Here is a 103,758-nt window from a genome sequence, read left to right as displayed (position 1 = left end):
TGGGATGCTGTGCGGGAGTTAAATTTAGACTTTATTGGCAAGTTAAGAGTTGATGCTAACCTACGCTATCTTTATACAGGTGAACAAAAGAAACTGGGCGCACCTCGCAAATATGATGGTAAATTTGACTCTAATGATTTGAGTCGTCTTAAATTCGTGAAACATCTAAAACCGGGAGTTTCATTATATACATTGGTTGTCTGGAGTTGTTGTTTAAATTGTCAAATTAGTTTGGCTTGTATTTCTGAGGTTCAAGCCAATGGCAAAATCAAAAATGCTTTATTATTGAGCACTGATATTCACCTATCACCTGAGCAAATTGTTGAATATTATCAGGCTCGCTTCCAGATTGAATTTATTTTTCGTGATGCCAAGCAATTTACTGGCTTATCTGATTGTCAAGCTCGTCATTTGCCGCGGCTTGATTTTCATTTTAATGCCAGTCTTATTGCTTTAAATTTAGCCAAACATCACCTCTCTAGTTGTCATTCATCTCCCAAGTCGTTTGTGTTTTCAATCTGTTCTTATAAACGCCTAGAATTCAATAAGCATCTACTTTGTACCTTTATTCATAAGTTAGATTTAGACCCGGATTTGATTTTAAATCACCCTAACCTTCCTTCAGTCTTGTCTTATGGTACTTTAGCTGCTTAAAAACTGTCCGGAGTATTGAAATATGAATTTAAAAGATTACAATTACTATCTAGTGCTTGACCTTGAAGCGACCTGCTGTGACAAACAAAGAACTATCAAACAGAGTGAGATGGAGATTATTGAGATTGGAGCCGTTATGCTTGAAGCAGAAACGCTAACTATTATTGATGAGTTTCAAAGCTTTATTAAGCCAGTTCGCCATCCTATGCTGACTGAATTCTGCAAATTGCTAACATCAATTTCTCAGGCACAAGTCGAGGAAGCTCCCACTTACCCGGAGGCGATCGCACTTTTGAAAAAATGGCTGTCTGGTTACTCAAACGGCGTGTTTGCTTCTTGGGGTGATTTCGATCGCAAACAATTTGAACAAGACAGCAATTTTCACAAAGTACCTTTTCCCATTGCTTATCCTCATGTCAATCTCAAACAATTGTTTACAGAAAAGCAAGGTTTGCGAAAAAGGTATGGCATGGCGAAAGCTCTGCAACTCGCGGGTTTACCGCTAGAAGGAACTCATCACCGAGGCATAGATGATGCTAGAAATATCGCCAAACTGTTGCCTTACATTCTGGAGCGAAAACAGTTGTCCTGATTTGCTATCCTACTAGAGTAAGAAAAATTATGGGGAGGTCGCCTAAGTGGAATGGCACCGTAAAAACTTTGGAAAAGCGGCTCCCAAAAGGACGATCGGGTTTGTTAAGTAGGGTAAAAAGTTGCTTCGCGACGTTCCCTGAAAACGCAAACTGGCAGCGGGTTGCGGAGGCACTGAAAGGAATTAACAGTCCGAGATGGGGGCAGTTCTCATCTGCTTGCGGGCAGTAAGGAAGCGCGTTTCCTGAAAGTTGCTGTCGATCGATGCGGGTTCGAGTCCCGTCCTCTCCATTTATTGTCTTTCATTTTAACAAAATCGAGGTTAAACATGAGAAAACTAAAATATTACGTTGCTTCCACCGTTGACGGGTTTATTGCTCGCGAAGATGGCTCATTTGATTGTTTTCCTATGGAAGGAGAGCATTTGGCTGATTTGTTCGATTCCTTTCCTGAAACTTTTCCGGCTCACTTTCAGGAAGCACGAGGCATTCGTGCAGAGAACAAGCAGTTTGATGCTGTTTTGATGGGACGCAAAACCTATGAAGTAGGACTAAATGTTGGTGTGACAAATCCTTATCCCACCCTGAAGCAGTATGTCTTTTCGCGCACTATTAAAGCCAGTCCCAATGAGAATATAGAACTTGTTTCGGACAATCCTGTCGCAGTAGTTAAGGAATTGAAAAAAGAAACGGGTAAAGACATCTGGCTCGGCGGTGGTGGCGCTTTAGCGGCAACTCTTTTTTCTGAGATTGACGAGATGATTGTAAAGTTGAATCCGCTAGTGATCGGATCGGGAATTCCTCTTTTTTCCGGTGCAATCGAGCCGACAAATTTGGAACTTGCCGATCGCAAAATCTATAGCAACGGTTTCATGTTGCTTCATTATCGAGTGAAGCATTAGCAATCAGGACTTTATTCGTTGCAATTGCGGCGAGCAAGAAACGAGTGAAGTCCTTACTACAAAATGATTTTCTAGCACTTACACAAAAGCTGAAATTTTATGGGTGGTTAGCAAAGCGGTTATGCACCCGGCTTTTAACCGGTACCAGATAGGTTCAACTCCTATACCACCCACTCAATCGATTTTAGATTTTAGATTTTAGATTTTAGATTGAGGGATATCTGTGACATTTTAGATTTTAGATTGAAGGGTAGATTGTTGCATGGCATCTGCTGCGTTTATCTGCGTTCATTTGCGTTATCTGCAATTATCTGCGGTTAAAAATCAAAAACTTGGAAAGTGCGGCTGTGCGGACAGCAACTGGTTTGGAATACCAGCCTAGAGCGAAAGCTGTAGAGGTTCGACTCCTCCACTTTCCTTTTTAATCATTAGTCATCAGTCATTAGTCATTAATAATAAACTAAGGACTAAAAACTAATGATTGAAAACAAACAACAACTTTATAAGGAGAATCAAATGTAATGTCACGCACCAAATTTGAACGGAACAAACCCCACGTCAATGTCGGTACTATCGGTCACGTTGACCACGGCAAAACAACCCTAACAGCGGCGATTACAATGACGCTGGCTGCACAGGGTCGGGCCAAGGCTAAAAAGTACGATGAAATCGATGCTGCACCGGAAGAAAAACAGCGGGGAATCACGATTAATACGGCTCACGTTGAGTATGAAACTGGCGATCGCCATTACGCTCACGTTGATTGTCCGGGTCACGCTGATTACGTGAAAAACATGATCGTGGGTGCCGCTCAAATGGATGGTGCAATCCTCGTCGTGTCGGCGGCAGATGGTTCGATGCCTCAAACTCGCGAACATATCTTGTTAGCGCGGCAAGTGGGAGTGCCGAAGTTGGTTGTCTTTTTGAATAAGAAAGATATGGTGGACGATGCGGAAATTTTGGAGTTAGTCGAGTTAGAAATTCGCGAACTTCTCAGTTCTTACGGTTTCCCGGGCGATGATATTCCAATTGTCGCAGGTTCGGCACTGAAAGCGCTGGAAAAGATGACTGCTAATCCGAAAATACACCGCGGCGAGGATGAGTGGGTTGATGGCATTTACAATTTGATGGATGCGGTAGATGACTGGATTTCTACGCCCGATCGCGATATTGACAAACCTTTTCTGATGGCTGTGGAAGATGTGTTCTCGATCAAAGGTCGGGGAACTGTCGCCACGGGCAAAATCGAGCGGGGTAAAATCAAAGTCGGCGATACTGTGGAATTGGTGGGAATCCAAAACACTCGCACGATAACTGTTATCGGTGTTGAAATGTTCCAGCAAATTCTGGATGAAGGAATGGCTGGAGATAATGTCGGTTTGTTGCTTCGCGGCATCCAAAAAGACGAAATTGAGCGGGGGATGGTGCTTGCTAAACCCGGTTCAATTCAACCTCACACTGAATTCGATTCTGAGGTTTACGTGCTGTCGGAAAAAGAAGGCGGCCGCCGCACTCCTTTCTTTGCGGGATATCGCCCTCAATTCTTCGTGCGGACAACGGATGTTACAGGTACGATCGCATCTTTTACGGCTGATGACGGCAGCGCGATCAACATGGTAATTCCGGGCGATCGGGTTAATATGACTGTGAAGTTGTTGCAGCCGATCGCGATCGAACAAAATATGCGTTTTGCCATCCGCGAAGGCAATCGCACTGTCGGCGCCGGTGTCGTCTCCCGAATTCTGAAGTAGACGCTTTCGGAACCAATTAGAATCAGTAGGGTGGACAAAAGTCCACCTTACTCATTATTTTTTATGTACAATTACTCATATTATTGTTCTGCTATGTACCAAAAATAAAGCTGTCATGATATTTCTTTTTCCTAGCGATTACTTCAATCCAAAACAGGTTGATGAGATGTACATCGAGCAAGCTGCATCGCTTAATAAAGCAGGATTCAACACTGCGGCTATTTGCTTAGAATCCTTGGGGGACAATTCACCTAAAATCAGCCCGCCGCTTCCCCTAAACTCAGAAGTAGTTTACAGAGGTTGGATGCTTTCACCCTCGGACTACGAACTGTTGGTTAATGCTGTAGAGAGCGCAGGAGCTTTTCCGTTTACCTCCCAAGCTGAGTATTTATTAACGCACTATCTGCCAAATTGGTATCCTGCGATCGCCGATTTAACCCCAGCAACTAAGTTTTACACCGTTGATGATGATTTGGAAAACGAATTGAGAACATTAGGCTGGAAAAGGTTTTTTATCAAAGATTACGTTAAGTCTCTCAAAACCTCAGGCGGTTCAATTATTGAACACCCATCAGAAATTAGAGCGATCGTTGCCGAAATGCAAAAGTTCCGAGGAACCATAGAAGGTGGGATTTGTGTGCGACTTGTCGAGGATTTTGTTGTAGAATCAGAGAAGCGTTACTTCGCTGTACGCGGCAAACTATTTGCTGCTTGTGAGGGCGAAGAAATCCCTGATATTGTGAGGGAATGTGCTGCCAGAATTTACAGCAAATTTTTCAGTGTGGATGCAGTAGAGCGCCAAGATGGAGTCAAGCGAATTGTCGAGATGGGAGATGGGCAAGTATCAGACTTGGTTGGATGGTCTGCCGAACGTTTTGCACAACTCTGGGGCAGATAAGGTAGGATCGGAAAGACTCATTATTTTATAATGTTGAGCATAGGCGATCGGTAGAATAAATTGTATACTGAAAAAATATGATTTAACTAACAGGGGTTAAATGCCTACCAACGCACAATTGAGGGGTTTGTATCGAATTGGCTACCAGTTGACGTATTTAATGTTTCAGCCCATTCACCTCATTTGCATTGACGATCGCACTCAAAATTTATTCATCTTGGCAGGAAATAACGAGGAAATCGACTTGGAAATTACGCCGAATGGGGAGGTGCTGTAATGAGTCAAATTAACTACAGTGCAATGTCTTACCGAGAGTTAAGGCGGTACTTTCTTGACCACCGAGACGATCGAGCTGCTTTTCAAGCTTATCTAGCAAAACGTCGGGAACGATCGCCGAGAGTCATTACAACAGTTGACGATCCAGACTTCGATGTCAAAATTCAGACAGCAATTCGCCAGCAAATTGCACAGCATCAGAAGTAGCGCAGTACAGCGCCATAACACCGCATTGCAGCGAATAAACGAAAGCCGCTACTTAAGTTGCTTGAGGTTGTAATGGCGCGATCGCACTTGCGTTAAATATTGACCCTGGGCGACCGCCACAAATTTATACAAAAATAGTTGAATTTTCAGAACAGTTGTGTTATAGTTGCCTAGATGCGGGAGTATAGCTCAGTTGGTTAGAGCAGGTGACTCTTAATCTCAAGGTCGAAGGTTCAAGTCCTTCTACTCCCATCCCAAATAACATACGGCTCACAAGGCTTTGAGACTTTAAACTGTCTCTAGTATGTCGTTTTTCGCCCATTCGGCGCTCAGGATCGCAGTCAACGGCTGTAGCGGTTGGATTACAGTGAGTGTTTGCGTTGTGGGATTTTTAATGTCGATCGACCGATCGGCTCATCCGATCGATAAAAGTGCGATCGCCCAAGCTATTTTTAAACTGAATAACAACAGGAAATGGTGATTAGCTATGATGGCAAATCTCTCGGGGCGCTGCTATGCGGGCGATCGCGATTTAGAGGCGATCGCACATTTAATCAATACTTGCGAACAAGTCGATCGGCTCGATGAAGGTACTTCCCTCTCGGAATTGCAACAAGAATTTAACGCACCGTCCCTAGATGTAGCACGCGATATCCGCCTTTGGGAAGATGCGGAGGGAAAATTAATCGGTTTTGCTCAGTTGTCTGTTTCTGAACCGGGCGAAGTAATTGACGGTTGGCTGTGGTTTCGCGTTCACCCCGACGCGCGCGGAGGCGATGTGGAAGCAGCGGCGATCGCCTGGGGTGAAGTGCGGATGCGCGAGGTGTCTGCAATGCGGGGCGGGCGCGTGAAGCTGCGAACCTACGCTCGCGCTGAGGATTGCGATCGCATTTCATTGCTGACAAGTAATGGTTTCAAGGCAGATCGCTATTTTTACCGAATGGCGCGATCGCTCTCTGAACCGATCCCAGAACCGCACTTTCCCGAAGGTTTCGCGCTGCGTCAGTTCCCCGGCGAACAGGAGGCGGCAGCTTGGGTAGAAATGTTCAACCAGTCGTTTATCGATCACTGGAATCATCACGATTTAACGATGGATAAATATAAGCACCAGTTAGCTAAACTCGATTACAGAAATGATTTAGACTTGATTGCTGTTGCTGATGACGGCACATTTGTCAGTTTTTGTTACTGCGAGATTAGTGTGGAAGAGTGCGATCGTACCGGGCGCAATGAAGGCTGGATTGCTTGTCTCGGCACTAGGCGCGGCTTCCGCAAAATGGGATTGGGACGAGCGATGTTGCTCGCTGGTTTGCATCGACTGAAAGCTGCCGGTGTGGCTACTGCTATTCTCGGCGTCGATGCTGAAAATTCCTCAGGTGCATTGCGTCTTTACGAGTCTGCTGGTTTCCACAATATTCGCAACAGCATTTCCTATGTTAAGGATGTTTAACCGATGTTACAGTTCGCGATCGCGCTTTGACCCAAGAAACCCGGTTTTTTACCGGATCTGCGGGTAGCAACGAAACATTTTCCTGAAAAAACCTGGTTTCGCGCCACTCGTGTAAGTTTTATCTAAAAAACTTTTGCTACCCCCTTGACACCTGTGTAGTATATTTGTAGTATGCAAATATGGAAAGCGCAGGACAAGCAAAAACCTGTATTTTTCGTGCAAATTCTGAACCTTGACAACTAAATATTGCTCAAAATTTCAAGGAACATCAATTTGAAAGTCTTGCAATACAGACTCGATTGTCATGTTGTTACTTTATACGAAACTGTTCGGTTACAAACTGACTCGCCCCGAGTCAGATGTTGTACGAAATCAGTCTAATTTCAACGAATTTCATGCGGATTCAGAACAGACAAGCTCTGCCAGATTTCAATCAACCAAAAAGGCTGAGGAACTCCGCAAAATCAAACAAGCTTATCATTTAGAACGGCGCTTATTTTAGTAAAGATTATCATATTTCGTGAATCTTTACCGATACTGGCAATTTGCTAAGTCTCACAAAAAGCCAAAGTCGAGAGCAGATAAGCTACCAATCCCAAATCCAAAATTGCTCTAGGAGGTATCGGTAATGGTTCACATTCGTTTTGAAGGACGTTCATATGACTTGGCAGAAAACCAAGTGGGTATCGCGGCAGGAATGAGCGATCGAGCTATTAAAGAACGTCTGGCCAACCATTTTGATGTCAAGGGCGATCGCTTCGAGTCTTACGTGCTCGATCGCCGTCCCAGCGGCGATTTAATTGTCCGCCCAGAAGCCGTTTACGGCTAGAAATTCACTTTGATTCCGCGCCCCAATTCGAGAAGCCTACACACATTAGGATTCTAGTTCTGAAAAGATTGCGGGTTCGAGTCCCGGTGAAGGCTTCGGCCTTTATGGTGGAATGGTAGACACACTAGAAACTGTCCAAAGCTTTTCATACTTGCGCGGAAGAAAAATTTCATCAGCTATTAGGGGGCGCACCCCAACTAAAGAAGCTTACAAACTGGCAACGTTCGACTAAACATCGAATAGTAGGTTCGATTCCTACCTCGCCGCGAGGCACAAAAAAACAAAGCTTCTCTGACTTGTGCGCTGCCTCTTATACCTGAATTTTTTAGAGTTGAAAAACAGCTACACCGCACCCCAACAGTTGAAGCTTACACACTTTTTGGTCTTCTAAACCAAAGGTAATAGGTTCGACTCCTATCATCCCCGCCTCGGGGATGTAGCTCAACGGATAGAGCACATAATGTCAATAGCTTTAGCGACTTGTGCGGGGTATCTGTCAGGTAGTGAAAAAACACTTCGCGTCCTAACTGAGGAAGCTTACATACTAGCTCATGGTAGAGCAATTCCCTCTTAAGGAAAGGTCGCGGGTTCAACTCCTGCGTATGAACAACGGCTTTCTTGACTTGCGCGAAGTGATTTTCACTATTATAAATAGTCACCATGATTTAGCAATTAGTCTCGATGTTTAAAAATCCTGTTCCGCGCCCTCACAAATGAAGCGCATACACACAATTTAACCGATTGGTCGCAGGTTCAAATCCTGCCAGTCCCTTTTAAGGGACTGTAGCTCAGGGGTAGAGCGTTCGGCCTGTCAAAACGCTTTGCTAACTTGCGCGGAACCTCTCATATCAAATCCGGTTTCAATATCTCCTTTATTATTCTATTAAAAAGGGATTTTGTTTGACTATTGATCGGTTTCAACAGAGTATGCAATGAATTTTTAACGCTGATTTAGTATCTTAGGCAAAGTTGACTTATGAGCGAACATCGCTTAGCTGAAAATGTCATTGAGCGGCCTCGTGGAGGGTTGAGAATCAGCTCAAGAAAGGTAAAAGGGCAAAAAAAATCTCTGGTAAAACTAACTGAAGAAGCTACTACAGATGGACTGCTTAGCCCCTACTTAATTAAGCCTAGAAACAAGACAAAATGGTTTTCCGATTGTCTGGGTCCGCTGTACCAATGGCTGCAATCTCATGTAGGTCAGTATTGGGATGATGTTTACAGCAAACTGTGTCAAATTCTCGATATCACTACTTTATCCGGCCAACATATTGTCTCTCACGTATGGGGCTATGTGGAACGGAATGCTGTGTTAATTGATGGGGTTCCTTATCGAAAAAAACGTGGATTTCATGGTACAGATCTTCCTCTTGGTTATTGGTACAAGCAACTTTATATCCATTCTGAGACTGGAATTCTTTGTTTAGCTAAGAGAATTCCGAAAGTAGCTAAAAAAAAGCCAGATGATTTTGTATTCGTAGATGCTTATCATCATTATCGCAAAATAGATGATTTGTGGTATGCGTTCGAGCTAGCAGATATTGAACCCTTGGCAATAAACACAAATAAATCTTCTGCGAACCGGGAGAAGTACGTTGCGAGCAAACGTCAGTGCAACAAAAAACAAATTAAGTTAATTATGGAACAACTAGCTAAAACTAAGGACTGAAGTCCTGACTGCAAACGAAAGATGTGAAAGTGGTGAGGAAGGAGAATTAAATTATGAAAACTACAACTATAATTTACCGATCGCCCAAGGAGATAGACAGTCTGATTCATGCTTTCCAAGAATGCAGCTTGCCGCGAAGTCAATGGACTCACGAAGCGCATTTAACGGTTGCTCTGTGGTATCTGTTTTATGACTCCGAGCAAGAAGCAATCAATGCGATTCGCAATGGCATTAAACGTTACAACTCGGTTCAAGGAATTGAAACCACACAAAACAGCGGGTATCACGAAACGGTAACGCTATTTTGGGTGCGAAATGTTGGCCGATATCTCGCCGATGAAAGTCACAATCGCTCGATCGTACATCTGGCTAACGGTTTGATTGCAAAATATGCCGATTCCCTACGGGATAGCTCCGCTTCACGCACTTTACCATTTCGCTATTACACCCGCGATCGCCTGATGTCCTGGGAAGCCAGAAATAGCTGGGTTGAACCCGATTTGAAGCCCCTCGAATCCGAAACAGCCAGGGATTTCAATCCATCGCGGAATGAGGCGATAAGCACAAAATATTAGTTAACAATCAAAATGGGAGATTGTACAATGAATATGAATGCAGCCGAGCGCGATTTACGTTTGGAAATGCTCAACAGTCTGCTCACCACTCCTCACCGTCTATTAGAAAAAGTAGCAGAAATTCACAAGTTAATTATCGAATTAGACCCAATATTTTACGGTCATTTAGCAGTGTGGTATCAACGTCACGGCGACGTGCGCGATCACAAGGAAGTTTTTGCCGGAAATTTGCTGACTTCGGCGCTGACGGAACACCGAGATGCTGGTTTTATGATGCTGCAAGAGTTCCCTCCCTACGAGGTTTCGCGGATTGTGGACTTTATGAAGCAGCACCAGAATAAGATGCCCCGCAGCGCGCGCACTGCTGTCACTCGCTATCTGAAATCGCGGGAAAAGAATCCGCACTTTTTCGATCGCGCCGCCATCCGCAACCGCAAGGCGATGAAGCATTTGTACGCAACGCTGCACGTCAAGCCGAGCGATCGCGCTAACGCTATTCTCTTCAAAGACAATCCGCCGGAAGACTCTCTGGCATTCGTTTTGAAGCAGTTGGCGAAGGCGGCGACACCTGCGGAACAGGCGAATTTGATTGTGGAGTACAAGATTCCGTATACGATCGCAGTTGGTGCGATCAAACAGGTAACGCCAACAGTTTTGGCCGCGCTGATTAACTCGATGTCGCCGCAGGAAGTCATCAACAATTTGAAATCGATTCAGTCGCGCGGCGCGATGGATCACGCGGAAGTCAAGCAATTGATTGATTCCAAGTTGGATGAAGCGGCAAAGTGCGATCGGGTTTCTGCTTACAAAGCGAGTGTTGCGGGTGCGGGCGCAAACTTCGACGCAGCAACGGCGGCGAAGCTGGAAGCGGTGACAAACGAACAGGTGAAGAAGCGGGGCAAGATTGCGAAAGCAACCGGTTTGTTGATTGACAAGTCTGGTTCGATGGAAAGTGCGATCGAAATCGGTAAGCGTCTAGCTGCCTTGATTTCCGGCATTTCCGACGCTGCACTGTTTGTCTACGCCTTTGACACGATGCCGTATCCAGTGCAAGCAAACGGCAGCGAATTGACAGACTGGGAACGCGCTTTCAAGCACATCCACGCTGGCGGCGGCACAAGTTGCGGTTGCGCGGTGGAAGCAATGCGAATTAAAAAGCAGGTTGTCGAGCAATTCATTATGGTAACAGATGAAGGCGAAAACTCTTCACCTTACTTCGTGGATGCTTACCCGAATTACTGCCGCAGTTTGGGGGTAATTCCTGATGTTCTGATTGTGCGAGTTGGTGATTGGTGCGAAGATGTTGAGAAGCACTTAAAGGACAAACAAGTATCGGTGGAAACCTTTACCTTTTCGGGTGATTACTACTCCTTGCCGAATTTAGTGCCGATGTTGAGCCGTCCTTCGCGGCTGGAATTGTTGATGGAAATTCTGGACACGTCCCTGCCTGTGAGGGATGATAAGTAAATTGTAGGGTGCGCAGTGCGCACCTTACTTATTATATGCTAAAATTGGCACGGAGCTGAAGGACAAGACACTATGAAACTAGCTGAAGCTTTAATTTTAAGAGCTGACTGTCAAAAAAGAATGGAACAACTGCGATCCAGATTGACAAGAAGTGCTAAAGTACAGGAAGGAGAAGAACCTCCGGAAAATCCCCAAGCACTGATGAGCGAAATAGATGCTGGGGTGCAAGAACTGGAAGACTTAATTAAAAAAATTAACAAGACTAATTCGCTGACAACTCTGGAAGAGGGAGTGACTTTATCGGATGCTTTAGCCAAGAGAGATGTTCTCGCCCTCAAGCGCGGCATCTACAATTATGTAGTTGACGCAAGCGCTTTGAGGCAAGACCGCTATACTCGATCGGAAGTCAAATTTTTCAGTACGATCGACGTTGGTGAACTGCAAACGCAAATGGATCGAATGTCTAGACAGTATCGGGAGTTAGATACTAAAATACAGCAAGCAAACTGGAATACTGAACTTATTGATTGAGCAAGTTGGTAGCCAATGCAATAGAAGCGAGCACAATCCCCCAACAGGATTAAGTTGGATCGGCTTTTTGCTGATGGCATGAGGGGCCATATGCTAAAACCTCACAAATTAAGCCCAATATTGTCACAAGCGTACAGGGCATTGTTAAAGTTACTACCGCGTGCTGGTCTATTGATATTGGTGAGGGTGGGTTAGGGGTTTCTTGCTCAATTGCAAAAAATATTGGGAATTCCAGTATGATGTCAACTGAGATTACATACACTGAAGCTGAAGCAAATTTAAAAAATCTGTGCGATCGCGCTGTTGAAACTGGGGAACTAATAGTTATTACTAGACCGAACGGCAAAAATGCGGTTTTGATTTCTGAGGCAGAATTAGAAAGTTTGCTATAAACGCTTTATTTGCTGAGTTAGCCTGCCACTGCAACTCGCTTGTTAACGGCACTGAAGCGAACTAAATCAAGAGTCATTCAACCTCAGACACTCGATGAAATTTGCAAAAAATTTGGGATTAATGAAGAGGATGATAGTGAAAATGAGGTAGCGATCGCCAGTTAAACCATTGATGACAGAATCACAATCTTCTACTATACTCTAAACTTGGGAGGAGCAGTTGGTGACTTCAATATTAATCAAAGATTTAGCAACCGAATTAGAGCTTTTCACCGAAGACCCCGTGGAAAGATTTATTACCAGCGGGGTAAGTTGGCAACAGTATGAACAACTACTGACTCAACTCGGAGATAGTCCTTGGTATCGGGTTACTTATTTAGATGAAGTGCTGGAAATTATGTCCCCAAGTCGCCGTCACGATCGAGATAAAACCAATATTGGGATGCTGCTAGAAGCGTATTTTCAAGAAACACGGACTCGGTTTTGGGGATTGGGTTCAACTACCTTCCGCATTCAAGCAAAAAAGGGCGGTACAGAACCGGATGAGTGCTATTGTATCGGTACAGAAAAAGAATTTCCTGATTTAGCGATCGAGGTTGTATTCAGCAGTGGCGGCCTGGACAAGTTAGCAGTTTACAAAAAGCTCGGAATCAGAGAGGTTTGGTTCTGGAAAAATCGTCGCTTTGAGGTTTATCATCTTCGGGGAGAGGAATATGAAAAAATGCAGCAAAGCGAGTTGTTGCCGAATTTGGATTTATCACTGATTGCAGAGTATGTACAACGCCCCGACCCCCTTGAGGCGGTGTTGGAGTTTCGGGAAAGAGTTAGAGAAAATTTAGGGGGAAGTTGACATTTAATATCAATCTTTACTCCCAAACATCTCCCTCAATATCCTCAAGCGACAACTTTTTAGCTATTTTCAATTATTCTCTAGTTTGAGCGATAATTTCTAGTAATTCTGGATTAGCTATGGATGAGACTAACTGAGAATCCGCAGCAGCTAAAGCAGCGCGTAACTTTTCCGAAGTGAGTGCGGGATATTTCTCTAACACCTGCTGTTCCGTCCATCCCGCAGCAAAGAGCCCCAGCAAGAATTCTACAGACAATCGAGTTTCTGGCGCTGCTGGTTGACTTGTTGAAGCTTTTGGGTTTGGATGAATGAGCTTTCGCCAGTCCATTGTTTTACTTAAACGATTTGGGAAGATTCCGCCGATTATACTGCATTTGGGCACAGTAAAAACACTGACCTCGTTGACTGACTTTGTAACATAATACCGCAGGTCATACCATTTTAGATTTTAGATTTTAGATTTTAGATTGGGAATCACTGAGGAATTAAGGGTTTGAAGCTTGGCTAGAGTCGCATTTTTTTTGAACTGGTGTCATTTCGCGGTTTTGCGATTAAATTGTTATTACGATCGCAGTACAGCACTTTCTTATAGAGTAGAGTGATGGGGTAGCGACGGGGCGATCGCCCTTTTTCCTTTTGTCCGTTTCAATACCAAACCGCGTTAGCGAAGCCCTCGAAGAGGATCGTACTAAATCTCAACCCACTGTGTAACCGACGGTGTAGCCCACAATACAACTACTTTAACTTCTTAAAACTATGGGAAAAAAGTCGAAAGCCAAAAAATCCCAGGTCAAAAAACCCAGTTTGCTCTGCCAGCGACTGCAAGAAGCTCTCGATCGAGGCAGCAAAGTTTGGATTAAAACAAATAATAGCAGTTTCGGCGGCATCCCGATTAATTTATTCGGGGAGTTTGCGGAACTTTTGGTGATAGTTCCCCCTCACGAACAGGCGGAAAATATCGATGCTTACGGACAAGTTACGTGGCTGATTCGAGTCTCTGATATTATTGCACTCGCTTACCCTACTGAATACTGGTCTAAAGATAGATTAGAAAGTTTGCTGCCACCCGATGCAGTTACTTCCGAAGTAGGAGATTCACTGTAAGGCGCGCAATGCGCACGCAACTTTTAGCGGATTTGTATTTGGTAAGGTGCGCAATGCGCACCCTACATTTCCTATTTTCTAAGCTGTTTTACGAACGAAAATATACACCGCTCTGACCAATTTTTATCACTTTAATTACTTGTTGCAAGCTGAAAGCTGGACTTTACAGTTGCCGCCATCTAGTTCGCTGCAACCGGCGAGAGCTTGAGCTTCTGCTGCTGCTTTATCGTCGCCCCAGCCCGCACCTGCTCCTCCTTTGCCTACAGCGATCGCTCCACAATTATTACTATTAGATGTCAGCGGTTCGCAGTCGTTAGCACCTTCGCTTTGTTCATTGCAGACGGCTACTGCTGCGTTTAGTGCTTCTTTCTCCGTAGCATGATCCCAACTAATACCAGTGGCGTCAGAAGTCGGAGAATAAGCAGTAGCTCCATAGGTGTTCTGAGCTTTAGCTACCTGGACTGAGCCAAAAATAGGAAGTGTCAAAGCTGTGACTACAACCCACTTAGAAAAAAGCTTTTGCAGCATATTTACTTAAGATATTTACAAGGTTAATTTGCGAGGTTCGCTCAATATTAGATTAGGATATTGATTCGCGTCAACAGTATTTATAAATCTTTATATTTATTTAATTTAAAAGTGTGTTAGGTAAAAAAAGTAAGATTACGGAGGTCAATTCAGTGGCAAATATCCGCAAAATCCTCAGCCAACTCGCGGCTAAAGAAGGGCAGCTACTCGATACCCAATTCTTGGCTCCCTGCGTGCGCGGGGGAAGCGTGCGGATAAGGGTTAGCTCAATGATTTATACTTTTCAACCGCAGCCGCGCAACTTTGAAGGATGGGCTATTTTTGGGCCGATTAATGAGAAAATTGCTGCGGTAATTGAGGAGCCGACTTTGCCGCAAGTGGCAGAGTATTTGCAACTGCTCGTACCCGTTCGCTTGCAGTTGGCTTGCCTGCTGCAAGGGCAAACTTGGCTGGCTTATCCTGTTAACGAATCTGATGCTAAACAGCGCACTGGTGTTGCGAAACCCGTACCTGTTCATTTAGTAACTGAAGGTTCGCAGTTTGAGCCGATTGTTGCGCGGTGGGACGGTCATTGTTTGTGGTTTGAAGAGATTGACAGGCGCGCCGATCCGCTGCCGCCTGAGGAATTGAAAGCAGCTTTGAAAAAGTTGATTTTGCCTCAAGATGTTCGCTTTAAAGGGATGACGCCAGAAATGCGAACTGTTTACGGATTGGTGTCCCAAAATATTAAAGATTTCGATCCGAAAGTGCGGGAAGAAAAGCGCTTGCAGCGGGCGTTGAAAATGGGCGGCGGTGAATTACGGGATTTTTGCGATCGCGAAAATTATTGGCTGGTTGAATGGACTAGCGGTACTGGAGAACACCACACTTCTGCGATCGCCAAAAATGACTTGACAGTTATGAGTGCGGGCATTTGTCTCAGCGGATTGGACAAAGACTTCGACTTGCATTCATTGGTTGGAGTCGTCGAAAATCGATAATTCTTGATTACCATGAGTATATTTTTTCACGAACAACTTTACAGAAGTGCCGCAGTGATGTCGCTGGTAAAAAATTTCCCGGTAACGGTGTGCGGCGCGGGCGCTTTGGGTGCGAATATTACAGAAAGTCTGGCGCGATCGGGCTTTTGTCAGTTAAAAGTCATCGATCGCGATCGCATCGAGGAACGCAACCTTTCCACTCAACCCTATTATCGATCGGACATCGGCGCATTCAAAGCCAAAATTCTTGCCAACAACCTCTACCGTGCTTTGGGAGTCAGCATTGACCCTCACTCAAAAGAATTGACGCCAGCAAATGCCGATCGGCTGCTGGCCAACAGCGCCACAGTCATCGATACTTTTGATAACAGTATCGGCCGACAAGCAGTCAAGGATTACTGTGCCAGTGTCTCGATTCCCTGCGTGCACGTCGGATTAGCTGCCGATTACTCCGAAATAATTTGGAACCAACACTATCGGGTTCCTTCAGCGGCGAATGATGACGTTTGCGATTACCCGCTGGCTAGAAACTTGGTAATGCTGACAGTTGCAGTTGCCTGCGAAGTAATTGTTACCTTTGTCGCTACCAAAGAGCAACAAAATTTAACTTGCACGATCGGAGATTTTGCCGTTAAGCCACTTATATTGTAGAATGTCGGTTGACTGTTGCCAGAAACCCGGTCGAGATTGGATATGTCCATCCCAGAAACCCGGTTTCTCACTCTCAAACAATCGTCAAACTTGCAAAAAACGCTTGAAAATTTAACAGGGAAAGTATGGCAGGATCGCAGACTTTTTATTTTGTACTAGCAATTCTCGGTCTATTAGTTTTGACTGGCGCAAATGGAGCCAACTATGCAGCGGGCGACGCAGTTTGCCACACTAATGATTGCCATAGACCAGAGGTGAGACACCATAAAAGGATTTTAAAATGCGGCTCGAAAGGGCACGATGTGAAGAAACTGCAAAAGTTGTTGAACGCGCGGGGCTTGTCCCCACACCCGATCGTAATTGATGGCGTTTTCGGTCCGACAACCGAAAATGCAGTGAAAAGATTTCAGCGGCAAGCTCATATTCCTGTAGACGGAGTTGTGGGAGGCAAAACTTGGGACAGACTGTTTGCTAGTTCGTAACTTGAAGCACCGGACAACAAAGGTTCCTAAGTCAGTCGATTTTAGATTTTAGATTTTAGATTTTAGATTTACTCGATAACAGATGAATCTGGAAGCTTAAACTCTGTAATCTAATTTTTTTTCTCGACCCTCGATCGCCTCGGAAAGCAAGTACCTGTGTTTGGGTGGAGTCATCTTTGGTAATAATTAATCCCTGGATTTGTAGTTGCACATAAAGTAGATTTTGTGCAACTACAGATACCTAAATTGCCATCAAGAATCAATGGCTAACTAGATTGGTAATGAATGAAGTTTTAGATTTTTGGTTCGGTCGATCGCACTCTCCTGAGTTTGGCAAAGTCCAAAAGAAGTGGTTTGAAAAAAATGCAGATTTTGATGCAGAAGTGCGATCGCGCTTTCTGCGGCACTACGAACTAGCCGCCTCCGATAAACTCGACTCATGGCAAGATTCCCCCGAAAACTGCCTAGCATTAATTCTACTGCTCGATCAATTTCCGCGCAATATGTTTCGCGCGACACCTCAAGCATTCGCCACAGACAGCAAAGCTTTAGCCACCGCCGAATACGCTGTTAATCATAACTTCGATCGCGAATTGCTGACTGTACAAAAATTGTTTATTTATCTCCCTTTTCAACACAGCGAAAACTTAGAAAACCAGCAAAAATCTGTGGAACTATTTAGCCAACTCAGCGGCGAACCTGACAGCGATTCACTCATTGAATACGCGTTGCAGCATTTGAAAATAATCGAGCGTTTTGGGAGATTTCCCCACCGCAATCAAATTCTCGGACGAGAAACAACCTCCGAAGAAGCAGAGTTTCTGAGACAACCCGGTTCGGGATTTTAAAGCGCGATCGCCAAACCTCGATCGTTCTGATATATTAGAGGCTTCTAGAGGCAGTTTTAGGCCGCAATCAGAACCAACAGCAGACAATCTCTCTACCAAACCCGCCCCAACCGAGGGACTATCAAAATGGAATAGTGAAATTATCAAAGAAGATAAATTCTTGATTCAACAAAAAGTATACGAGGGTGAAGAATTTATCGATCGCCCTTTTCTCACCCCCGATACTGCACCCGATAAATCCGGTTATTCGCTTCCTCAGTAAACAGCAAACTCCCGTCAGGTAAAACCAGCAAACCAACAGGCCGTCCCCAAGTTTTCGGGCCCGACGGATCTGTCAGAAAACCAGTTAGAAAATCCTCATAATAACCTTGAGGGCGTCCGTTCGCCGCATTAAAAGGTACAAACACAATTTTATAACCAGTTCCAGAGTTCCGGTTCCAACTGCCGCGAAACGCCACAAACGCCCCGTTCAGGAATCTTTTGGGAAACGTTTTGCCGTCGTAAAACTGAAGCCCCAAAGCCGCCGAATGCGCCTGAAACAGCACGTCCGGCATTAATGTTTTAGCCGCTAAATCAGGTCGCTCGCTCGTACCGTTTCGGACGTGGCGCGGGTCGAGCAAATTCGGCTTAAAATAAGCGTAAGGCCAGCCGTAAAATTCGCCTTGACGAATTCTTGTCAAGTAATCCGGCACCAAATCATCTCCCAAACCGTCGCGTTCGTTGATTGTCGCGTAGAGTTGATTGGTTTTTGGGTGAAAATCCAATCCCACCGGATTTCGCAAACCGGAAGCAAAAATTTGCGGGTTCTTGCCGTCCAAATTCATCACTTGAACAGACGCCCTCGGCAGCGGTTCGACATTTGCATTAGACTGCGATCCAACTGATACGAAAAGCTTGCTATTATCTGGGGAAACGACAACATTCCGCGTCCAGTGTTGGTTATAGCCGCCGCCCGGTAAATCGGCAATTTTTTGACCGCTACCTGTCAATTGTTCCTGCCCTTTTGTGTAGGGAAATCGGCGGACTTCATCGGTATTTCCGAGGAAAAAATAGCGATCGGCAAAAGCCATCCCAAAGGGAATATTTAACCCGTTTTGGGTACTTGCAAAAGTTTTGCGAACCTCAGCAACGCCGTCGCCGTTGCCATCCCGCAGCAGCGTAATCCGATTCTGCCGGGTTTCTGTTACCAAAACATCGCCTGTGGGCGTCAAAGCCAGCCATCGGGGAGCGTCTAAATTGTCAGCAAAAACGTTGACCACAAAGCCAGGAGGCACTCGCAGCACTGGTGATGCGGGAATGGGTACTACTTGAGGGGATTTCGAGGCGCTTTCGCTGGCGAAAGGCTGCGGCAAAGAAGTTGCAACAATGCGGATTGGCTGCGGCGACAGCGGTTTAGTCGGTACAATTTGACTTGTCCCAACCTTTGTCAGCGGTGCAGGGGAGGGAATTTGCGACAGGGGGCCGTTGCCGCCAACAGCAGGGGCGATCGCATCTGTAGCCCGATCGCACGCAATCAGCGGCAGCAGCAGAATTAGCAGCAAGAAACGCAGGTAATACATAGCAGCTATTTCTCAACAATTGCTGGACAATTCTATTATTCTAACTGTTATTAAACAGCGAAGCCACCGCGCACGCGGTGGCTTAATTTTGCTTACTCATACCAGTTGCAAAAAAGAATGCAACTGTAGGCCCGCGATCCAAACCTTGAGCTTCATCAGTCAATAGATTTTAGATTTTAGATTTTAGATTTTAGATTGAAGAAAGCGACCCCACTGATAAATCCGGTGGCTTGCGAATTGCTTTTGGTCATTCGCAATTCTCTAATCGAAAATCGAAAATCGAAAATGGTATAACCTAGCTCTACCAAAGTCCTCTCACAGGAGCCGGAGCCGGAGCCGGAGCCGGAATCGGACGGGGAGCCGGAATCGGAGCCGGAGCCGGACGCGGAATGGGAGCCGGACGCGGTACTGGTGCTGGGGTCGGACGCGGTGCCGGTGCTGGGGTTGGAGGACGAACAACCGTTGTGGCTACCACGTCATAATCGGGGATCACCGCGATATTTTGTATCTGAGATCCGGCTACGGTGGCTCTGACTTTCATTCCCGGTACGAGGCCAATAATTCTCAGGACGCATCTTTGAATCCTGAGAGTCCTGTACGGCGCGTTTTCTTCGCGAATTGTTACTACGTCGCCGACAATACTTTTGACAAAACCGATAATGGTTCGAGTGTTTGCTGTTGTGGTGGTCTGCGTTTGGGCTATTTCAGTTGCAGGGTTAGCCATCGCAGGATGCACGGAAACGGCCGAAATTAGCACGGACAGGGTTGCACCTGTCAATAATTTGATTTTCTGAAGACGCATTGAAACCTCACATTAACTGCTATTCATGGTCAGGTTTGCTTCCGCTGGGCGAAAGTCCCAACCTCTAGACCTTATCTAGTTTAATCCCCAGAGTAGGAAATTTATGACAATCTCAAAAAAAGATTATCGAACAAGTATTAAAAGACTAAATTTTACATTATAAGTTCCCGGTTTACAACAAGTTCAGCGGTTCGCAACTCTAGAGTGTTGGCGTGATATATTGAGTTTGTTAGATCGAGCGTTGCAGTTGTTTTAAGCCAACCTAACTGTTACTGCTGGGCGGGCAAATCTCCCAAAAGACAGATTGTGCTTGCTGGATGCTGCAGCCCCATAGTTTCAATTCTCGATCGCCAGCCGGCCATTGCTAAAAAATCAAATTAGTCGGAGGTAAAATTTAATCATTTTCTTGCATAATTTACGCATAAACCGGGTTTTTTCACGAAAATCTCTCACAGATCTGCACTGATCCCCTTATATAAACCCAGTTTTTTTGGTATTATTGTCTAAGCTTTGTATTGAGTTACAAGTTATCAGTTGTGGAATATAAGCTAAAAAATGCGTAGCATTGGCAGTGAAAAAGCCATCTCAAAACTTTAGTGAGCGGGTGCAGTTTGCGGATAATTACATAGGAACTTTGTAGGAACTGCTGGTGAGGAGTGTAGCGAACAAAAAAATGGTGAACAGGAAATTTTTATTTAACCAGCTAATTGTGCTGAGCTTGAGTGCAGCGGCGCTGTCGGTCGCCCTACAGCAGCAGGCGACTGCCGAACTGATGCCTAATTCAAGTCATAGTGCGATCGCAGCGGAGTCGGTCAAGTCCGATCCCAAATTGCCGAATCTCGGAGCACCAGAATTGCCGCCATTGGGAGAACCATTTCGGTATATTCCACAGGAACCCAAACCTCCGGTAACTCCAATTGAAGAAATGCGTTTAGTGCTGAAATTGCGAGAACGCCGCGTCTATCTTTACCGACAAAATAAGGTGCAAGCCAGTTTCCCGGTTGCTGTGGGAAAAGGCGGCTGGGAAACTCCTACAGGCAATTTTAAAGTTATCCAAATGATCAAAGATCCAGTTTGGCAAAATCCTTGGACGGGAGAACTTATTCCTGCTGGGCCGGACAATCCATTAGGGAGTAGGTGGATGGGGTTTTGGACGGATGGCAAGAATGTGATTGGTTTTCACGGTACTCCGAATCCAGAGTCGATCGGCGGGGCGGCTTCTCACGGCTGCGTCAGAATGTTTGATAAAGACGCACAGGCTTTATTTGAGAAAGTCGCAGTTGGAACGCCGGTGATAGTTGAGCATTAATTATTAGGAGGTTGGGGTGCATAAAAACATCATCTCACTATAAAAACACTAATTCCCGGGGATTGAAATCGCTACACATAAAAAGTCAGCGTAGGCGGACTAAAGAATTTCTTAGTCCGCCTACGCTGACTTCGTTTGTAGCGGTTTCAACCGCCGAGCGATTTTGATATTAGATAGATTGCTGGTATTTTTCCAGCAACTCCGGGATGTAATCGTAGCCGTCAACACCGATCGCCGGAATGATGTTTGCTCGACTTCTAGCCAAAGATTCTTTAAAAGATTCTGCCCCCATTTGACCCCGCAAAATAATCAGCAAACCAGCCGATTGGCGCCACTCCGCCGCCCCAATTTGCTCCAAAGTATACATCGCCAAACTCCCAGCGAATATCGCTTGTTCTAGTGCGTTGATTCTGTAATAAGCTTGAGCCAAGTAAGCCAAATTCAGACCCTGCAAATACAAGTCGCCCGAAAATTGGGCAGCTTGCCAACCTTTTAGCAAATATTCGATCGCACCTTCAGCATTTTCCAGGGCAATTTTCGCGATACCGAGACTGCTGGAACAAAAAGCTTGACTTTGCCTGTCTCCTAATTTTTCCGATAGCAACAAACCTTGTTCCAAATAACCGATCGCACTCTCATAAACCTCCGGTTCCACCTCCTCCAACTGCCGCGCTTGAAACACTTCGCTGTAACCCAAATTAGCCAGGGCATTTGCCTCGCCTTGGCGTTCTCCCGTTTGTCGTGCCATAATTAAAGCCCGCTGGCTGTAATTAATCGCTTCCTGATAATTTTTTTGAGCAACATAGTTGCGGCTGATGTGATTGAGATTTGCAACTTCGCAAGCTTTGTCTCCTTCCAGACGGGCAATTTCCAGCGCTTGCTTGTGCAGCAAGATCGATCGCTCGTAGGCCCCAGCCGCCTGCATCGAATAACCCAAAAGTGTCAGAATCCGAGCTTTCGCTTGAGTGCCTTCAACTCGCCGCAGCGGTTCGTCTAAATAATCCAAAGTATGGCGCAGAGCTTTACCATCAAAGGAAGCAAAAATTCCGCCGTAAAGCGGAAAATATTCTCGCTGAGAAAAAGCGCGCAAAATTTGCAAAGTTACTTGAAAACAAGCATTTGCCAACTGTTCCCCGCTCTTGGTAGAATTATTAAACCCACTAGCTAGCTGACTCCAAATTACAGCAAAAGTAATGTAAGTAGAAATTGAAGCTTTTGTTGACACTTTGGAATCGTAAACTTGCTTGTCAAACCATATCGCTAACGCCCGCTGCAAGCACTGCAAGATAATCGCTAATTCCACCAATCCGCCTAACTCTAAATTCGATTGCTTGGCTGCGAATTGAACAACCGATTCACCCAGCGCAATAGTATTCAAAAGAGCCTGGGGAAAGGGACTATTAACTTTTTTTGCCCAAAAAGCCCAAGGCCCATTTTGTTCGGGACTACCGGCAAATCCTAGCTGCTGCGGCTGATAAATCCAGCCGACGAGTTCTGGTTCCAACCGCTGCCAAGATTCTAAACCTTTGGCAATACCGGCGGTGATTTGCTGCAAATCTCGCTCGGTTTCGGGATTGGCAGTTTGCAGCATTTGTTGGTGCAGGGATTTTGCCAATTGCTGCAATTGAGCCAGAGTCAACGGATGTTCTTTATTCGGATCGATTACTTGCAATAATGCCAGGAGGCGGCCGTTAGATTCGGCAGTAAGGATTTGTTGGATTGAGGATGCAATTTCGCGATCGACGCGGTTATCTTTCTGCCAGCGTTCCCATTCTCCTTGGATGGTTTTGAGAGATCGGAGGGTACGATTTGCCTTTGCTTGTTTGATTTCGTCTTTCTCATTTCTGAGTTGATTTTCTGCGGCATCAAGGCGTTCGCCGAAACAGCGTTCAAAGATTTCACCAGTACCTGTGCCAATGTCTTGCACCAGCATTTGATAGACTTGTTCTTTAGAGCGAATTTGACCTTTGAGGGTGATTTCGACAATTTTGTCGATTAGGGCTAAGTAGCGATCGCGCAATGAGGTAGATTCTGGCATAATTTATTTTTAGTTAATAACTTTTATGGACAGCGCTTGCAGCTTGCACCATTTCATGCTGCTACTTAATTTTACAGCTCCTCTGGATTAATGCCCATTGCTCTGAGGCGATCGGCTAATCGATTTGCTCGCTGACTTTCTAATTCTGCTCGCTGACTTTCTAATTCTGCTCGCTGCCTTTCAAACTCCTCTGGAGTCAGAACCCAATCGCCACTGACATCGTACCAACGCAGCCACAACCTCGAACAACCTTGATAGCAACCTTCCCACAAACCTATACCTAATTCTAATTCCGGTATCCAGAAGCGCGGCTCGGTTAAAACTTGTTCGCGGTAACGATTGCCAATCAAACGAAATACTCTCAGTTGGTTGTTGTACCGACTGAAAACAAAGTAGTAAGGAATCTGCAAAATCTGTTCGTAAACTCGCCATTTAGTAGGCGGTTTATTTGGTGTTTCTTCTGTGATTCCTAAATCCTCATCTTCAGTCCCAGGTGACACCAGTTCCACTACTACCAGAGGACTGACATTTTCTTGCCACATCACGTAGCTGAGGCGCAATTCGTCACCTCGATAAAATCTCGTAGCCCCCAATACCACAAACCAATCAGGTCTTTTGTACCAATTGAAATGGTTAGAATCGTAGTAGAGATTGAGGTCTGTCGCTATAAATATTTGTTCTGGTGAATGGTTGGCGGGGCGGCAGGTTAGACGCAGCAGTTCGGGTTGAAATTTGTGAAATTCGTCAGGCAAACCGGGTTCCTCCGGGTCTTCACTGGGTAAATCATACATCGTAGGGAGGACTTTTGTTTGCGAAGGCTGCGAATCCGGTACGTACATCGTCATAAGATTACCCGGGCTAGACGGCTTGAGGAGATTGAGGCGGCACGGCAATTGTAATATTATAGCGGTTTTCCGTTGAATCAGCTAGATGCCTCGTAATTAATAAGCGGTAATTGGTAATGAGTAATTGATTTGAGAGCGCGATGCTATTTATTTAAATCCCAATCTGAGGCATAATTAGATTGCCGATATTCTCTAGTTTTTTGTGATTTTAAACAGCAATCCTCTATCAAAAAGCAATCCCATCTTAGAAGCACAAGGATTAACTCGCCGCTTTGGCGGTTTAATTGCTGTAAACGATGTATCTTTCACAGTTCAAAAACACGAGATTTTTGGATTAATCGGCCCTAACGGCGCTGGCAAGACCACTCTATTTAATGTAATGACTGGACTGATACCTGCCTCTAGTGGCACTCTGATTTATCAAAAGGAAAATATTTCTAAACTGCGACCTTATCAAATTGCTAATAAAGGTATGGCCCGAACCTTTCAAAATATCCGGTTGTTTGGGGAACTTTCGGCTGTGGAAAATGTGGCGATCGCCCGACACATCCACAGTCGATCGGGCAATCCAGTTTTATCGGTGCTGGCGGGGATTTTCGGCTTGCCAGCCTCTAACGCAATGGAACGCAAAACCCAGCGGAAAGCCTTAGAATTGTTGGATTTAGTCGGATTGGGCGATCGCGCGGGCGAACAAGCCAAAAACTTGCCCTACGGCGACCAGAGGCGCTTAGAAATTGCCCGCGCTTTAGCCTTAGAACCGCAAATACTCTTGTTAGATGAACCGGCAGCGGGGATGAATCCCAATGAAAAGCACAAATTAAGCGAATTTATCCGAGAAGTGCGCCAACAATTCAATTTAACTGTAATATTGATCGAGCATCATGTACCGCTAGTTATGGGATTGTGCGATCGGATTGCCGTCTTGCATTTCGGTCAGCTTATTGCCTTGGGCGAGCCTGCTGTTGTGAGAAATGACCCGGCGGTGATTGAGGCTTATTTGGGAGATGAAACTTAGATAAATTGAAATTATGTCATCTTGAGTCGCCGCGTAATTGGAAATCGTGTCTGCACACAAAGTCCGGAGGGTGCGCGGACTAAGAATAATAGTTAGTCCTAAATGTATCTGCCAGCCTTCATAGGACTTCAGCTATGAACCTGGGGTTTAAATCCCTGGCGTAATCGCGGAATGACTGACTCGCTAACTGCTGAAAAAAAGACAGTTTTTTATCAAAAATTAAGTCACATAAAATGCAACATACCCCACCCGAAGCAGCGCAAAACATCCTCTTGGAACTAAAGAATATTTGTGTAAATTACGGAGGCATTCAAGCCCTGCGAAATATTAATTTAACCGTGAATGCGGGGGAGGTTGTCAGTCTCATCGGCGCTAATGGTGCGGGCAAAAGTACCACACTCAGGGCTATTTCCAAAATAGTTAATATAAACCAAGGACAAATTATTTATACCGGGCGCGATATTACCCGCCGTCAAGCTCACGAAGTTGTGAAATTGGGAATCGCCCACAGTCCAGAAGGGCGGCGGGTTTTGGCGCAGCAAACGGTGTTGAGTAACTTGGAATTGGGGGCCTATATTCGATCGGACTCGGCGGCGGTAAAAGCCGATTTAGAGCGCCAATTTGAAATATTTCCCCGCCTAGCAGAAAGACGCCGCCAGCTAGCAGGAACCCTCAGCGGCGGGGAACAGCAAATGCTGGCGATCGCCCGTGCGCTGATGAGCCGCCCGAAACTGCTATTATTAGACGAGCCTAGTTTAGGCTTAGCACCCGCGATCGTCAAAGAGATTTTCGCAATCATTCAAAACCTCCGTTCCACAGGCGTTACAATCCTCTTAGTCGAACAAAACGCCAGTTTAGCACTGCAAATTGCCGATCGGGGTTACGTACTAGAAGCTGGTAATATTACCCTCACAGGTATTGGAACGGATTTGCTAAACGACGAGCGAGTCAGGAGCGCATATTTAGGTTGACTTGGTTAATTTTTGGAATCTTGACCGCTTTCTTTGAAGCCGTCAAAGACGTTTTTGGCAAACAAAACCTCAAAAAAAGTGACGAATATGTCGTCGCTTGGTCTCTCTCCTTTTTTTCAGTCATCTTTTTGCTTCCCTGGGTATTATATACAGGAATTCCGCCATTAAACTCTCAATTTTGGCTCGCCCTATTAATCGGAGGTAGTATCAACGCTGTCACAGCCCTCCTCTACATGAAAGCCATCAAACTATCAGATTTATCCCTGACACTACCGCTGGTAGCTTTAACACCATTATTCATGTTGGTAACTTCACCATTAATTGTCGGTGAATATCCCAAGTTTTTTGATTATATTGGCATTTTGCTAATCGTAGCAGGCTCTTATTTATTAAATATCAAAGAGAAATCTAAAGGATATTTAGCCCCATTCAAAGCACTGCTGGATGAACCAGGGCCAAAATTGATGTTAATCGTCGCATTTCTCTGGAGTATTGCCGCAAATTTTGACAAAATAGGAGTTACAAATTCCTACCCTATTTTTTGGGTATTCTCTTTGTTCGGTACCATGAGTTTTTTGCTACTGCCAGTTTTATTGCACAAAACCCCAAATCCAGGGCGACAAATTCTCAAACAATTACCAATGCTAGCTGCTATGGGGTTTCTCAATGCTACTGGAGTAATTTTTCAAATGCAAGCTTTGACATTAACTTTCGTAGTGCGAGTGATCGCGCTTAAGCGTACTAGCGTGTTAATGGGTGTATTGTTCGGTCATTTCATTTTTAAGGAAAAAGATATTCAAGAAAGATTATTAGGGGCCGGAATCATGATTTTGGGAGTTTTATTTATCAGTTTATAGGTTGAGATTTCGGGGACTTTGACGCTCATTCTCCCCCCGAATGTAGGGGCGGTTCCCCCGTGCCCGCCCTGTCTCGCCTGGGCGGGGATGTCTGGGTGGGAAACACGCCCTAGCCTCTATTGATGTATAAGTCATGTTATACTCAAGGCGATCGCACTTTCTCTCACTATTTATTAAAATAAAAAAAATTAATGCACAAAATAGCAGCCACACCAGGAGGTTGGAACCCTCAAGCAGAAGGAGTAATTTTTATTCAGCAAACCCCAGCACCAATAGTATTTATTAGTGCTGCTGACACCGACATTCAAACTCTCGCAGCCGCCGCATCCAAAATGCCAGCAGCATTCCCCAAAGTGCGCGCAGTAAACCTGCTTCAGTTGCAGCAACAACTAACAATTGACACCTATGCCGAGGAAGTTTTAGAACGCGCAGAGGTCATAATCTTAAGACTGTTAGGAGGGCGTTCTTATTGGTCTTACGGGTTAGAAATTCTGCGGGAAACTGTGCAGAAAAATAACGCATCACTGATTGTAATGCCGGGAGAAGACAGTCCAGACCCAGATTTAATCAGCCATTCAAATGTATCGCTATCAGCAGTAAATCAACTGTGGCGCTACTTTACAGAAGGCGGAGTCCAAAACTTTGTTAACGCACTAAAATTTGCCGCCGATACTTGCCTGAAAACTGCTTATAATCCGCCCCTACCTCAAACTGTTTCCCGCGTCGGGATTTATGATTGGAAAAATCTTGTGGGGCAGGCATCTTGCCTGCCCTTACAAGATAGCAGGCAAGATGCCTGCTCCACAATACAAAATGATGCCTGCTCCACAATACAAAATAAGTTACCCGATAATTTATTAAATTTACCAACTATAGCTAAGGTGGGAATTTTATTTTATCGCGCTCATTATTTATCAGGAAACTTAGCACCCATTGATGCACTTTGTCAAGCTCTAGCAGAGCGAAACTTAGTACCAGTTCCCGTCTTTGTGTCTTCTCTGCGGGAACCAGATTTGCAAATAGAATTGCTGGAATATTTCCAGCCCAAAGAATCAGAACCAATTCAATTATTGCTCAACACCACAAGTTTTGCAGTCTCGGGTTTCAGCAGTCAAGAACCGGAACAAAACAGTTTAAAATCCTTAGACGTTCCCGTATTGCAAGCAATCTTCAGCGGTGGCGGTTTGGAACAGTGGGAAACGGAACTTCAGGGACTTTCGCCCCGCGATGTGGCGATGAATGTAGCATTGCCGGAAGTAGACGGAAAAATCATTACTAGGGCTGTTTCTTTTAAAGCGGTACAGACTTGGAACAGCGAATTAGAAACAGATGTAGTAGGCTATGTAGCAGCGGGCGATCGCATTCAATTTGTAGCAGATTTAACCGCGAATTGGGTGAAGATGAAACAAACCCCAGCCGCCAACAGACGCATCGCCATAATTCTTGCAAATTACCCCACTCGCAACGCCCGCTTAGCCAACGGTGTCGGCTTAGATACGCCCGCTAGCTGTGTCGAAATCCTCAAAGCTATGCAGCAAGCGGGCTATCAAATTGAAAACATCCCCGCTAACGGCAACGAGTTAATTGAACTGTTAACTTCGGGCGTGACAAATGACCCGGAAGGACGCGAATTGCGGCCTGTTCATCAATCTTTGGATTTGGCAGAATATGAAGAATATTTTGCTAGTTTGCCACAGCAAGTGCAAGATGGGATTTGTAAAAGATGGGGGTCGGCTGAAGGTCATACACAAGGTAGGGACACGGCAATGCCGTGTCCCTACTTTCCGATTCCGGGGATTCAGTTCGGTAATGTATTTGTAGGAATTCAGCCATCGCGCGGATATGAACTTGACCCCGCGTTAAATTATCACGCCCCAGACTTAGAACCAACTCATAATTATCTAGCTTACTATTACTGGCTGCGAAAAAAGTTGGGAATTGACGCTATAATTCATGCTGGAAAGCACGGCAATTTAGAATGGCTTCCCGGTAAAAGTATAGCATTGTCTAACAAATGTTATCCAGAAGTAGCATTAGGCGCGATGCCGAATTTTTATCCGTTCATTGTCAATGATCCGGGGGAAGGTTCCCAAGCAAAAAGACGATCGCAAGCCGTGATAATCGACCACCTGACACCGCCGATGACTCGCGCCGAACTCTACGGGCCTTTGCAGCAGTTGGAAACCTTAATTGATGAGTATTGCGAAGCCCAAAGTTTAGATCCGTCCAGATTGCCCATGATTCGCGATCGCATTCTCGACCTCACCAACAAAGAAAACTTAGATAAAGACTTAGGAATACAATTAAATAAATCGGAATTTACAGAATTTATCACCCGCACAGACGGCTATCTTTGCGAACTCAAAGAATCCCAAATCCGCGACGGATTGCACATTTTTGGGCAGTGTCCCGAAGGTAGACAGTTGCGCGATTTGATAATTGCGATCGCCCGCCATCCCACCAACGGGCGATCGGGCATAACCCGCGCCCTAGCAGAAGACTCAGGCTACGATTTCGACCCCTTAACCTGCGATCCAACGTCGATAATTCAGCACCGCACAGCGGGCGATTTAACAGCAGAACTCGAAGAAAAAGCCGCTGAATTAGTAGATAATTTAATCGAAAACATCCGCCTTTTTCCGCGTTCATCTGCGGTTGCAAATCCAGAAACAGGAGAAGCAACCCAACTAGAATTAGACTGGATAAATAACTATCTTTTACCTTCACTTCTCCAAACAAATCAAGAAATTACCAACCTTTTGCGCGGACTAGATGGGCGGCACATACCAAGCGGTGCATCCGGCGCGCCCACTCGCGGCAGACCAGATGTATTGCCCACTGGTCGCAATTTTTACTCAGTAGATATCCGCGCCATTCCTACAGAAACCGCCTGGAGAGTTGGCAGAGTTGCTGCTGAAACTTTAATCGAAAGATACACCCAAGAAAACGGCGAATATCCGAAAACTTTGGGTTTGTCAGTGTGGGGAACATCCACCATGCGAACGGGGGGAGACGATATCGCCGAAGCCTTGGCGCTGATAGGAGTTCAACCAGTTTGGGATGGCCCTTCCCGCCGAGTTGTAGATTTTGAAATCTTGCCGATTTCAGTTTTGGGGCGGCCGCGCGTTGATGTTACTTTGCGAATTTCTGGCTTTTTTCGCGATGCTTTTTTTAATTTAATTGATTTGTTTGATAGTGCGGTAAAAGCTGTGGCAGATTTAGACGAATCGGCAGAAGACAACCCTTTAGCAGCACAAGTTCAAGCAGAGATTCAGTATTGGGAATCTACAGGTTTGAGTCGAGAAGAGGCGCAAGGGCGATCGCAATTTCGAGTGTTTGGCTCAAAACCGGGTGCTTACGGCGCAGGACTTCAAGGCATAATTGAAGCTCAAAACTGGACAGACGACAGCGATTTAGCAAAAGCTTACATTAATTGGAGCAGTTACGCCTATACAAGTACCCCCCCAACCCCTCCTTTACAAGGGGGGGCTAATTCCAACTCTTGTCCCCCCCCTTTACAAGGGGGGGTTAGGGGGGGTGAATGGGGATGTTCTGCACCCGAAGCATTTGAAAAACGCCTCGGCCAAATGCAAATAGTTCTGCAAAACCAAGACAACCGGGAACACGACATCCTCGACTCCGATGATTATTATCAATTCCAAGGCGGAATGGCTGCCGCAATTCGCAATTTGCAAGGCAAAAACCCTGAAACTTATTTTGGAGATAATTCGATTCCCGAAAATCCGAAAGTGCGGCAACTGCGGGAAGAAATTGCGCGGGTTTATCGCAGCAGGGCTGTGAATCCCAAATGGATAGAAGGTGCGATGCGACACGGTTATAAAGGTGCTTTTGAAATTGCAGCAACAGTTGATTTTTTGTTTGCTTACGATGCTACGGCAAATTGTGTAGAGGATTTTATGTATGAAGGAATCGCAGAGGCTTACATTTTTGATGAGAAAGTGCAGGCATTTATTCAAGAAAACAATCCTTGGGCACTGCGAGATATGGCGGAAAGATTGCTAGAAGCTCGTCAGCGGGGGTTATGGCAGAGTGCGAACCAGGATACATTGGATAAATTGAGATCGATCGCCCTGCAAGCCGAAGCAGTCATCGAATCCCATACATAAATAGGTAATTAACGTCACGATCGAGGCTGCTGAGGAATGGCGGCTTGCGGTAATATCTAGTAATGTTTCGCGATCGCTGAAAGCTTTATGATTCGCCGCTACATTGCTAGCATCCTCAAACGTACCTGCGCCGCAACCGCCTTGCTAGCCTTAACTTTGGGATGTTCGTCAACGAAGCCGCCCAACACCGCAGCGACATCGGGTTCGATCGAATCCCCAGTCCTAGCGCAGTCGCCAACGTCTCTGTTAGCTAAAAACGCCAATCTAACCCAAAAATCCCTCAGCGCTGCTTCATGCCCACAAAACGATGCCTTCACGGAGTCAGTTAACTTCGCCACCCAAGCTTCTAATTTAGCTCAATCAGCCAATTCAAAACAAGACTGGGACGAAGTAGCCACCCTGTGGGTGCAGGCCGTCGCCTGGATGCAAGCCGTTCCCCCAGGCAGTCCCAAACGGGCGTTTGCGGAGAAAAAAGTAATCGAGTACATGAAAAACCTCGTTTATTCCCAACAGCAAGCGGGCGCAAACGGATCGCAAGCCAGTACAGTCAGCTTCAGCAGCGATTTGCTCGACGAAAAGCTAGAACTCTACTTATCTTACGTTGCTGCCGTCGGCCCGCCAGACGTTTTGATCGTCGGCAGTTCCCGCGCATTGCAGGGCGTAGATCCCAAACAGCTAAAACAATCTTTGGCCCAAAATGGCCGTCCGGGCTTAAAAGTATTTAACTTTTCAGTCAACGGCGCAACTGCACAAGTAGTTGACTTTCAACTGCGGCGGCTTTTGAAGCCGGATCATTTGCCTCAAATGATTGTCTGGGCGGATGGTGTGCGGGGATTTAACAGCGGCCGGGACGATCGCACTTTTAATTCGATCGTCGATTCTGAAGGCAGCCAACTTTTAGCCGCAGGCGTTCGCCCCGAACTGGAGTTCGATGAACCGAATGTGATTCCCCAGTGTTACAGATTCCCGCAGCCCTGCGCTAACAACACTTTCCGCAGAGCACGGGCATCTGTCGATCGACCTTTCAGGGGCGGGCAAGATGCCCACCCCACAATCAAATTCATGTCTCGTGGGGTGGGCATCTTGCCCGTTGCTGAGAATGCTGCAAGATATGAGTTAAAACCGATCGCAGCGAATGCAGCAACTCAAAAAGCAGAATTGATTCCAGTCTCGCAGCCGACAACAGTAGCAATGAGGCAAGTCAGCGAATTGGCAGATTCGATCGACTCCAACGGATTCATGCCTATATCTAGCCGTTACAATCCCAACACTTATTATCGAGAACGCGCTTACGTTTCAGGTCAGTACGATCGCGACTACGAAAACTTCAACCTCGGAGGCAAACAAGCAACAGCCTTTAATTCAGTTGTAGCATTTACCAAAGCTCGCAAAATTCCCCTGATTTTCGTCAATTTGCCCCTCACCGACGACTACTTAGATGGAACTCGTCTGCGGGCAGAACAGCAGTTCCGGCAGCGAATGGACCAACTCTCGCGGCAAAAAGGCTTCGCTTTCCGCGACTTGTCGCAGCGGTGGCCTGGCCGCAACGACTATTTTTTTGACCCCAGCCACCTCAACCGCTTTGGGGCGAACGCAGTTTCTCGCCTACTTGCGACAGATTCCAGCATTATCTGGCCGCAGCCCAAATCCAGGCGCAGCGACGGGTGAAGGAAGTTCGGCAACGGATTATGTAACGGATGTAACGGATGTCAGGAACAAGGAAGAAGGAAGATGTGGAAATGCAGTCATAATATTTCTTATTCCCGGCTTTCTCCTTACCAGGCAGATCCTGGTAACGCAGATCCGCAGCCTCTGCCTCGCAATGCTCAAAAATAGTTTAAAATCTAACCTGATGTCCAAAACCAATTTGTGCGATGGAACAGTTTAATATCTTTCACTGAGCCTAAAATCTAAGAATCAAAAATCCAAAATCGATAGATTGTGAACTCACTCTAAAATCTAACAATCGAAAATCCAAAATCTAAAATCTAAAATCGATAGATTGTGAACTCACTCTAAAATCTAACAATCGAAAATCCAAAATCTAAAATCTAAAATCGATAGGTTGTGCAACTAAAACAAGTAATTATTGCCCACAAAGCCAGAGATACCCTCAGCCAGCGGTGGGCAGAACAGTGTGCCCGCCAATTAGAAAGTCGCGGGTGTGACGTTTTAATGGGTCCGAGCGGCCCGAAAGATAACCCGTATCCGGTGTTTTTAGCTTCTAGTAACAGCCCAATTGATTTAGCCGTGGTGCTGGGCGGCGACGGTACGGCCCTAGCTGCGGCCCGGAATTTAGCTGCTGACGGCATCCCGATTTTGGCAGCGAATGTGGGGGGACATCTGGGTTTTTTAACCGAGTCTTTTGAGGATTTCCAAAATACCGAGGAGATTTGGGACAGACTTTCGGAAGACAAGTATGCCGTGCAGAAGCGGATGATGTTGCAGGCGGCAGTTTTTGAAGGAAACAGAACTAATCTCGAACCGGAAAGCGAGCGATTTTTGGCACTCAATGAAATGTGTATCAAACCTGCTTCAGCCGATCGAATGCCGAGCTGTATTCTAGAAATGGAAGTTGACGGCGAAGTAGTCGATCAATATCAAGGCGACGGTTTAATTGTGGCAACTCCCACCGGTTCGACTTGCTACACCGCATCTGCCAACGGGCCGATTATGCACTCGGGAATGGACGCGATCGCAGTTACTCCGATTTGCCCTTTGAGTTTATCGAGTCGGGCGATCGTACTCCCGCCCGGTTCAGTCGTCAGCATTTGGCCTTTAGCAGATTACGAACTCAGTACCAAACTCTGGACAGACGGCGTTTTGGGGACTGCAATTTGGCCGGGACAGCGCGTAGACGTGCGCAGGGCAGACTGCGAAGCCCAGTTTATTATTTTGCGGGAAAACTATTCTTATTACGGCACTTTGAGGGAAAAACTTCACTGGGCAGGAGCCAGAATTCGGTACAGCAACAATCACCGCAATTAATCCGCATCATCCACCGTGAAACTGCATTAATCAGTGGGGCCCGCAAGCGTCAAAAAACCTCTGAAATCACCAACAATCTAGATACAAAAACCGCCCTCAGCCAACGCACAATTTCTGTACTCTGTTAAGATCGCTCAATATCTTGACAAACAGCCTGATCTATGCTGACTTTCAAAAAATCAACCCGACCTTTCAACCCTCAAGATACATATCCCTGTCCCGTGTGCCGCACCGGTCAAATTTCCACCATGCCGATGATGGACGCCCTAGCTTGCAACTTCTGCCAGCACATTTATACCGCAAGCGTTGAAAGACAATCGCTCCAAATGGCCGATCGCCAACCGCCGGTAACATGGCACTGGAACGGCAAACGGTGGATAGGAGCCCACCTCGAAGGCGTAGAATTCGGATGGCCCTATTTTGCAGCAGCGATCGGTCTAATTTTCCTTCCCACTACCTTGCTGGGACTTTCAGCTTACTATTTTCCCCCGGTTCCCGGCAGCCGCTTGTCGTGGCTGCCCGCAGCTTGGACAGGGTTAGCTTTTTTGTCCCATTTAGGCATTGTGCTGTGGTTGGTAGGTGAATTTTATCAATTCCCGGTGGTAACTTACTTCAGAGCTTGGGGGCGCAGGATTGGTCGGCGCTAGCTTGATGCTCTCAAAAAGCCGATCGGCCGAGGGTGGCGCACCGGGATCGATCCAGGTAAAATTAGAGGCGATCGCAAAACTCAATTCCCAATCAGCACTTAAGCAGCTATAATCGATAGCTATTCTAAATAGTCAGATACAAACGCATTGCGATTTGTGAGGAGACGAATGAACATACTTGGAATCTCGGCGTACTATCACGACAGCGCCGCAGCCTTAATTCGCGACGGAGAAATTATAGCCGCAGCGCAGGAAGAAAGATTTTCCCGCAAAAAGCACGACGCCAGATTTCCCAAGAATGCGATCGCTTATTGCTTGAAAGAAGCGAACATAGATTTGCGGGAACTCGATCGCATAGTCTTTTACGACAAACCTTTAGTCAAATTCGAGCGCCTTCTCGAAACTTATTTAGCCTACGCACCCCAAGGTTTTCGCTCTTTCGTAACCGCCATGCCGATATGGCTAAAAGAAAAGCTTTACCTCAAAACCATGCTCAAAAGAGATCTGGCAGCAATAGCAAACTGCAAAACGAATAAACTGCCATCTCTGCTATTTACCGAACACCACCAATCCCACGCAGCATCGGCATTTTTTCCCAGCCCGTTTCAAAAAGCAGCCGTTTTGTGCCTCGACGGCGTGGGCGAGTGGGCAACAACCTCGGTTTGGTTGGGAGACGGCAACGAACTTACACCTCAGTGGGAAATCGATTTTCCCCACTCCTTGGGTTTGCTTTATTCAGCTTTCACCTATTACACCGGCTTCAAAGTCAACTCTGGCGAATACAAACTCATGGGTTTAGCTCCTTACGGCGAACCCAAGTATGTAGACAAAATTCTCAACTATTTAATCGACCTCAAAGATGACGGAACTTTCCGTTTGAACATGGATTATTTCAACTATACAGTTGGCTTAACCATGACAAACAAGAAGTTTGACGAACTGTTTGAAGGGCCGCCGCGTCAAGCTGAAGGAAAATTGACTCAGCGAGAAATGGACATTGCAGCTTCCATTCAAGTTGTTACCGAAGAAGTTGTTTTGCGGCTTTGCAGAACAGTTAAAAAAGAATTGGATGTCGATTATCTTTGTCTTGCCGGGGGCGTTGCTCTCAACTGCGTTGCTAACGGCAGACTCTTGCGGGAAGGTATTTTCAAAGATATTTGGATTCAGCCGGCGGCGGGAGATGCTGGCGGTGCTTTGGGCGCGGCTTTGGCGATTTGGTACCAGTATTGCGAACAAACTCGCACTGTGAGCGCGAACTCGACAGCAAATAGTATAGAATCCCTCAAAACTGAACTTGTCACTACAAACGCAGCGGTTGAGGAGAGGACTGAAGTTCTCACTGCAAACCAAGCGGTGGCAACTGTGGCGAAGTCTGTTGCTCATTTAACTTGTCACGACCAAATGCGCGGCTCTTATTTGGGGCCGAGGTTTACTGACGCAGAAATTCTCGAATATTTGGATGCTGTAAAAGCCAGCTATCACCGATTGGACGATGCCGAATTAATGCCGCAGTTGGCTGAGATTTTGGAACAGGGAAATGTGGTGGGATGGTTCCAGGGGCGGATGGAATTTGGGCCGCGGGCTCTGGGCGGTCGATCGATCGTTGGCGATCCCCGCAGTGCTAAAATGCAGTCCGTGATGAACCTGAAAATTAAATATCGGGAATCATTTCGACCTTTTGCACCGTCAATCTTAGCCGAACGAGTTGCGGATTATTTCGAGATTGACCATTCTAGCCCTTATATGCTATTGGTAGCACCTGTCAAGTCCAGTCTCCGCATTCCGATGACTCCGGAACAAGAGCAGTTGTTTGGCATTGAAAAGCTCAACATTCCGCGATCGGAAATTCCGGCTGTCACCCACGTCGATTACTCGGCTCGCATCCAAACTGTTCACAAAGAAACCAATCCTCGGTACTATGACTTAATCAGCCATTTTGAAGAGCGATCGGGCTGTTCAATTGTGGTAAATACGTCTTTCAACGTCCGAGGCGAACCCATTGTTTGCACTCCAGAAGATGCTTACCGCTGTTTCATGCGAACCGAAATGGACTATCTGGTTTTGGAAAATTACTTGCTTCCCAAGTCCGAACAAATTCCTTGGAAACAAGATGATGCTTGGAAAAATGAATTTGAACTAGATTAGTCATTAGTTATTAGTTATTAGTTATTAGTTGGTACGAATAACTAATAACTAATTCCCCATTCCCCATTCCCCATTCTCCATTTCTAATGAGCGACGAAATTAAAAAACTAGACAAAAAAGGCTTGCGCGATTTCGGGCTGCTAATTGGTGGCTTGATTGCAGTGATCTTCGGTTTAGCAGTACCTTTACTGCGGCGCCATTCTCTACCTTGGTGGCCTTGGGCAATCGGCGCAGTCCTAATCGTGCTAGCATTGGTTGCGCCGAAATCGCTGAATCCCATTTATCACGGGTGGATGCGGTTTGGACTTATCCTCCACAAAATCCAAACGCCGATCGTCCTAGGGATAGTTTTTTACCTGATAATTTGGCCGATGGGAGTGATCAAAAACATTTTCGGCGAAGATGCAATGCGGCGAAAACTCAATCCGAAAATGGATACTTACCGCATTCCAAGTAAAGCAAGAACAAAAGTTAGTATGGAGCGTCCTTTCTAAGTGTTTGAAGCAACTTTAGACTTTATCAAAGATTTGTGGGCGTTTATGAGAGAGCGCCAAAAGTATTGGCTGTTGCCGTTAATTGTGACTTTAGTCTTTTTGGGAGCTTTGATTGTATTGAGTCAGGGTTCTGTGATTGCTCCATTTATTTACACCCTGTTTTGAAATAATGAGCAAGTTGAAAAATTTGGGTGTCAATTTAGGTTTGACACTCGGTGGTTTATTGATGGGGGTGATAATTGGTGAAATTGGATTGCGGACGGCGGGGATTGAAGGCTATCCAAAAATAGGAGATTTCGTAGACTCGGCGCCAACTCGTTTCCACACTTCCGATCCGAATTTGGGCTGGAAGCTGAAACCGGGTGCGTCGGGGGAATGGAATGGGGAAGGTGCGAGTTTTGTGCAGGTGAATAGCGAGGGCTTGCGCGATCGCGAACACACAAAAGCAAAACCTCCAAATACTTTGCGTGTGGCGGTTTTGGGCGATTCTTTCACCGAAGCAATTCACGTACCAGTCGAACAAACTTTCTGGTCGAAACTGGAAAGAAAGTTAGGCAACTGCCAGGCCGTTAAGGGACGCAGCAAAAATGTTGAGGTAATCAATTTTGGCGTGCAGGGTTATGGTACTGCTCAAGAATTGATAATGCTGCGAAAAAAAGTGTGGGATTACAGTCCTGATATTGTAATTCTTGCTTTTTTTATTGGCAATGATGTGATAAATAATTCTCCTAAACTGGAATACGATCGCTACCGACCATTTTTTGCTTATGATGCTAGCGGCAAGTTAGTAGCAGATATGTCTTTTCGCAATCTGGCGCCGATCGACCGCAACGAAAGAGCAATTTCCTTTGTAGACCGAATGCCCAGTTTTATCGTCAACAATTCGCGAATTTTGCAAGTCATTAAAAAGGTAGACTTAGATAGGAAAAAACGGGAGTTATCCGGGGATTTTACGACATTAAGTACCCTGAACCTCAAGGAACCTCAGGATGCAGCTTGGCAAGAGGCTTGGAGGGTGACAGAGGGTTTGATTGTGACAATGCGGAATGAAGTCGTGCAGAAAAAGGCTGATTTCTTGGTTGTGACGATCGGCGATCCGATGCAAGTTAGACCGGAGGCCCAGAGGCGAAAAAATTTTATGAGAAAGAACAACATTCAGGATTTGTTTTATCCCGATAGGCGGCTGGAAAAATTGGGCGCGCGCGAGGGTTTTCGGGTACTGAATTTATCCGAACAGATCCAAGGCTACACTGAAAAATATCAAGTCTGCGCCCACGGTTTTGAGAACTCTGTACCCTGTGGGGGTCACTGGAATGAACTAGGACACCGGCTGGCTAGTATCTTGATTAACCGAAATTTGTGCCAAAATTTGAAGCAGTCTCAAGTCCCCAAAAAACAACCGTAATCAGTCAAATTTCATGAAAGATTCAACGCCACTCGAAAAAGGCAAAAATATATTAATTATAATCGCGGTTAATTTGGCGATCGCCTTTATTTGTTTGGAAGCTTTGTCGCTAGCTTTTTATTTTATTAACCAAAAGCAGTTTTTTTATACCAGAACAAAAACCAAAGAAAAAGTAGTAGAAGATATTGAAAGAATCGGAATTAGGCTTGATGAATCTATCGTAGAAAGACTGCACCCGTTTTTTGGCTACGTGCTCAAACAAGGTGCTTTTACTAATGAAAAACTAAAGTTAAAAGTCAACAAACACGGCTTTTTTTCCCTGTACGAATATCCCTTTATTAAAACCAATAAAAATCAATTTATTATCGGAGTTTTTGGCGGTTCAGTTGCTAACAACTTTGCAGTAGATGAATATGTCAGTCAAAGATTGTCTAAAAAATTGCAGAGTTATCCAGAATTTGCCGGTCGCGAAATTGTGGTTTTAAATTTTGGCAACGGTGGCTATAAACAACCCCAGCAGTTATTAATTTTAAATTATTTTCTGGCTTTGGGTCAAGAGTTAGATTTAGTCATCAATATTGACGGTTTTAACGAAGTAGCACTGTCAAATTTAAACAATAAAGCCCAAGTTGAAGTAGGAATGCCCAGCGTTCAACACATACAGCCTTTGACGGGTTTAGCCAACAACAACTTGTCGCCGGAAGCGATGAGTTCGATCGTGCAAATTAACGAAAACAAAAAACAGTTGAAAGCAGGTATTGACAAATTGCAAACTTGTCAGCTTGCTTTGTGTCACGCTGTTACCTCGCTACAGGTGAAACAATTAGTCAACAATTACCAGCAAGCAGTTGTCAAGTACGATCGGCAAGTCACACAATCCAACCCAGATACGGCAAATAGCGGTATAGTATACATTCCCAAAGCTGACTTTGTTTTGCAGGATGCCGCTGCTTTTGACAAAATGGCATCGATGTGGTACGAATCGTCGATCGGGATGAATCAAATTTTATCAAGTAGAAAAATTAACTATTTTCACTTTATCCAACCCAACCAGTATTATCCAACTAAGCGAGCGTTTACCGCCAAGGAAAACGAAATCGCGATTGACAAGAAGAGTCCTTACATTGAAGGGGTGAAAAAAGGTTATCCGGTGCTGTTGTCCAAAGTCGATGATTTGCAAAAAGCTGGGGTTAATGTTTTTAACGCCGTGAATATTTTAGACAATACAAAAGAGACGGTTTACAAAGATGCCTGCTGCCACTATAATTCAGTGGGAGAGGACGTATTAGCCAACTATGTTTCCAGTTCCATTATTAAAGTAGTAAGAAAGTCGAAATAGATCTTTATGAAAAATTTTAAGTTTATTAACAAAAACCAAGAACTCCTAAAAATTGTTTTAATTAACTTAGCGCTTTTACTTTTTTTCCTGGAACTCGGTTCCTTGGGATGGTATTTTGTCAAGCACAAGCAATTTTTCTATACTAGACAAAAGACGCAAGATAAGTCGGCTTTAGGAATTAATTTAGAAGGAGTGCGGCTGAATCAGTCTATTGTTGAAAGGTTTCATCCTTTTTTGGGATTTATTCAACAACCAGGCCCAGATTTTCGACCGGGTTTTAAGGTTAACAACTACGGATTTATCTCTCCTTATGATTACCCTTTAAAAAAGACCAATAAAAATCAATTTATTATCGGAGTATTTGGCGGCTCCGTGGCTTCAAATTATGGGATCTTTGAAGTTCAAAATAAAATTTTACCTCGATATATAAAGCAGATTCCGGCTTTCAAAGATCGAGAATTTGTAATTTTGTCATTTGCTACAGGAGGCTACAAACAACCGCAGCAATTATTAATTTTAAACTACTTTTTGGCTTTAGGTCAAGAATTAGATATGGTCGTCAATATAGATGGCTTTAATGAAGTAGCACTTTCTAATTTAAACAATAAAAATCAAGTCGATTTGGCGATGCCAAGCATTCAGCATATTTTGCCGCTGACTAACTTGGCGAATAATAGCCTTTCTACAAAAGCCATGAAAGCAACGATCGCAATTAAAGAAAATAAAGCTAGAATTAATCAGGGTTTGGAAAGTTTGCAACACTGTTCTTTAGCTGCGTGCGATGCTTTGACTTCTGTTTACGTTCAAAATTTAGTAAATAATTATAAAAGAGATGTCATTAAGTTTGAAAAAGCACGGACTAAACAACAAAAAGATGATAGTGGCAGCGTTATTTATATCAATACTAACAAGTCAGTTTTACAGGATTCAGTAGCTTTTCAAGAAATGGCGTTGAATTGGGCAAAAAGTTCAATTTTTATGCACAAAGTGCTATCGGCTAGTAATGTGCCTTATTTTCATGTTCTCCAACCTAATCAATATTATCAGACGAAAAGGGTGTTTGGTGAAGCGGAAAAGCAGATTGCTTTTAACAAGGATACTCCTTATGCTAAAGCTGTGCAAATTGGATATCCGGCTCTTTTCAAAAAGTTTCTTAATTTGGAAAAAAATAATATCAATATAGTGAATGCTGTCAATGTTTTTGACAAGACTAAAGAGGCTGTTTATGTAGATAGCTGCTGCCACTACAATCAAACTGGAGAGGTGGTTTTCAGCAATTATGTGGGCAGTTCTATTCTGGAAGCTTTGCGGAAGGATGAAATACAAAAGAAGAAGTAGGGGTGGCTTCCACTAACCATCAACGACTCAAACAAACAGTCTCAAAAACCCGCCCCCGCCATGCTAAATTTGAATGTACATTTCGATTTACCGTGGGGTGGGGGCGGGTTTATTTATATTTTGAATTCTTGCGGAGATGGTTGGTCAAACCCGCCCATATAAAGGAAATGTACTTTTTATCTGGGCTGATGAGAACAATTGACTGTGGTGAATGGTTTTTAGGTTTTTGGTTCGGTTCTAGGTCGATCGCCCGCTGAGTCGATCGGCATTACCAATATCTTATCAACTCGGTTGCCGTCCATATCGACTACTTCCACGCGCAAACCGTTCCACTCAAAATGCTCGGCTGCTGTCGGAATTTTGCCCAAATGTGTAATCACAAAACCGCCCATTGTGTGGTAACTTCCTTTGTTTTCTGCTGATATTTCTTCGAGGCCAAACAGCTCAAAAAAATCTTCGACTGGTAGCATTCCGTCTAACAGCCAAGAACCGTCTTCGCGCTGCACGGCTTCCGGCTCGTCAGCATCTTCAATCGAGGGAAAGTCGCCAACAAGTTCGACTAAAATGTCGTTAACTGTAACCAATCCTTGAATCACGCCGTATTCGTCTACCACCAAGGCAATTTGATTGCTAGATTGCTTGAAAAGCTCTAATACTTTTAACCCCCGCGTGCTTTCAGGTACAAATAAAGGCCGCCGTAAAGAAGCGCTTAAATCGAGGGGTTGACCTGTTAAAGTCCTCGACAGCATATCTGTAACGTGTACTAAACCGAGCACGTTGTCGAGGCCTCCCTGACACACTGGAAACCGAGAATGACCGCTGCCGAGCATTTTTTGGCGGTTTTCTTCTACGGAGTCGTCGAGGTCGAGCCAAGTAAGATCGGGACGCGGAGTCATTAAGGCGCTGACTCGCCGATCGCCCAAACGAAAGACTCTTTCTACCATGTCTTGTTCGGCTTCTTCAAAGGTTCCGGCTTCGGTTCCTTGCTCGATTAAAACTTTAATTTCCTCTTCTGTAACTTGCGGTTCTGTCGAGGGCGATATCCTCAGCAGTCGCATCACTAAGTCAGTGGAATAACTTAACAGATAAACCGCAGGAGCGCCAATTTTTGAGAGCATTCGCATGGGAATTGCTACGCTAGAAGCGATCGGCTCCGGGTTGTTGAGCGCTAGCCGCTTGGGCACGAGTTCGCCGATAATTAAAGTCAGATAAGTGATGGTTAAAACTGCTACTACTGAGGCGATCGTCTTAGAGTAGGGCGCGAGGGCAGGAATCAGGTGCAACAAAGGCTCTACTCTTCTAGAAATCGTCGTTTCTCCGAAAGCGCCCGACACAATGGCCAGCATCGTAATCCCGATTTGAACTGTCGGTAAGAACTGATTGGGGGCATTAGCCAGATCCAAAGCTACGCGGGCATTGGTTGAACCTTGGTTAGCCATCTGTTGCAGTCTCACCTTCCGTACAGAGATGATGGCCATCTCTGACATCACAAACAAGCCATTGAGGAAAATTAGCAGGAGAACAATCAGAATATCGGTACTTGGGGACATTTCTAAAATTTTCGGTAGTAACGGCGAAGCGCTCTGCCCGGTTAGTCGATTTTAGATTTGAGATTTTAGATTTTAGATTGACGACGCCGCCAGTATCTGGGGGATTTCCCTAATGTCTAAAATTCTTCGATCTTCACAACTTGAGTCGGGGGCTTGTATCCGTCTTTGGGTGCAGTCACAGGAGAGGTCTGGAAGCTGCGAATCTCGATCGCAAAATCGAAATTTTTTCTAAACCTGGCCCTATATTAACGGAACTGGCTCGATCGCGATCGCAGGATCGAGATATTAGAGCAAAAATCTATCGCCAGTTAAGTTCCAAGGCGTCAACAGCAGAGCGGCACGATCGTGGATGTTTGTCGTACAATCTCCTTAACAGGCAAAGGGAAAGAGCCTTCGCCGATCGGGGATTAAAATTAAAAGCGCATGACTTTCTCTTCAATAATTCGTACCCTGGGGCGATCGCCCCTAGCAACAGAACTCCTCAACAAGCTCAAGCGCCATCGCTACGTGCAACTCAATGGCTTAGCCCGCTTGCCCAAAGGTTTGGTAGCTTCCGCCCTCGCACAGCAAGAAGGGCGGAGTTTACTGGTAGTGACGGCAACTCTCGAAGAAGCCGGCCGCTGGGTAGCCGGGCTGGAGGCTATGGGGTGGCAGACTGTGCATTTTTACCCGACTTCGGAGGCTTCGCCCTACGAGCTATCTTACTCGGATGAAAGCGAAATGACTTGGGGTCAAATGCAGGTGCTGGCGGATTTGGTCGAGAAACGAGAAACAAACGCTAATTCTAAGCCGATCGCGATTGTATCTACCGAAAGAGCTCTCCAGTCTCACTTGCCGCCGCCTGCTGCTTTTGAACCCTACTGTCTGACGCTGAAGCGAGGTATGGTTCAAGACTCGAAGATTTTAGACCGCCAACTTGCCTCGATGGGGTACGATCGGGTGGCTCTGGTGGAAATGGAGGGCCAGTGGAGCCGTCGGGGTGATATTGTCGATGTATTTCCGGTGGCGGCTGAATTGCCGGTGCGGCTCGAGTGGTTTGGGGATGATTTGGAGCAAATTCGGGAGTTTGACCCGTCTTCGCAGCGATCGCTTGATAAGGTCGAGCGGTTGGTGTTAACTCCTACTAATTTTAACGCAATTATTAAAGCAGTTTTAGCTGAAAAAAAGGTTGACGAAATCAACCACATAGGCTCTGTTGACACAGAAAATGAAACAGAAAAATTTGTCCGCAGACTGTTGGGTTTAGCGTTTGAAAAACCCGCATCTTTGTTGGATTATTTGCCAGAAAATACTTTAGTTGTTGTTGACGAGCCGCAAGGCTGCGAAGCTCACAGCGACCGCTGGTTTGAGAATGCAGAGCAACAGTGGAAAAATAGCGAGCGGGAATCTGTGGTTGCGGATGCGGTCACAGAAAAGTTGCCAATTTCTCATTTGCAAGTTCCGAAAATTCACCGCACTTTTGCTGAATCTATGGCAGATGTCGCAGGTTTCGACAGGCTAGAACTTTCAGAATTAGCAGAAGATTCGACTGCTAAAAAATTTCAAAGCTCTGCCGAGGGCGACCAGCTACCGTCTGCGATTAATTTGGCTTCTCGGCCTGTGCCGGTGATGCCTCACCAATTTGCTAAGTTGTCTCAAATGCTCAGGGAAGAGCGCGATCGGGGTTTTACTATTTTCCTGGTTTCGGCTCAACCCAGCCGTTCTGTTTCTTTGCTCTCGGAGCACGACTGTCCGGCTCAGTTTGTGGTGAATCCGCGCGATTTTTTGGCGATCGACAAGTTGCAATTGCAGCACGTTCCGGTTGCTTTGAAATACAGCGGGCTGGCAGAATTGGAAGGTTTTATTCTGCCGACTTTTCGGATTGTTTTAATTACAGATCGGGAATTTTACGGTCAGCATTCTCTCGCTACTTTTAGCTACGTCCGCAAGCGCCGCCGCGCTGCTTCTAAGCAAGTAGACCCGAATAAATTAAGCCCTGGTGATTATGTGGTTCACCGCCAGCATGGAGTGGGTAAATTTCTCAAGTTGGAACGCTTGACGATAGATCGCGAAACTCGCGAATATTTGCTGATTCAATATGCTGACGGTACCCTGAGAGTTGCGGCAGATCAGTTGGGGGCTTTGTCGAGGTTTCGGACTGTAGGCGAGAAAGTACCGGATCTAAACAAGCTGACAGGTCAAACTTGGGAAAAAACTAAAACAAAGGTTCGCAAAGCTGTTAAAAAATTGGCAGTGGATTTGCTGAATCTTTATGCTAAAAGAGCTAAACAAACAGGTTACGCTTTTCCTCCTGATATGCCTTGGCAACAAGAATTAGAGGATTCTTTTCCTTACCAACCAACCCCGGATCAGTTGAAGGCAACTCAGGATGTGAAACGCGATATGGAGGGCGATCGACCGATGGATCGCTTGGTCTGCGGCGATGTCGGTTTTGGCAAGACAGAAGTTGCTCTGAGAGCAATTTTTAAGGCGGTTACGGCGGGCAAGCAGGTGGCTTTGCTGGCGCCGACGACGATTTTGACCCAACAGCACTATCACACGCTCTCGGAGCGTTTTTCCCCTTATCCGATCGAAGTTGGTTTGCTCAATCGCTTTCGCACTGAAACTGAGCGCCGGGAGATTCACAAGCGTTTGGCGACTGGGGAATTAGATGTGATTGTCGGTACTCAAGCTGTTTTGAGCAAAGCAATTAAATTTCGGGATTTGGGCTTGTTGGTGGTGGATGAAGAACAGCGGTTTGGAGTTAAGCAAAAGGAAGCGATTAAAGCTCTCAAAACAGAGGTAGATGTTCTGACTCTGACAGCAACGCCGATTCCCCGGACTTTGTATATGTCGCTGTCGGGGATTCGCGAGATGAGTTTGATTGCGACTCCGCCTCCTTCCAGGCGCCCGATTCAGACGCATTTGGCTCCCTATAACCCGGAAGTGGTGCGATCGGCAATTCGTCAAGAATTGGACAGGGGCGGTCAGGTTTTTTACGTGGTGCCGCGGATTGAGGGGATTGATGAGTTGGCCGCTCAGTTGCAGGAGATGGTACCGTCTGCCAGAATTGCGATCGCCCACGGTCAAATGGAGGCTTCGGAATTAGAATCGATTATGCTGACTTTCAGTGCGGCGGATTTCGATATTTTGGTGTGCACGACGATTATTGAGTCGGGTTTGGATATTCCGCGTGTCAATACCATTTTAATTGAAGACTCGCAGCGCTTTGGTTTGGGTCAGCTTTACCAGTTGCGGGGACGGGTGGGACGCGCGGGGATTCAAGCTCACGCTTGGCTGTTTTATCCGAAGCAGAACAAGCTGTCTGATGCTGCAAGGCAGCGGCTGCGGGCAATTCAAGAGTTCGCGCAGTTGGGTTCGGGCTATCAGTTGGCCGTCCGAGATATGGAAATTCGCGGTTCGGGTGATGTTTTGGGTACTGAACAGTCGGGTCAAATGGAGGCGATCGGTTTTGATTTGTATGCTGAAATGTTAGAGGAGGCGATTCGGGAGATTAAGGGTCAGGAAATTCCGAAAGTCGAGGACGCGCAAATCGACCTGACTTTGACGGCGTTTATTCCTGCTGATTACATCGCAGATTTAGATCAAAAGATGAGCGCTTACCGGTCTGTGGCGAATGCTAATACCTCAGAAGAGTTACAGCAGATTCAGGCTGATTGGTGCGATCGTTATGGGCCAATTCCTCTTCCAGCCCAGCAACTTATCCGGGTTGTCGAACTCAAACAAATCGCTAAAAAAATCGGTTTTTCTCGGATCAAACCGGAGAATAAGCAGCACATAGTTTTGGAAACAGCTATGGAGGAGCCTGCTTGGAATTTGCTCAAGGCTAATTTGCCGGAACATTTGCGCTCTCGTTTTGTCTACAGCAAGGGGAAGGTTACTATTCGAGGTATGGCGGTTTTGACGGCCCAAAAGCAATTGGATAATTTGATTGATTGGCTGGGTAAAATGCAGGGCGCTTTGCCGGAAGCAAATCTTTAATTTTAATATATAATCCCCAAATCTCGCGCACCGCCTAAACCACAGAATAATTCCGATGGAACCAGAAAAAATATTACTGCTGTTTTCATGATTGTTTTAGCGACAGAAAGGATTAAAATCGTGAAAAAGTTAGTGAGTATTTTTTTGGCGATCGCGCTAGTGCAAGGAGTCCCAATGGCGGTTCAATCTCAACAAATAATTGACCCGATCGATCGGGTTGTGAATGCAGGATTGATGAATAAAGATGCCAGCGGCAATTTTAATGCTGAGGGCCTTGTCAGTCGCGCCGATTTGGCGGTGATTTTAGTGAAAACTTTTGGTTTGGAACGCCGGAAAACCGCTCAAAAACCGGATATTGAATTGCCGGACGTACCGAAGAGTTACTGGGCTTACAGTGCGATTCAAACTGCTTTGAAAACGGGAACGATGAGTGGATATCGCGACGGAATGTTTTTCCCAAATCAAAGGGTGAGTCGCGCTGAAGCTTTGGCAATTTTTGCTCAAGCTTACGGGGTTTTTCAGTTTCCCGATGCCAGCATTTCGGAGATTTTAGCTAAGTATCCAGATGCAGGGGAAATCCCTAATTGGGCTAGAAAGTCTCTGGCTACTGCACTTTATGAAGGGTTTGTTAATGTTGAACTCGGAACTAATAAGATTAATCCTTTGAAGCCGATGAATCGCGGAGATATCGCTTACGCTTTGAGCAAGTATTTGGAGCGGCAAGTAAGGCCAACTTCTTTGCCTGTCCGGGACGAGGAGCCTCCTAATCGCGGCATGGGAAGGTGATAGTTGTTCTGCATTTAAATTAAATTTTTGGGGCGGGCAGGATGCCCACCCCACAAGAGTTTCAATAAACAGGATTGTGAAAATTAAATGCACACCAGCTTAGTTGTAAGTTGTGGGAACCGTCTTGACGGTGACGACGTTCCTTCTTCCTTCTTCCCTCTTCCTTCTTCCCTCTTCCTTCTTCCTTTTTCCCTCTTCCTTCTTCCCTCTCCCTTCTTCCTTCTTCCCTCTTCCTTCTTCCTTCATCTAGAAAAAGTCGATCGCCCGCCATGCAAAATCCCGGAGATTTGGTGACTGTAAAAGCAGCCATCAAACCCCCAGGATTTAAATTTTTCCTCTTAAACGAGGCTCAAATTATCCCCAGTGAGCTTTAACTCAATCAGCAGTAGCCAATTCGGTACTGCCACCGCCGCGCTTCCGCGTCAGGGTATTGAAAAGCATCTGACCGACTGCTTTAATCAAATTGCCTTCTAACTCCATGAACATCTTCATGTTCATGCCAAAAGCTGCATTAGCTTCGTCAACAATTCGCTCTGCTGTTGCTTCGTCAATCGGCAGTTCGTTCATTGCCTGACGGTAGTTAGCCTTGAATTCTTTTTCATCAGGAATATCCTGGAATTCATAGAAAGCAGTGCCTTCTCCCTCGGTAAGATTCATCCCGCGCTGGGCAATTCCCTTCAGGATTTGTCCGCCGGATAAATCGCCAAGGTAGCGAGTGTAAGAGTGAGCTACTAACAGTTCCGGTGCTGTAGCCGAAATCTCGTGAATCCGCTGCACATAAGCTTTTGCTGCGGCTGACGGAGCTACTTGTTCGCGCCAATTCGCACCGTAGTAGTAAAATAAATCTTGCTCTAAGCTTTGTTTGCGATTCAACTCAGAAAAGTAAATTTTTGAAACAACCGGGTGCTGCTTTTGGCGTTCCATTTCCTCTTCCATTGCCGAGTAGACAAAGTAGAGGTTTCCTACTAACTTCCGGTAAGAAGTTTTTTCTACAACGCCTTTTAAAAAACACTTGACAAAACCGACGTTTTCTGCCATTGTGTGGGACTTTTTCGTTCCCTCACGCAATTTGGTAGCTAAATTGATGCTCATGCTATATTGTCCAACCTTCTATTTTTGTGGTAGTTGATGGATGCGCCAAAAATCTAAAATTTACCTAAGTGTTTACCTTAGATCGATTTGATGAGAGATTGTATTAATTTTTATAACAAAACCTAGACTCAGCAGAAGGCATCCGAAGCTAGAAGGCACAAACAGTTTAGTCATTAGTCCTCAGTCATTGGCTGTTAGCGAATGACTACTGACTAATGACTAATGACTACTGACTACTGGCTAATTTAGATGTCCAAGTCGAGGAGGTTGAGTTTGGGGCCGTAGGTTTCGATGAATTCGCGGCGGGGGGCGACACGATCGCCCATTAAGATCGTAAAGATGCGATCGGCCTCAGCAGCGTCTTCAATCTCCACCCGTTTCAGCGTCCGAGTTTCTGGGTTCATTGTCGTATCCCACAACTGTGTCGGCATCATTTCACCCAAACCTTTGAACCGCTGGATCGTGTAATTAGCATTCGCCGGAAATTCATTGCGGACGAGATTGTTCATTTCGCGATCGCTGTAACAGTAGTAATGATTGCGTCCGCGTTCCACTTTATAGAGAGGAGGGCAAGCAATATAGATGTAACCTTGTTCTACAAGTGCGCGCTGATAGCGGTAGAAGAAAGTCAGCAACAGCGTGCGGATGTGGGCACCATCAACGTCAGCGTCAGTCATAATTACGATGTGGTGATACCGCAATTGACCCGGATCGAATTCCTCGCCTTTGATGCCCAAACCCAGGGCTGTAATTAACGATTGAATTTCGTTATTTTTGTAGATTTTGGCGTCGTCGGTTTTTTCAATGTTAAGAATTTTACCGCGCAAAGGCAGGATTGCTTGGAATTGGCGATCGCGCCCTTGTTTGGCAGATCCGCCTGCCGAATCCCCCTCCACCAAGTATATTTCAGACAGGGCAGGGTCTCTGGAACTACAGTCCGCTAATTTTCCAGGCAAAGGAGACGATTCTAAGACGGATTTTCGGCGCACTAAATCGCGGGCGCGGCGGGCGGCTTCAGCGGCTTTAAATGCCTGAATTGCTTTTTCCAAAATAGCGTCAGCTACTTGGGGGCGAAACTCCAAATATTCTGTCAATACTTCGCCTACCAAGGAATCGACAATTCCCCGAACTTCTGTATTTCCTAGCTTAGTTTTAGTTTGACCTTCAAATTCCGGGTCTGGGACTTTGACCGAAATTACTGCTGTCAAACCTTCGCGAACGTTTTCGCCGGCGAGGTTGGGTTCGTGTTCTTTGATTTTGTTGCGCTTGCGGGCGATCGAATTCATCGTCCGCGTCAAAACTGCCTTCAAACCTTCTAAGTGCGTGCCTCCGTCGATCGTCCGAATGTTGTTAGCAAAACCTAGAACGTTGTCGCTAAAAGCATCGACGCACCACTGCAAAGCCACTTCTATCTGCACGTTGTTGCGTTCTCCTTGCACGTAGATCACTTCTTCGTGCAGAGGCTGCTTTTCGCGGTTCATGTAGGCGATATATTCCTTGATTCCGCCCTCGTAACAGTATGTTTCGATGCGAGGTTCGCTACTTTTGAGCAGTTCCAAACGGTGGTCGCTAAACGTAATTCTCACGCCCGCATTCAAGTAACCCAATTCTCGCAAGCGCCCGGCGAGTGTAGTGTAATCAAATTCAATGCCAGTGCTAAATATTTGAGTATCTGGCAAGAAAGAAACTGAAGTGCCGGTGCGAGTGCCTTTGTTGGGCTTGGCATTAAGTTCAGTAACTGGATTGCCTCTTTCGTAGCGCTGTAAATGTTCTTTTTGGTCGCGCCAAACTGTCACTTCTACCCACTCGGACAGCGCGTTAACAACAGAAATACCTACACCGTGCAATCCTCCAGAAACCTTGTAGCCACCACCGCCAAATTTACCGCCGGCGTGAAGTACAGTCATTACTGTTTCTATTCCCGATTTGCCAGTCTTGGCAACGATGCCGGTCGGAATACCCCGCCCGTCGTCTGTCACGGTAACGGAACCGTCGGCGTTGATGTCAATCTCGATGTGAGTGCAGTGGCCAGCCAGCGCCTCATCTATGGAATTGTCCACAACCTCGTAAACTAGATGGTGGAGTCCTCGCGGGCCGGTGGTACCGATGTACATCCCCGGTCGTTTACGGACTGCTTCGAGACCTTCGAGAACTTGAATCTGGTCGGCGCTGTAGCTGCTGGTCATACAAAAATAGCTCCAATAATGAGGCCTAAAGCCCCGAAAGCTTATAAAATAGGAAAACTCCTAAAATTATAGCACAAAACTGTCAATGGCGATGCTAGGGCATTCTGAATGGAAATTTATCGGGGGGATGCACCCTGTATAGTTTGACTTGGGGATCTATTGACATTTGGTTGCGGCGCTGTTAGCTGGAAGGTTGAGAAGTGCGATCGCCCGTGGCAGTTTACTGCAAATCATTAATATTTTTGTAATTCTTGCTTTCGGCGCAATGCCCGCGCTTTGCGTGCTTCTGCTTCTGCGTCGCGGGCCTCGATCGCCCGTTGGACGATCGCCCCTGCAACTTCCGGGCGGGCTGTCAAATATTCCATCAACTCTTTTTTTACCAAAGATTTAACGATTTCTTGTACTTCCGGGTTAACCAGCCGACTTTTCGTCGCGCCTTCAAACTCGGGATTCGGTAATTTAACGGCAATGACGGCGGTGAAGCCACACTCTAAAACCTCATTCCCCATTAAAACTGGGTCTGTATTTTTGAGTTTCCCCAGTTGGTGCCCGATCGCACTTACCACCCGCCTCACTGCCAATTGAAAGGTGTTAATGTAAGTGCCACCATCGATATTCCGAACGCAGTTAGTAAAACCAAACAGTCGGCTGTAGGAATTATCTTGATTCAGAAGGTGCCACTGACAGGCTATTTCTACTTGTACGTCGTCTCGATCGCCCTGAATGTAAATAATATCTTCGTGCAGCGTTTCCACATCAGAGTTCAGGTAGGAGACATATTCCCGGATGCCGTCGGGAAAACAGTAAGTTTCGATGCAGGGAGAACTACTGCCAAGCATTTCCAAGCGGTTGTCTGTCAATATAATTGTCAAACCGGGATTGAGATAAGCAAGCTGCCGCAGATGAAGGGCAAGAGTGGTGCGATCAAACTGAGTGCCACTCTTGAAAATCTCCGCATCTGGCTTGAAACAAATTGACGTGCCCGTGCGGTTTTCTGGACTCGGTTTCACACTCAGTTGTGTAACGGCGATGCCTTTTTCAAAACGCTGGCTGTAAATTTGCTCCTCGCGCCAAACAGTTACCTGCAACCATTGAGACAAAGCATTGACAACTGCTATCCCAACTCCGTGGATACCTCCAGAAACCTTGTAGCCGTCGCCACTCCTGTCCGCAAAGCAGACAACCGTTAAAACTGCTTCCAAGAATGATTTGCCAGTTTTGGAATGAATCTCGGTGGGAATTCCCCGCCCGTTGTTTGTCACGGTAACGGAACCGTCGGCGTTGAGGTCAACTTCGATGTGAGTGCAGTAACCGGCCAGCGCTTCGTCGATGGAATTGTCAACAACCTCGTAAACTAAATGGTGGAGTCCTCGCGGGCCCGTGCTACCGATGTACATCCCCGGTCGTTTGCGAACTGCTTCGTGATCTCCGAGAACTTGAATCTGGTCGGCGCTGTAGCTGCTGGTCATACAACAATAGCTCCAATAATGAGGCCTAAAGCCCCAAAAGCTTCTAAAATGGGAAAACTTCTAAAATTATAGCACAAAACCGTTAAAGGCGATGCTAGGGCTTTCTGAATGGAAATTTATCGGGGGGACGGAGACGAAGAGTTTTGAGATTACTTCGGGATTTCCGAGGGGTAGGGCCGTCAATCAGTGGAGGGAGAGAGGGGAAAGCAAGGAGAGGAGAGGATTTGAGAGTTTTTATAGGGAAATGTGCGACAGCTTATGCCTAGATTAATTACGATTTGCGGGGCGACGGCGACTGGGAAGTCTGGAGTGGCTGTGGCTGTGGCTTCGCGACTGCAATCCTCGATCCTGAGTGCGGACTCCCGTCAAGTGTACCGCGAATTTGACATCGGAACGGCAAAACCGACGGCGGTCGATCGCACTTGTGTACCGCATCACTTAATTGACATCTGCGATCCGACAGAAACTCTGACATTAGCAGATTACCAACAGCAAGCTCAAAAATTAATTGCTGATGTCGATTTTCCTCTTTGTCCCCCCCTGTTGTTGGTGGGAGGGACGGGCTTATATATTAAATCGATCGTGCGCGGTTTGAAAATTCCGAGGGTAGCGCCGATGCCCGAATTGCGATCGCAACTTGCAGAACTCGGACAATCTCAATGTTACGCGATGTTGCAGCAGGTCGATCGCTCTGCCGCTGAGAAAATTCACCTCAATGATTCCGTCAGAACTTTAAGAGCACTGGAAGTATTTTATGTGACCGGTCGCTCTATTTCTGAGCAGCAGGGTGAAAATCCTCCCAATTATCCTATTTTACAAATTGGGTTGGATTGCGCGATCGATGTTTTGGTCGATCGTATCAAACAGCGCACCGAACAAATGCTAGAACGGGGTTGGATCGCTGAAGTAGAATATTTGTGTAAAAAATACGGCTGCGACTTGCCATTATTGAACACGCTGGGCTATCAGGAAATCAAACAATATTTGGCGGGCGGCATTAAGCTGGAAGAAGCCAAAGAATTAACTATTTTGCACACGCGGCAATTTGCTAAACGTCAGCGCACCTGGTTTCGCGCTTATCCTGAAATTGAATGGTTTGATGTTAGCGCACCTGATTTGTTGGAGCGAGTTTGGCAGAGAGTGCAGGAATTTATGAAATGATTTTATATCGAACTTAAAGATATTTTTAACCGCAGATGAATGCTGATGTAATTTAAATTGATTTGCTAGTTTTTAAACTACAGTAAGTCGAATTTTTGCGTTAACTTTGACTCGGTAAAATTTCTCTAATTCTTTGCCGAAACAAACGCACCGCCGCACGCTGTCCGACTGTTCGGCTTTGTTCGATGAAACCGGGAATTTCTGCAACGGGTAAAAAGGGAAAAGCTAAACTGCGATCGCACAATTCATATTTCCCTTCTACAAGTTGATAAACTTGCAGAGATTCCCGCCGATACCTCCAAAGTTCGGGAACGCCAAGAGCAGCATATATGGAATCTTTATTAACTGAAGAATTTGTGTAATCCGACTCTATTGCTAAATCAGGCGGCAAATCCTCTGGAAGGTTGATCTCTCTTTTGCCTCTGACGCTGGCTTCATTTTGAATGTAGAAACAAGTATCAGGTTCCACAGCACGAGTTAAATCTTCCCGTTCCAGAGTCAGAGAACCAGCTTTCATCACTTCGATTTCTAGCTCGTCTGCTGTAGCTTCAATAAAGCTTTCTATCAGTCCTTTCGGAACTTCATGTTCTAGATGTGGCATCCTGATTTCTAATACTCCTCCATCGTAAGCAATTCTCCAAGCTCTATCGTCCCCAACATCTGCCAGCAATGCTTTAAAAGTTGACCAACTGACACCTTTTAAAATAACTCGGTTTTCTGGGGTAGTTTGCTGCTCTACGGGAGTTGATGTTGTTGTTACCATTTAACAATTCCTTGGTAGCTTCATCAATTTTTATTATAGAGGATAATAGGAGGTTTTTTCTCGTTCCCAGGCTCTGCCTTTTCTCGTTCCCAGGCTCTGCCTAGAAATGCCTGAATCGGAGGCTCTGCCTCGCGGAAATAAGGAGGCAGAGCCTCCGGATATGCGTTCCTAGGCAGAGCCTAGAAACGAGGGGAAATCTGTCAATTAACTGTACAAACTAGCTACATATTCGCCGTAACCGTTATAGGGCAAAGTCGGGCGAGTTTCCCACGACCAACTGTTACCGGGGCCGACTATCCGTTCGCTTGCCTGCGACCATCTGGGGTGCGGCTTGTCGGGTTCGACATTTGCTTCAAAAGCGTATTCGTTGGGGCCGATTGTATTCCAAAAAGTGGCTGGCTGTTTTTCGACAAATTCAATTTTGACGATCGACTTTGCGCCCTTAAAACCGTACTTCCAAGGAATCACTTGCCGCAGCGGCGCACCATTTTGCTTAGGTAATTGTCGGCCGTACAAGCCTGTGGCCAAAAATGCTAAATCGTTTGCCATTTCCTCAATTCGCATTCCCTCGGTATAAGGCCAAGGATAAAATTGCGAAAATACGCTGGCACCTTTGGTAATTTTGGGGTCGTAAAATGATGTGAAACGAACAAATTTGGCATTTGATGTCGGTTCGACATCAGCCATCAGCAATTTCATCGGAAATCCGACCCAAGGAACTACCATCGCCCAGGCTTCGACGCAGCGAAATCTATAAACTCGTTCCTCGATGGGAAATTTTTTGTAGAGGTCGTCAATATCATAAGTGCGGGGATTTTTTACTAAACCGCCTACTTCTACTTTCCAGTTTTCTGTTGGCAAAGCTTGAGCGGCTTGCCAAATAGATTTTGTGCCGCCGTATTCGTAAAAATTGTTGTATTTTGTAGCTAAGGCTTCGTCGGTAATCGCTCGATCGACTTTGGCAAAGGCAGGATTCCGGCTCAATCCCGAATATGCTTGGGTTGAGCTTTGCTCCAAAGCAGTTTTTGAGCTAGCATTGCTTTGGCAGCCTGTCAGCGGTAGCAGCGAAGCAGTCACGCCGGCGCCAATTAAATTGGTCATGAAGCGGCGGCGGTTGAGAAAGGCTGTTTCTGGGGTAATTTGGGGTTCGAGAATTTCCCAAGATTTGGGGACGCGAATTAACGGCATAAGTAATAGTTAAAAGTTAGTAGTTAGTTTGGCAAATTTTGCCTGAGTTTTAATCAGTCAATCAATCGATTTTAGATTTTAGATTGACTCGATAGAACCAAGGAGCAATGATATTTGGCAAGGCCTGGCGATCGCAATGAAAGTATTCGCAATGACAGTATAACGTAATTCGGTCACAGCGAATCCCGCCGCTCGATCAACCTATTAAACCTCGCTCGCAGGAAAGTCAGCAATTATTTACGCGCGATCGACCGCAGCAATTGTGGCGAAAATCTGGGAAACAATTATGATCAAGCAAAGATTCCAATTATTTAATTTGTCCACAGGAAGCGGCACGCACCGCCCCGCTTTCCTCCCCCACCAGCAAGTATGTCGGACGGGGGTCTCCAGCGGAAAGACAAATGAGTTACTGCACCAATCCCAATTGCCAGAACCCCCAAAATCTCGATCGCGCGACAGTCTGCAAAAGTTGCGAGTCGAATTTGCTGCTAAAAGGCCGCTACCGAGTCTTTCACACCCTCGGTCAAAGTCTCACTTGCCGCACCTTCTTAGCCGTCGATGAAGACCAACCTTCGCAACCCCGCTGCGTCATTCAACAGTTCTGCCAACCCGCAGCAGCCGCAGACGGTCAAAACCAGCAAAACCGGACATTTCGCGGCTCAGCCTCAGTTCTCGACGAGTTGGGGAAACATCCCCAAATACCGAAACTGCTGGCATCTTTTGAACTCGAAGGCTGCCAGTATTTAGTGCAAGAATACATCGAAGGCCGCAATTTAGCCGATCGGCTTTCAGAAAAAGGTGTTGTTAAAGAAATTCAAATTTGGTATCTGCTGAGCGAATTGTTGCCAGTCCTGCAATTTGTTCACGAAAATCAACTGATTCACGGAGATATCAAACCGTCCAATATTATTCACCGGAAAACTCCCCAAGCATCCCCAGCTTTGGCAGGGAAAGAGGATTTACATTCCGTGTCTCAGGAAAGTGCCTCTGGGCTAGTTTTAGTCGATTTCGGCGCGGCAATTCCGGCAAACAGCGGGCCGCTCAAAACAGAAACGGTGACAGGTTCTGCGGAATACGCGGCCCCGGAACAAATTAAAGGCAAAGCGATTAAGAGCAGCGACATCTACAGTTTGGGCGTCACTTGCATTCACTTGTTAACGGGAATGTCGCCCTTTGATTTGTTTGACATCAAAGCCGAGAGTTGGGCTTGGAGGCATTATTTGAAAGTACCAGTTTCGGCGCGACTCGGCCGCATCCTGGATAAAATGGTGCAGCGAGAACCATCAAAACGCTATCGATCGACCGAGGCAATTCTCAAAGACATGAAATACGGCCCGGCACCGGTAGACGTGATTCTCAACAAACCCAAGTGGACTTTAGCCATGTGGGGAGGAGCGACGGTTGCTCTGCTTTCGGTAATGCTGGGTTCTCGCTTGCCATCTCCAGTACCGCAGGCTTTCACTTCTAGTAAGCCTGTTTCTAGCATTCCCGAAATTCGGTTCAATCCGCCCCCGATGCAAAATTTTCGCGGTGAGGCATCGCAGTCAGGGCCTGCTGTGCGCACTCTGGCGGATCGAGACAAAAACCCGGTTTGGGCGGTAGCAGTCGCTCCCAACGGCCGCGTGATAGTCAGCGGCAACAACGACGGCACAGTTCACCTGCTGCACAAGCGTCGCGGCAAGCTGCTCAAGGTTTTAACAGGACATTTGGGCCCCGTGTGGTCGGTGGCCGTCAGTCCCGACGGCAGGACGATCGCCAGCGGCGGCGTTGACGGTACGATTAAATTGTGGAATTTCTATTCTGGCAGGTTAATTCAGACTTTGGACGGACACGAAGACGGCGTGTTCTCGGTGGTTTTCAGTCCCGACAGCCAAACCGTAGCCAGTGTCGGTAAGGACAAAACTTTGAAACTGTGGCAAGTCGAAGGCGGGGTCGAGTTGGAAACTCTCAAGCGGGTTTTTGACGAGGTGCAGTCGGTGGCTTTCAGTCCCGATCGAGAAACTTTGGCGATCGGCAGCAGCGACGGTAAGATCAACCTGTGGAACTGGCACACTGGGGAATTGAAAGAAACTATTTGGGGTCATTCCGAGGGGGTTTGGTCTCTGGCCATCAGCCCGGACGGTCAAACTCTCGCCAGCGGCAGTTGGGACAAGACGGTGAAGTTGTGGGATATCAGCCCCAATAATCAGTCCGGGCAGCCCAACGGTTATCTGCTGCGGACTTTGATCGGCCATTCCGACAAGGTTAAGTCCTTGGCTTTCAGTCCCGACGGAGACAAGCTGGCCAGCGCCGATTTGAGCGGGACTATCAAGCTGTGGCGGATGGGTTCCGGCGAAATGACGGGCACGCTGAAGGGTCATTCTACTTGGGTGGAATTGGCTTTTAATCCTCAGGACAAAACTCTGATCAGCGGCAGTTTTGACGACACGATTAAGGTGTGGCGGCTGTCTCCTTAATTTGTTCGATTGTCCGCTATAAAATTATCAGAATCCCCAACCAAAATCAAAGATTCTGGTTGGGGATTCTGATAATCGGCGATTGAAATCGCTGCTGGTATACAAACTTTTATCCGCTCCAAGCTGACTAAAGTATATATTTAGGCAGTCCCGCCGTTAACGCGGATATTTTGTCCGGTAATCCACCGGGCTTGTTCGCTGCACAAAAAAGCCGTCACATCGGCAATATCTTCAACCTTTCCGAGTCTTCCCAAAGCAGCCATTTGAGTAAATCTTTGTATTTGTTCGGCGGTTTTGCCGACTGTAAAGAGTTCTGTATCCGTTGGACCCGGAGAAATCACATTAACTGTAATTTGGCGATCGCCCAATTCCTTCGCCAGCGATCGAGTTAGCTGTTCCACCGCGCCTTTTGTCGCCACGTAAGCCCCGTAAGTTGGCAGTAGCATCGCCGTTGTCGAACTGGAAAAATTGACAATTCTTCCTCCGTCTGCCATCCGTTTAGCAGCTTCTTGACAAGCAAAAAACGTGCCTTTAACGTTAATTGCAAAAAGATTATCAAACTCTGCTTCGGTAACTTCCGCTACAGGTTTGTAAAGAATTACTCCCGCATTATTGACTAAAATATCGACTTGTAAATAGGTTTCCAGAGTGCGATCGAACAAATCGCGAATTTCTGCGGTTTTGCTGACATCGGCTTGCACGGCTAATGCTTTGCCGCCTGCTGCTTCAATCGCTGACACAACTTCTTTTGCTTGCTCAGATCCTCTGGCGTAGTTGACGACTACTGATGCGCCTTCTTCGGATAATCGGAGGGCGATCGCGCGTCCAATTCCCCGCGATGCACCAGTCACAATTGCCACTTTTCCTGCTAGTGATGCCATGAGATTTCCTCTGCAATTAGCGTTGATACTGGTTCAAAATAATCATACTATTTTTTTCCGCATTCCGGTACAGAAACAAATTTAAAATCTCAAATAATCAGAATATCCCTCGAAATCGCGGTTGCTAACTAACACTTGTGGTAAAGTAGTATCGGCTGTTAAAGTAAAATCTATGACCGTAAATTCCGAGTTAGCAGAGCAGTATTTGTCAGCGGGCGAGACCCTCCAGAAATCAGGAAAACTTGAGGAGGCGATCGCTCAATATCAAAAATTACTAGCGCTCAAAACGGATGAGGCTGTTGCACTCAACAAGATAGCAGAAATTTATTACGCGCAACAGAAATATGTAGAGGCGATCGCCTCCTGTTACCAAGCACTTCGCCAGCAACCGAATTTCGCCGCCGCCTACAAAACTCTAGGCAATATCCTGCAAGCCCAAGGCAAAATAGACGCCGCGATTCGTGCATACTCCAAGGCGATCGAATTCGACCCTAATTTTGTCGAAGCATATGTTAATTTGGGCAGTATGTTTTACAAACAAGGCAGGCTCGATGACGCCATAACTTACTACCAAAAATCTATTGCTCTTCAACCAGATTTAGCCGTCGCTTATTGGAATTTAGGCAAAAGTTTGGAAGATCAAGGTCGAATCAATGAAGGTTTATTTTATCAAAAAAAAGCTCTAAATTTACAGCCGGACTTAGAAGGTAGAAGCAATTTAGTAAAAAATAACACTTACTGAAGAGGAATGTTATAGTCGAAATAATTCAATCATTAACGATGCAAGCTGGATCGAAATGGAAATTAACCAGAATCCGCTCGAATTGCTAACGGCTAAAGTACGAGAAACTGTTGCCGATACCCAAAACTTAGCCAACGAAATCGCAGCAAAAGTTGAGGAAAGTGCAACTGTATTAACGGCGTGGGTACAATCAGCGCCAAGTTCAATGGTTAGTGCCGGGGCGATCGCCAGTCAAGAAGCTTTTAAAATAGCACATAACATCCGTTTTGAGAACCTGCCAACAAATCTGCAATTCAAATTTGCTAGGGCTGGGGTGCGTGACGGAATGCGAAACGTTCAAGAAGCAGCAAAAGTATTTGAATCTATACCCGCCCAAATTCGTGCTCAAGGCCCAGAAGCAATTCGCAACTTCTGTCAAGATAAAGATTGGAGTCACATCCAAGCGCACGTCAATGGAGGCGGAAGCGAAGCGGCTAACGGGATTTTTGAATATTTTTGGGTGAATCGTGCTCGCGGTGGTGCAGACATGACTGCCGCAGAATTAGCAGTAGCTAAGCAAGTTTTAGCGGATGCAGCGTTTAAAGCAGCAGTTGCGGAAATCGTTGGGGCTGCAATGAAAGGGGCGATCGCAGCAGCAGTAATTGAGTTAATATTTTCTATCTTAGAAAATTCGCTATTGTGCGTTGAAGGCAAAATTACCCAGTCAGAGTTAGTGGAAGAAGTCGCCGCTGCCACCGCCAAAGCTGGCATTGCTGGCGGTGTTATTACTGGCATTCTGTTAACGCTGTGCATGATATTTCCCCCCATTGCCGCGCTTTTAGGTGCCGCAGCGATGCCCTTGGCGGTTGCAGGTATTGGTTTTATGGGAATTCGCGCCTGGGAAATCTTTTGTCACGGCGATCGCCTATTTGGTATTACGGAACAAACACAAAAATTTTTGGGGCTGACTGAAGCGACAATTTAAACAGTTGACAGTTGACAGTTATGATACCCGAATCAAACCGTTTATGAAGCGCGGATTTAAGACTATATTCATTAGGTTATTTATGTCCGCGCTTTTGGGTGGCGGTTGCTTGTAGCAACATTTTCAGATGATTGGGAAATATAAATAGTATGGATTCAGTAGCAAAAACTCAAGATCAGCAGCATCCGCAATACAAGCGCGATCGAGCCAGTGTCGATAGTTTATTAGTAGGAGAAGCAACCGACTACAATTTATCGGAATTAGCAAGATTAATAATTCGCTACCGAGGCTTTCCCGGCGCTAGAGATATTCAATCCGACTTAAAAAAAGTCCTGCAAAAATGGAATCATAGCGAAGAAAGTCTTTACGAACAAACCCGTAAAATTCACGCCAAAGGTGAAGTTTACAGGAAACAAAAAAGCGATCAAGAAGATTGGCTTTAATCTCAAATCTGCAACTTCCAGGAAGAGCCTGGAAGCAACAGTCAACAGTCAACAGTCAACAGTCAACAGTCAACAGTCAACTGTTAACTATTTTCAAACCATCTCTGGCGAAACTTGCATTGCCGGCTGCGGCTGGAACTGGAACAGCGAATAAACCACATTGCGGCGGATATCCGTCATCATGTCCAAAAACAGCTCGTAACCTTCAGTTTTGTACTCGATTAACGGGTCTTTCTGCCCGTAACCGCGCAGCCCTACAGACTCGCGCAAAGCATCCATTTGTTGCAAGTGTTCCCGCCACAAAGTATCAATTTGCTGCAAAATAAAGAACCGTTCCGCATCTCGCATCAATTCAGCTCGGATTGCATTAACTTCCGCTTCTTTAATGTCGTAAGCATTGCGGACTTGTTCGTGCAGGAATGTTTTAATTTCCTCAACGGACAAATCTTCTAGCTGATCCGGTGTCATGTCAGCCAGCAGATAAACAAATTCCTTTACCTTGCTCACAAGTTTGTCGAGTTCCCATTCTTCGGAAGGTAAATCGGGATTGATGTATGCTCCCACGATGTCGTCCATCGTCTGTTCGGCATACTTAATTACCTGTTCTTTGGAGTCCAAACCTTCCAATACTCGGCGGCGTTCTGCATAGATTGCTCGACGCTGATTGTTCATCACTTCGTCGTATTCAAATACCTGCTTGCGGATATCGTAATAGTAGGTTTCGACTTTTTTCTGAGCGCCTTCGAGGGAACGAGTCAGCATTCCAGATTCGATCGGCATATCTTCCTCAACACCGAAAGCCTTCATCAAACCGGCCACCCGTTCGCCGCCGAAAATCCTGAGCAAATTGTCTTCCAAACTCAAGAAAAACCGCGTAGAACCAGGGTCTCCTTGGCGTCCCGCCCGGCCGCGCAACTGATTGTCGATCCGGCGCGATTCGTGGCGTTCAGTACCGATGACGTGCAAGCCTCCCAACTGCACGACTTCATCGTGTTCGGTGCTGGTAAAAGCATCGTATTCCTTGCGAGTTAAATTGTAAGCTTCCCGCAATTTTTGAATTACCGGGTCTTTTGTCGGCGCTTTTTCCGAAGCTATAGCCACGATATCATCGGCTTGCAATTCCGTGAGCGATCGCGCGCCGTACTCCTTCACCGCCAATTCCACCGCCGCCACGAGCATTTGTTCGGCATTTTTCGATAGCTGCGTCGGGAAAATCTGCGCCGAAGCTTTCCAAGACTTTACCTTTTTCTTAGTCGGATCAAAACCTTGAGGTGCGGGGCGGCCACCAATACCAGGCACTTGCACCACCGAAAAATCGTCGTCATCCTCGGGTTGCACAATTCGGGGCATAAGATACTCGCGCAACTTCAGGCGGCCCATGTACTCAGAATTACCGCCCAAAATGATGTCTGTACCGCGCCCGGCCATGTTCGTGGCGATCGTCACAGCGCCTTTGCGTCCGGCTTGAGCGATAATTTCCGATTCCCGCTCCACATTTTCCGGTTTAGCATTGAGCAAATTGTGAGGAATTTTGCGTTCCAGCAGCAGCCGCGACAGCAACTCCGACTTTTCCACGCTCGTAGTACCCACCAGCACCGGCCGACCGATTTCGTGCATTTCCGCGCAGTCTTGGGCGATCGCATTCCACTTGCCGGCCTCCGCCTTGTAAACCATATCCGAAAGGTCAGTGCGGCTCGTAATCCGGTTAGTGGGAATCAGCGTCACTTCCAGATTGTAAATCTTCTCAAACTCCGTCTCCTCAGTCTTTGCCGTCCCAGTCATCCCCGACAGCTTCGGATAAAGCAAAAAGAAATTCTGATAGGTAATCGTCGCCAGCGTTTGAGTTTCCGGCTGAATTTCCGCGTGTTCCTTGGCTTCGATCGCCTGGTGCAAACCGTCGCTCCAGCGCCGTCCCGGCATCACCCGGCCCGTAAACTCATCGACAATCACGACTTCGCGATCGGGAGTGACGATGTAGTTAATATCCTTAATAAACAATTCCTTCGCCTTAATCGCATTAAAAATGTAATGCGCCCAAGGGTCAGCCGGGTCGTACAAATCCGTAACACCCAACAACCGCTCAGCTTCACCAAACCCTTCATCGGTCAGTAGCACATTCCGAGCCTTTTCGTCAACCTCGTAATGTTCTTCATTTTCCTTTCTCAGAGCAGCAGCTACCTCAGCCGCCCGCATATACTTCTCGCTGGGGCGTTCCACCTGGCCGGAAATAATCAGAGGCGTCCGTGCTTCATCAATCAGCACCGAGTCAACCTCGTCAATCACGCAGAAATTAAAAGGACGCTGCACTACATCTTCCATGACAGTAGCCATGTTGTCGCGCAAATAGTCAAAGCCGACTTCGCTGTTAGTCGCGTAGGTAATATCGCAGTTATAATTTTTCTTTCGTTCCACCTGATCCATGCCCTGCTGAATCAGTCCCACAGTCAATCCCAGGAAGCGGTGCACCTGTCCCATCCATTCTGCATCCCGCCTTGCGAGATAATCGTTGACGGTGATGATGTGTACGCCTTTACCGTTGAGGGCGTTGAGGTATGCCGGCAGCGTCGCCACCAGAGTTTTACCTTCACCGGTTTTCATTTCGGCAATTTGGCCTTTGTGCAAGATGATGCCGCCGAGGAGTTGGACATCAAAGTGGCGCAGTCCCAAAACCCGCTGTCCCGCTTCCCGCACCACTGCAAAAGCTTCCGGCAAGATTTCGTCTAGGATCTCTTTCTCCTCGTTGAGAGATTTAGCTTTTGCCAGACGTTCTTGAAACTCCGCAGTTTTGCCTCTGAGGTCGTCGTCTGAGAGTGCGCGGAAGTCTTCTTCCAAAATATTGATATCAGCTACCCAAGGCTGAAATTTTCTAAGTTTGCGCGCGTTGGGATCGCCTAGCAGATTTTTAAACATGGCAGGAGAGGCAGATTTTTAATAATTTAGCTATTAGCTTTCAGGGTTACGGGCTGTAGTGTTAGCCACAACATATACCCTCCCCGATTGTAGCAACCATTGGCTGTCCTGAGCCGTCGAAGGCGTCTTTGGGGGCGATCGGGCAAACCGGGTTTCTTGAGTCGGAGTGGGTAATTTCTGGATCAATTCCCCTGACTTGCCACCAAATCCCACAACACATCAATACCTGAACCGACATATGCTGTATCTTGAGGGCGATCAATCCATTGCGCGACCGCAGGCAAAACCTCACTAGATTTCAAACTCAACTTGCCCAAGGCTTCTACTACCGACCAAGACCTGCTATCCTCTTCATCTTCGAGACGTAACAGCAGGGCGCTGATGACTGCTTCTGAAGTATTTCCCAACTTACCCAAGGCTTCTGTTGTCTCACGGCGCACCCAGTCCTCCTCATCTTCGAGACTTCGCAGCAAGGCACTGATGACAGATTCTGAAGCATTTCCTAACTTGCCCAAGGCTTCTGCTGCCCAGCCACGCACATCCTCGTTCCCATCTTCGAGACGTAACAGCAAGGCGCTGATGACGGATTCTGAAGCATTTCCTAACTTGCCCAAGGCTTCTGCTGCCCAGCCACGAACCAAGGGAGTTTCGGGAGACTTTATAAATCAGCTCTTAACGAACGTCAACAGATATCGAAAAATGACCACTATTATCACCAGTAAGTGGATCGTTTATTCCTAAATATAATTCTCCTTCATTTATGACAGTTATCTCTTTGTCCGCACCTATTTCAAATAGTTCACCACTTGCAGATATTTTCCCAACTAGCAATCCCGCTGGTCCTCCACGAAAGAAACATTCTGCGTGAGGGCAAAGGGTGTTGGAATTACCTGCGGGAGTGGCTTCCCCATAAGATCCATGGTTGGGCCAAACAATGATTACACCTGATGCTCTTACTCTTAAAACTTGACCAGCTTTTACATATATACCTGTTGGAGACAACCCAAAAAAATCTCCACGTAATGCTATCTCTTTGTGTAATTTACTGGATAGAATATTTGTACCTAATGCGAAGTAGCTTATTGCTCCAGTCATAACAAACAAACCTAGAATAATCGCAGGTACATATGGCTTGAGTTGAAATTTTGGTTGCAATTTTGCTAAGGCCACCTGTGCATTGGGTAACCGCTTTTCCAGATGGGGTTCAGTCATCTGCTTTAACCATTTTGTGAAAGCAGGACTGATATTAGGAGTAGATCGGAATTGAATTTGCAGGTTTTTTTGTGGTAGTTCCGTTGGGTGTTTACCAGTCACTAAATAAATTAGAGTTGCTCCTAACCCATAAATATCAACCGCAGGAGTAATGTGTCCAGTAAATTGTTCGGGCGGCATATATCCATAGCTACCGACCAATGTCATGGTTCCTTTTTCTACCATAGTCTGTGTACCGACCGCTCCAAAATCTACCAAGTGGATTTGGTCTGCAATATCTCCAAAACCATCGGCTAACAAAATATTGCTTGGTTTAATGTCTCTATGGATTAAAGGGGGACGATGTCCATGGAGATATATCAATATTTCTAAGATTTTCTGGGCAATTTGCCGCAGTTCCGCTTCACTAAACCCATGTCCAGATTGTAAGTATTGCTCCAGGGATTTTCCTCTAATATATGTTTGAACCAATGCTATTCCTTTATTCTTTTGTGAGTTGATTTCTATATAGTCTAGATAACGAGGAATCGCTGGATGAGAAAGGGTTTTCAGTGTTTTTATTTCTCGCTTGAATAGTTTTATATCTGCCCAAGTAAGATTTTGACCAAACCAAAGAATTTTAACTATAACTTGTTGTTCAGTTTGTTGGTCAATTGCCAGGAAAACTTCTCGGCCTGCTTTTTGACTGAGTCGTTCTTGAAGTTGATATCGATTTTTCAAAATCATAAAAATTAGGGATGTATTCTAGTCAGATAGTCAATTCAATAATATCCTAAACTTTGTCTAAAAAATGGGTGGGCTACTGATGTAAAGTTACCTTACTTAAATCAGGGCAAATCCTGTCAGAAGTTTGTAAAAATCCCGTAATATACAAAGAGTTAGGAGAGTCGAAGTAAAAACATAACGTTAAGTTTAATGCGAATTTCATAACTCGTCAACAACAGAAAATCTTTGCTCTTCCCAAATTGCCCCTAACTGTACCCCAACATTATAGGGCAAAACATTTACACTAGCTCCTGTATCCAGTAAACCCATAACCTCAACAAAACGATTTTGATAAGTTAGTGTTAAAGGCAGATACGGAACATCAGCTAAAACACCCATTCCATCTCGTTTAGGTTGAAAAGGATATCGCCTACTATTAAACATTTTGAGTTTGTTTCTGCTCTGTTTCTAGTAACTGCGTCAATTGCTCAGCAGCACTATTAGAAGTATGCACTGAATATATAATTTCAGCAGATTCATTACCCATTACAATTCCTTCTTCTTTCGCCAATTCTGCTATTAAAAACAGCATCATTTGAAACTTTTCAGCACGAGACAATTGCCGAAGTTGGGCTAATAATTCAAGATTTGACATAAAACGCCATAGAATTAGTTTTTACATTTTATCATGACCTTGAGATTTCAACCGCTCCAAAACAGCACAGCCAATGCGTAAATTTTGAACGGGCCGAAGAGCCCGCCCCGATCGCCCTTATTGAAAAAGCTGTCACATCTCAGGCCAGATAAACCCTAGTTTTAAACAGGTCTGGGCACTTCGTAAGTCAAAAAGTCATAGGCCATTTTCGTATTCGGAAAAATTGCCTGCGCTTCCTTGAGCAAATCATCCAGGACGATCGCATTCCCGGGAGCGTAACGCGGGCTAAAATGCGTCATAATTAGCTGTTTCGCCCCAGCAATCGAAGCCACTTGAGCCGCCATTGTCGAAGTTGAATGCAGGCGATCGAAGGCCATTTGAGCATCTTGATGAGCAAAAGTAGCTTCGTGCACCAACAAATCAGCATCCTTCGCCAATTCCACCGCCCCGTCACAAAAAACCGTGTCAGTACAATAAACAAACTTGCGCCCGATTTGATCCGGGCCGCAAAAATCCGTACCTTTAAACTGTCGCCCGTCCGATAACTTTACCGTCTTTCCTTGTTTTAATTGACCGTAAAGCGGCCCCGAAGGAATACCCACAGCCTTCGCTTTTTCTACATCAAAATGTCCCGGACGGTCTTTCTCAGTTACTCGATAACCAAAAGCAGTAACTCGGTGCTTCAAAGGGCCGCAGCTAACAATATATTCGTCATCTTCATAGATGACTCCCTCGTGAATTTTGTGTACCTTAACCGGGTAAGAAAAATGAGTTTGAGAATAGCGAACGCCAGCTTGCAAATATTCTTCAAGTCCCGGAGGCCCGTAAAGATCGATGCGCTTGACATTCCCCGCCAAACCGCAGCTAGCCAGCAAACCCATTAAGCCGAAAATGTGGTCGCCGTGCAGGTGAGTGATGAAAATGCGGCTTAGTTGGCTGACTTTTAGGTCGCTGCGGAGAAACTGGTGCTGAGTTCCTTCGCCGCAGTCAAACAGCCACAGTTCCGCTCGCTGGGGCAACCGGAGGGCGATGCTGGAAACGTTGCGCGATCGCGTGGGGACGCCGGAGCTAGTTCCGAGAAATGTAATCTGCAAGAGTCAAATCACCTCAATTAAGTCTTTAAAAATATGTTACATATATCCAGAGTGCGGCAAATCCGACATACAGGAAATAGTCGCAGCCAGGAACCGGGATAAATCGCTGTTCCTGCGAACATCTAGTTGCTAAAATCATTTTCGACAACGGCACAGAGTGCCAAACCCAATTCTAACGTTTTCTTTCTTTCGTTCCTCTTCCTTTTTCCCGAACCCCAGCTTCCCCTTAAAACTTGTCAAACATATACAGCATAAAAGGAAAATTTTCAAATGCAGTCAGGAGTATTTTTTGCTTCCGTTCTTTCGACATTAAAAAAACGCTACTTTTGGATTTCGTTGTTGTTTTGGCTGGTAATGGTAGCCCCAGCCCAGGCCGCGCTGATTTTGCGAGTTGCGGTACAAGACGGGGCAAGTCAGATAAAAGTCGGGAGTTCTACTAAGGCTGCAATCCGCGACGGCAGCGGGCGCAATTTGGGCGAACTGTCGGGAAACAGTTCTCAGTCGGCTCAATTTCGATCGGGAAAAGTGGCGATCGGTCGCTGGGCCGCCAACCAAGTTTGGATCGAGCCGACGGGAAACGGTTATGTCTGGATTGGCGATCGTTGGTATCGGGGACGCACGCTTCTAGTTCCCGAAAAAGGAGGCTTGACTGCCGTCAACTACGTCGATATCGAACAGTATCTCTACAGCGTTCTCGGCGCAGAAATGAGTGGCAATTGGCCTATTGAGGCTTTGAAAGCCCAAGCAGTCGCCGCCCGCTCCTACGCTATCCACCAGCGCCTCAAAAGCGACACCGAGCTTTACGACGTGGACAATACTCAGTCTTCGCAGGTTTACAAAGGACTGCAAACAGAATCTTCTGGGACTTATTCCGCAGTCGATGCAACCGCCGGTCAAGTTCTGGCCTACAACGGTCAGATTATTTTAGCCGTTTTCCACTCTGCCTCTGGGGGACATACTGAAAATGTCGAGGATGTTTGGACGGAACCGCTGCCTTACCTGCGTGCTGTTCCTGACTTCGACCAAGGGGCGCCGGTTTACCAGTGGAAAGAAAATTTTTCTCGCGCCCAAATCAGCAGCAAGATTTCTGGCGTGGGCAATGTGATCTCGATCAAGCCAGAACGGACTACGGCTTACGGGAGCGTTTTGAGGATGAAAGTAGTTGGAGATGGCGGTTCTAGGGTCATGACCGGCGCAGATTTACGCCGGGTTTTAAGTTTGAGGAGTACCCGCTTTACCGTGATTCCTCAGTATGCCGGCGGTGGGAAACCAAGGAATAGCAACCAAGCTCCTACTGGTTTTCAAGTTGCTGGCAAAGGTTTCGGTCACGCTGTAGGAATGAGTCAGTGGGGGGCCTATAATTTGGCCAGGCAGGGATACGGCTACCAGCAGATTTTGTTGCACTATTACCGGGGTGCTACTTTGGCTAGAATTGCAGTGCAGTAACTGTTGGGAAGGGGGAAGGAAGAAGGGGGAAGGAAGAAGGAAGAAGGAAGAAGGAAGAAGGAAGAAGGGGGAAGGAAGAAGGGAAAAACAGCTATTTCTGTATCCGTGACTTCCGTGTCGTGAATACAGGGAATTGGAAAGGGGGAATTGGGAACTGGGAATTGGGAATCACTAATGACTCATGACCCCGCCCAAAAACGGATACAAGCCCCCAACTCCTGTCCTGGATAGATGAAAATTTTAGACTCTTGTTCAAGCTCTTAGATTCATCTGTTGAGTAAATGTCAAATCTTTCGACTGAGCGATCGCACCGAAGTCTAAAATCTCAAATCTAAAATCGACTGACTAATGACTAACTACATTAAGGATTGCTATGCAAAAGTGGGAGTATTTATTTGTGGATGCGAATATGTATCCTTTTGGAAACAAGCTTATTAGTTTATATGTAAACGGTGAAGAACAGCGAGATTGGAAACAAGGCTCGCTGCATCTATTTGTCAACCAGTTGGGGGAGGAGGGGTGGGAACTTGTGAGTTTGTATCACGACTCGAAGTATGACCAAAATTGTTTAATTTTTAAACGCCCTAAGATTATTTAAAAAAAATCGGAGTATAAAAAATTATGACATCAATAAAGCTTGACATTTTCCACTCTTCTTAGCAACGAGCTAAAAGCCCGTTCCGCAACCAATATATTTTAATTGTGGAACAGGCTTCCTGTCTATTATTGAAAAATCTGCCAGATTTTAGTTCAACCTAACTTAACAACAAATAACTGTTTTTTGTCATTAGTATTACAAGTTTTCCGAGCGTTCGATTCTGCGCTGCCATTCGGCATCTATTTTTGCTGACTGTTCTAGTTCTTGTTGGGTTAACTCGGTTTCTGTTGTATAAGCTAAGTCTTCTTCAGTCAGAAGGTTTTCTCCTGCAAATTCCCGAGCGTAAGCCAGTTTTTGGAGCAAATTGGCATCGGGTTCGTTTAATAACCTCGCTCGCTGCTGACGCTCTTGATTGCGGGCTTCTATCCGGCTATTTTTCCACTGAATCCAGAAGTAGCGAATTAAAGGAATTGCGAGAAATCCGACGCCGTAAATCAGGAGCATTGGATAAACAGCGCTGACGAAACCGATAAATCCACCTGCGATCGCACTTTTAGCTAATAAATTTCCTAAAACTAACGCACCGACAAGATTGACGGCTCCTAACCCTGCTGCGAGCATGATTTGTCCTGAACTGGCGTGGCTGAAACGCCACAGCATTTCTCGCAAATAAGCTGCTACTGGTTGAGGATTTTTCTGGACGGCTGTGGTTTGCAATTGCGGGAAATGGTAGACAATTTGCCCTTCGGGACTGACTTCGGGGCGGCCGTCAAAACGGGCGAGAGCAGGTAACATATATTCTTCGTATTCTCGGCTGTATCCCTGTCCGAGATTGTCGAGATACGGGGCAATTTGTTCAGCGGCGACGGCGCCTCGGTTGTTGCGAATTGCCGTGGCAATATCGCTCCATTTGCGCTCTTCTAGATTGTGATTGGGATTGCCGTCTCCAAAGAGAAAGGAGAAAACTGCTTCCAGAAAACTCATCTGGGGTTTTTGGCCACTTAAGCGCGATCGCTGGTAGTAAGGTTCGTCATGGTTCCAGTAAAATATCCAGAGTAAGTCGTTCCAGAAGTAGGGAAAAAAGAAAAAGCCACCGCCTCTGTTGCCGCCCCCACCATCTCCTCCTCCTCCTCCCCCGTTATTGTCGCTGCCGCTGGAGAGTAAAAGCGTGATAGCAACAAAAATTAAGAGGATAGAAGCTACCAGCACAACACCGAAAGATATCCGAATCAGATAAAATAGAATGCGCCAGATTTTTTGCCACCATTCCTGCAACTGCAAGCGCAAGAATTTGTTTCGCAAAATATCTCGAAAGTTTTTGGGAAATAGGTAGGCAATGTCGCCGGATTCTGCTACTTGCAGGTTGCCGCCTGCTTCGGAGGCGAGGGTTAACAGTTCTCGCTGCGCAAAATTGACATCTAATCCAGCTTTTGCCGCCACGTCTCCAACCGTAACGCGGTAGCCAAGTTGTTCGACGGCTTGCATAATGGTGGGATTCGGAGCCATAGGTTTCTCTCTGTGAAAATTACCCGGTTATTTTTATTATATATTGCGGGAATTCGAGCTGGTTTTCGTGTCCTGGTTTCTGATTTTTTTTGCCTGCCCTTGACTTTGGGGCAAAATATTGCTAGTGTTTTGCCGAATAACTTTTAAGTGTTGGCTAAACCCGCATAGCTTAATAAAACTTTGCGATCGAATTTCTCCTCGGCAGGCTATTTGCTGGTTTCCCAAAAGGGGCAACGGCGGGGGATTGTGGGTAAAGTTAGTAGGGTACGGTGCGCGATCGCCCGTTGGCGTTAGCGAAGCGAGCCGAAGGAAAGCTCTCGAAGAGGATCGCCCCTGCACCCTACAGCAGAACTTTTACCTTCTGCACGGGTTTTTATAAGTTTTGTGTAGAGTGCCAGAGATATGTTAAAGAAATCTAGTTTTTTTGCAAGTCTTGCAAGAGTTCTATAAAATAGATAGAGCTTGTGCGAGTGTTAAACCCAAGGGCGTGTTTTAAGGTTCGCACTTGCGATCGAGTAGGCTTTTTAGCGCTCTCAACACAACTGCCAACTAAAACAGTTGCGCAATTATTAATAGGAAAACTTTACAGGCTAATTTTTCTGATTAGCCGCTAACCAAAGAATCGCATATGCCAAGAACTCAACGCAACGATAACTTTATTGACAAAAGTTTCACGGTAATGGCTGATATCATCCTGAAGATTATGCCGGCGAAAAAGCAAGCGAAGGAAGCTTTTGCTTATTACCGGGATGGTATGTCAGCTCAAGCAGATGGCGAATATGCTGAAGCGCTGGACAATTATCATGAGGCGCTGAAGCTGGAGGAAGATCCTTACGATCGCAGTTATGTCTTGTACAATATGGGCCTGATCCATACTAGCAACGGCGAACACGATAAAGCTTTGGAGTATTACGACGAGGCCCTAGAGCTCAATCCGAGAATGCCGCAAGCGCTGAATAATATTGCTGTGATTTACCACTATCAAGGGGAAAAGGAAAAGGAAGCTGGCAATTTTGAAGTGGCGGAAGGGCTGTTTGATAAAGCTGCGGATTATTGGAAGGAGGCTATTCGCTTGGCCCCGAACAATTACATTGAGGTGCAAAATTGGCTGAAGACGAGTGGCAGATCGCAGATTGATGTGTATTTTTAAGGCGAGTTTTTAGTAACGATATGCTCTCATGGGTTATTGGTTATTATAACCAAAAAATAACCAATAACCAATAACAACTAACCACTAACAACCAACCAGTTCCCAATTCCCAATTTTTATGATTGACAGAGAAGAAGTTCGGAAAGTAGCGAATTTAGCTAGATTGGAATTAACGCCTGAAGAAGAAGAGCAGTTTACCGGTCAACTGAACGGTATTTTGGATTATTTTGAGCAGTTGAGCGAACTGGATACGAGTAAGGTGCAGCCGACAACGCGGGCGATCGATGTTAGCAATGTAATGCGATCGGACGATTTGCAACCTTTTGCTAACGGAGAAAGTATTTTGGAGGGAGCACCCGATCGCGATGGGGAGTTTTTTAAAGTTCCTAAGATTATGTAGCTTTATAGTGATAAATCTGTAATGTTCAGTCTTGGGATCACAGTCAGTCATGTACGTATTAATTGGTGGAGCAGGAATGATGGGGCTGAGTTTAGCCCAGCAGTTATTAAACGTCGGTCATACGGTTGCAATCATTGATGTTGACCCGCTTGCCTGTCGCTTTGCTCGTGAAAAAATCGGAGTGATGACATTTGAAGGCAGTGCAGTTAGCACAACGGTTCTTCTGGAAGCCGGAATTAAACAAGCAAGCGCAGTCGTTGCATCACTGAGGAATGATGCACTGAATTTAGCGCTGATCACCCTATCCAGGAGCTATGGCATTTCTCATATTGTGGTGCGAATGCGCGATCGCGAATTCATGGAAGCCTATCGACTTGCCGGAGCCAGTCACATCATCAGCACGATTGATTTGGCAGTCGCAACAATGGCAAACGCGATTGAATACCCTCAAATCGAATCGATGATGCACTTTGAACAAGGACAAGTCGAGGTGCTAAAGCTGCCCGTTCCAGGCGATTGCAATGTGGCAGGTCGCAGCGTTGCTCAAATTGCTCAAGACCCCCGCTTTCCTACAGGTTCGCTGATTATTGGTTATCAATGCCATGCCTGCGCCAATCTGGAGATTCCGAACGGCAATACTGTTCTTGAAGCAGGCTCTACAATCCTGGTCGTGACCCGTCCAGAGCTAGTTCACCCCATGATTGATTACCTCGGCATTCGCGCTAGTCATCTGCCAACGTTAGAAGTTTCTCATCCAAATCTTTGATGTAAGGATGAACCAGATCCTCTGGAACAATTCGCTTGCGGAGCGCATCGCTAACGGCTCCTTTTTCTGCTAGGAGCAATCGCCGTCGAATCGTATCTAGCCCGCTGCGATCGCCCTCTATTTGACCGGCCCGATGTTTATTGTAGAGATCGCGCAGCACTCGCTCAGAGTGTGCTACTCGTGCTTGATACGATGCCCATAACTCTTCGTAAACTGCCTTCGGTAACACGCCAGATTTCAGCAAACTATCTAGCTCATCTTGAGCCGCTTTGGAAGCGATCAACTGAATCTGTAACTGCCCAGCTTCCTGCATTACATCAGAAACACGGCCAATTTTTAGTCGTTTTACTATCCACGGTAAACTTAATCCCTGTCCGACCAAGGAGAATAAAACTGCACCGAAAACCAGGGCAATAATGTTATCCCGTCCTGGTAGGGTCAAGGGAATCGCAAGAGCTAAGGCCATTGAGAGAGATCCTTTAATGTTCCCTAAAACCAAAATGTGCTGCCAGCGTAGCGGAATGGGGCGATCGAACCAGCGCAGCCCAGCTAATAACAAATAGACCGAGAGAATCCGTCCCAGTTGATAGGCCAGAATGACCAATAAAATCGATGGCAAAATTCTCCACAGCGTCAGCGGGTTAATTTCAATTCCAATCAGCAGGAAAATAAACGTATTGACGCCAAAACCAGCGTATTCCCAGAAACTCAGCAAGGTAATCCGATCCGAGGCAGACGAACTGCGAGGCAGCCCAAGGTTGCCAAAAACAAGCCCGGTGATGACAACCGCCACTGCGCCCGATACGCCTAAAAATTGTCCGATTTGGAAGGTTCCCAATGCGAGAGCGACGGTTAGCAAAAGGCTACTCAACGGATCGTTTAAGCGAACAAATATCGGCACGCTCAAGTAACCTAAAACACCCCCGACTACTGCCCCACCTAAGGCAACCACGAGCAGTTCCTTCACGCCTTGTATAGCGGTGAGAGAGCCTGTCGTATAAATTACCAAAACCAAATTAAATGAAATTAGAGCAGCCGCATCATTGAACAGAGTTTCTCCCTCAACAATGGTGGACAATCGAGAAGGCACGCGGATCTCTTTAAAAACCGCGATCATCGAGACTGTATCAGTGTTTGCCAGAATGACTCCGATCAGCAACGCCGGAATCCAGTCTAGCCCCAGCCCAAATTTAACCAGAACAGCGATAATTGCTGAAGAAAAGATAGAGCCGGGACCCGCCAGCAGCGCGATCGGCTTAAAGGTGCTGCGGAGACGGCTGATATCAGTATTGATCGAGGCTTCAAAAATCAGAATTGGTAGGAAAAGATTTAATACTAAAGAGGGGTCTAAACCAATTCGACGCGACAAGAGATCCGTAATGGGCAAACCTGCTAACACTAAGCCCGTCACATAGGAAATTCGCAACCGTTGGGTTACGAGTGCCACAACAGTTGCAATCAGCAGCAGAATGATCAAGATGATGACCAATTCAGGAATAACTCCTGCCGCTTGGCTATTTGTAGCAGGATTGCTGTCCAAGGGAGGTGATTGCGCTACAATCGACTCCATCACCGATACTCCTCTCATAAACTCGTTTTCCTCAAAGAAATTGACAGAGTAACTACGGTTTTAGTCTACAGGAGACGGTTCACTTTGTTGTACAATTAACTGCAATTTATGTGGTGTATTTGGATGAATGCCGATGAAGCTGAAACAGGATTTCTGGGTTAGTTGGGCGATGGGGGCGATCGTCATTACCTTTTGCTCGATCCCAAACTGCCTTACAAGGACAACAATCTGATATCGCTGCGATCGTCATTACCTCCTGTTGAGTCCAAACTGCCTTACAAAAGCAACAATCTGATACTGAGCGTAAAACCTCACACTGCTCTAGAAGCTAGTTTCCTACTAGAATAGATTGGCTGTCACACAGCAATCAGTTTATTCACTTTGGGGAAATAGTTATGACAACCGATCGCACCACAAAATCTCGCTGGCTTTTCACCCTTTGGCAATTGACGATCGTTTCCCTCAGCCTGGTTCTGATTTTTGGTCTTGCTTATTGGAGTCTGGATGCACTGGATTTGGGAGGACTTCAGGAGCGGAATGGGGAACGTGTTGCTGGATTTCTGCCCTGCTTGTATTTCAGTGTCGAAACATTTTTCCGAATTGGCTATGGCATTCAAACTCCAGTGGGATTAGCTTGGGCAATCGTCACTTTAGAGGCAATGAGCCATTTCCTAATCGAAGTGGTTTTTATTTCTCACATGGCTACTCTAGGCTTGCACAGACTAATTTCGCTGAGCGATCGCACGCGCCTTGAAAACACCTTAAATCGTTTTTAGATGGCAATTTTTTGGCTAGCTCTGGATGATTTACAAAACCTTACAGGATGCTAATTTCTCTTAATTGTGCGGGTTTTTAATATTTTTTTAAACAGTTTATTCTGAAGTGTTGCCGACCAGATCGCGGTTGCAGCTAAGGCAGGTAATGGAAGTTGTTGATGGGAGCATTTCATATTTGTAAAATACTTCTTCGGGCTCCTTCCTTCTGCCTCCTGCCTCAAAACTCCTATTTCTAGCTTGGTTGCTTTCATTGAGATGCTCGCGTTGTCGATCCGTATGTCAGGAGTAGGAGAGCGATCGCCCAAAGTCATCCACCGTCAAATTTTTGAGCGGGTTTTGGACGTTCTGATTCGCGGGACTAAATTCCTCGCAGGTAATCGTCCTTTATGACCTTGAATTTAGGTAGCATCACAGACACGCCACGTCAGAATCTCCCAACGTTTAAGAACAGGTTCAGCAATCACGATCTCATTTTCTCTTGCCTCTATGACGAGCAAATAATCTCCCTGGTTAAATCTGTCATTGTAAATTTTTGCTTGTTCTTCTGGCACCAACCATCCTTGAAGTGCGCCATATAGACCGCCAGCAGTTGCAGCAATCCCACTTCCAAAGAAAGTTGCTAAAATGCTTTCCACCGCTACTGCCTGACCAATACCGGGAATTAGCAGGCTGCTGAGTCCAACAATTAAGGCTAGTGAACCTAGTCGAATGCTGCCTAAGACCGCGCCTACTTGTGCGCCTGCTGCTCTTGTGATTAAAATTTTCTGCACACCCAGAGAGTCCAAATTATCATTGTCAGAAGGTTTAGCAATCACTGAAATCTTGTGCATGGGGAAGCCCCTGCTTTTTAGCTCCACTAGCGCCTGCTCTGCGTTTCGATGATTAGTAAATAGGCCGCTAGCACGTTTGAGGTTTTGGTAATTCATGAGAAATATTCAATATTAAACGCTACAAAATTGGTAAATAGTGTGTAAAGCCGCTGTGAATAATTGCCGCATCACAAAAACCACTTAGTTCAGAGGTGCAAAACGCTTTAGCAAAGCTGACAAAGCAATCATTGGCAGTCCGAATCCGATACAAATTAAGGCTTGGATTGGGTTCAAAGCTTGAGTGTCGAATAACTGATTCATCATGCCCCATTGGCTAAACAGAAATTGGAGAATGAAAATAGCCGCAATGCCGATCGCTACCGCGTAGCCAACTGATTCATCTTTACCGCGTAGTTTGGCGACGAGCGCCGGAACGAAGCGACTGATACTTAACAGGTAAAAAGCTTCTGCCGCAACCAATGCTTGAATTGCCATCGTCCGGGCTAGAGCTTCATTGCCTGTGGTTTGGACGATCCATTCAAACATTCCAAAGATCGCAATCCAGTTAAATACCGAAACTGTCAGAATCCGAGCCGTCAGCCTGCGAGACAGAAGCGGTTCATTGGCAGGTCGAGGCGGCTGTTGCATGACATCGGGAGAGGGCGGCTCAAATGCCAACGGTAAGCTCAACGCAACTGAACTGACCATATTCAGCCAGAGAATTTGTACTGGCAAAATGGGTAGCGGGGTTGCCAGAAGTACGGCAATCAAGATGGTCATGGACTCTCCACCATTCACGGGCAGGATGAAGGCGATCGCCCGCAGCAGATTCTTATAAACCGTGCGCCCTTCCTCAACTGCTTTCTCGATCGAAGCAAAGTTGTCATCCGTCAGAATCATATCTGCGGCTTCTTTTGTGACTTCAGTGCCCGTGATGCCCATCGCTACCCCAATATCAGCTTGCTTCAAGGCGGGAGCATCGTTAACTCCATCTCCAGTCATCGCCACAATCTCGCCCTTAGACTGAAGTGCTTCGACAATGCGGAGCTTTTGTTCTGGCGCTACACGAGCAAACACGCAGCTTTGTTCAACAGCATTGGCTAATTCCTGCTGATTCATTTGAGCGAGTTCTTGACCGGTAAAAACGGGAGCCTCTTGGGTTTGATGTAGTCCCATTTGGTGCGCGATCGCTGCTGCTGTTTTGGCATGGTCGCCGGTAATCATCTTGACCTGAATTCCCGCAGACCTACAGGCTTGAATCGCTTGAATCGCTTCGGGGCGAGGCGGGTCGATCATGCCTTGCAGCCCCAGAAAAGTTAACCCTTGCTCAATATCAGAATGCTCAATAGAAGATTGAGAAGCGGGTACAACTTTCTTGGCAAGTGCCAGAACTCGCAACCCTTTTTTCGCCATCCTCTCCACGGCTTGCTCGATCGGCGCGGGGTTGAGGGCGATCGCCTCTCCCTCTTCATCCAGCATCTGGCGACACCGCTTGAGAATTGCCTCAATTGAACCCTTGACATAAATCAACCGTTCTGGACGATCGTCATGTAAGGTTGCCATGTATTGAAACTGAGATTCAAACGGCAGTGTATCGAGCCGAGAAAGCGCTTCCTCCAGTTGCTCAGTCATTAACCCCGCTTTTTGGGCTACCGCAACCAGCGCCCCTTCCGTTGGACTACCGATCGCAGTCCAGTTCCCGTCTTGCACGTCTAGATAAGAATCGTTGCACAACAATCCTGCTTGCAGGCATTCATATAAAGCAGGTGCGTTCGCCAGGTCAACGGAGCGTCCATTTACAGAAATTTTCCCGTCTGGTGCATATCCTCCACCGCTAACCCGATATCGCTTTCCACCGGCCTCAATTTCCTGAACAGTCATTTGATTCTCAGTCAAGGTTCCGGTTTTGTCGGAACAAATCACGGTGGTGCTGCCCAGCGTCTCAATTGCCGGAAGTTTGCGAATAATGGCGTGCTGCTTTGCCATCTGGGAAACCCCGATCGCCAGTGTCACCGTTAAAATCGCGGGTAAGCCTTCAGGAATTGCGCTGACTGCAAGCGCTACAGATGCCTTGAACACCTCAACCCAAGAAAATTTCTGGGCAATTCCTGCGACAAAGGTGAAGGCAGCCAAACCTAAAATGACATAGAGCAAGGTTTTGCTAAATTTGTCAATTTTGCGACTCAGTGGGGTTTCCAACGTGCTGCTTTGCTGCATCAGTTGGGAGATGTGTCCGGTCTCGGTCATGTCACCAATGCTGACGACCAGTCCGCGTCCCTGTCCAAACGTTACCAGGCTTCCGGTATACGCCATGTTCCTGCGCTCGGCCAGTGGAGTGTCTGCCTCTAGCGCCTGGGATTCCTTCTCAACCGGGACAGATTCTCCCGTTAACGCTGACTCATCGACTTGTAAGTCACGGACTTCGATCAGTCGCAGATCCGCAGACACTTTATCCCCAGAAGACAGCAAGACGAGATCGCCAGGAACCAGTTCGCTGGATGAAACCACTTGCTTTTGACCGTGGCGGAGAATCGTTGCCTCAGTTGCAACAGATTTTGCTAAAGCGGCGATCGCATTCTCTGCCTTTGACTCTTGAACAAAACCAATGGTGGCGTTCGTTAGAGCGACCCCCAAAATTACACCTGCATCAATCCACTCTTTCAGAAATGCTGTAACTATCCCAGCAGCTAACAAAATGTAGATTAGCGGCTGATTCAGTTGCTGAAAAAATCGCAACCAGGCACTTTGCGGCTTCTGAGCCGTTAGTTGATTGGGCCCGAGGATCTCGCGCCGTTCCGCTGCCACATCGGAAGATAGGCCTATTTCCAGGTCGCTCTCTAAAAGCCGAGCCACTTTCTCGACAGAGAGGTCATGCCAAGAGTGTTCTACTAATTTTTCTACATTCGTTGCAGTCATAACGCTTCTTGTCAAGCCAAGTGCTTGTCTGTTGTTTCGTCTTGTTTCTAGCGTCATTGATGAATGTGAGCAAAAAATGATCGACTGATTTGTGTTACTCACATTTCGATCACATTTGCTCCGTCTACTTACGCAGAGAACGGATTGAGGTAGCTTGTGAACTTGCCAAACTTAGTTCACTGCATTTGATTGAGTGTTTCCTTTTAATAGGGTTATAAAAAGCATTACTTTTGATGGATGAACTCTCGTACATTCACTTGTTAAGTTGAGATGATGAAAAAGTTCATGCTGAGGTTTCTCGGCAAAATTGCGTTTCAAAACCAACAAAACAGGCAAATAATATGCAATTATTGAAGCTCTTGGTGCAAGGAATCAGCGTCAGCACAGTTGCAATTTTGGGTTTAGGGGCTTGCACCCCCCCCAATAATTCACAGACAACTGTTCCATCTACTTCTGCTCCCACAATTGCCACTGAAAATACGACTGCTCCAACCGCTTCTGCGCCTGCAACCACGACCGCACAGACGGCTGACAATCAAAACATTGACGATATTGCCGATCGCGTAGAAGATGCCTTGGACTCGGATACCACCCTCAAGCAATTCGATTTGGACGCAGACGATCGGGCTAATGCGATTGTGTTAACCGGGCGCGTTCAAACGGCCGAACAAAAAGCATTGGCAGAACAAATCGCTCGGCAAGTTGCAGCGAATGTTTCCATCACTAACGAAATCGTCACTCAGTAGTTCCTAACAGTGAAGTGGCAAGCGCCAAAGGCTCTTGCCACTTAAAAAAATTGCGCGATCGCAGCCAGGAAATCAATGGCTTAGCCAACCTTATTTGACTGGATGCGATCGCAATATTGAAACAATAAACTTATTCAACTATCTCGTAACGGACTAACTGGCGAACATTTTGACGCGATAACTGTAGTTCTTGCGCGATCGCTGTCTCTATCTGGGTTGCGTCAGTCATTGGCAATTCTAATTGCAATCGCTTCAAAATGGGTTCTGCTGTTTCTACCGCAACCAGGGTTGTTCCTTGTTTTCGGTTAATCACCGCGTTGATCAGCAATATATTGACAGACACCGTTGCTTTAAGCTGGGTATCTGCCTGAAGTTTATTCTTTGCGATCTCGGGTTGTTGTAATTCTTGAGCCATTAGGAAACCGGAACCAACCCAAAACGCGATCGCCACAAACGGTAGCGGCAACCAAAATTCTGCGCCTGATGCTTTTAGCCAACGTTTAGTAACCTGCCACATACTATACCTATCTGTTTTAAACGCTTGGCCCGCGATCTATTTGCACTTTAGTGGAGCGATCGCTCTGCTGAAATCCTACTCAAGAGAGATGCGTAAAGTATTCGAGTTCGATACAAACAGCAATCAGCGATGCGGGCTGAACAAAATTACAACGGTTCCAATCAGGGAAATTGTAACACCAAGCAAGTCCCACTTATCTGGCTTAACTCGTTCAATCAGCCACAACCAAACCAGAGATGCAAGAATGTAAATACCGACCTAGGCAGCATATACTCTTCCAGCGTTTGAGGCATTGACTTGAGTTAGAGAAAGCGCAAAACAGATTAAAGCTAAAATGCCTGGAAAAATCCACAAAATGCTCTTTTCAAGTCTCACCCATGCCCAGAAAGCGTAACACCCGGAGATTTCTCCTAGAGCTGCAAGTATAAAAAAAGCAAGTGTTGGCATTTTTAGATTAATACTTAAAATAGGTAAATTTCATCAGCATATCAACAGCAATTCTCATTTTGAAACCCTTGCACTATAAATTGAGCTTTCAAGCCTAGATTGCTAACGAGGGAATAAGGGTTTCAGATACCGAAATTCCTCAAAATAGCGAGTTTGCATGGGAATCACTCTCATAATCTTGCATAATGAGACCTGCTGTCACCATACCTCTTATTTCAGATCAACTTATGTCAGATCGACCTGCACCAGAAATCGAACTGCTCCATGCGGCGTACGCAGCCTTCAACGCGCGAGACATTGACGCTGCCCTTGCCCTCATGACTGCGGACGTGGCTTGGCCGAAAGCGTTCAAAGGCGGTTTTGTCCGTGGATCTGAAGAAGTTCGCGCTTACTGGACTGAGCAATGGAGCGAGATCGATCCGCACGTCGAGCCGGTTTCCTTTTACTCGGAGGAAGCTGGGCGCATTTTGGTCGATGTGCATCAGGTCGTGCGTGACTTGGCTGGAGCAGTTCTTGTCGATGAGCACGTGGGTCATCGATTCACCCTCGAGCACGGCTTGATTCAAGCCATGGAAGTCTGTCCGCTTCCATCGTCCACCCCAGAGTCCTAACCAGTTCAAACTTCTCTGCCATAACAGCAATTCTCATTATGAAAAATCAACTAACGCTTGCAGCACGTCGCAAAAGTACCCAATGATGCCGTCGAACTTGCGGGTGGGGGTCAACGTCTTCGACTCGGTGAGCTTTTGACTCTCTTACCTAACCCCGTTCTCACTGCCCTGAACAGTCAAAAGTCATAATGAGAATTGCTGACATATCAATATATCAATGTTTATAAGCCAAATTAAGGAAATATTATGAGAATCCTACTTGTGGAGGACGACCCAAAGCAACTGATGCCGCTTCAAACAGTGCTGTCTCAGGCAGGACATAGCGTAGATGGGGTAAAAGATGGAGAGACGGCGCAGTGGCTGTTATCCGAAAAAGATTATGATTTGTTGATTCTGGACTGGATGTTGCCACATATCAGTGGGGTAAATCTCTGTCGTCAGTATCGAGCCGCAGGGAAAACAGCTCCGGTTTTGATGATCACGGCAAGAGATACCACGCCGGAAAAAGTGACCGGGTTGGACGCCGGCGCAGATGATTACCTGGTGAAACCGATCGATTTGGTTGAATTCATGGCACGAGTGCGGGCATTAAGACGGCGATCGCCCCTTTGGCAAGGAGATACGCTCAGCCTTGAGGATCTGCACCTCCACCTCGATACTCTGACTGTTGAGCGACAAGGTGCAACCGTTACCCTCTCCTGTCGCGAGTTTCAGTTGTTAGAGTATTTTATGCGTCATCCCCGGCAAGTTTTGACTCGGAATCAGATTGAACAAGGCGTGTGGGAATGGGGGACTGAACCAGAGAGCAATGCGATCGCAGTTCTAGTTCGCAAACTCCGCCAGCGCTTGCAGGCTGTAGGAGCTGCAGACTGGATTGATAGCATTTACGGTATGGGTTATCGCCTGACTTCGCCTGAAAAGTAACGATCGTAAAAGCAAACTGTGTTCAATCAAAGTCGTCGCAATCTGGCTCGTTGGTTCACCCTCTCGATGGGAAGCATTCTCGTGCTGTTTGCGGGGGTGATTTACCAGATTGAGGTAAAAGATAAACTAGAAGCCGTTGACCTACTGCTCTATGACAAGGCTAGAGTCATGGCAGCCAGCGTGCATTATGAAGTTCGCAAAAACCAGAGCCAGGTCGATCTGAGTCATGTCCCCTTGTTAGGCAGTGGGTCTCATCCCCTTGCAGAAGATCTGATGTATGTACGCTGGTATAACGCACAAAGGCGGTTAGTTCGTTTTTTTGGGACTCCTTCATCAGAGCAGTTAAATACGCCCTTTGGTTATGTCACAGTTCGATCGACCGATCCACTTTTGGGAACAGGAATCTGGCTGCGTCAGGTGACATTGCCCGTTGAAGGTAGAACTGGGATACTCGGTTATCTTCAGGTTGCAACTCCCCTGACAGAAACTCAAAACGGGCTCACTCAGCTTCAGATTGTGCTAACTCTCGCTGTCCCGATCGCACTGGGCTTAATTGCCCTCACAGGTTGGTTTCTCAGCGGGCTGGCCATGCAACCGATTCGGCAAGCCTATCAACAGCTTCAGCGCTTTACAGCCGATGCCTCTCACGAGTTGCGATCGCCCCTCTCTGCCATTCTCACTAATGCCCAGCTTGGGTTGCTCATCGCGGCTGATGATTCGCGTTACCATCCTCCCTTAGAAAACATTGTAGATAGCGCAAAATCAATGGGAGCGCTGGTGAATAATTTACTGCTGTTGGCTCGTCATCAAGGGCGACTTACCCCGGAATCGCTCAAGTTAATCAATCTCAACGAGTTGCTGAGCAATTTAGCAACCCAGTTTGTCGCACTTGCAGAACCCCAAAATATCAAACTTACCTGCGAATCACCGGCACAGCGGATTGAATTATTGGCCGACCCCGATCTGCTGCGGCAAGTAGTCGAAAACTTGCTTTACAATGCCTGTAAATATACTCCCGTTGGCGGCACTGTAAAGATACGCCTAGTTCTTCATTCCAATTTGGCAGTCATTCAGATAATCGATACGGGAATCGGTATTTCAGAAGCGGACTTACCCTATATTTTCGATCGCTTCTATCGGGTGGACACTGAGCGATCGCTCGATAGTGGTGGATTTGGACTAGGGTTAGCGATCGTCCAACAGATTGTCCAGGCTCATGGTGGAAAAATTCATGTGACGAGTGAAGTGGGCAAAGGCTCAACGTTTCAGATTGAACTGCCGCTCAAACCTTATGACTAAGCCGCCTCAAACGAGAGAGAAGGTGCACTCTGCTTTAGACGTAACTGCAATGTATGTGGTGTATTTGGATGAATGCCGATGAAGCTGAAACATGATTTCTGGGTTGGTTGGGCGATCGTCGCGATCGTCATTACCTCTTGTTCTGAGCAAACTACCTCACAAAGGCAACAACCTGATACAAAACGTGAAACCTCACTGCGATCGGTCACGTTAGATAAAACAAAAGTTGTGATGGGACAAACCGTATATGTCCCTATTTACTCGCATATTTATCACTACAATAGCCAGGATGATGTGATGGAGTTGTCAGCCACACTCAGTATTCGCAATACGGATCTGACAAATTCGATTATTATCACTTCTGTGCGTTACTACGATACCGATGGGAAATTGATTAGGCAGGATATTAAGAGTCCTGTAGAACTCAAGCCGCTTGCTTCCACACACTTTTTCATTGCAGCAAATGATACAAGTGGAGGGTCAGGTGCAAACTTTATTGTGGAGTGGGTTGCAGAAAAAACGGTTTATGAGCCTGTCATTGAAGCTGTCATGATCAGTACCTCTTTTTCTCAGGGCATTTCATTTGTTAGTCCCGCTAAAGTTCTCAAGCAACACAGGATGCAGAAGTGATTTTAGAGGATTAAATTATTGCTCTCGAAGGTAGTTTCCGACTACCCTAGAAGGGATTGACGGACTGCTGTCAAAATATTTAATTTGGCAACTAAAACGTCCAGATGTTCTGATGTTTATCGTCTAGTTGGTGTTCCTGTGCGGTGTAGTCGCACAGGAACGCTTGTGACAATGGCTTTAGTCCTGACCAACTTTATTGCTACATTCTCACTGCAAAAGAGGCTGCTAATTCTCGTTCTGGTTGCATACCAACTGTAGGCGGCATAGAACGATTTGCTACTTGCTCGATCAGTTGTAAATGTTGCGGTAGCATTTTAGCTAAACTATATCGTTCTAATGCCGTTTGACGGGCTTTGACGCGAATTTCTGCCATGCGGGTAGGATGGTCTAAAACTTCATCAATGCGATCGGCTACTTGTTTCGGCGAGAAGTAATCGACTAGCAAACCGTTTTCTCCGTCGCGGATCACTTCTCTCACCGGCCCGGTGTCGGAACCGATTACTAAACATCCTGTGGATAGAGATTCAATCATCGACCAAGATAACACGAAAGGTCTGGTTAAATAAACGTGTACGTCGGATGCTTGAATTACTTTTAAATACAGTCCGTAAGGTAGGGGCCCGACAAAGTGAACTCGCGACAAATCTAGCGGCACTTTTTTGAGCATATAGTCTTTGTAAGACTCGCCATTTGGTAAAGAACGCCCATAACAAACTCTTTCTGAACCGACAATTACGACGTGACAGTTGGGGCGGCGTTCTTGCAAATAGGCGATCGACTCAATAAACTCTGGAAAGCCGCGGTAAGGTTCCATTCCGCGCGATACGTAGGTGACAATTTCATCAACGCCAGACAAGTCTAAGTTAGGCAAAACCAGTTTAGCACCGGGATCTGGTTTGAAGTAATCGGTATCTACGCCGTCGTGGAGTACGGACAATTTCTTTTGTAATTCGGGCGGAAATTGCGATCGCTGCCAATAAGTGGGCGATAAACCCCAATCGCAAGAGTATAAATCGATCAGAATCGGCGCATTTTTAATTCTAATTCGAGCCATGTCGTCAACTGTTAAAGGTTCTGCTGGATCAAAATCTGCGTCGGAACCAATCGCATGATAAAACCACTCGAAATAACACAAAAGCGGCGTATTTGGAAAAGCTTCTTTGACAAACAATGTCGGCCCCCAACCGGAATGTCCGCAGATAATATCGGGTACAAAACCATCGGCTTTGAGTTGTTCTGCCATTCTAAATACAGCTTGTCCGTAGATGACGGCACTTTCTAAAGGGCGGACGTATTGGTGAGTCTGCGGGTGGGGTTCGCGGCTGGGGGTAAATGCTGCTTTGCGAACGCCGGGAATGTTCCACTCTGGGCGCTCGTTTTTAGTGCCGAAAACAATTTGATTTTTCGGATCTGCGCCTAAAGCCGTGATAATGTGGCGGTATTGGGCGGGGAAGTTGGGATGGAGAAATAATGCTTTCATTGTCAGTTGTCTGTTGACTGTTGACTGTTGTTAGTTGACTGTTGACTGTTGACTGTTGACTGTTGACTGTTGTCTGTTGTTAGTTGAAATAAAATATTTTGATGCGGCTAAAAAGCTTTGGTTTTATTGATTGGGTGTTGGTGCTTTGCAGATCCAGACGCAATCTCGCGGTACGGAAGATGTATTTTTCAGGATGATTTGATAGTTTAAATGGTTGAGAAATTTTTCCATAATTGTATCAGTCATAACTGAAAATGCTGTGCCGTCTCTGTGCCCTAGCAAGTTTTTATCCCACTCGCCGGCGAATTTTTGCCACCCTAATTCGCTAAAAATATTTGTGTGGTGAAACACGCAAATTCGATCGCCCCGCAGCAGTTTGGGAATTCGAGTCAGGTAGTTGAATATATCTACCGGCTCTACGTGTACCATTGTATCGTAACAAAAGCAGACATCGGCTGAACCTGGAGCGATGCCGTCTAATGTTAAACCGTCGAGTTTGACGTAAGAAACGCGATCGTCTCCCAAGCGCGATCGGGCGGCTTGCAGCATTTGACTGGAAATGTCGGCACAAATTAGTCGATCGCAATATTTCAGCAGCAGCGAACCTGTTTTTCCGCCGCCGATACCAATTTCTAAAACCCTATGTTCTTTTTTGATGTACGGCGCAATAAATTGCTGTTCTATCAACGCCTCGTATTCGGCTAAGGAATTAGCGGCACCGGCAGCTTTACCTATCCATTCGTCGCCAATATGGGCAAGTTCGGCATTAGTTTTTTGCCACTGTTGGGCGTAACTGTCCCATGCCCTTTCATAATCTACTCTTGGGCGATCGGTCATTTTTTCATCGTTCATTTTTGATTATTTTATAGTATTGATGGCTCAATTTTCAATATGTTCCGCAAGTCTGGGCAAATTATATCAAATCCTGCCCAAAGTCTACGACTTGATTTACTGCGCTTGGCTGGGCGGGACGCTGACATTGTAAGATGACTAATGACTGCTGAAATATGCTTCGCAGAAAATATCTGCATAAGCTTGAGTCATTTCCTCAAAAGTATTAAGTGAATCCAAGACATATTTAGCGTTTTCAGCTAACTGCTGTCGCAATGATTTATCATCCAATAAACTAATCAAAGCTGCAACTAATTCGTCCGGGCGATCGGGTGTATAAAACAAACCGTTAATTCCCGGCCGCACTTGTTCTTTAATCCCAAAAACCGGCGATGTAACAATTGGTAAGTCGCACGCCATCGCCTCCAAAATTACTCTCGGAAAACTTTCGACGCGAGAAGTGCAAACAAAAATATCAGCAGCTTTGTAATATTTTCCCGTCTCCCCAGTTTCCGGGACTACTGTCACCCTTGGCCGCAACTCTGCGGGCAATTCCCCCACTAACTCGGCTAATTTATTGCTGTAAATACTCGGGCGATCGCCGACAATAAAACACCTAATTTTATTGTGCCATTTGTCAGGCAAAAGTGAAAGTGCTTTAACTAAATCCTGCTGTCCTTTGCGTTCGCATACCGTTCCCAGCAGCAAAATTACCACATCTTCTGCTGCAACACCTAAACTTTTTCTAGCCAATTCAGAATTCTCCGAATTTTCCAGTTTGCTCAAATCTAAGCCGTTGTGAATTACCGTAAAATTGTGGTGGCTGTTGAGAGGCAAATACCTGTCCCGCGTTGCATCTGCCACAAAAATCACCTTGTAAGGAATGCGAAAACACTCTAAAGCTCTCGCCGCAATCTCCGAACCAAACCTGTTAAAATAAGTTTGCCAAGGTTCGCTTTCGTGCACGTTCCACACCGCCGGAATTCCGATTTCGCGCGCCGCATCAACTACAAAAAAGTTTTCTAAAGTATTGGCATAAATTGCATCTACTTTTAAACTTGCAATTTCTGTGCTAAAACTGCGGATGGCTTCATCATAAGCATCGCGCTGGTAGATATGTTCGAGAGGATTGTCGCGCACAATTACTTCAATTCCCTGCTGTTCGTAAGCTTGACGCAGGGGCCCCTCTGTTGTGCAAAGTACGATCGGCTCGATCGCACCCTCAGCCGCCAATTTCACCGCGATTTCGTACTGATGCAGCGGCGCACCCGTGAAATCCAGCGAATTGCTGCACATCAAAACTCTGATAGGATTTACAAAATTATTTACTGATATCAAAGAACCAAAATTACCAAAATTTAGTTTTTCATTCTCCCCTGCATCCGTTACAGAATCCGTGACCAAACTTTCTTGTTCCTTAATAAAAAACCGTCGGGGTTGAATATGAAAATACTCATCTTCTAAAGACAAGTGAGGACTGTAAAAACTGTCATTTTTTCCGGCATACTTGCGTCTAAAAGCCGCCACTTCTTGAGGATTGTCCGTAAAACCCCTAGAAGTTCCCTCTTTGTGCAACAACTCCGCATCTGGACAATATACGCACCGATAACCCAGTTCTAACAGTCGGTATCCGTAATCTGCATCATTGTAAGCAACAGCAAAATTATCCTCATCAAAACCGCCCAATTCTAAGAACAATTGACGCGGAGTAATCGTGCAAGCCGCTGTTACCGCAGAATAATTTCGCGTTACCATCGCTTGAGAAAGATAGCCTCGATTTTCGCTGTTCATCAGCTTAAAAGCGTGACCGGCCAAACCGTGATGCAGCCCGTGAATTATGCCCGCGTGCTGAATTCTGCCGTCGGGATATAAAAGCCTCGCGCCGACTGCACCGACAGCGGGAATTTGAGCGTATCCCACCATTTGACTAAGCCAGCGCGGGTTAATTACTTCAGTATCGTTGTTCAAAAACAATACATATTCGCTATCAACTTGTTCGGCAGCGCGGTTGTTAATTGCTGCAAAACTAAACTTGCCGTCAGGATTTTTTATCCGCAAAACTTGGCAAGTTAATTCCTTTAAATATTCCAGAGTTTTCGGGTCGTCGCTTTCGTTGTCGATGACGGCAACTTGATAATTTTTATATGTTGTAGTTTCTAGAGAATCCAAACAGGCTTTCAGCAATTTGAGCTGATTTTTAGTAGGAATAATTACCGTTACTGACGGGCCGTTATCCGGGAAATCCTGGGCAAATATGCCCAAATTTTCTTTAATCGCCCATGCGTGCTGAGCGACATTGCCGTTAATTTTTCGGCGGTTTAGTGCGTCTTGAATGGCTTTTTGACCTGCGGCAAAACTGGCGGGTTTCGCGGCCCCAGATATGGCTGTAGAACCGGGTGCGGTTCGCCAGTGATACAGCACTAGCGGGAGGTGCGCGACGTGGCGAGAAATTTCGGTTGCTCTCAAGGCAAAATCGTAATCTTGCGAGCCTTCCAAACCTAGTCGCAAACCGCCTATTTGTTCAAAAATGTGTTTTCTCACGGCGCACAAATGACCGAGATACATATAGGAAAGCAGCAGTTCCGGCGACCATTCCGGTTTGAATTGCGGGGCGAACCGGCGACCTTTGGTGTCGATTTTGTCGTCGTCTGAGTAGAGAAAATCGGTGGCTGGATGCGCGGCAAAATATAAGGCGACTTCGCCTAATGCGTCGGGAGTTAGTTCGTCGTCGTTGTCTAAAAACAGGATGATGTCGCCTGTTGCGAGGGCGGCGGCGCTGTTGGTTGCTGCGCTGATGTTGCCGTTTTTTGTACGAAATGTGATGCGGATACGATCGTCCTTTTGGGCCCAGTTTTTCAAATTTTCAGCAACAGTGAATTCGGTGCTGCAATCGTCGGCAATGCAGAGTTCCCAATTTGGATAAACTTGATTGAGCACGCTAGCGATCGCACTTTCGAGAAAATCTATCTGCGGATTGTAAACTGGCATCACCACCGAGATTTTTGGCAGCGGTTCCCGGCAGGATTTTAACCTAGAAATCAAATAATTGCGGGCGCGATCGTTCCACTGATTCACCTCCAGCCATGCGTCGTACCTATCAATAGGTTTAGGCACCACAAAACCCGCAGGCGGCAGCAAATCTCCCGGGGAAATTAACTGTTTTTGCTGCCGGTAAATCTTCCCGAACTGGCGAATCACCCTGACAATTTCCCAAGGCATCGGCACAATTCTGCCGAGACGCTGTTTTCTCTCCCTCGCCCGCTGCCGGATTGCCTCTATTAAATTCGACCACTCCTCAAATTTATCTGCACTTCGCTGCCAGATATGGTAGCGCCGCACGGTCAATTTTTTTGGCGCTTGAAAATACAAAATTTCTCCGCTTTCTAACTCAGCTTGCAGAGAAACGTGCCATTCACCAGCAGGCAAATCGACAAGGGCCTCAAAGCCACTTTCCGAACTGTTAACCCAGTCGGGAAACACTTCGCCGACATCTTTTCGCCGCAAACCGTAGGCGCACTCTACAGAAGTATCGCCGCACAAAAGGCTTAATTTAGCAATTTTGCGATCGTGGTGACAGCACCAACCTGCAAACAAAATTTGACCCTGACGCTGTTCCCAGACCACTGGTACATCTAACGATGCTTGAATCGTTGAAACTAACAGCGGATAAGCTGCCAAAAGATGCCATTTACCTCGCTCGTCTTGCGCTTCCAGCAGCACTTCGTGCCGTCCGGCAGGCGCTTGCAATTCAATTGTAAAACCAGATTTATTCGCCGTCGGAATATTACAATATGCTAGGGCTATATCGCTTCTTTCTATGCCGTAAACACCCGCGAAACTCTTGTCTTCAACTCGGGCGCGGACTGCTGTAATCTCTCTTTTTTTGTGAAAAACCCAGCCCGCAATTAGCAGATTGGAATCGCAAACTTGCCAAGTAGTGGGTTGATCTAACGAAAAAATAAATTTAGGGAACAAGTCGCGGATTTTGTGCTGAACTTCCCGCCATTTTTCTCTGAGTTTCCACCATCTAGAAGACTTAATTTTAGCAATTTCTGCTCGGAAGTTTTCATTCTCTTGGCGGGATTGTTCTAAATTTTCCTGAGTGTCCTTTAATTTTTCCTGAGTTTGACTTTGTGCTGTTTCTAACTGAAGTAATTCAGCTAACTTTTGCTGCAATATAAATTCAGTCTCTTCAAATTGTACCTGAGTTTGCCCTAATTCAGCTTCTAATTCTAATACTTTGGCTAAAGCTTCTTGAAATTGCGATTCTTTGCCTGCAAACTGTACCTGAGTTTGTCCTAATTCTGTTTCTAATCCGAGGAGTTTTGCTAAAGCTTCTTGAAATTGCGATTCTTTGCCTGCAAGCTGTACCTGAGTTTGCCCTAATTCAGCTTCTAAATGTAAGATTTTTTTTAAAGCTTCTTGAAATTGCGATTCTTTGCCTGCAAGCTGTACTTGAGTTTGTCCTAATTCTGTTTCTAATCCGAGCAGTTTCGCTAAAGCTTCTTGAAAATTTGATTCTTTGCCGGCAAGCTGTACTTGAGTTGCTCCTAATTCTGTCTCTAATCCCAACACTTTCGCCTGAGCTTGGTGAAATTGTTCTTGCCACTGTTTGACTTCGGAATTGCTGTTTTTTTGCTGTTTTTCCAGCAAGCGGATTTTCAACCAATCTTCAAATGGCCAGACTGGAGATGCTGGGGAATGAATAACTCGATCGATCGCGAATTTCGATTCGCTGCTGAGATTGCCAGCTTGGGTTTCCAAAAGTTCATATAGTTCTAATGCTTCGGGAAAATATTTTTCTATTAAACTCGGTCTGTGACTTTTGACAATATCGTTGACTAATAAAGATTCTTCAAAGTTGTCGCCCGGTATCGCACCTAAGTTAACATTAAATTTTTCGTTTATTCGCTCGATGAAAAGTTCGGGAGTGTTGCCGATCGGGTAAACGTTTGCTAGCAGACAGCGATCGGGAAAACGTTCGTAAAGTTCTAAAACTTTTTGATTGTAGTGAACCCACATTTTTACTGCCATTTCGGGATTTTGCAGCAAGCTGACATCGGTTCCCCGGCGGTAAAGGGAATCGACTACTTCCCAGGGCGATCGATAAACACAGATAAAATTAGCTTCTGGGAGCAAAGTCAGCCAAAAATCCCAAAAAAGGGTTGTTCGCGGGTCTTTCCAACCCCAATGTTTGTGAGTTTGTTGATTTTGGTCGATCGCCCGCTTGGCAATTTCCACGTATTCTGCTGCTACCGGAATCGTTTTTTCAAACGTACAGCCGAGTTCATCAATACCGTTCGATCGCAAAACACTTTTGTGAAACTCCACAAAATCAACATTCTCGAAATGACCTTTCACATTTCCGTCGGCCGGGCCCACTAACTTTTTGCCAATATCAACCCCGACTTCCTGAAACAAAGAAGCTGTTAAAGACGTACCGGAACGGTGCATTCCGGTAACAATAAAAACCGACGGTTTGGTGTCATTTGTACTCACAATTTCTCTCCCTCGCCCTAATTCCCACACCAATTTTACTCGATCGCTAGTCTCCCGCTAAGCCGAGCGACCGCCTGACTTGAAACCAGGCGGTTCTCACCTTCCAGAACTTGCTCGTTTCCATTGCCAAAACTCGACTGTGCGATCGCTCTAGTTCTTTTTTGACATTAATTAGCTGATTTTGAGTTTGTTCCAACTGCATTTGGACAGATATTAACTGATTTTGAGTTTGCTCCAACTGCGTGTGAGCTGAAATTAATTGACTTTGAGTTTCTTGCAAATGCGTTTGAGATTCTTCCAACTTCGTTTGAGTAATCATTAACTTACTTTGACTTTGCTCCCATTCTATTTGAGCCGAAGCTAACTGAGTCTCCATTAGTTGGATTTTAGTCTGAGTAGACCCCAAAAGAGACTGCGATTGCCTTTGGCTCAGCAGCGATTTTACAGTGCAAGTTTCCATAATCCACTCCGCACCGTAGTTATTGATTGCTTTAACTATTAACACATCCTGTGGCGTCACAGTGTTTTTCGGTAAATAACAGCGCCAACCAGACTGCAAAGCAGCATCTGTTTTAAAGTATCCAGCCACATCCGACCTATTGTAAAAAGGCTCGCATCTCTCTACTAATTCGCCGTTTACCAGCACTTGCACCTCCTCAATGCGGCCATCCTCGTTCACATCGGCAGCCCACCCTTCCAGATACAAATTATCCTTATTAGTTAAAGCAGCAACATCAACATATCCTTCCGGGTGGTGACTGAATTTCAAACTAGAAAATTCTCTCTTCAGTTGATTTGTAACCACATACAAATCCTGAAACCTGCATATGCCTTTTTCAATTCGATGGACAAATGCTTTGCCGCCACTAACTTTATCGACAATTTCTCTAACAAACTTTTCTGTTACATAAGTTGTGCCGTATTCTTCCTTATCTAAAGATTGACTTTCGCTATCGGCGCTAAACAGAATTCCTTTTGCCGGCATTTCTATGTGAGATTCCAGCAGACTCTCATCGTGAACACTGAACATCAAAATCCCGTCTTGAGTCAACAAATCGTACAAATTTTGCAGCCAACTCGTAAAAGTTCTTTCGGGCATATGGCTGAAAAAAGAATTAGCCAGAATGCAGTCAAACTTTCGGTCAATTAAATAATTTTCTGGTTTTCCCGTCGAGACAATACCGCTGACGCCAAAGTATTCAGTTTGAAACTTGACCGCGTTAGCATAAATATCAGAAACCCAAATTTTTTCCGGCGGCATTTCCTGAATCAAAAACCGGGTAAATCGACCGTAACCGCAGGCAAAATCTAGAAAAGACGGTACATTTTCAAAACTCCCAAAATGCCAATCCACAACTTGTTTAACGGTATCCAGGATGCGACGCCCGATCGCATAATAGCGCACGAAAGCCCGATCGCGATCGTCTTTGACATTGCTCAAGCTGAACAAATACATTTCATCGTCTTCGCAGATGTTCTGTTTAAAATCTTCGGGAAACTTAGCTTGCTCTCGAATAAATGCTTTGATTACGGGATTTTCTACTAAATCTAAATTGATATTGCTCATGGTTTTCACAGAATTTTAGATTACCTCGGTTGACGGCTCTTTCACCAGAGAATCAGGATTAACAACAGTTAAACACGGTTCGATCAGCAAGTCAACGATGCCGTTACCGCACGACTCAGTACAAGACTGAACTCTAAACATCGCCACATCAACGCAGCGATCGAGATAAGTTAAATCTCCATCTACCGTCCCCACAACCCCAGCATTCAGAAAATAAACCCCGGGATTCAGCAAACATTTAAACTGAAACTTCACTACAATTGTCGTTCCCGCTTCCACATATCGAACTGACTGAGTAGAACCCTTCAAAGAAGCACCCGCCAACTCAAAACCGCTAATCGTTTTAATCAACATTCCAAACCTAACTTTGGAAGTTGACCGCGAGAAAGTGACAGAGTAAGTGTAAATATAATCTTGACGACCGATCAAGTGATTTACCACATTTCCCTTCAGCGTCTCGATGCGGGGGTTGATAATTTCCGCTCCGCGAGACGGATACCTCACCGTATTCGACGGTATCATCCCCGGATCGTAAAATTCATCATAATATTCCTTGGGTTTGGAGAGATGTTGCTCGGGTTTAACTTCTTTCTTTGTGCTTTCTAAATTAGCATCCTGAAGTTTTTCTTGACTTTCCTGTTTTGTCAGTTGGTTCAGAGTCCGAATATCTGACTTCAACCCTAGAACCTTATCCGGATCGGCATAAATCAGCTTTTGATACTTAGAAATTACCACCTTCGGAGTGTGAGCGAGCAGCAATTCACCGCTATCCATTAAAATCGCCGACGTACAAAGTTGCACCACAGAAGTAGCAGCATGAGAAACAAATAAAATCGTTCCGCCACCTTCCTGAATGCTTTGCAAGCGGGCAAAACACTTTCGTTGAAAAGCTTCGTCGCCCACCGAAAGCGCCTCGTCAACTACCAAAATATCCGGCTCGACGCTAGTCGCAACGGCAAAAGCTAGCCTGACAAACATACCGCTAGAATAAGTTTTGACTGGCTGTTCGATGAAATCCCCAATATCAGCAAAGGCAGCTATATCGTCAAACTTTGCTTCAGTTTCTTTTTGATTGAATCCGAGTAATTGAGCGTTAAAAAACACATTTTGCCGCCCGGTAAATTCCGGGTTGAACCCGCTTCCGAGTTCCAACAAAGCGGAGACTCGCCCTTTAACATCCACGCTTCCTGCGGTAGGCGTCAACGTCCCCACAATTATTTGCAGGAGAGTGCTTTTTCCGGAACCGTTGCGACCGACGATTCCCAAAGTTTGTCCTTGAGGAATTTCTAGATTGATATCGTGCAGCGCCCAAAATTCGTCAGCAAGTTTTTTGCTGGGATAAATAATTTCCTTTAAGCGGTCTCCTGGACGATCGTACCGCTTAAAGCATTTGGAAACATTTTTTAGTGAAATTACATTTTCTGTCATTGGCGGCAGTCAATCGATTTTAGATTTTAGATTTTAGATTTTAGATTGACTTGAAATCTTAAACAAATTTACAGCACAATCGATTTTAGATTTTAGATTTTAGATTTTAGATTGACTGTAGATATAAAACAAATTTACAGCACGCTCGATTTTAGATTTGAGATGGATTTTCGCTCTCAAACAAATTTACAGCACGTCAGCAAAAGCGGGACGCAAACGCCGGTAAACCGCCAAACCTCCACAAAATATAGCAGCAGAAATCAGGGTGGCGACACCCCATTCGCCCCAGTGCTTAACTTCTCCAAGCAGTATGAGGTCTCGATAAACCTCGGAGATGGCGGCCATTGGATTTAGCCAAAATATCCACGCTCGCCACTCTTGGGGGATTACTGATGCTGGGTAGACGATCGGCGTCAAATAAAACCAAAAATTTAGAATAACACCTAATGTCTGAGGAATGTCTCGCAAAAACACTGTCAAGCCCGCTGTCAAATATCCCAAACCCGCTGTCAGCAGCAACTGAGGAACCCAAACCAGCGGCAGCAAGCATAAAGTAGCGTTGAGCTTTTGCGAGGACACTGCCACTATGACAATCAAAGCTGCTAAACCCAGAGAACTTTCAATAAAAGCTGTAAAAATCGGTACTAACGGCAGCAAACCGAGGGGAAATACCACTTTTTTGACTAAATTCGGCTGCCCCACCACCGATACTCCCGATTTGATCAAACCGCTGGTGAAGGCACTCCAAGGCAACAAACCTGCAAACAGCCAGACTCCAAATGTAATGTCGCTGTTTTCCGGGAAGCCTGCAAGGCTGAGTTTTACCTTGAGGACGATCGAAAATACGTATGTGTAAATCACCAATTGCGATAGCTGATTCAGCAGCGGCCACAAATTGCCCAGAATCGAGCCTTTGTATTGAGCTTCCAAGTCCCGGCGCACCAATGTTGCCAGCAGATTCAGCTTCGCCCAGCGCTGGCTACTTCCGGGCAGCCTGCCGCCCACCCTTCGGGCTTTTTGGGCAACTCCTTTCACCGTTCTGTGCAATTTTTCGCCCTCGTTCACTACCTTCACACCTAAATCAACTCAAGCTACAATTGTGCAGCTTTTGCTAAACCGCAATTATTCCACAGCCCCGTCGCTTTGAGCAAGCATCTGTCACTCTGGCGAAGGATGTTATTTTAGCCGATCGCCGATCGAACTGCCGAACCGATCGCTAGTTTTTGCTCGTTGTCGTAGCCCCACCGCTGAAAAAATTCCCCGTACTCGCCGTTGGCACTCTGCAAACTTTCTAGCATTTGCGACGCTATAGTTTGACAGGCGGGCATTTGCAGGATTTGAATTAAATTGCGCGATCGCTCCTGCACTCTAGCAGAACCGGCCGCCATTTCCTCCTTTTGCTGGCGCGAGTGATGCACGACCATTGCCGCCGACATCGCCAAATTTTTCACCAGCAGTTCTGCTACGATCTCAGGAGCCGATCGCAGCGCCTCGACTACTCCGGGTGACGGCCGATCTGCCTCCTGTCGATCGTCCGTTAGATAGGTGACAAAAAAACCCCTAGCGCCGTTCTGTGTTTTCACCAGAGAGGTAACAGCTTGCTCGATGTCGGCCTGTAAAAGTTGATCTGCCTCAATGAACGACAGTAAAGATTGAGTCAGCTCGATCGCTCCCTCAAAAGTTATGCTTTCCGATGCTAATAAAGAAGATGGAATATTTATCACGGACTGAATAATTGTAAAGATTCTGCTAATAATTGTAAACAATTCCCGCTGCCCGATCGCAAATAAATATGGCTATTATCTCCTCCAAACAACAGCCCCCCGACCCAAATCTACCCGAAGACATAGCCCCAACCCGTCGCAAAAAAGCCGTCAAACCCCAGACGGAATCTTTGCTAGAATCGCAAGAACTACCCGACGAAATCAACAGCAAACAAGACGACAAAATCCGGCCCCAGCGGTTAGCTGAATACATCGGGCAAAAAGACTTGAGAGAAGTTTTGGCGATCGCAATTGCAGCCGCTAAATCTCGCGGCGAACCGATGGATCACCTGTTACTCTACGGGCCTCCAGGGTTGGGGAAAACCACAATGTCGCTAATTTTAGCAGCAGAAATGGAAGTTGAATGCAAAATTACCACCGCCCCTGCTTTAGAAAAACCGCGAGATATTGTTGGATTGCTGATCAACCTCAAAGCAGGCGACGTGCTGTTTATCGACGAAATTCACCGTTTATCTAAAGTTACAGAAGAAATCCTCTATCCGGCGATGGAAGACTGCCGCTTAGATATTACGATCGGGCAAGGAAAAACCGCAAAAATCCGCAGCATACCTCTGAAACCGTTTACTTTAGTAGGAGCAACAACCAAAGTCGGTTCTCTAACATCTCCTTTGCGCGATCGCTTCGGCTTGATCCAAAGATTGCGCTACTACGAAATAGACGAACTCAGTCTAATTGTCCAAAGAACCGCCCAAGTTCTCGACACTCAAATTACCCCAGAAGGAGCCACAGAAATTGCCCGCCGAGCTCGCGGAACGCCCCGGATCGCTAACCGTTTGCTGCGGCGAGTTAGAGACTACAGCGAAGTCAAAAATTTAAAGCCAATTGATGCCGAAGTTGCCTCACTCGCCTTGGAATTATTCAACGTCGATCCGCTAGGTTTAGATTGGACCGACCGGCGAATTTTGACAGCAATGATTGAGAATTTTAACGGCGGCCCTGTGGGATTAGAAACCCTCGCAGCTTCTACAGGAGAAGACACTCAAACCATTGAGGATGTATACGAACCTTATTTAATGCAAATCGGATTTTTGCAGCGGACAAGTCGCGGGAGAATGGTAACGGTTGCTGCTAGAAAACACTTGGGTTTACTCGAAGATAAGGAGTAAAAAATGGTACAGATACAAACAAAAAGACTAACTTTGTCAGAGTTTCTCAAACTGCCAGAAACAGAACCAGCTAGCGAATATATCAACGGTGAAATCATCCAAAAACCAATACCACAAGGAAAACATAGCAGGATTCAAGGTGAATTAGTCCCAGCCATCAATGTCTTAGTTAAAAAGCCGAAAATTGCCTTAGCTTTTTCCGAATTGCGGTGTACTTTTGACGGTAGCTCGATTGTGCCAGATGTCACAGTATTTACTTGGGACAGAATACCTGTTGATGAAAATGGGGATGTTGCTAATGTATTTGAAACTTACCCTGATTGGACAATTGAAATTCTCTCTCCAGGCCAGAGTCAAACTAAAGTAACTGGGAATATTTTACACTGTCTGAAAAACGGCACTAAAATGGGTTGGCTGATCGATCCGATGGTACAATCAATATTAATTTATCCCCCAGGAAAGCAACCGGAAATTTTAGCAAAACCAGAAGAATTGTTGCCGATTCCAGATTGGGCAGCAGAATTGCGGCTGACGGTAGGAGATTTGTTTGGATGGTTGAAACTATAGCAGAAGTCAATCGATTTTAGATTTTAGATTTTAGATTTTAGATTTTAGAATCGACCCCACGGATGAATCCGGGGGCGAGCACAAGATGATTCGGAGCTTTTTTTCTCCCTCCACGGATGAATCCGGGGGCCCGGACCTAATTACTTTCGGTCAGTTCACAGTTGACAGTTGTTATTTGTTATTGGGTACCAATAATTTTCCCGGCTGTGCCTCCAATTACCAATTACTAATTCCAATTACAATTACACATTACCAATTACTAATTCCAATTACGCATTACAAATTACAAATTACAAATTTCCCATGTTGCTATACCTCAGAATAGAAAACTTTGCCTTAATTGACTGCCTGGATCTAGAATTTGGCCCGAGTTTGAACGTATTTACAGGCGAAACTGGCGCAGGTAAATCAATTATCCTAGATGCGATCGATGCAGTGTTAGGCGGGAAAGTCGATCGCCGATCGATTCGCACCGGAGCAACCCGGGCAATATTGGAAGCTACCTTTGAATTGGACAAAGCAGCAGCTTTGTGGCTGGGCGAGCAAGAAATCGAACCCATAGACGGAAATTTAGCCGTTTGCAGCCGGGAAATTAACGCATCTAGCGGTGCTCTGCGCACCAGATCGCGCTTGAACGGAATTCTGGTCAACCGCCAGTTAATGGACCAACTGCGCGATCGGCTTGTGGAAATGACCGCCCAAGGCCAAACCGTCCACCTCGGACAAGAAACCCTCCAGCGAGAATGGCTCGACCTCTACGGCGGCCAAAGGCTCGCTGAAGCGCGATCGACAATCGGCTCCGCGTGGCTCTCAGCCAGCAGCGCCAAAACAGCCCTCAAACGCAGGCGTCAGTCGGAACAGCAGCGGCTGCAAAGACTTGATTTGTTAGAATACCAAGTCCGAGAACTCGGCGAAGCCCACATCGAAGACGCCGACGAACTCGAACAACTAGAACAAGAATCAATCCGGCTGGGCCACGTCGTGGAATTGCAGCAGCAAAGTTACCAAGTTCACCAAGCCCTCTACCAAAACGAGGGCGACACCGCATCAGCCGCCGACTTGTTGAGCAAAGCGGAAGTAATTTTAAGCGACATGGCCGTTTACGATGTGCAGTTGCAACCAATCCTAGAAATGGTCAGCGATGCTTTAGCTCAAGCCACAGAAGCCAGCCGGCAAATTAGCAGCTACGGCGAACAATTAGAAGCAGATCCCGAAAGACTCGAAGAAGTAGAAGATCGGATTCGCGAACTCAAACAAATTTGCCGCAAATACGGGCCGCTCAAAGAAGCGATCGCCTACTACCAAAGCATTCAAAACGAACTAAACGAACTTTTAGAAGGAGGCGACTCAATGGAAGCCTTAGAACTCGCATATCAGACCGCTTTAGAGCAATTAAAAGACGCTTGCAGCCACCTCACGACCCTGCGGCGCGAAGCAGCCCTCAAACTAGAAACGCACCTCGTAGGAGAACTTAAGCCGTTAGCAATGGAAAAAGTGCAATTTCAAGTCGAGATCTCGCCTTCTACCCCAACCGCCACTGGTGCCGACCAAATCGCCTTTTGTTTCAGTCCCAATCCGGGCGAACCCCTGCAACCCTTGGGCGCGATCGCCTCTGGGGGAGAAATGAGCCGCTTTTTGCTCGCCGTCAAAGCCTGTTTTTCTCAAATAGAAAGCGCTGGTACGCTGATTTTTGACGAAATCGACGCCGGAGTCTCCGGGAGAGTCGCCGGCGCGATCGCCAAAAAACTCTACCAACTTTCCGACAAACACCAAGTTCTCTGCGTCACCCACCAGCCGCTGATCGCGGCGATGGCTGATTTTCATTTTCGCGTCAACAAACAGACGATCGAAGCAGAACCGAGTATCGGCGAACCCGCAGCCAATTCCGAACCAGTCGAACGCACAGTAGTCAGAGTTGCCGCCCTCAACAGCGAACAGCGGCGCGAAGAACTCGCCCAACTCGCCAGCGGCCGCTCAGCAACAGAAGCCATCGCCTTCGCCGAATCCCTGCTTGTCGAAGCCGCCGGACTGCGCCAAACTCAGTGGGCAAAACCCTGAAAACACAACAATCTTCTGAGTCTCCAAAACCGATTGTCTTAAATTTTTATTGAGGGTTGAAAAAAGTATGGGAGTAAAAAAACCCGGTTTATGCGTCCAAGACGGGAAAAAAAGCTGCAACGGAAACCGATGATCGAACGGCGTCAAACTCAGTTTTTCATACCCTTACCCGACCCTCCAGCCGATCGGGGGGCCAAAAGGCGGAGTTTTTCCGAGCCGGAGGTTACACTAAAAATGGCAACAGCAAGTTTTACAAAAAAAAAGCTGAAAAGCCCGTGAGTTTAGTCACGGGACGAAAGCTAAGAGCAGCAAAATTGAGAGAAATTCTAGTTAAAAACCACAATTGTGTACAGAAGGGCACACATCACTAGCAACTGGTGGTGTCACAATTGCAGCTAGTCCCACAATGCCATCCCTCTTTCAGCAGTCCTCCCTGCAGTACGCATTCATGTTATTGCGGGCGATCGGCTCTTAGACCTGCCGAACCTACTTAAACCAGGTACGCACAATGTCAAAATCAGTTAATAAACCATTTAAACAGGATTCGCATTCTCTAAAAAGAGTGCAGCAATGCCACAGCAGCATTACCGTCGCACCAGGAGTTCACTAGCCATCCCAACTGAATTGCCCTTGCCCTGTGGTCGGAGTTCTGTAAACTGGGAAATACTTTCACACATACTTGAGTTTTGTGCGACAGGTGACTCACTAATGAACTTGCCCGCTCTCCTAGCTTAGAGACTAACCCTTACGCTTAAGATTCTGTAAAGGTCTATGACATCTGCATCTCCCAATCTGCCAGCTATGGAAAACAACATGACAATGACAGTAGAGGCCACTGTTGTCAGTGAAAAGGATGATTTTACTCCTGTAACTGAAAATCATCAGGAACAGTATTCTCATTATCCCTCTAGTAATAATCAAATCGTCAAAAGCCAAGGAAACTTCTCCAGTTTCCTCGCACCCTTAAACAAGGATAGTTTTAAAGGAGTCGCCAGGGAAGTAGAGGAAAAACTGAGGGTTGTCAATCAAACGCTGGGAATGCTCGACAATATCCTTGACAGCCAGGGATTTGACGCCATCCTTAACGAAATGTTGCAGTCGATTACCCTCAAAACCGGGGAATTGCTAAATGCCGATCGCAGCACGATATATTTATTAGACGACGAAAAAAATGAACTCTGGGCCAGAGTCGCTAAAGACGAAAATGGCAACAACCTAGAGCTCCGATTTCCCGCCCATGTGGGCATTGCGGGAGAAGTAGCCACAGAGAAAAAAGTGGTGAACATTCCTTATGATTTTTATAACGACCCCCGATCGGCTAACGCCAAAAAAACTGACGAAAGAACAGGATATCGCACTTATACAATGCTGGCGATGCCCCTGATAAACGAAGAAACAGGAGAGTTAGTAGCAGTCATTCAACTGATTAATAAACTCAAGCCCAACCACGAACATTATGGTACTTTAGAATCACAGATTGATAAGGTAGGTTTTACTCAAGAAGACGAACAAGTTTTTCGAGAATTTGCCCCGTCGATTCGTCTAATTCTAGAGTCTTCTAAATCTTTTTACGCAGCAACTCAAAGACAACGTGCGGCGACAGCGCTGATGAACGCCGTCAACGCTCTTTCTCAGAGCAGTTTAGACTTAGAAGATACCCTAAAGCGGGTGATGGATCAGGCCCAAGAACTGATGAACGCCGATCGCAGCACCCTGTGGCTAATTGACGAAGATAGAAATCAACTGTGGACAAAAATCCCGATCGCAGGTCAACTTCAAGAAATTCGCATACCCAGAACAGCCGGTTTCGCAGGCATCGTCGCCCAATCCAGTGCACCGCTGCTGATTCCCTTCGACGTGTACGACGATCCCCGCGCTGCAATTTCCAAAGAAGTGGATCAAAAGTCGGGGTATCGCACTTGCAGTATGCTGTGTATGCCGGTGTTTAACTCCAACCACAAATTGATTGGTGTCACCCAATTAGTTAATAAAAAACGACAAGGAGATTTTCCGCCCTACAACCCGGAAGATTGGCCGCACGCCCCCGATCAGTGGAAAGCGAGTTTCAATCGCAACGACCTGGAATTTATGAAGGCGTTTAACATCCAAGCAGGAGTCGCCCTGCAAAACGCCAAACTGTTTGCAGAAGTCAAACAGCAAGAACAAAGACAAAAAGATATGCTGCACGCATTGACTAACGGCGTGATTTCTACAGATAAAAAAGGCAATATAGTAGCGACCAATCCCAGTGCCCAAAAATTACTGGGTGTCAGCGAGGCAGAATTAGCCGAAGGTCAATCTGTGCGCGAGTTAATTAAGTTAGAAAAAGGCGATTTTGCCAAATGGTTCGATGCGTCTTTGTGCCCCGAAGACGATAACGACCGCCAGCAGTATTACCCCGATCAAGTTTTGCTCTCCTTTAAAGGAAAATCGCAGAGTATCAATCTTTCGATTAACTCAATGACCGACGCTACCGACTCCAGCAAGGTCAACGGCGCATTAGTTGTCATGGAAGATATTAGCAGCGCCAAGCAAGTCAAAAACTTGATGTACCGTTACATGACCCCAGAAGTAGC

General features: G+C 46.1%; 93 protein-coding genes, 3 tRNA genes and 1 pseudogene (1 of these 97 cut by a window edge). 62 read left to right on the top strand and 35 right to left on the bottom strand.

Annotated elements, in window-relative coordinates; translation table 11 throughout:
• From QUA20_RS06470 to QUA20_RS06375, 20 genes are all read left to right on the top strand, one after another.
• The coding region (locus tag QUA20_RS06470) for a transposase (protein WP_333186658.1) at positions 1-654 on the top strand (654 nt) is incomplete at its 5' end.
• Between the two features lie 22 nt (positions 655-676).
• A complete protein-coding gene (locus QUA20_RS06465) occupies positions 677-1,246 on the top strand; it encodes a 3'-5' exonuclease (protein WP_333186656.1) in 570 nt (189 codons plus the stop codon).
• A 327-nt stretch (positions 1,247-1,573) separates the two neighbouring features.
• On the top strand, positions 1,574-2,146 hold the full coding sequence (locus tag QUA20_RS06460) for a dihydrofolate reductase family protein (protein ID WP_333186653.1): 573 nt from the start codon (positions 1,574-1,576) through the stop codon (positions 2,144-2,146).
• A 101-nt stretch (positions 2,147-2,247) separates the two neighbouring features.
• Positions 2,248-2,319 (top strand) — tRNA-Lys (locus tag QUA20_RS06455).
• Between the two features lie 348 nt (positions 2,320-2,667).
• Entirely contained in the window at positions 2,668-3,897 is a 1,230-nt protein-coding gene (tuf, locus tag QUA20_RS06450) for an elongation factor Tu (RefSeq protein WP_333186650.1), read from the top strand.
• A 115-nt stretch (positions 3,898-4,012) separates the two neighbouring features.
• Positions 4,013-4,795 (top strand): ATP-grasp domain-containing protein, encoded by a 783-nt coding sequence (locus QUA20_RS06445; protein WP_333186647.1) that lies wholly within the window; start codon positions 4,013-4,015, stop codon positions 4,793-4,795.
• Positions 4,796-4,895: 100 nt separating this feature from the next.
• Positions 4,896-5,072, top strand: a complete 177-nt coding sequence (locus QUA20_RS06440) for a DUF6888 family protein (RefSeq protein ID WP_333186644.1) — start codon at positions 4,896-4,898, stop codon at positions 5,070-5,072.
• Positions 5,072-5,278, top strand: a complete 207-nt coding sequence (locus QUA20_RS06435; protein ID WP_333033721.1) for a DUF6887 family protein — start codon at positions 5,072-5,074, stop codon at positions 5,276-5,278. Before QUA20_RS06440 ends, QUA20_RS06435 begins: the two co-directional genes overlap by 1 nt.
• A 178-nt stretch (positions 5,279-5,456) precedes the next feature.
• Positions 5,457-5,530, top strand: a tRNA-Lys gene (locus QUA20_RS06430).
• Between the two features lie 52 nt (positions 5,531-5,582).
• Entirely contained in the window at positions 5,583-5,759 is a 177-nt protein-coding gene (locus QUA20_RS06425) for a hypothetical protein (protein ID WP_333186642.1), read from the top strand.
• Between the two features lie 6 nt (positions 5,760-5,765).
• The gene (locus QUA20_RS06420; protein WP_333186640.1) at positions 5,766-6,728 is read left to right on the top strand and encodes a GNAT family N-acetyltransferase; all 963 of its coding nucleotides are present in this window, start codon (positions 5,766-5,768) and stop codon (positions 6,726-6,728) included.
• Between the two features lie 304 nt (positions 6,729-7,032).
• A complete protein-coding gene (locus tag QUA20_RS06415; protein ID WP_333186638.1) occupies positions 7,033-7,230 on the top strand; it encodes a radical SAM protein in 198 nt (65 codons plus the stop codon).
• Positions 7,231-7,356: 126 nt separating this feature from the next.
• Entirely contained in the window at positions 7,357-7,557 is a 201-nt protein-coding gene (locus QUA20_RS06410) for a hypothetical protein (RefSeq protein ID WP_172191997.1), read from the top strand.
• A gap of 538 nt (positions 7,558-8,095) precedes the next feature.
• Positions 8,096-8,162: transfer RNA gene (locus tag QUA20_RS06405), tRNA-Lys, on the top strand.
• Between the two features lie 371 nt (positions 8,163-8,533).
• The gene (locus QUA20_RS06400) at positions 8,534-9,226 is read left to right on the top strand and encodes a hypothetical protein (protein ID WP_333186635.1); all 693 of its coding nucleotides are present in this window, start codon (positions 8,534-8,536) and stop codon (positions 9,224-9,226) included.
• Between the two features lie 53 nt (positions 9,227-9,279).
• Positions 9,280-9,801, top strand: a complete 522-nt coding sequence (locus QUA20_RS06395; protein ID WP_333186633.1) for a hypothetical protein — start codon at positions 9,280-9,282, stop codon at positions 9,799-9,801.
• A gap of 27 nt (positions 9,802-9,828) precedes the next feature.
• The gene (locus tag QUA20_RS06390; RefSeq protein ID WP_333186630.1) at positions 9,829-11,268 is read left to right on the top strand and encodes a hypothetical protein; all 1,440 of its coding nucleotides are present in this window, start codon (positions 9,829-9,831) and stop codon (positions 11,266-11,268) included.
• A gap of 72 nt (positions 11,269-11,340) precedes the next feature.
• A complete protein-coding gene (locus QUA20_RS06385) occupies positions 11,341-11,799 on the top strand; it encodes a DIP1984 family protein (RefSeq protein WP_333186628.1) in 459 nt (152 codons plus the stop codon).
• 236 nt (positions 11,800-12,035) lie between these two features.
• A complete protein-coding gene (locus QUA20_RS06380) occupies positions 12,036-12,191 on the top strand; it encodes a type II toxin-antitoxin system Phd/YefM family antitoxin (protein ID WP_333186626.1) in 156 nt (51 codons plus the stop codon).
• A gap of 223 nt (positions 12,192-12,414) precedes the next feature.
• Positions 12,415-13,041, top strand: a complete 627-nt coding sequence (locus QUA20_RS06375) for a Uma2 family endonuclease (protein ID WP_333186623.1) — start codon at positions 12,415-12,417, stop codon at positions 13,039-13,041.
• A gap of 73 nt (positions 13,042-13,114) precedes the next feature.
• On the opposite strand, the gene QUA20_RS06370 is transcribed toward QUA20_RS06375, so the two are convergent.
• The gene (locus QUA20_RS06370) at positions 13,115-13,369 is read right to left on the bottom strand and encodes a DUF433 domain-containing protein (protein WP_333031675.1); all 255 of its coding nucleotides are present in this window, start codon (positions 13,367-13,369) and stop codon (positions 13,115-13,117) included.
• Positions 13,370-13,797: 428 nt separating this feature from the next.
• On the opposite strand from QUA20_RS06370, the gene QUA20_RS06365 reads away from it, so the two are divergent.
• Positions 13,798-14,145, top strand: a complete 348-nt coding sequence (locus tag QUA20_RS06365; RefSeq protein WP_172192009.1) for a hypothetical protein — start codon at positions 13,798-13,800, stop codon at positions 14,143-14,145.
• Between the two features lie 135 nt (positions 14,146-14,280).
• Here QUA20_RS06365 and QUA20_RS06360 read toward each other — a convergent pair whose 3' ends face one another.
• The gene (locus QUA20_RS06360) at positions 14,281-14,673 is read right to left on the bottom strand and encodes a DUF4189 domain-containing protein (protein ID WP_333186620.1); all 393 of its coding nucleotides are present in this window, start codon (positions 14,671-14,673) and stop codon (positions 14,281-14,283) included.
• 152 nt (positions 14,674-14,825) lie between these two features.
• Between QUA20_RS06360 and QUA20_RS06355 the strand changes: the two genes are divergently transcribed.
• The 4 genes from QUA20_RS06355 to QUA20_RS06340 all read left to right on the top strand — a co-directional run bounded on the left by QUA20_RS06355 (position 14,826) and on the right by QUA20_RS06340 (position 17,634).
• Positions 14,826-15,653 carry a hypothetical protein gene (locus tag QUA20_RS06355; protein ID WP_333186617.1) on the top strand — a complete coding sequence of 276 codons (828 nt, stop codon included), beginning with the start codon at positions 14,826-14,828 and terminating at the stop codon, positions 15,651-15,653.
• Positions 15,654-15,665: 12 nt separating this feature from the next.
• The gene (locus QUA20_RS06350; RefSeq protein WP_333186613.1) at positions 15,666-16,304 is read left to right on the top strand and encodes a ThiF family adenylyltransferase; all 639 of its coding nucleotides are present in this window, start codon (positions 15,666-15,668) and stop codon (positions 16,302-16,304) included.
• Between the two features lie 125 nt (positions 16,305-16,429).
• Positions 16,430-16,786 carry a peptidoglycan-binding domain-containing protein gene (locus QUA20_RS06345; protein WP_172192017.1) on the top strand — a complete coding sequence of 119 codons (357 nt, stop codon included), beginning with the start codon at positions 16,430-16,432 and terminating at the stop codon, positions 16,784-16,786.
• 281 nt (positions 16,787-17,067) lie between these two features.
• The gene (locus QUA20_RS06340; protein ID WP_333186610.1) at positions 17,068-17,634 is read left to right on the top strand and encodes a DUF924 family protein; all 567 of its coding nucleotides are present in this window, start codon (positions 17,068-17,070) and stop codon (positions 17,632-17,634) included.
• A 212-nt stretch (positions 17,635-17,846) separates the two neighbouring features.
• On the opposite strand, the gene QUA20_RS06335 is transcribed toward QUA20_RS06340, so the two are convergent.
• Together QUA20_RS06335 and QUA20_RS06330 are read right to left on the bottom strand one after the other, a co-directional pair.
• Positions 17,847-19,193, bottom strand: a complete 1,347-nt coding sequence (locus QUA20_RS06335; RefSeq protein ID WP_333186608.1) for a sorbosone dehydrogenase family protein — start codon at positions 19,191-19,193, stop codon at positions 17,847-17,849.
• A 301-nt stretch (positions 19,194-19,494) separates the two neighbouring features.
• Positions 19,495-19,995 (bottom strand): autotransporter, encoded by a 501-nt coding sequence (locus QUA20_RS06330; protein WP_333186605.1) that lies wholly within the window; start codon positions 19,993-19,995, stop codon positions 19,495-19,497.
• Positions 19,996-20,668: 673 nt separating this feature from the next.
• On the opposite strand from QUA20_RS06330, the gene QUA20_RS06325 reads away from it, so the two are divergent.
• Positions 20,669-21,304, top strand: a complete 636-nt coding sequence (locus QUA20_RS06325; RefSeq protein ID WP_333186602.1) for a L,D-transpeptidase — start codon at positions 20,669-20,671, stop codon at positions 21,302-21,304.
• Positions 21,305-21,473: 169 nt separating this feature from the next.
• Here QUA20_RS06325 and QUA20_RS06320 read toward each other — a convergent pair whose 3' ends face one another.
• Both QUA20_RS06320 and QUA20_RS06315 read right to left on the bottom strand, forming a co-directional pair.
• Entirely contained in the window at positions 21,474-23,342 is a 1,869-nt protein-coding gene (locus tag QUA20_RS06320; protein ID WP_333186599.1) for a tetratricopeptide repeat protein, read from the bottom strand.
• Between the two features lie 71 nt (positions 23,343-23,413).
• Positions 23,414-24,187, bottom strand: a complete 774-nt coding sequence (locus tag QUA20_RS06315; protein ID WP_333186596.1) for a Uma2 family endonuclease — start codon at positions 24,185-24,187, stop codon at positions 23,414-23,416.
• A gap of 202 nt (positions 24,188-24,389) precedes the next feature.
• Here QUA20_RS06315 and QUA20_RS06310 point away from each other — a divergent pair, with 202 nt between their 5' ends.
• The 13 genes from QUA20_RS06310 (at position 24,390) to QUA20_RS06250 (ending at position 41,513) form a co-directional block, all read left to right on the top strand.
• Positions 24,390-25,202 (top strand): ABC transporter ATP-binding protein, encoded by an 813-nt coding sequence (locus QUA20_RS06310; RefSeq protein WP_333186594.1) that lies wholly within the window; start codon positions 24,390-24,392, stop codon positions 25,200-25,202.
• A gap of 233 nt (positions 25,203-25,435) precedes the next feature.
• On the top strand, positions 25,436-26,173 hold the full coding sequence (locus QUA20_RS06305; RefSeq protein ID WP_333186592.1) for an ABC transporter ATP-binding protein: 738 nt from the start codon (positions 25,436-25,438) through the stop codon (positions 26,171-26,173).
• Positions 26,170-27,030 (top strand): EamA family transporter, encoded by an 861-nt coding sequence (locus QUA20_RS06300; protein WP_333186590.1) that lies wholly within the window; start codon positions 26,170-26,172, stop codon positions 27,028-27,030. The genes QUA20_RS06305 and QUA20_RS06300 overlap by 4 nt, the downstream gene beginning before the upstream one ends.
• Before the next feature lie 191 nt (positions 27,031-27,221).
• Positions 27,222-31,157 carry a cobaltochelatase subunit CobN gene (gene cobN, locus QUA20_RS06295; RefSeq protein WP_333186588.1) on the top strand — a complete coding sequence of 1,312 codons (3,936 nt, stop codon included), beginning with the start codon at positions 27,222-27,224 and terminating at the stop codon, positions 31,155-31,157.
• Between the two features lie 87 nt (positions 31,158-31,244).
• A complete protein-coding gene (locus QUA20_RS06290) occupies positions 31,245-32,825 on the top strand; it encodes a hypothetical protein (protein ID WP_333186587.1) in 1,581 nt (526 codons plus the stop codon).
• 399 nt (positions 32,826-33,224) lie between these two features.
• Positions 33,225-34,145, top strand: coding sequence for an NAD(+) kinase (locus QUA20_RS06285; RefSeq protein WP_333186584.1), 921 nt, complete (start codon positions 33,225-33,227; stop codon positions 34,143-34,145).
• Positions 34,146-34,306: 161 nt separating this feature from the next.
• Positions 34,307-34,792, top strand: coding sequence for a hypothetical protein (locus QUA20_RS06280; protein WP_333186582.1), 486 nt, complete (start codon positions 34,307-34,309; stop codon positions 34,790-34,792).
• Between the two features lie 168 nt (positions 34,793-34,960).
• Positions 34,961-36,937: a carbamoyltransferase gene (locus QUA20_RS06275; RefSeq protein ID WP_333186580.1), complete on the top strand. Its 1,977-nt coding sequence runs from the start codon at positions 34,961-34,963 to the stop codon at positions 36,935-36,937.
• Between the two features lie 86 nt (positions 36,938-37,023).
• A complete protein-coding gene (locus QUA20_RS06270; RefSeq protein WP_333186579.1) occupies positions 37,024-37,431 on the top strand; it encodes an SxtJ family membrane protein in 408 nt (135 codons plus the stop codon).
• A complete protein-coding gene (locus QUA20_RS06265) occupies positions 37,432-37,596 on the top strand; it encodes a DUF5989 family protein (protein ID WP_172186941.1) in 165 nt (54 codons plus the stop codon).
• Between the two features lie 4 nt (positions 37,597-37,600).
• On the top strand, positions 37,601-38,836 hold the full coding sequence (locus QUA20_RS06260; protein ID WP_333186574.1) for an SGNH/GDSL hydrolase family protein: 1,236 nt from the start codon (positions 37,601-37,603) through the stop codon (positions 38,834-38,836).
• A 13-nt stretch (positions 38,837-38,849) separates the two neighbouring features.
• Positions 38,850-40,175 (top strand): hypothetical protein, encoded by a 1,326-nt coding sequence (locus QUA20_RS06255; RefSeq protein ID WP_333186571.1) that lies wholly within the window; start codon positions 38,850-38,852, stop codon positions 40,173-40,175.
• Positions 40,176-40,181: 6 nt separating this feature from the next.
• Positions 40,182-41,513 carry a hypothetical protein gene (locus QUA20_RS06250; protein ID WP_333186569.1) on the top strand — a complete coding sequence of 444 codons (1,332 nt, stop codon included), beginning with the start codon at positions 40,182-40,184 and terminating at the stop codon, positions 41,511-41,513.
• Positions 41,514-41,731: 218 nt separating this feature from the next.
• On the opposite strand, the gene QUA20_RS06245 is transcribed toward QUA20_RS06250, so the two are convergent.
• Positions 41,732-43,063 (bottom strand): hemolysin family protein, encoded by a 1,332-nt coding sequence (locus QUA20_RS06245; protein ID WP_333186567.1) that lies wholly within the window; start codon positions 43,061-43,063, stop codon positions 41,732-41,734.
• Positions 43,064-43,486: 423 nt separating this feature from the next.
• Between QUA20_RS06245 and mfd the strand changes: the two genes are divergently transcribed.
• Together mfd and QUA20_RS06235 are read left to right on the top strand one after the other, a co-directional pair.
• On the top strand, positions 43,487-47,044 hold the full coding sequence (gene mfd, locus QUA20_RS06240) for a transcription-repair coupling factor (protein ID WP_333186564.1): 3,558 nt from the start codon (positions 43,487-43,489) through the stop codon (positions 47,042-47,044).
• Between the two features lie 120 nt (positions 47,045-47,164).
• On the top strand, positions 47,165-47,830 hold the full coding sequence (locus QUA20_RS06235) for an S-layer homology domain-containing protein (RefSeq protein WP_333186561.1): 666 nt from the start codon (positions 47,165-47,167) through the stop codon (positions 47,828-47,830).
• 61 nt (positions 47,831-47,891) lie between these two features.
• On the opposite strand, the gene QUA20_RS06230 is transcribed toward QUA20_RS06235, so the two are convergent.
• The 4 genes from QUA20_RS06230 to QUA20_RS06215 all read right to left on the bottom strand — a co-directional run bounded on the left by QUA20_RS06230 (position 47,892) and on the right by QUA20_RS06215 (position 52,577).
• Positions 47,892-48,140 carry a hypothetical protein gene (locus tag QUA20_RS06230; RefSeq protein ID WP_333186558.1) on the bottom strand — a complete coding sequence of 83 codons (249 nt, stop codon included), beginning with the start codon at positions 48,138-48,140 and terminating at the stop codon, positions 47,892-47,894.
• Positions 48,141-48,205: 65 nt separating this feature from the next.
• A complete protein-coding gene (locus tag QUA20_RS06225; RefSeq protein WP_333186555.1) occupies positions 48,206-48,922 on the bottom strand; it encodes a heme oxygenase (biliverdin-producing) in 717 nt (238 codons plus the stop codon).
• A 245-nt stretch (positions 48,923-49,167) separates the two neighbouring features.
• A complete protein-coding gene (gene gyrB, locus QUA20_RS06220) occupies positions 49,168-51,108 on the bottom strand; it encodes a DNA topoisomerase (ATP-hydrolyzing) subunit B (protein WP_333186553.1) in 1,941 nt (646 codons plus the stop codon).
• 233 nt (positions 51,109-51,341) lie between these two features.
• A complete protein-coding gene (locus QUA20_RS06215) occupies positions 51,342-52,577 on the bottom strand; it encodes an ATP-binding protein (RefSeq protein WP_333186550.1) in 1,236 nt (411 codons plus the stop codon).
• Between the two features lie 258 nt (positions 52,578-52,835).
• Here QUA20_RS06215 and miaA point away from each other — a divergent pair, with 258 nt between their 5' ends.
• Positions 52,836-53,738 (top strand): tRNA (adenosine(37)-N6)-dimethylallyltransferase MiaA, encoded by a 903-nt coding sequence (gene miaA, locus QUA20_RS06210; protein WP_333186548.1) that lies wholly within the window; start codon positions 52,836-52,838, stop codon positions 53,736-53,738.
• A gap of 100 nt (positions 53,739-53,838) precedes the next feature.
• Here miaA and QUA20_RS06205 read toward each other — a convergent pair whose 3' ends face one another.
• The gene (locus QUA20_RS06205) at positions 53,839-54,501 is read right to left on the bottom strand and encodes a Uma2 family endonuclease (protein WP_333186546.1); all 663 of its coding nucleotides are present in this window, start codon (positions 54,499-54,501) and stop codon (positions 53,839-53,841) included.
• A 204-nt stretch (positions 54,502-54,705) separates the two neighbouring features.
• Complete coding sequence (gene msrP / locus QUA20_RS06200; RefSeq protein ID WP_333186543.1) at positions 54,706-55,689, bottom strand: protein-methionine-sulfoxide reductase catalytic subunit MsrP; 984 nt, start codon at positions 55,687-55,689, stop codon at positions 54,706-54,708.
• 401 nt (positions 55,690-56,090) lie between these two features.
• Between msrP and QUA20_RS06195 the strand changes: the two genes are divergently transcribed.
• The gene (locus QUA20_RS06195) at positions 56,091-58,145 is read left to right on the top strand and encodes a serine/threonine-protein kinase (RefSeq protein ID WP_333186540.1); all 2,055 of its coding nucleotides are present in this window, start codon (positions 56,091-56,093) and stop codon (positions 58,143-58,145) included.
• A 140-nt stretch (positions 58,146-58,285) separates the two neighbouring features.
• Here the strand turns inward: QUA20_RS06195 and QUA20_RS06190 are convergent, their stop codons facing one another.
• On the bottom strand, positions 58,286-59,026 hold the full coding sequence (locus QUA20_RS06190; RefSeq protein ID WP_333186537.1) for an SDR family oxidoreductase: 741 nt from the start codon (positions 59,024-59,026) through the stop codon (positions 58,286-58,288).
• Positions 59,027-59,198: 172 nt separating this feature from the next.
• Here QUA20_RS06190 and QUA20_RS06185 point away from each other — a divergent pair, with 172 nt between their 5' ends.
• From QUA20_RS06185 to QUA20_RS06175, 3 genes are all read left to right on the top strand, one after another.
• On the top strand, positions 59,199-59,768 hold the full coding sequence (locus QUA20_RS06185; protein ID WP_333186534.1) for a tetratricopeptide repeat protein: 570 nt from the start codon (positions 59,199-59,201) through the stop codon (positions 59,766-59,768).
• Positions 59,769-59,823: 55 nt separating this feature from the next.
• Positions 59,824-60,732, top strand: coding sequence for a hypothetical protein (locus QUA20_RS06180; RefSeq protein WP_333186531.1), 909 nt, complete (start codon positions 59,824-59,826; stop codon positions 60,730-60,732).
• A 149-nt stretch (positions 60,733-60,881) separates the two neighbouring features.
• Positions 60,882-61,175, top strand: a complete 294-nt coding sequence (locus QUA20_RS06175; RefSeq protein ID WP_333186528.1) for a DUF3288 family protein — start codon at positions 60,882-60,884, stop codon at positions 61,173-61,175.
• 93 nt (positions 61,176-61,268) lie between these two features.
• On the opposite strand, the gene secA is transcribed toward QUA20_RS06175, so the two are convergent.
• From secA to QUA20_RS06145, 6 genes are all read right to left on the bottom strand, one after another.
• A complete protein-coding gene (gene secA, locus QUA20_RS06170; protein WP_333186526.1) occupies positions 61,269-64,085 on the bottom strand; it encodes a preprotein translocase subunit SecA in 2,817 nt (938 codons plus the stop codon).
• 182 nt (positions 64,086-64,267) lie between these two features.
• The gene (locus QUA20_RS06165; protein ID WP_445304649.1) at positions 64,268-64,747 is read right to left on the bottom strand and encodes a HEAT repeat domain-containing protein; all 480 of its coding nucleotides are present in this window, start codon (positions 64,745-64,747) and stop codon (positions 64,268-64,270) included.
• 10 nt (positions 64,748-64,757) lie between these two features.
• The gene (locus QUA20_RS06160) at positions 64,758-66,023 is read right to left on the bottom strand and encodes a protein kinase domain-containing protein (protein WP_333186521.1); all 1,266 of its coding nucleotides are present in this window, start codon (positions 66,021-66,023) and stop codon (positions 64,758-64,760) included.
• A gap of 198 nt (positions 66,024-66,221) precedes the next feature.
• Positions 66,222-66,401: a hypothetical protein gene (locus QUA20_RS06155; protein ID WP_333186518.1), complete on the bottom strand. Its 180-nt coding sequence runs from the start codon at positions 66,399-66,401 to the stop codon at positions 66,222-66,224.
• 37 nt (positions 66,402-66,438) lie between these two features.
• Complete coding sequence (locus QUA20_RS06150; protein WP_333186515.1) at positions 66,439-66,657, bottom strand: hypothetical protein; 219 nt, start codon at positions 66,655-66,657, stop codon at positions 66,439-66,441.
• A gap of 161 nt (positions 66,658-66,818) precedes the next feature.
• Positions 66,819-67,751 carry a ribonuclease Z gene (locus tag QUA20_RS06145; RefSeq protein ID WP_333186513.1) on the bottom strand — a complete coding sequence of 311 codons (933 nt, stop codon included), beginning with the start codon at positions 67,749-67,751 and terminating at the stop codon, positions 66,819-66,821.
• Between the two features lie 270 nt (positions 67,752-68,021).
• Between QUA20_RS06145 and QUA20_RS06140 the strand changes: the two genes are divergently transcribed.
• The 3 genes from QUA20_RS06140 to QUA20_RS06130 all read left to right on the top strand — a co-directional run bounded on the left by QUA20_RS06140 (position 68,022) and on the right by QUA20_RS06130 (position 69,795).
• A complete protein-coding gene (locus tag QUA20_RS06140; protein WP_172186921.1) occupies positions 68,022-69,197 on the top strand; it encodes a SpoIID/LytB domain-containing protein in 1,176 nt (391 codons plus the stop codon).
• A complete protein-coding gene (locus QUA20_RS06135; protein ID WP_333186509.1) occupies positions 69,184-69,306 on the top strand; it encodes a hypothetical protein in 123 nt (40 codons plus the stop codon). The genes QUA20_RS06140 and QUA20_RS06135 overlap by 14 nt, the downstream gene beginning before the upstream one ends.
• Positions 69,307-69,570: 264 nt before the next feature.
• Positions 69,571-69,795 (top strand): hypothetical protein, encoded by a 225-nt coding sequence (locus tag QUA20_RS06130; protein WP_172186920.1) that lies wholly within the window; start codon positions 69,571-69,573, stop codon positions 69,793-69,795.
• 195 nt (positions 69,796-69,990) lie between these two features.
• Here QUA20_RS06130 and QUA20_RS06125 read toward each other — a convergent pair whose 3' ends face one another.
• Positions 69,991-71,301, bottom strand: a complete 1,311-nt coding sequence (locus tag QUA20_RS06125; protein ID WP_333186506.1) for a hypothetical protein — start codon at positions 71,299-71,301, stop codon at positions 69,991-69,993.
• Between the two features lie 628 nt (positions 71,302-71,929).
• On the opposite strand from QUA20_RS06125, the gene QUA20_RS06120 reads away from it, so the two are divergent.
• The 3 genes from QUA20_RS06120 (at position 71,930) to QUA20_RS06110 (ending at position 73,617) form a co-directional block, all read left to right on the top strand.
• Complete coding sequence (locus tag QUA20_RS06120; protein WP_172186918.1) at positions 71,930-72,451, top strand: photosystem I assembly protein Ycf3; 522 nt, start codon at positions 71,930-71,932, stop codon at positions 72,449-72,451.
• Positions 72,452-72,569: 118 nt separating this feature from the next.
• Entirely contained in the window at positions 72,570-72,851 is a 282-nt protein-coding gene (gene gatC / locus QUA20_RS06115) for an Asp-tRNA(Asn)/Glu-tRNA(Gln) amidotransferase subunit GatC (protein WP_332978921.1), read from the top strand.
• Between the two features lie 49 nt (positions 72,852-72,900).
• Complete coding sequence (locus tag QUA20_RS06110; protein WP_333186502.1) at positions 72,901-73,617, top strand: TrkA family potassium uptake protein; 717 nt, start codon at positions 72,901-72,903, stop codon at positions 73,615-73,617.
• Here the strand turns inward: QUA20_RS06110 and QUA20_RS06105 are convergent.
• On the bottom strand, positions 73,574-75,205 hold the full coding sequence (locus QUA20_RS06105) for a sodium:proton antiporter (RefSeq protein WP_333186499.1): 1,632 nt from the start codon (positions 75,203-75,205) through the stop codon (positions 73,574-73,576). The two genes, QUA20_RS06110 and QUA20_RS06105, sit on opposite strands and share 44 nt — an antisense overlap.
• A 42-nt stretch (positions 75,206-75,247) precedes the next feature.
• Entirely contained in the window at positions 75,248-75,373 is a 126-nt protein-coding gene (locus QUA20_RS06100; RefSeq protein WP_333186497.1) for a hypothetical protein, read from the bottom strand.
• A 209-nt stretch (positions 75,374-75,582) separates the two neighbouring features.
• On the opposite strand from QUA20_RS06100, the gene QUA20_RS06095 reads away from it, so the two are divergent.
• The gene (locus QUA20_RS06095; RefSeq protein ID WP_333186495.1) at positions 75,583-75,963 is read left to right on the top strand and encodes an ion channel; all 381 of its coding nucleotides are present in this window, start codon (positions 75,583-75,585) and stop codon (positions 75,961-75,963) included.
• A 50-nt stretch (positions 75,964-76,013) separates the two neighbouring features.
• On the opposite strand, the gene QUA20_RS06090 is transcribed toward QUA20_RS06095, so the two are convergent.
• The 3 genes from QUA20_RS06090 to QUA20_RS06080 form a co-directional block, all read right to left on the bottom strand.
• Positions 76,014-76,214, bottom strand: coding sequence for a hypothetical protein (locus tag QUA20_RS06090; RefSeq protein WP_333186492.1), 201 nt, complete (start codon positions 76,212-76,214; stop codon positions 76,014-76,016).
• Positions 76,215-76,361: 147 nt separating this feature from the next.
• Positions 76,362-76,889, bottom strand: a complete 528-nt coding sequence (locus QUA20_RS06085; protein ID WP_333186490.1) for a hypothetical protein — start codon at positions 76,887-76,889, stop codon at positions 76,362-76,364.
• 84 nt (positions 76,890-76,973) lie between these two features.
• On the bottom strand, positions 76,974-79,688 hold the full coding sequence (locus tag QUA20_RS06080; RefSeq protein ID WP_333186487.1) for a cation-transporting P-type ATPase: 2,715 nt from the start codon (positions 79,686-79,688) through the stop codon (positions 76,974-76,976).
• 341 nt (positions 79,689-80,029) lie between these two features.
• On the opposite strand from QUA20_RS06080, the gene QUA20_RS06075 reads away from it, so the two are divergent.
• Complete coding sequence (locus QUA20_RS06075) at positions 80,030-80,434, top strand: BON domain-containing protein (protein WP_333186484.1); 405 nt, start codon at positions 80,030-80,032, stop codon at positions 80,432-80,434.
• Positions 80,435-80,564: 130 nt separating this feature from the next.
• Here the strand turns inward: QUA20_RS06075 and QUA20_RS06070 are convergent, their stop codons facing one another.
• Together QUA20_RS06070 and QUA20_RS31940 are read right to left on the bottom strand one after the other, a co-directional pair.
• Positions 80,565-80,951 (bottom strand): hypothetical protein, encoded by a 387-nt coding sequence (locus tag QUA20_RS06070; RefSeq protein WP_333186481.1) that lies wholly within the window; start codon positions 80,949-80,951, stop codon positions 80,565-80,567.
• Between the two features lie 123 nt (positions 80,952-81,074).
• A pseudogene (locus QUA20_RS31940) lies at positions 81,075-81,398 on the bottom strand (YnfA family protein).
• A 227-nt stretch (positions 81,399-81,625) separates the two neighbouring features.
• Between QUA20_RS31940 and QUA20_RS06065 the strand changes: the two are divergent.
• From QUA20_RS06065 to QUA20_RS06050, 4 genes are all read left to right on the top strand, one after another.
• Positions 81,626-82,009: a nuclear transport factor 2 family protein gene (locus tag QUA20_RS06065; protein WP_333186478.1), complete on the top strand. Its 384-nt coding sequence runs from the start codon at positions 81,626-81,628 to the stop codon at positions 82,007-82,009.
• A 246-nt stretch (positions 82,010-82,255) separates the two neighbouring features.
• Entirely contained in the window at positions 82,256-82,933 is a 678-nt protein-coding gene (gene rppA / locus QUA20_RS06060; protein WP_333186475.1) for a two-component system response regulator RppA, read from the top strand.
• An 18-nt stretch (positions 82,934-82,951) separates the two neighbouring features.
• On the top strand, positions 82,952-84,232 hold the full coding sequence (locus QUA20_RS06055) for a HAMP domain-containing sensor histidine kinase (protein WP_333186472.1): 1,281 nt from the start codon (positions 82,952-82,954) through the stop codon (positions 84,230-84,232).
• Between the two features lie 78 nt (positions 84,233-84,310).
• A complete protein-coding gene (locus QUA20_RS06050; protein ID WP_333186470.1) occupies positions 84,311-84,862 on the top strand; it encodes a DUF3124 domain-containing protein in 552 nt (183 codons plus the stop codon).
• Positions 84,863-85,061: 199 nt separating this feature from the next.
• Here the strand turns inward: QUA20_RS06050 and QUA20_RS06045 are convergent, their stop codons facing one another.
• The 7 genes from QUA20_RS06045 to QUA20_RS06015 all read right to left on the bottom strand — a co-directional run bounded on the left by QUA20_RS06045 (position 85,062) and on the right by QUA20_RS06015 (position 97,391).
• The gene (locus tag QUA20_RS06045; RefSeq protein WP_333186466.1) at positions 85,062-86,342 is read right to left on the bottom strand and encodes a glycosyltransferase family 4 protein; all 1,281 of its coding nucleotides are present in this window, start codon (positions 86,340-86,342) and stop codon (positions 85,062-85,064) included.
• Between the two features lie 123 nt (positions 86,343-86,465).
• Positions 86,466-87,194, bottom strand: coding sequence for a class I SAM-dependent methyltransferase (locus QUA20_RS06040; protein WP_333186463.1), 729 nt, complete (start codon positions 87,192-87,194; stop codon positions 86,466-86,468).
• Between the two features lie 138 nt (positions 87,195-87,332).
• Positions 87,333-92,627 carry a glycosyltransferase gene (locus QUA20_RS06035; RefSeq protein WP_445304648.1) on the bottom strand — a complete coding sequence of 1,765 codons (5,295 nt, stop codon included), beginning with the start codon at positions 92,625-92,627 and terminating at the stop codon, positions 87,333-87,335.
• Positions 92,628-92,718: 91 nt separating this feature from the next.
• Positions 92,719-94,239: a methyltransferase gene (locus QUA20_RS06030; RefSeq protein ID WP_333186458.1), complete on the bottom strand. Its 1,521-nt coding sequence runs from the start codon at positions 94,237-94,239 to the stop codon at positions 92,719-92,721.
• A 15-nt stretch (positions 94,240-94,254) separates the two neighbouring features.
• Entirely contained in the window at positions 94,255-95,667 is a 1,413-nt protein-coding gene (locus QUA20_RS06025; RefSeq protein ID WP_333186456.1) for an ABC transporter ATP-binding protein, read from the bottom strand.
• Between the two features lie 186 nt (positions 95,668-95,853).
• Entirely contained in the window at positions 95,854-96,702 is an 849-nt protein-coding gene (locus tag QUA20_RS06020) for an ABC transporter permease (RefSeq protein ID WP_445304647.1), read from the bottom strand.
• Between the two features lie 146 nt (positions 96,703-96,848).
• The gene (locus tag QUA20_RS06015) at positions 96,849-97,391 is read right to left on the bottom strand and encodes a hypothetical protein (protein WP_445304645.1); all 543 of its coding nucleotides are present in this window, start codon (positions 97,389-97,391) and stop codon (positions 96,849-96,851) included.
• Positions 97,392-97,459: 68 nt separating this feature from the next.
• Here QUA20_RS06015 and ruvB point away from each other — a divergent pair, with 68 nt between their 5' ends.
• The 4 genes from ruvB to QUA20_RS05995 form a co-directional block, all read left to right on the top strand.
• On the top strand, positions 97,460-98,557 hold the full coding sequence (gene ruvB, locus QUA20_RS06010) for a Holliday junction branch migration DNA helicase RuvB (RefSeq protein WP_333186453.1): 1,098 nt from the start codon (positions 97,460-97,462) through the stop codon (positions 98,555-98,557).
• A gap of 3 nt (positions 98,558-98,560) precedes the next feature.
• The gene (locus tag QUA20_RS06005; protein ID WP_333186450.1) at positions 98,561-99,124 is read left to right on the top strand and encodes a Uma2 family endonuclease; all 564 of its coding nucleotides are present in this window, start codon (positions 98,561-98,563) and stop codon (positions 99,122-99,124) included.
• A 303-nt stretch (positions 99,125-99,427) separates the two neighbouring features.
• On the top strand, positions 99,428-101,182 hold the full coding sequence (gene recN, locus QUA20_RS06000; RefSeq protein WP_333186448.1) for a DNA repair protein RecN: 1,755 nt from the start codon (positions 99,428-99,430) through the stop codon (positions 101,180-101,182).
• Positions 101,183-101,953: 771 nt separating this feature from the next.
• Positions 101,954-103,758, top strand: partial view of a GAF domain-containing protein gene (locus QUA20_RS05995; RefSeq protein ID WP_333186445.1) — the 5' portion only. It continues 1,411 nt past the right edge of the window; only the first 1,805 of its 3,216 coding nucleotides appear in the window; the start codon lies at positions 101,954-101,956; the stop codon falls past the right edge of the window.

The sequence above is a fragment of the Microcoleus sp. Pol7_A1 genome (assembly GCF_036701085.1).
Taxonomy (GTDB): domain Bacteria; phylum Cyanobacteriota; class Cyanobacteriia; order Cyanobacteriales; family Microcoleaceae; genus Microcoleus; species Microcoleus asticus.
The sequence above is the reverse complement of the archived record's forward strand: the minus strand, read 5'-3'. Positions and strand labels throughout refer to the sequence as shown.

Bases quoted from the DNA above. Each gene is read 5' to 3' on its own strand.
- QUA20_RS06095 (WP_333186495.1), top strand. From the start codon at position 75,583: ATGACAACCGATCGCACCACAAAATCTCGCTGGCTTTTCACCCTTTGG.
- QUA20_RS06105 (WP_333186499.1), bottom strand. From the start codon at position 75,205: ATGAGAGGAGTATCGGTGATGGAGTCGATTGTAGCGCAATCACCTCCC.
- QUA20_RS06270 (WP_333186579.1), top strand. From the start codon at position 37,024: ATGAGCGACGAAATTAAAAAACTAGACAAAAAAGGCTTGCGCGATTTC.
- rppA (WP_333186475.1), top strand. From the start codon at position 82,256: ATGAGAATCCTACTTGTGGAGGACGACCCAAAGCAACTGATGCCGCTT.
- QUA20_RS06140 (WP_172186921.1), top strand. From the start codon at position 68,022: ATGCAGTCAGGAGTATTTTTTGCTTCCGTTCTTTCGACATTAAAAAAA.
- QUA20_RS06255 (WP_333186571.1), top strand. From the start codon at position 38,850: ATGAAAGATTCAACGCCACTCGAAAAAGGCAAAAATATATTAATTATA.
- QUA20_RS06305 (WP_333186592.1), top strand. From the start codon at position 25,436: ATGCAACATACCCCACCCGAAGCAGCGCAAAACATCCTCTTGGAACTA.
- QUA20_RS06465 (WP_333186656.1), top strand. From the start codon at position 677: ATGAATTTAAAAGATTACAATTACTATCTAGTGCTTGACCTTGAAGCG.
- QUA20_RS06325 (WP_333186602.1), top strand. From the start codon at position 20,669: ATGGTGAACAGGAAATTTTTATTTAACCAGCTAATTGTGCTGAGCTTG.
- QUA20_RS06080 (WP_333186487.1), bottom strand. From the start codon at position 79,688: ATGACTGCAACGAATGTAGAAAAATTAGTAGAACACTCTTGGCATGAC.
- QUA20_RS06040 (WP_333186463.1), bottom strand. From the start codon at position 87,194: ATGAACGATGAAAAAATGACCGATCGCCCAAGAGTAGATTATGAAAGG.
- QUA20_RS06085 (WP_333186490.1), bottom strand. From the start codon at position 76,889: ATGAATTACCAAAACCTCAAACGTGCTAGCGGCCTATTTACTAATCAT.
- QUA20_RS06070 (WP_333186481.1), bottom strand. From the start codon at position 80,951: ATGTGGCAGGTTACTAAACGTTGGCTAAAAGCATCAGGCGCAGAATTT.
- gatC (WP_332978921.1), top strand. From the start codon at position 72,570: ATGATTGACAGAGAAGAAGTTCGGAAAGTAGCGAATTTAGCTAGATTG.
- QUA20_RS06320 (WP_333186599.1), bottom strand. From the start codon at position 23,342: ATGCCAGAATCTACCTCATTGCGCGATCGCTACTTAGCCCTAATCGAC.
- ruvB (WP_333186453.1), top strand. From the start codon at position 97,460: ATGGCTATTATCTCCTCCAAACAACAGCCCCCCGACCCAAATCTACCC.
- mfd (WP_333186564.1), top strand. From the start codon at position 43,487: ATGACTTTCTCTTCAATAATTCGTACCCTGGGGCGATCGCCCCTAGCA.
- QUA20_RS06380 (WP_333186626.1), top strand. From the start codon at position 12,036: ATGATGTCAACTGAGATTACATACACTGAAGCTGAAGCAAATTTAAAA.
- msrP (WP_333186543.1), bottom strand. From the start codon at position 55,689: ATGCCGTTAATTCGCGTCCCCAAATCTTGGGAAATTCTCGAACCCCAA.
- QUA20_RS06245 (WP_333186567.1), bottom strand. From the start codon at position 43,063: ATGTCCCCAAGTACCGATATTCTGATTGTTCTCCTGCTAATTTTCCTC.
- QUA20_RS06420 (WP_333186640.1), top strand. From the start codon at position 5,766: ATGATGGCAAATCTCTCGGGGCGCTGCTATGCGGGCGATCGCGATTTA.
- QUA20_RS06345 (WP_172192017.1), top strand. From the start codon at position 16,430: ATGGCAGGATCGCAGACTTTTTATTTTGTACTAGCAATTCTCGGTCTA.
- QUA20_RS06400 (WP_333186635.1), top strand. From the start codon at position 8,534: ATGAGCGAACATCGCTTAGCTGAAAATGTCATTGAGCGGCCTCGTGGA.
- QUA20_RS06185 (WP_333186534.1), top strand. From the start codon at position 59,199: ATGACCGTAAATTCCGAGTTAGCAGAGCAGTATTTGTCAGCGGGCGAG.
- QUA20_RS06225 (WP_333186555.1), bottom strand. From the start codon at position 48,922: ATGAGCATCAATTTAGCTACCAAATTGCGTGAGGGAACGAAAAAGTCC.
- QUA20_RS06190 (WP_333186537.1), bottom strand. From the start codon at position 59,026: ATGGCATCACTAGCAGGAAAAGTGGCAATTGTGACTGGTGCATCGCGG.
- QUA20_RS06445 (WP_333186647.1), top strand. From the start codon at position 4,013: ATGATATTTCTTTTTCCTAGCGATTACTTCAATCCAAAACAGGTTGAT.
- QUA20_RS06250 (WP_333186569.1), top strand. From the start codon at position 40,182: ATGAAAAATTTTAAGTTTATTAACAAAAACCAAGAACTCCTAAAAATT.
- QUA20_RS06415 (WP_333186638.1), top strand. From the start codon at position 7,033: ATGTTGTTACTTTATACGAAACTGTTCGGTTACAAACTGACTCGCCCC.
- QUA20_RS06425 (WP_333186642.1), top strand. From the start codon at position 5,583: ATGTCGTTTTTCGCCCATTCGGCGCTCAGGATCGCAGTCAACGGCTGT.
- QUA20_RS06215 (WP_333186550.1), bottom strand. From the start codon at position 52,577: ATGACCAGCAGCTACAGCGCCGACCAGATTCAAGTTCTCGGAGATCAC.
- QUA20_RS06410 (WP_172191997.1), top strand. From the start codon at position 7,357: ATGGTTCACATTCGTTTTGAAGGACGTTCATATGACTTGGCAGAAAAC.
- QUA20_RS06360 (WP_333186620.1), bottom strand. From the start codon at position 14,673: ATGCTGCAAAAGCTTTTTTCTAAGTGGGTTGTAGTCACAGCTTTGACA.
- QUA20_RS06290 (WP_333186587.1), top strand. From the start codon at position 31,245: ATGATTCGCCGCTACATTGCTAGCATCCTCAAACGTACCTGCGCCGCA.
- miaA (WP_333186548.1), top strand. From the start codon at position 52,836: ATGCCTAGATTAATTACGATTTGCGGGGCGACGGCGACTGGGAAGTCT.
- gyrB (WP_333186553.1), bottom strand. From the start codon at position 51,108: ATGACCAGCAGCTACAGCGCCGACCAGATTCAAGTTCTCGAAGGTCTC.
- QUA20_RS06395 (WP_333186633.1), top strand. From the start codon at position 9,280: ATGAAAACTACAACTATAATTTACCGATCGCCCAAGGAGATAGACAGT.
- QUA20_RS06035 (WP_445304648.1), bottom strand. From the start codon at position 92,627: ATGCACCGTTCCGGTACGTCTTTAACAGCTTCTTTGTTTCAGGAAGTC.
- cobN (WP_333186588.1), top strand. From the start codon at position 27,222: ATGCACAAAATAGCAGCCACACCAGGAGGTTGGAACCCTCAAGCAGAA.
- QUA20_RS06065 (WP_333186478.1), top strand. From the start codon at position 81,626: ATGTCAGATCGACCTGCACCAGAAATCGAACTGCTCCATGCGGCGTAC.
- QUA20_RS06205 (WP_333186546.1), bottom strand. From the start codon at position 54,501: ATGGTAACAACAACATCAACTCCCGTAGAGCAGCAAACTACCCCAGAA.
- QUA20_RS06195 (WP_333186540.1), top strand. From the start codon at position 56,091: ATGAGTTACTGCACCAATCCCAATTGCCAGAACCCCCAAAATCTCGAT.
- secA (WP_333186526.1), bottom strand. From the start codon at position 64,085: ATGTTTAAAAATCTGCTAGGCGATCCCAACGCGCGCAAACTTAGAAAA.
- QUA20_RS06340 (WP_333186610.1), top strand. From the start codon at position 17,068: ATGAATGAAGTTTTAGATTTTTGGTTCGGTCGATCGCACTCTCCTGAG.
- QUA20_RS06180 (WP_333186531.1), top strand. From the start codon at position 59,824: ATGGAAATTAACCAGAATCCGCTCGAATTGCTAACGGCTAAAGTACGA.
- recN (WP_333186448.1), top strand. From the start codon at position 99,428: ATGTTGCTATACCTCAGAATAGAAAACTTTGCCTTAATTGACTGCCTG.
- QUA20_RS06350 (WP_333186613.1), top strand. From the start codon at position 15,666: ATGAGTATATTTTTTCACGAACAACTTTACAGAAGTGCCGCAGTGATG.
- QUA20_RS06275 (WP_333186580.1), top strand. From the start codon at position 34,961: ATGAACATACTTGGAATCTCGGCGTACTATCACGACAGCGCCGCAGCC.
- tuf (WP_333186650.1), top strand. From the start codon at position 2,668: ATGTCACGCACCAAATTTGAACGGAACAAACCCCACGTCAATGTCGGT.
- QUA20_RS06155 (WP_333186518.1), bottom strand. From the start codon at position 66,401: ATGGGTGTTTTAGCTGATGTTCCGTATCTGCCTTTAACACTAACTTAT.
- QUA20_RS06120 (WP_172186918.1), top strand. From the start codon at position 71,930: ATGCCAAGAACTCAACGCAACGATAACTTTATTGACAAAAGTTTCACG.
- QUA20_RS06025 (WP_333186456.1), bottom strand. From the start codon at position 95,667: ATGACAGAAAATGTAATTTCACTAAAAAATGTTTCCAAATGCTTTAAG.
- QUA20_RS06230 (WP_333186558.1), bottom strand. From the start codon at position 48,140: ATGGCTGCTTTTACAGTCACCAAATCTCCGGGATTTTGCATGGCGGGC.
- QUA20_RS06045 (WP_333186466.1), bottom strand. From the start codon at position 86,342: ATGAAAGCATTATTTCTCCATCCCAACTTCCCCGCCCAATACCGCCAC.
- QUA20_RS06130 (WP_172186920.1), top strand. From the start codon at position 69,571: ATGCAAAAGTGGGAGTATTTATTTGTGGATGCGAATATGTATCCTTTT.
- QUA20_RS06460 (WP_333186653.1), top strand. From the start codon at position 1,574: ATGAGAAAACTAAAATATTACGTTGCTTCCACCGTTGACGGGTTTATT.
- QUA20_RS06280 (WP_333186582.1), top strand. From the start codon at position 34,307: ATGCTGACTTTCAAAAAATCAACCCGACCTTTCAACCCTCAAGATACA.
- QUA20_RS06330 (WP_333186605.1), bottom strand. From the start codon at position 19,995: ATGCGTCTTCAGAAAATCAAATTATTGACAGGTGCAACCCTGTCCGTG.
- QUA20_RS06100 (WP_333186497.1), bottom strand. From the start codon at position 75,373: ATGACGATCGCCCCCATCGCCCAACTAACCCAGAAATCCTGTTTCAGC.
- QUA20_RS06390 (WP_333186630.1), top strand. From the start codon at position 9,829: ATGAATATGAATGCAGCCGAGCGCGATTTACGTTTGGAAATGCTCAAC.
- QUA20_RS06440 (WP_333186644.1), top strand. From the start codon at position 4,896: ATGCCTACCAACGCACAATTGAGGGGTTTGTATCGAATTGGCTACCAG.
- QUA20_RS06385 (WP_333186628.1), top strand. From the start codon at position 11,341: ATGAAACTAGCTGAAGCTTTAATTTTAAGAGCTGACTGTCAAAAAAGA.
- QUA20_RS06365 (WP_172192009.1), top strand. From the start codon at position 13,798: ATGGGAAAAAAGTCGAAAGCCAAAAAATCCCAGGTCAAAAAACCCAGT.
- QUA20_RS06150 (WP_333186515.1), bottom strand. From the start codon at position 66,657: ATGTCAAATCTTGAATTATTAGCCCAACTTCGGCAATTGTCTCGTGCT.
- QUA20_RS06335 (WP_333186608.1), bottom strand. From the start codon at position 19,193: ATGTATTACCTGCGTTTCTTGCTGCTAATTCTGCTGCTGCCGCTGATT.
- QUA20_RS06175 (WP_333186528.1), top strand. From the start codon at position 60,882: ATGGATTCAGTAGCAAAAACTCAAGATCAGCAGCATCCGCAATACAAG.
- QUA20_RS06090 (WP_333186492.1), bottom strand. From the start codon at position 76,214: ATGAAAGCAACCAAGCTAGAAATAGGAGTTTTGAGGCAGGAGGCAGAA.
- QUA20_RS06315 (WP_333186596.1), bottom strand. From the start codon at position 24,187: ATGACGATGTACGTACCGGATTCGCAGCCTTCGCAAACAAAAGTCCTC.
- QUA20_RS06030 (WP_333186458.1), bottom strand. From the start codon at position 94,239: ATGAGCAATATCAATTTAGATTTAGTAGAAAATCCCGTAATCAAAGCA.
- QUA20_RS06050 (WP_333186470.1), top strand. From the start codon at position 84,311: ATGAAGCTGAAACATGATTTCTGGGTTGGTTGGGCGATCGTCGCGATC.
- QUA20_RS06435 (WP_333033721.1), top strand. From the start codon at position 5,072: ATGAGTCAAATTAACTACAGTGCAATGTCTTACCGAGAGTTAAGGCGG.
- QUA20_RS06160 (WP_333186521.1), bottom strand. From the start codon at position 66,023: ATGATTTTGAAAAATCGATATCAACTTCAAGAACGACTCAGTCAAAAA.
- QUA20_RS06005 (WP_333186450.1), top strand. From the start codon at position 98,561: ATGGTACAGATACAAACAAAAAGACTAACTTTGTCAGAGTTTCTCAAA.
- QUA20_RS06125 (WP_333186506.1), bottom strand. From the start codon at position 71,301: ATGGCTCCGAATCCCACCATTATGCAAGCCGTCGAACAACTTGGCTAC.
- QUA20_RS06260 (WP_333186574.1), top strand. From the start codon at position 37,601: ATGAGCAAGTTGAAAAATTTGGGTGTCAATTTAGGTTTGACACTCGGT.
- QUA20_RS06075 (WP_333186484.1), top strand. From the start codon at position 80,030: ATGCAATTATTGAAGCTCTTGGTGCAAGGAATCAGCGTCAGCACAGTT.
- QUA20_RS06110 (WP_333186502.1), top strand. From the start codon at position 72,901: ATGTACGTATTAATTGGTGGAGCAGGAATGATGGGGCTGAGTTTAGCC.
- QUA20_RS06370 (WP_333031675.1), bottom strand. From the start codon at position 13,369: ATGGACTGGCGAAAGCTCATTCATCCAAACCCAAAAGCTTCAACAAGT.